General features: G+C 46.0%; 77 protein-coding genes (1 of these 77 cut by a window edge). 61 read left to right on the top strand and 16 right to left on the bottom strand.

Annotated elements, in window-relative coordinates:
- Window positions 1-828: 828 nt before the first annotated feature.
- The 15 genes from F3I09_RS26395 to F3I09_RS26325 all read left to right on the top strand — a co-directional run bounded on the left by F3I09_RS26395 (window position 829) and on the right by F3I09_RS26325 (window position 15,082).
- The gene (locus tag F3I09_RS26395) at window positions 829-2,238 is read left to right on the top strand and encodes an anthranilate synthase component I family protein (RefSeq protein WP_149698052.1); all 1,410 of its coding nucleotides are present in this window, start codon (window positions 829-831) and stop codon (window positions 2,236-2,238) included.
- Between the two features lies 1 nt (window position 2,239).
- Complete coding sequence (locus F3I09_RS26390) at window positions 2,240-2,809, top strand: aminodeoxychorismate/anthranilate synthase component II (protein ID WP_149698051.1); 570 nt, start codon at window positions 2,240-2,242, stop codon at window positions 2,807-2,809.
- A 10-nt stretch (window positions 2,810-2,819) separates the two neighbouring features.
- On the top strand, window positions 2,820-3,815 hold the full coding sequence (gene trpD, locus F3I09_RS26385) for an anthranilate phosphoribosyltransferase (protein ID WP_149698050.1): 996 nt from the start codon (window positions 2,820-2,822) through the stop codon (window positions 3,813-3,815).
- Window positions 3,812-4,612: an indole-3-glycerol phosphate synthase TrpC gene (gene trpC, locus F3I09_RS26380; protein WP_149698049.1), complete on the top strand. Its 801-nt coding sequence runs from the start codon at window positions 3,812-3,814 to the stop codon at window positions 4,610-4,612. The genes trpD and trpC overlap by 4 nt, the downstream gene beginning before the upstream one ends.
- Window positions 4,609-5,244 carry a phosphoribosylanthranilate isomerase gene (locus F3I09_RS26375; RefSeq protein ID WP_149698048.1) on the top strand — a complete coding sequence of 212 codons (636 nt, stop codon included), beginning with the start codon at window positions 4,609-4,611 and terminating at the stop codon, window positions 5,242-5,244. The genes trpC and F3I09_RS26375 overlap by 4 nt, the downstream gene beginning before the upstream one ends.
- A gap of 7 nt (window positions 5,245-5,251) precedes the next feature.
- A complete protein-coding gene (trpB, locus tag F3I09_RS26370; protein ID WP_149698047.1) occupies window positions 5,252-6,478 on the top strand; it encodes a tryptophan synthase subunit beta in 1,227 nt (408 codons plus the stop codon).
- Window positions 6,479-6,487: 9 nt separating this feature from the next.
- A complete protein-coding gene (gene trpA / locus F3I09_RS26365; RefSeq protein ID WP_149698046.1) occupies window positions 6,488-7,258 on the top strand; it encodes a tryptophan synthase subunit alpha in 771 nt (256 codons plus the stop codon).
- Window positions 7,259-7,271: 13 nt separating this feature from the next.
- Entirely contained in the window at window positions 7,272-7,865 is a 594-nt protein-coding gene (hisH, locus tag F3I09_RS26360; RefSeq protein WP_149698045.1) for an imidazole glycerol phosphate synthase subunit HisH, read from the top strand.
- 6 nt (window positions 7,866-7,871) lie between these two features.
- Window positions 7,872-9,032, top strand: a complete 1,161-nt coding sequence (gene hisA, locus F3I09_RS26355) for a 1-(5-phosphoribosyl)-5-[(5-phosphoribosylamino)methylideneamino]imidazole-4-carboxamide isomerase (RefSeq protein WP_149698044.1) — start codon at window positions 7,872-7,874, stop codon at window positions 9,030-9,032.
- A gap of 29 nt (window positions 9,033-9,061) precedes the next feature.
- Window positions 9,062-9,817: an imidazole glycerol phosphate synthase subunit HisF gene (hisF, locus tag F3I09_RS26350; protein WP_149698043.1), complete on the top strand. Its 756-nt coding sequence runs from the start codon at window positions 9,062-9,064 to the stop codon at window positions 9,815-9,817.
- A gap of 58 nt (window positions 9,818-9,875) precedes the next feature.
- On the top strand, window positions 9,876-10,484 hold the full coding sequence (hisIE, locus tag F3I09_RS26345) for a bifunctional phosphoribosyl-AMP cyclohydrolase/phosphoribosyl-ATP diphosphatase HisIE (protein ID WP_149698042.1): 609 nt from the start codon (window positions 9,876-9,878) through the stop codon (window positions 10,482-10,484).
- Between the two features lie 24 nt (window positions 10,485-10,508).
- On the top strand, window positions 10,509-11,597 hold the full coding sequence (locus F3I09_RS26340; protein ID WP_149698041.1) for a TlpA disulfide reductase family protein: 1,089 nt from the start codon (window positions 10,509-10,511) through the stop codon (window positions 11,595-11,597).
- Window positions 11,598-11,726: 129 nt separating this feature from the next.
- Entirely contained in the window at window positions 11,727-12,899 is a 1,173-nt protein-coding gene (locus tag F3I09_RS26335; protein WP_149698040.1) for a TlpA disulfide reductase family protein, read from the top strand.
- A gap of 174 nt (window positions 12,900-13,073) precedes the next feature.
- Complete coding sequence (locus F3I09_RS26330) at window positions 13,074-13,430, top strand: BlaI/MecI/CopY family transcriptional regulator (protein WP_149698039.1); 357 nt, start codon at window positions 13,074-13,076, stop codon at window positions 13,428-13,430.
- Between the two features lie 5 nt (window positions 13,431-13,435).
- A complete protein-coding gene (locus F3I09_RS26325) occupies window positions 13,436-15,082 on the top strand; it encodes a M56 family metallopeptidase (RefSeq protein ID WP_149698038.1) in 1,647 nt (548 codons plus the stop codon).
- A gap of 80 nt (window positions 15,083-15,162) precedes the next feature.
- On the opposite strand, the gene F3I09_RS26320 is transcribed toward F3I09_RS26325, so the two are convergent.
- Complete coding sequence (locus tag F3I09_RS26320) at window positions 15,163-16,215, bottom strand: formylglycine-generating enzyme family protein (protein ID WP_149698037.1); 1,053 nt, start codon at window positions 16,213-16,215, stop codon at window positions 15,163-15,165.
- Between the two features lie 102 nt (window positions 16,216-16,317).
- Here F3I09_RS26320 and F3I09_RS26315 point away from each other — a divergent pair, with 102 nt between their 5' ends.
- Entirely contained in the window at window positions 16,318-17,694 is a 1,377-nt protein-coding gene (locus F3I09_RS26315) for a GH1 family beta-glucosidase (protein ID WP_149698036.1), read from the top strand.
- Window positions 17,695-17,753: 59 nt separating this feature from the next.
- Here the strand turns inward: F3I09_RS26315 and F3I09_RS26310 are convergent, their stop codons facing one another.
- Window positions 17,754-18,986, bottom strand: a complete 1,233-nt coding sequence (locus F3I09_RS26310) for a hypothetical protein (protein WP_149698035.1) — start codon at window positions 18,984-18,986, stop codon at window positions 17,754-17,756.
- 20 nt (window positions 18,987-19,006) lie between these two features.
- The gene (locus F3I09_RS26305; RefSeq protein ID WP_149698034.1) at window positions 19,007-20,341 is read right to left on the bottom strand and encodes a DUF4270 family protein; all 1,335 of its coding nucleotides are present in this window, start codon (window positions 20,339-20,341) and stop codon (window positions 19,007-19,009) included.
- 251 nt (window positions 20,342-20,592) lie between these two features.
- On the opposite strand from F3I09_RS26305, the gene F3I09_RS26300 reads away from it, so the two are divergent.
- The 4 genes from F3I09_RS26300 to F3I09_RS26285 all read left to right on the top strand — a co-directional run bounded on the left by F3I09_RS26300 (window position 20,593) and on the right by F3I09_RS26285 (window position 24,116).
- Window positions 20,593-21,612: a kelch repeat-containing protein gene (locus tag F3I09_RS26300; protein ID WP_149698033.1), complete on the top strand. Its 1,020-nt coding sequence runs from the start codon at window positions 20,593-20,595 to the stop codon at window positions 21,610-21,612.
- Window positions 21,605-21,991 carry a DUF4907 domain-containing protein gene (locus tag F3I09_RS26295; RefSeq protein ID WP_188133966.1) on the top strand — a complete coding sequence of 129 codons (387 nt, stop codon included), beginning with the start codon at window positions 21,605-21,607 and terminating at the stop codon, window positions 21,989-21,991. Before F3I09_RS26300 ends, F3I09_RS26295 begins: the two co-directional genes overlap by 8 nt.
- 177 nt (window positions 21,992-22,168) lie before the next feature.
- Window positions 22,169-23,431 carry a sensor histidine kinase gene (locus tag F3I09_RS26290; RefSeq protein ID WP_149698031.1) on the top strand — a complete coding sequence of 421 codons (1,263 nt, stop codon included), beginning with the start codon at window positions 22,169-22,171 and terminating at the stop codon, window positions 23,429-23,431.
- Window positions 23,406-24,116, top strand: coding sequence for a LytTR family DNA-binding domain-containing protein (locus F3I09_RS26285; protein WP_106603033.1), 711 nt, complete (start codon window positions 23,406-23,408; stop codon window positions 24,114-24,116). The genes F3I09_RS26290 and F3I09_RS26285 overlap by 26 nt, the downstream gene beginning before the upstream one ends.
- Before the next feature lie 92 nt (window positions 24,117-24,208).
- Here F3I09_RS26285 and F3I09_RS26280 read toward each other — a convergent pair whose 3' ends face one another.
- Window positions 24,209-25,336 (bottom strand): cysteine desulfurase family protein, encoded by a 1,128-nt coding sequence (locus tag F3I09_RS26280; protein ID WP_149698030.1) that lies wholly within the window; start codon window positions 25,334-25,336, stop codon window positions 24,209-24,211.
- Between the two features lie 145 nt (window positions 25,337-25,481).
- Window positions 25,482-26,864: a phosphoglucosamine mutase gene (gene glmM, locus F3I09_RS26275; RefSeq protein ID WP_149698029.1), complete on the bottom strand. Its 1,383-nt coding sequence runs from the start codon at window positions 26,862-26,864 to the stop codon at window positions 25,482-25,484.
- Window positions 26,865-27,164: 300 nt separating this feature from the next.
- On the opposite strand from glmM, the gene F3I09_RS26270 reads away from it, so the two are divergent.
- From F3I09_RS26270 to F3I09_RS26125, 30 genes are all read left to right on the top strand, one after another.
- Window positions 27,165-29,102 (top strand): LTA synthase family protein, encoded by a 1,938-nt coding sequence (locus F3I09_RS26270; RefSeq protein ID WP_188133965.1) that lies wholly within the window; start codon window positions 27,165-27,167, stop codon window positions 29,100-29,102.
- 47 nt (window positions 29,103-29,149) lie between these two features.
- Window positions 29,150-29,893: a class I SAM-dependent methyltransferase gene (locus tag F3I09_RS26265; RefSeq protein ID WP_223233391.1), complete on the top strand. Its 744-nt coding sequence runs from the start codon at window positions 29,150-29,152 to the stop codon at window positions 29,891-29,893.
- 2 nt (window positions 29,894-29,895) lie between these two features.
- Window positions 29,896-30,474, top strand: coding sequence for a phosphatase PAP2 family protein (locus F3I09_RS26260; protein WP_149698026.1), 579 nt, complete (start codon window positions 29,896-29,898; stop codon window positions 30,472-30,474).
- Complete coding sequence (locus F3I09_RS26255) at window positions 30,471-31,202, top strand: ZIP family metal transporter (RefSeq protein ID WP_149698025.1); 732 nt, start codon at window positions 30,471-30,473, stop codon at window positions 31,200-31,202. The genes F3I09_RS26260 and F3I09_RS26255 overlap by 4 nt, the downstream gene beginning before the upstream one ends.
- A 24-nt stretch (window positions 31,203-31,226) precedes the next feature.
- A complete protein-coding gene (locus F3I09_RS26250; protein ID WP_149698024.1) occupies window positions 31,227-32,528 on the top strand; it encodes a hemolysin family protein in 1,302 nt (433 codons plus the stop codon).
- Between the two features lie 161 nt (window positions 32,529-32,689).
- Complete coding sequence (hutH, locus tag F3I09_RS26245) at window positions 32,690-34,228, top strand: histidine ammonia-lyase (protein ID WP_149698023.1); 1,539 nt, start codon at window positions 32,690-32,692, stop codon at window positions 34,226-34,228.
- Window positions 34,229-34,248: 20 nt separating this feature from the next.
- Window positions 34,249-34,977, top strand: a complete 729-nt coding sequence (gene fabG, locus F3I09_RS26240) for a 3-oxoacyl-ACP reductase FabG (RefSeq protein WP_149698022.1) — start codon at window positions 34,249-34,251, stop codon at window positions 34,975-34,977.
- 72 nt (window positions 34,978-35,049) lie between these two features.
- Window positions 35,050-36,273, top strand: a complete 1,224-nt coding sequence (locus F3I09_RS26235) for a beta-ketoacyl synthase (protein WP_149698021.1) — start codon at window positions 35,050-35,052, stop codon at window positions 36,271-36,273.
- Window positions 36,274-36,505: 232 nt separating this feature from the next.
- Window positions 36,506-36,763 carry an acyl carrier protein gene (locus F3I09_RS26230; RefSeq protein WP_149698020.1) on the top strand — a complete coding sequence of 86 codons (258 nt, stop codon included), beginning with the start codon at window positions 36,506-36,508 and terminating at the stop codon, window positions 36,761-36,763.
- Complete coding sequence (locus F3I09_RS26225) at window positions 36,763-37,653, top strand: lipid A biosynthesis acyltransferase (protein ID WP_149698019.1); 891 nt, start codon at window positions 36,763-36,765, stop codon at window positions 37,651-37,653. Before F3I09_RS26230 ends, F3I09_RS26225 begins: the two co-directional genes overlap by 1 nt.
- A gap of 9 nt (window positions 37,654-37,662) precedes the next feature.
- A complete protein-coding gene (locus F3I09_RS26220) occupies window positions 37,663-38,082 on the top strand; it encodes a 3-hydroxyacyl-ACP dehydratase (RefSeq protein WP_149698018.1) in 420 nt (139 codons plus the stop codon).
- Window positions 38,083-38,094: 12 nt separating this feature from the next.
- Window positions 38,095-38,793, top strand: coding sequence for a hypothetical protein (locus tag F3I09_RS26215; protein WP_149698017.1), 699 nt, complete (start codon window positions 38,095-38,097; stop codon window positions 38,791-38,793).
- Window positions 38,794-38,814: 21 nt separating this feature from the next.
- Entirely contained in the window at window positions 38,815-39,264 is a 450-nt protein-coding gene (locus F3I09_RS26210) for a thioesterase family protein (RefSeq protein WP_149698016.1), read from the top strand.
- A complete protein-coding gene (locus F3I09_RS26205) occupies window positions 39,261-40,409 on the top strand; it encodes a beta-ketoacyl synthase N-terminal-like domain-containing protein (protein ID WP_149698015.1) in 1,149 nt (382 codons plus the stop codon). The genes F3I09_RS26210 and F3I09_RS26205 overlap by 4 nt, the downstream gene beginning before the upstream one ends.
- Window positions 40,410-40,426: 17 nt before the next feature.
- A complete protein-coding gene (locus F3I09_RS26200) occupies window positions 40,427-41,494 on the top strand; it encodes a methyltransferase (RefSeq protein ID WP_149698014.1) in 1,068 nt (355 codons plus the stop codon).
- Window positions 41,495-41,525: 31 nt separating this feature from the next.
- Complete coding sequence (locus F3I09_RS26195) at window positions 41,526-42,773, top strand: NAD(P)/FAD-dependent oxidoreductase (protein ID WP_149698013.1); 1,248 nt, start codon at window positions 41,526-41,528, stop codon at window positions 42,771-42,773.
- Between the two features lie 37 nt (window positions 42,774-42,810).
- Window positions 42,811-43,389, top strand: a complete 579-nt coding sequence (locus F3I09_RS26190; protein WP_223233390.1) for a beta-ketoacyl synthase N-terminal-like domain-containing protein — start codon at window positions 42,811-42,813, stop codon at window positions 43,387-43,389.
- Between the two features lie 23 nt (window positions 43,390-43,412).
- Complete coding sequence (locus F3I09_RS26185; RefSeq protein ID WP_089838859.1) at window positions 43,413-43,673, top strand: phosphopantetheine-binding protein; 261 nt, start codon at window positions 43,413-43,415, stop codon at window positions 43,671-43,673.
- Window positions 43,673-44,887, top strand: coding sequence for a beta-ketoacyl-[acyl-carrier-protein] synthase family protein (locus F3I09_RS26180; protein ID WP_149698012.1), 1,215 nt, complete (start codon window positions 43,673-43,675; stop codon window positions 44,885-44,887). Before F3I09_RS26185 ends, F3I09_RS26180 begins: the two co-directional genes overlap by 1 nt.
- A gap of 3 nt (window positions 44,888-44,890) precedes the next feature.
- A complete protein-coding gene (locus F3I09_RS26175) occupies window positions 44,891-45,955 on the top strand; it encodes a beta-ketoacyl synthase N-terminal-like domain-containing protein (RefSeq protein WP_149698011.1) in 1,065 nt (354 codons plus the stop codon).
- On the top strand, window positions 45,949-46,725 hold the full coding sequence (locus tag F3I09_RS26170; protein ID WP_149698010.1) for a polysaccharide deacetylase family protein: 777 nt from the start codon (window positions 45,949-45,951) through the stop codon (window positions 46,723-46,725). The genes F3I09_RS26175 and F3I09_RS26170 overlap by 7 nt, the downstream gene beginning before the upstream one ends.
- Window positions 46,718-47,353 (top strand): outer membrane lipoprotein carrier protein LolA, encoded by a 636-nt coding sequence (locus F3I09_RS26165; RefSeq protein WP_149698009.1) that lies wholly within the window; start codon window positions 46,718-46,720, stop codon window positions 47,351-47,353. Before F3I09_RS26170 ends, F3I09_RS26165 begins: the two co-directional genes overlap by 8 nt.
- Window positions 47,331-47,951 (top strand): hypothetical protein, encoded by a 621-nt coding sequence (locus F3I09_RS26160; protein ID WP_149698008.1) that lies wholly within the window; start codon window positions 47,331-47,333, stop codon window positions 47,949-47,951. The genes F3I09_RS26165 and F3I09_RS26160 overlap by 23 nt, the downstream gene beginning before the upstream one ends.
- Window positions 47,951-48,316, top strand: coding sequence for a 3-hydroxyacyl-ACP dehydratase (locus F3I09_RS26155; RefSeq protein ID WP_149698007.1), 366 nt, complete (start codon window positions 47,951-47,953; stop codon window positions 48,314-48,316). Before F3I09_RS26160 ends, F3I09_RS26155 begins: the two co-directional genes overlap by 1 nt.
- Window positions 48,316-49,515, top strand: a complete 1,200-nt coding sequence (locus tag F3I09_RS26150) for a DUF2062 domain-containing protein (RefSeq protein WP_149698006.1) — start codon at window positions 48,316-48,318, stop codon at window positions 49,513-49,515. Before F3I09_RS26155 ends, F3I09_RS26150 begins: the two co-directional genes overlap by 1 nt.
- Before the next feature lie 18 nt (window positions 49,516-49,533).
- Complete coding sequence (locus F3I09_RS26145; RefSeq protein WP_149698005.1) at window positions 49,534-53,409, top strand: trifunctional MMPL family transporter/lysophospholipid acyltransferase/class I SAM-dependent methyltransferase; 3,876 nt, start codon at window positions 49,534-49,536, stop codon at window positions 53,407-53,409.
- Window positions 53,399-54,904: an NAD(P)/FAD-dependent oxidoreductase gene (locus F3I09_RS26140; protein WP_149698004.1), complete on the top strand. Its 1,506-nt coding sequence runs from the start codon at window positions 53,399-53,401 to the stop codon at window positions 54,902-54,904. Before F3I09_RS26145 ends, F3I09_RS26140 begins: the two co-directional genes overlap by 11 nt.
- 14 nt (window positions 54,905-54,918) lie before the next feature.
- Entirely contained in the window at window positions 54,919-56,607 is a 1,689-nt protein-coding gene (locus F3I09_RS26135) for a C45 family peptidase (RefSeq protein WP_149698003.1), read from the top strand.
- Window position 56,608: 1 nt separating this feature from the next.
- The gene (acpS, locus tag F3I09_RS26130) at window positions 56,609-56,986 is read left to right on the top strand and encodes a holo-ACP synthase (RefSeq protein ID WP_149698002.1); all 378 of its coding nucleotides are present in this window, start codon (window positions 56,609-56,611) and stop codon (window positions 56,984-56,986) included.
- Between the two features lie 12 nt (window positions 56,987-56,998).
- Window positions 56,999-58,288, top strand: a complete 1,290-nt coding sequence (locus tag F3I09_RS26125) for a phenylacetate--CoA ligase family protein (protein ID WP_149698001.1) — start codon at window positions 56,999-57,001, stop codon at window positions 58,286-58,288.
- A 5-nt stretch (window positions 58,289-58,293) separates the two neighbouring features.
- On the opposite strand, the gene F3I09_RS26120 is transcribed toward F3I09_RS26125, so the two are convergent.
- Entirely contained in the window at window positions 58,294-58,779 is a 486-nt protein-coding gene (locus F3I09_RS26120; RefSeq protein ID WP_149698000.1) for a DUF6702 family protein, read from the bottom strand.
- A 70-nt stretch (window positions 58,780-58,849) separates the two neighbouring features.
- On the opposite strand from F3I09_RS26120, the gene F3I09_RS26115 reads away from it, so the two are divergent.
- Window positions 58,850-59,440, top strand: a complete 591-nt coding sequence (locus tag F3I09_RS26115) for a HupE/UreJ family protein (protein WP_188133964.1) — start codon at window positions 58,850-58,852, stop codon at window positions 59,438-59,440.
- 44 nt (window positions 59,441-59,484) lie between these two features.
- Window positions 59,485-61,812, top strand: a complete 2,328-nt coding sequence (locus F3I09_RS26110; RefSeq protein ID WP_149697999.1) for a M1 family metallopeptidase — start codon at window positions 59,485-59,487, stop codon at window positions 61,810-61,812.
- A 48-nt stretch (window positions 61,813-61,860) separates the two neighbouring features.
- On the opposite strand, the gene F3I09_RS26105 is transcribed toward F3I09_RS26110, so the two are convergent.
- Both F3I09_RS26105 and F3I09_RS26100 read right to left on the bottom strand, forming a co-directional pair.
- Window positions 61,861-62,052 carry a hypothetical protein gene (locus F3I09_RS26105; RefSeq protein WP_149697998.1) on the bottom strand — a complete coding sequence of 64 codons (192 nt, stop codon included), beginning with the start codon at window positions 62,050-62,052 and terminating at the stop codon, window positions 61,861-61,863.
- Window positions 62,053-62,068: 16 nt separating this feature from the next.
- Entirely contained in the window at window positions 62,069-62,944 is an 876-nt protein-coding gene (locus tag F3I09_RS26100) for an SPFH domain-containing protein (protein ID WP_149697997.1), read from the bottom strand.
- A 115-nt stretch (window positions 62,945-63,059) separates the two neighbouring features.
- Between F3I09_RS26100 and F3I09_RS26095 the strand changes: the two genes are divergently transcribed.
- Window positions 63,060-63,872 (top strand): alpha/beta hydrolase family protein, encoded by an 813-nt coding sequence (locus F3I09_RS26095; RefSeq protein WP_149697996.1) that lies wholly within the window; start codon window positions 63,060-63,062, stop codon window positions 63,870-63,872.
- A 426-nt stretch (window positions 63,873-64,298) separates the two neighbouring features.
- Here F3I09_RS26095 and F3I09_RS26090 read toward each other — a convergent pair whose 3' ends face one another.
- The 8 genes from F3I09_RS26090 to F3I09_RS26055 all read right to left on the bottom strand — a co-directional run bounded on the left by F3I09_RS26090 (window position 64,299) and on the right by F3I09_RS26055 (window position 79,435).
- Complete coding sequence (locus tag F3I09_RS26090) at window positions 64,299-66,215, bottom strand: choice-of-anchor X domain-containing protein (RefSeq protein ID WP_149697995.1); 1,917 nt, start codon at window positions 66,213-66,215, stop codon at window positions 64,299-64,301.
- Window positions 66,216-66,460: 245 nt separating this feature from the next.
- A complete protein-coding gene (locus F3I09_RS26085; protein WP_149697994.1) occupies window positions 66,461-68,041 on the bottom strand; it encodes a SusD/RagB family nutrient-binding outer membrane lipoprotein in 1,581 nt (526 codons plus the stop codon).
- Between the two features lie 11 nt (window positions 68,042-68,052).
- A complete protein-coding gene (locus F3I09_RS26080) occupies window positions 68,053-71,172 on the bottom strand; it encodes a SusC/RagA family TonB-linked outer membrane protein (RefSeq protein ID WP_188133963.1) in 3,120 nt (1,039 codons plus the stop codon).
- Window positions 71,173-71,508: 336 nt separating this feature from the next.
- Entirely contained in the window at window positions 71,509-73,098 is a 1,590-nt protein-coding gene (locus F3I09_RS26075) for a SusD/RagB family nutrient-binding outer membrane lipoprotein (RefSeq protein WP_149697992.1), read from the bottom strand.
- A gap of 16 nt (window positions 73,099-73,114) precedes the next feature.
- Window positions 73,115-76,582: a SusC/RagA family TonB-linked outer membrane protein gene (locus tag F3I09_RS26070; RefSeq protein ID WP_149697991.1), complete on the bottom strand. Its 3,468-nt coding sequence runs from the start codon at window positions 76,580-76,582 to the stop codon at window positions 73,115-73,117.
- Between the two features lie 81 nt (window positions 76,583-76,663).
- Window positions 76,664-77,668 carry a FecR family protein gene (locus F3I09_RS26065; protein ID WP_149697990.1) on the bottom strand — a complete coding sequence of 335 codons (1,005 nt, stop codon included), beginning with the start codon at window positions 77,666-77,668 and terminating at the stop codon, window positions 76,664-76,666.
- A gap of 63 nt (window positions 77,669-77,731) precedes the next feature.
- A complete protein-coding gene (locus tag F3I09_RS26060) occupies window positions 77,732-78,331 on the bottom strand; it encodes an RNA polymerase sigma factor (protein ID WP_149697989.1) in 600 nt (199 codons plus the stop codon).
- Between the two features lie 228 nt (window positions 78,332-78,559).
- Window positions 78,560-79,435, bottom strand: a complete 876-nt coding sequence (locus tag F3I09_RS26055) for an AraC family transcriptional regulator (RefSeq protein ID WP_149697988.1) — start codon at window positions 79,433-79,435, stop codon at window positions 78,560-78,562.
- Window positions 79,436-79,703: 268 nt separating this feature from the next.
- Between F3I09_RS26055 and F3I09_RS26050 the strand changes: the two genes are divergently transcribed.
- The 8 genes from F3I09_RS26050 to F3I09_RS26015 form a co-directional block, all read left to right on the top strand.
- On the top strand, window positions 79,704-80,762 hold the full coding sequence (locus tag F3I09_RS26050; RefSeq protein ID WP_149697987.1) for a LacI family DNA-binding transcriptional regulator: 1,059 nt from the start codon (window positions 79,704-79,706) through the stop codon (window positions 80,760-80,762).
- Window positions 80,763-81,494: 732 nt separating this feature from the next.
- Window positions 81,495-84,797 carry a SusC/RagA family TonB-linked outer membrane protein gene (locus tag F3I09_RS26045; RefSeq protein ID WP_149697986.1) on the top strand — a complete coding sequence of 1,101 codons (3,303 nt, stop codon included), beginning with the start codon at window positions 81,495-81,497 and terminating at the stop codon, window positions 84,795-84,797.
- 39 nt (window positions 84,798-84,836) lie between these two features.
- The gene (locus F3I09_RS26040) at window positions 84,837-86,531 is read left to right on the top strand and encodes a SusD/RagB family nutrient-binding outer membrane lipoprotein (RefSeq protein WP_149697985.1); all 1,695 of its coding nucleotides are present in this window, start codon (window positions 84,837-84,839) and stop codon (window positions 86,529-86,531) included.
- 354 nt (window positions 86,532-86,885) lie between these two features.
- Entirely contained in the window at window positions 86,886-87,461 is a 576-nt protein-coding gene (locus F3I09_RS26035; RefSeq protein WP_149697984.1) for a redoxin domain-containing protein, read from the top strand.
- Window positions 87,462-87,482: 21 nt separating this feature from the next.
- On the top strand, window positions 87,483-88,808 hold the full coding sequence (locus tag F3I09_RS26030) for a cytochrome c (protein WP_149697983.1): 1,326 nt from the start codon (window positions 87,483-87,485) through the stop codon (window positions 88,806-88,808).
- 465 nt (window positions 88,809-89,273) lie between these two features.
- Entirely contained in the window at window positions 89,274-92,534 is a 3,261-nt protein-coding gene (locus F3I09_RS26025; protein WP_149697982.1) for a SusC/RagA family TonB-linked outer membrane protein, read from the top strand.
- Window positions 92,535-92,567: 33 nt separating this feature from the next.
- A complete protein-coding gene (locus F3I09_RS26020; protein ID WP_149697981.1) occupies window positions 92,568-94,286 on the top strand; it encodes a SusD/RagB family nutrient-binding outer membrane lipoprotein in 1,719 nt (572 codons plus the stop codon).
- 146 nt (window positions 94,287-94,432) lie between these two features.
- Window positions 94,433-94,858, top strand: the beginning of a protein-coding gene (locus tag F3I09_RS26015) for a cytochrome c (RefSeq protein WP_149697980.1). It continues 888 nt past the right edge of the window; the window shows 426 of its 1,314 coding nt (coding positions 1-426); the start codon lies at window positions 94,433-94,435; its stop codon lies off the right edge, out of view.

Below are 94,858 nucleotides of genomic sequence, written 5' to 3'. Positions count from 1 at the left end.
CCCAAAGAGCCGAAGGCCCGCAGTCTCCATCTTTAACCGTCTGCTACTTAGCTGCCTCCCATGAATAGTTGGGGGCTATCAGGATATTGGATAAGTTTTTCTTTGGAATCCCTATAGCAATAGGGAATGGAAAGGGAGTAGAAGGGACTAGAATAGAAAGGAATGGATAGAGGGGAGAATGGATAGAGGAGGAACGACAATATCGATGCAACACTATAGGTGTAGCAGCTCCATTAAAGATGTATGGACACTATTGAAACGATATCGCGGCATTGTCCCTGAATATTACAGGCAGACCATGACGAAGACGGGGTTCAGTGGAGACTGCGGGCCTTCGGCTATTCGGGCGCACGATTGATGATGCATTATAGATATTCCTAAGCCAACACGATTGACAAAGCTAAATAGCAATCCAATGCCCGGAGAGGCGCCGACCGCGGTCCCATCTGACCCCGGCGCGGAATGTCTGCTCCGGAAAATTAAAAGGTAGCCTTAAAGTCAAAGCTATCAATTGGTTGAAAATGAGAAATAGGGCCTAAAGCACTAAAAGATGTACGAATTCACAACAGAAAGCCAGGAACTTATCGCTTCATAAATTTTTTCAAAAAAAATTTGCATGTTTTCAAAAAACACCGGATATTTGTTTCGCAAGATATTAAAACATGATAACAAGTATTACAAACAAGCATTGGTGGTGGCACAATATCAGTTCCTGATACGGTGTTACAGTGCCATGTTTCGTAATGAAATATAATTGGAAGGCTCGCTGTTACACAGCGGGCCTTCTTCGTTTTAGATAGTCACCCAATTTAACTCAATCACAAACCAATGGGTAGTATTCAAGTAAAATCAAAATCAAAGAAAATGCTGGCAGACGTATTCACGCCTGTCGGTATCTATTTGCGGCTCCGCGACAAGTTTCCTGGTACCGTACTGCTGGAAAGTACAGACTATCGCGCCAGTGAAAACAGTTTCTCCTTCATCTGCATCCAGCCTATAGCAGGAATTGAAGTGACCAGCACCACGGATTTTGAATTTAAGTATCCTAATCTCCCGCCGGAACGGAAACAACTGAAGAACAAACAAAGCGTGCTGAATGAACTCCAGAAATTCCTCGGTAACTTCACCTTCGCCGATAAGCCGGTACTGCCAGTGGTGCACAGTTTATTTGGATACAGCACATTTGATTCAGTACAGTTCTTCGAAACAATAGAATTTAACAAGGATAAACAGAACGGTAATACCATCCCATTGATGCGATACCGCTTTTATCAATATATCATCGCCATCAATCACTTCAAGGATGAGCTTTATCTCTGTGAGAATGTAGTGGAGGGCCTTGACAGCGAGTTTGATCTCATTGAATCTCTGATAAGGCAAAAAGACGTGCCGACTTACAGTTTCAAAGCAGACGGAGAGGAAAAGAGTAACCTGACGAATGAACAGTATATGGAGATCGTCGAAAAAGGTAAACAACACTGCTTCCGCGGAGACGTTTTCCAGGTTGTACTCTCCAGAGCCTTCCAGCAAAAGTTCAAAGGTGATGAATTCAATGTATATCGCGCCCTCCGCTCTATTAACCCTTCCCCTTATCTCTTCTTCTTCGATTACGGCGATTATAAATTAATGGGTTCCTCACCAGAGGCGCAGCTGATCATTAAAGATAATAAAGCCACCATTCATCCTATTGCCGGTACCTTCAAACGTACAGGTGACGATGAGCAGGACAGACAGTTGGCTGCACGACTGCTGGAAGATCCGAAGGAGAATGCAGAACATGTAATGCTGGTAGACCTGGCCAGGAATGACCTGAGCAGACTGGCGACAGATGTGGAAGTGGAGTCCTACAGGAAGATACAGTATTACTCACATGTTATTCACCTGGTGAGTGAAGTGACAGGAAAGATACAGGCGGGGCTGAATCCATTCTCTTTGCTGGCAGCTACTTTTCCGGCAGGAACATTGTCTGGTGCGCCGAAATACAGGGCGATGGAGATCATTGACGAAAATGAACCAACCGCGCGCGGTTTCTACGGAGGCTGTATCGGATCAGTAGGATTCAATGGTGATTTTAACCATGCGATCATGATCCGTTCTATATTGAGTAAGGCTAATACATTATACTACCAGGCAGGGGCTGGTGTGGTAGCGAAATCTGTCGCATCGTCTGAACTGGAAGAAGTGAACAATAAACTGAATGCATTAAAACAGGCCATTATAATGGCTCAAAATATCTGACATGAATATTCTGGTGTTCGATAATTACGATTCATTTACCTATAACCTGGTGCACCTGGTGGAGAAGATCATCAATGGTAAAGTGACGGTGGTGCGCAACGATGAAATACCATTAGAGAAAGTAAAGGATTATGACAAGATCATCCTGTCTCCCGGACCGGGTATTCCTGAAGAAGCAGGACTGCTGTTACCGCTGATCAGGGAATATGCGGCGAGTAAATCCATCTTCGGGGTGTGCCTGGGTCAACAGGCTATCGGAGAGGCTTTTGGTGCGAAGCTGATCAACCTGAAAGAGGTATACCATGGCGTAGCGACGAATGTGAACATTACTGCCAGGGACGGCCGACTGTTCAATGGTTTGCCGGATCAGCTGGAAGTTGGCCGCTATCATTCATGGGTGGTGGATGAAGCAACATTATCTCCTGATCTGGTAATAACTGCCAGGGATGACAACAATTATATCATGGCGCTGCAGCATAAGAAATATGATGTAAGTGGCGTGCAGTTCCATCCTGAAAGTGTACTGACACCACAGGGAGAACAGATCCTTCGTAACTGGTTGAATGCTTAAATTCCAAGTAATGAAAAAGATACTCAATTACCTTTTTGAACATAAAACATTTAGCCGGGAAGCGGCCAAAGAGATACTCATCAGTATTTCAAAAGGCATGTACAATGAAAGTGAGCTTGCCGCTTTTATGACCGTTTTCCTGATGCGCAGCATTACTGTTGATGAATTGCTGGGCTTCAGGGATGCATTGCTGGAACTGTGTGTGCCGGTGAACCTGAATGGATACGAAGTGCTTGATATAGTAGGTACTGGTGGAGATGGTAAGAATACTTTTAATGTATCTACCCTGTCCTGTTTCATTGTAGCGGGCGCGGGCGGAAAAGTAGCCAAACATGGCAACTATGGCGTATCTTCCATTAGCGGAGCTTCCAACCTGATGGAATCTGCCGGATACAAATTCAAGAATGATGACGCAAAGCTCAGGGAAGAGCTGGAAGAGGCGGGCGTTTGTTTCCTGCATGCACCATTGTTCCATCCTGCTTTGAAGAATGTAGCCGGTGTGCGCCGCCAGCTGGGTATCCGTACTTTCTTCAATATGCTGGGGCCGCTGGTAAATCCGGCGTTCGCACAGCATCAGCTGATAGGAGTGTACAGCCTGGAACTGGCGAGGGTGTATAATTATCTGTTCCAGCAGACTGACAAGCGCTATGCAATCGTTTATAGTCTGGACGGTTATGATGAGATCTCCCTGACTGCTGATACCCGTGTTATCACTAACGAGGGAGAGAAAGACTGGACACCGGAACAGCTGGGTAAGCGTAAAGTATACCCGGAAGATATCTACGGTGGCAACACAGTGGAAGCGGCAGCGAAGATCTTTATGAAGATATTGAAAGGTGAAGGAACCTGGGCGCAGAACTCGGTAGTATTGGCTAACGCTGCTATGGGGCTGTATTGTATGGAGAAATTTGATAATTATAATGACTGTTTCCTGGCAGCTGTAGAATCGCTGGAATCAGGCGCAGCGCAGAACGCGTTTAAGAAGTTGATAAGCTTGCAATCATGAAAAATATCCTGACAGAAATAGTAGCCCACAAGCATACAGAAGTGGCCGCCCGTAAACAACAGCGGAGCGTGGAAGAACTGGAACAGGTATCCTGGTTCAAACGTACACCACTGTCACTGGCCCAGTTTCTCCGGGACCCGGAGAAGACGGGTATTATTGCAGAGTTCAAGAGACGCTCTCCTTCAAAGGGCATTATCAATGGTAACGTGACAGTACAGGATGTAACAACCGCATATACCCGCTACGGAGCTTCCGGCTTGTCAGTACTGACAGACGAGAAGTATTTCGGTGGTTCTTCGGATGATCTGCAACAGGCAAGGGCGCTGAATAATATCCCCATCCTCCGGAAGGATTTTATTGTGGATGAATACCAGATCGTGGAAGCAAAGGCCATCGGTGCAGATGTGATCCTGCTGATAGCAGAATGCCTGTCAAAGCAGGAAGTAGCGCAACTGGCAGCTTTTGCCAATAACCTCGGACTGGAAGTGTTGCTGGAAGTACATAGCGGAGATCAGCTGGATAAAGTGACCGATCATATACAAATGGTCGGTGTCAACAACCGTGACCTTACCACATTTAAGGTTGATTTCAACCGTTCCTGTGAACTTGCGTCGCAGATCCCGGCGGATAAATGCAAGGTGGCTGAAAGTGGCATCAGCAATACAGATGCTATCGTAACGCTGAAACAGGCAGGCTTCCAGGGATTCCTGATAGGAGAGCATTTTATGAAACAGGAAAATCCGCCAAGGGCATTTGAGCACTTTGTGACGGAACTGGCCAACAAATCAGTACAATGAAAATAAAGGTCTGCGGTATTACACGGAGAGAAGACCTGCAACAACTGGTGAATTATCAGGTTAATTATGCCGGCTTTATATTCTATGAAAAGTCGCCGCGCTTTGCGGGACACAAAATAGATGCCCGTACTGTCCGCGAAACGGAAGGCATCAAAAAAGTAGGTGTATTTGTAAATGCGCCGCTGGAACAGGTACAACGTACTATTGCTGATTATGGCCTGGATATGGTGCAGCTGCACGGTGACGAAACACCGGAGTACTGTGCTGCTATACAGAAGAGTGTACCTGTGATAAAAGCTTTCCGCGTAGGAGAAAACGTAGACTGGTCAGCTTTGTTATCAGCTTATTTGCCGGTGACAGACTATTTCCTGTTCGATACAGAAGCAGGTAAGGAATATGGTGGAACCGGCAAACGTTTTAACTGGGAGCTGTTGAAGACCTATCCTTATTCGCACCCCTTCTACCTGAGCGGTGGCATAGGTCTGGAAGAAACGCCTGAATTGCTGCAGCTGCAGATGCCTGCATTGTTTGCAGTAGATGTGAACAGCAGATTTGAGATACAACCAGGTGTGAAGAATATGGAAAAGGTGCGGTTATTTACAGATCAGATTCATTCAACTTATTTAAAATAATCATAGCATGAAGATCGCGGGAAATACGTTCGGCTCTAAGTATCATGTAGATGAAAAAGGCTTTTACGGCAGATTTGGCGGCGCTTACATTCCGGAGATGTTATATCCGAATGTGGAGGAGCTGCAGCGCAATTACCTGGCAATACTGCGTGAACCGGGATTCCAGGAAGAGTTTGACCAGCTGCTGCGCGACTACGTAGGTCGTCCTTCCCCTCTATACTTTGCAAAACGTTTGTCTGAGAAGTATAAAGCGAAGATCTATCTCAAACGTGAAGATCTGAACCATACAGGAGCTCATAAGGTAAACAACACGATCGGGCAGATCCTGCTGGCAAAACGCCTGGGCAAGACGCGTATCATCGCTGAAACCGGCGCAGGACAACACGGCGTAGCTACTGCTACTGTTTGTGCTTTGATGGGACTGGAATGTGTGGTGTATATGGGTAGCATTGATATCAAGCGTCAGGCGCCGAATGTAGCGCGTATGAAGATGCTGGGTGCAACTGTCGTACCAGCTACCAGCGGTAGTCAGACCCTGAAGGATGCCTGTAATGAGGCGATCCGCGACTGGATCAATAACCCGGTGAATACACATTATATCCTCGGCACAGCAGCAGGTCCACATCCTTATCCGGATATGGTGACCCGCTTCCAGTCTGTAATCAGCGAGGAAATTAAAAAACAATTGCTTGAAAAGACAGGACGAGAAAATCCTGACTATGTGATGGCATGTATCGGTGGTGGCAGTAATGCAGCCGGCGCATATTATCACTTCCTGGATGAACCAGGTGTGAAACTGATAGCCATAGAAGCAGGTGGTAAGGGTGTGCATTCCGGTCATTCTGCTGCAACTACACAACTGGGTAAGCTGGGTATTATCCATGCGAGCAAAACCCTGCTGATGCAGACAGAAGACGGTCAGATCACTGAGCCGTACTCAATTTCCGCAGGACTGGATTATCCCGGTATTGGTCCGTTGCATGCCCATCTTTATGAAACAGGACGTGCCACTTTTCTGAATGCGACGGATGATGAAGCCCTGGCAGCAGCATATGAACTGACCCGCCTGGAAGGTATCATCCCGGCGCTGGAATCATCTCATGCGCTGGCTAAACTGGGACAGGTAGCTTTTAAACCAGATGATGTAGTAGTAGTATGTTTGAGCGGCCGTGGTGATAAAGACATGGAAACTTACATTCGTAATTTGCCTGGTAATACTGGCGATAACGTATAAACATATTTTATGAGCAATCGTATAGATCAATTATTTGCCGGCAAAAGAAAGGGTGTTCTGAATATCTATTGTACTGCAGGATTCCCTGAGCTGAATGATACACTGCCTGTCATGAAGGCATTACAGCAGTATGGCACGGATATTATCGAACTTGGTATGCCTTTCTCAGATCCACTGGCGGATGGGCCTGTGATCCAGGATAGCAGTACCCGTGCCATCAGCAATGGTATGAGCTTAAGAGTACTGTTTGAACAGCTGAAGAATTTCAGGGAAGATATACATGTGCCGGTACTTCTGATGGGATATCTGAATCCGGTATTGTTGTACGGTATTGAGAACTTCTGTAAGAAATGTGCAGAAGTGGGTGTGGATGGCGTGATCCTGCCTGATTTGCCGATGGATGAGTATGAGTCTGAATACAGGCCCGTTTTTGAGAAATATGGTCTGCACCTGGTATTTCTCGTAACGCCTGAAACCAGCGAAGAGCGCATTCGTAAGATAGATAGCGTGAGCAAAGGATTTATATATGCCGTGTCTTCTTCTTCCACAACAGGTACGGATAAAGACATGGGACATCAGCAGGCTTATTTCGAAAGGCTGGAAGCATTGCAGCTGAAGAATCCTGTACTGATCGGGTTTGGTATCAAAGATAAAGCTACCTTTGATGCTGCTACCGTTCACAGCAATGGCGGTGTGATAGGAACAGCCTTTATCCGCGCCCTTGAAAAAGCAACTAACCTGGATTCAGCAATACAGCAGTTTATTGCTGGCGTAAAATAGACAAGAAGAATATATGAAGACGGTCATCATAAAATATAATGCCGGTAACATCCGTTCTGTGCTGTTTGCATTGGACAGACTGGGCGTTGAAGGAGTGGTAACAGACGATCCTGAAGCGATTAAGGCGGCAGATAAAGTGATCTTCCCGGGTGTGGGAGAAGCCAGTTCTGCCATGCGTTATCTGCGGGAGAGAAAGCTGGACCAGTTGATCACGGGTTTAAAACAACCGGTACTGGGCATTTGCCTGGGTATGCAGCTGATGTGTAAACACTCAGAGGAAAACGATACCAACTGTCTTGGTATTTTTGATGTGGAGGTAAAACGTTTCCAGTCGCCGGTGGATAACCTGCTGAAGATACCTCAGATAGGATGGAACAACGTAACAGGATTGTACAGCACGATGTTTGAACATGTGCCAGAGAACTCCTACATGTATTTTGTACATAGCTACTATGCCGCATTAAGTCCGTATACAGTGGCTACCGCCAACTATGTGATCAACTACAGTGCTGCATTGCAGAAAGATAATTTCTATGCGGTACAGTTCCACCCGGAAAAATCAGCCGGAGAGGGGCAGAAGATCCTGGAGAATTTCCTGAAGTTATAAAATACTATGCAGCCGGTACAGATAAGAAGGATCAATTCAGAAGATACATTGCAACTGCGCAGGGATGTGCTATATCCTGATGCCACATTGGAAGCAATGCGCGTAGATCATGATGAAGACGGTTTACATTTTGGTCTGTTTGAGGATAACAGGTTAAGAGGGATCGTATCATTGTTCCCGCAAAAGCAATCCGCACAGTTTCGTAAACTGGCTGTGCATCCCGACTGTCAGGGTAAAGGGTATGGCAGCCTGCTGATGCAGTATGTAGAAGACTTTTGCAGAAAAGAGCATATTCCAGCTTTATGGTGCAATGCCCGTAATACTGCAGAAGGATTTTATATAAAACGCGGGTATGAATTCTGGGGAGATCATTTCACAAAAGATAATATTGTTTTCTGCAAGATGAAATTGCAACTTGATAAGGCAACAGGAAGTGGGTTCACCATTATTCCTGCTATCGACATTATAGATGGTAAATGTGTGCGTCTCACACAGGGCGATTACGGACAGAAGAAAGTATACAATGAGCATCCGCTGGAGGTAGCCAAGGCCTTTGAAAGTATTGGCGTACGCCGTTTACATCTGGTAGATCTGGATGGTGCTAAAAAAGGCGCTGTAGTGAACTGGAAAGTGCTGGAAGCTATTGCCGGTAAAACCAGCCTGGTGATAGATTTCGGTGGAGGGATCAAAACAGAGGATGATCTGCGCATTGTATATGAAAACGGAGCCAAACTGGCGACGATAGGTAGTATAGCGGTGAAAGATCCGGCTTTGTTCACTGGTTGGGTGAAGAAGTATGGTGCAGAAAAGATCTTCCTGGGAGCAGATGTAAAAGAAGAAAAGATCGCCGTAGGCGGATGGCTGGAAACAACAGAACTTTCTGTATTTGACTTCCTGGAAGAAAATGTGAAACAGGGCGTAAAACATGTCTTTTGTACAGACATTGCGAAGGACGGACTTTTACAGGGACCTTCCATCGCTTTGTATGAAAAGATCCTGCAACGTTTCCCACAGATCGACTTTGTTGCCAGCGGTGGCGTGAGCACGATGGCAGATGTGCATGCACTGGCAGAGGCAGGTTGCAGTGGTGTGATAGTAGGGAAAGCAATTTACGAGGAAAGGATCACTATGCCGGAACTGGCTGAATTCGTGAAATTGAATTCCTGATCCCAATCTTAATTCCAAATTTTTTAATCATGTTAACGAAACGTATCATTCCCTGTCTTGATATCAAAGATGGCCGCACAGTAAAGGGTGTGAACTTTGAGAATATACGCGACGCAGGCGATCCTATTGAACTGGGTGCTTTATATGCGGAGCAGGGAGCGGATGAACTGGTGTTCCTGGATATTACAGCCACCAATGAGCGCAGGAAGACTTTGTCTGAACTGGTAACGCGCATTGCAAAACACGTGAATATTCCATTCACCGTAGGTGGTGGCATCTCTTCCGTAGAGGATGTGAATGTATTACTGCAATCAGGCGCAGACAAAATATCTGTTAATACTTCCGCTTTCAAACGTCCTGAGCTGGTAGATGAACTGGCTCGTGAATTTGGTAGTCAGTGTGTAGTGCTGGCCATTGATACCCGCTTTGAGGATGGCGACTGGTATGTATACCTGAATGGTGGCCGGGTAAAAACCGAGATCAAGGCATATGATTGGGCAAAGGAAGCCGTACAGCGTGGCGCGGGAGAAATTCTGCTGACCTCGATGAACAATGACGGTACCAAAAAGGGATTTGCGCTGGACATTACGGGAAAGTTGTCCCAAAACCTGAATGTACCCGTGATCGCTTCCGGTGGAGCAGGTACGATGGATCATTTTATGGATGTATTTGAAACCGCCCAGGCAGATGCTGCATTGGCGGCCAGCATTTTCCACTATAAAGAAATTGAGATCCAGGCATTAAAAACATACCTGTATCAGAGAGGCATAAATATCAGGTTCTGAGAAAACTACTAATTTTGCCTGCTGGACGGTATATCTTACTTTAAAATATGACTACTGCATGTATAACAACAAACAGATAAATTTTGACAAATGTGCGGATGGTCTGGTACCTGCCATTGTACAGGATTCAGCTACACTGAAAGTCCTGATGCTGGGGTATATGAACCAGGAAGCACTGGATAAGACCCTGCAGGAGGGCAAAGTGACCTTTTTCAGTCGTTCCAGACAGCGTCTGTGGACAAAAGGTGAGGAAAGCGGTAATTTTCTGACCCTTCAGGAGATCAGGGTGGATTGCGATAGTGATACCTTGCTAATCAAGGCTATCCCCGCCGGTGTGGTATGCCATACAGGAGCAGATACCTGCTGGGAGGAAGAGAATGTCAGTAATGATTTCCTGTCAAAGCTGGAAAGCATTATTACCGACAGAAAGAACAATCCTTCGGAGAATTCCTATACATCCAAGCTGTTTGCAAAAGGAATTAATAAGATTGCACAGAAAGTAGGGGAAGAGGCGGTGGAAGTCGTTATAGAAGCTAAAGACGATAATGAGGAGCTGTTCCTGAATGAATCAGCAGACCTGCTTTTCCATTATCTCGTGCTGCTCAATGCAAAGGGATACCAGTTGTCCGACGTATTGTCCATTCTGAAGAAAAGGCACGATAAATAGCAGTTATTTTTTATATTAGAGGGAATGAAACAACTTGTTACCAGCGCCCTTGCGGTGCTTTTCTCATGTGCAGCCTTTGCCCAGCAGGAGATCTCCGGTACATTGACGGGAGCCGACGGCAAAAAGATCTATCTGTATTCAGATGATGATAATAATCCGAAGGATTCAACATCCCTGAAGGGGGGAAAATTCTCATTCAAAGTATCTGAAGCGAAGGGACTGTCTATTTACGCAGTGGTCCTGGAGGGCGTACAGAATCCCTTACTGTTTGTAACAGGCAAGGAACCAGTACATTATACATTGAATGCGCAGAGCTTCCCTGTTGCTACGGCCGTGAAGGGAAATGAAGAGAACAAAGCGATGCAGGCGTATCAGAAGACGTTTCTGGCCCTGATCGAACGCGCACAGGTCCTGAATGCGGAAGCGTCAAAAATACCGGGTGACGATGAGGCGGCGAAGAATGCTTTCCGTGCCAAGGCATCCCTCTTTAATGAAGATGTGGTGAATACCGGAAGGGACTTTATAAAAGGCCATCCAAAACAGCTGGCTAGTTTGTGGATATTAGTCAATGAGTTACGTGGCCGTCTGGAACCGGATGAATTTGAGAATATCTTCAACTCACTGGACCAGCCGCTGAAAGAATCCAAATATGGATTGGCAGCAACCAAATACCTGCGCAGTGTGAAAGGGGAGAGTGAAGGCGGCGGGGTAGCTACTGACTTTACCCAGGATGACATCAATGGTAAGCCGGTTAAATTGTCCTCTTTCCGTGGAAAATATGTGCTGGTAGATTTCTGGGCCAGCTGGTGCGGTCCATGCCGGGCAGAGAATCCAAACGTTGTAAAGGCTTTTGAGCGCTTTAAAGACAAAAATTTCACCATCCTGGGGGTTTCCCTGGATCAGGACAAAGATCGCTGGTTAGGGGCTGTAAAGAAGGATAATTTACAGTGGACCCAGGTGTCTGATCTGAAGGGATGGAGTAATGAAGTCGCACAATTATATGGTGTAAATGCCATTCCTGCGAACTTCCTGATAGACCCCAAGGGGAACATCATTGCCCGCAACCTGCGTGGTAGGGCATTGGAAGCCAAACTGGAACAGATATTAAAATAATTGACTTACCGGCCTCGTACCTACACGAGGCCGCTTTTTTTATATTCATTTCTGTCGCCGTTTATCACAAACAGGTTGATTTTCCTGCCGGGATATGTGAATTTCGTTAGTCTTAAATAATCTAAATCAATGAAGTCCGTAATGATGGCCGTGGCGTTTTTTGCGCCTATGGTCCTGTTGGCGCAGGAAAAATGGAAGGGTGAACAATCATTTACGATACAGGGAACTGTCACAGCTTTACAGAAACCAGCAAAAGTGTATCTGAATATCAGGCGTTGTGGTGATAACAAACTGGATAGCACGGAAGTAAAAGATGGCAAATTCTCTTTTTCCGGCGTCCTGGCTGAAGCAACCATTGCCAATTTGTTACTCAAAGTACAGGAACCGTCTGTCCAGAAAGATCCCCAGGAGAGTCCTGAGGTAAAAAGCAACGATGTGCTTACGTTGTTCCTGGACAAGGGAAACATTACAATCACTACTGAAGATTCTATCAGTAAAGCTACCGTAAAAGGATCTGTTGCAAACGATGACTACCTCCGTCTGAACGGACAGTTGAAAGATGTAAACGCGCGTCTGGATGAACTGGAACGGCAGTACCGTCAGTTGTATATGGCGGAAGATGAAGAGGGCATGAAGAAGCTAGAGCCTCAGTTCGATGAACTGGCCGCGCAGCAGAAACAGGTCATGAGGGACTTTCTGAAGAATAATTGTAACTCGCCTATTGCAGTTTATGTATTGAATAAATACGCAGACTATGATATCAACCTGGCTGAAATTGAACCTATGTTCAATAAACTGGGAAAAAATATCCGGAATACACCCGGAGGTAAGGATTTTGCTTCCGGACTGGAAGCAGCAAAGAAGACGGCAGTGGGACAACCTGCCTTAGACTTTGCCCAGCCGGATGCTGAGGGGAAAAATGTGAGTCTGGCTGTCTATAAAGGGAAATATCTTCTGATAGGCTTCTGGGCTAGCTGGTGTGGTCCCTGCCGCGCAGAAAACCCGAATATGCTGAAAGCTTATAGCCGGTTCCGGGATAAAGGGTTTGATGTACTGTCAGTCTCCCTTGACGATAAACGGGAAAAATGGCTGGCAGCGATACAGGCCGATAACCTTCTGTGGACGCAGGTGTCCGATCTGAAAGGCTGGAAAAATGAGGTAGCAGAAAAATACGGTATCAGGGCTATTCCCCAGAACCTGCTGATTGATCCCCGTGGGAATATCATCGCCAAGAACCTTCGGGGTGATGCACTGGAGAAGAAACTGGAAGAGGTTTTTAAAGTAGAAGTTGCCGGAAAATAATATCTGGTAAGGATTCTGGTCCTCCGTGATAAGTTTTAAAGTAAGTACAAATCGACATAAAAAAAGAAAAACACCTGCTTTTACAGGTGTTTTTCTTTTTTTATTTGGTGGTTTACGAAAAGTTCGTAGCTTTACGAAACAATCGTAGATGTTTGTTATTTAAACTAAATGAATATGGAAAAGCTGACGCAGCAGGAAGAAGTGGCAATGTTAGCCATCTGGAAAACAGGGCAGGGGTTCGTGAAGGACTTTTTAGAAGCACATCCCTCTCCTCAGCCGCCGTATACGACGCTGGCATCTACTATTAAGAACCTGGAAAAAAAGGGGTATCTGAAAAGTGAGAAAATCGGTAATGTATACAGGTATACACCCGTGATAGCAGAAAGTGAATACAAGCAGAAATTTATGAATGGTTTTGTAAAAGATTATTTCGAAGATTCTTACAAGGCCCTGGTGACCTTCTTCGCAAAGGAGAAGAAGATCACTCCGGAGGAATTAAAGGAAATTGTTAAGATGATTGAGAAAAACTGATCATTATGCTTATTTATCTGCTTAAAGCCAACGTAGCGCTTATTCTGTTTTACCTGGCCTATTATTTTGGATTAAGGCGACTCACCTTTTACTCGCTTAACCGTTTTTTCCTGCTGGGAGGTATTGTTTGTGCGGCTATTTGTCCATTGATAGACCCGTCTTTATTCATACGGCAGCATCAGCCACTGAATGCTGTTGCAGAGACATACATACCGGATCTGGCGGCTTTACAGACGCGTCAGTCAGTACCTTTTATCAATGTATTCCTGGAATATATCTTCTGGGTAGGAGTAGCGGTGATGAGCGTACGTCTTATGATCCAGTTGGTGTCTTTATGGAAGCTGCACCGGCATACAACGGCTATCTTATCGCCGGATGAACAATATCTGAGAATAATGGAAAAGCCGGTGAATCCATTTTCATTCATGCGTAATATCTATATCAATCCTTCCCTGCATAGTCAGGAGGAATTTGTATCCATCATCCGGCATGAACAGGTACACGTACGGCAGTGGCATACACTGGACGTATTGCTGGGAGAGCTGAACAAGATCTTCTACTGGTTCAATCCCGGCGCCTGGCTAATGAGCATTGCTATCCGTGAGAATCTTGAATTCATCACAGACAGGAGCATACTGCAACAGGGAATGGATGCAAAAGCTTATCAATACAGTCTGATAAAAGTAAGTGGGATCCCATATGCGACGGCCATCGCAAACAATTTCAATTTCTCACATTTAAAACAAAGGATCATGATGATGAATAAAAAGAGATCATCCCGCTATCATTTGCTACGTTATGTCGTGCTGGGCGCCATTATGGGTATTGCGGTGTTATCGCTGAACTTTACCAGGGCAATTGCCAGAACGGAGATGGTTGCAAAAAACATTGCTGCTATTACTTTCTCTAAAGACACGACAAAACCAGCAGTGGCGCCTGCACCGGTGCCACCACCACCTCCTCCGCCGCCGCCAGCTCCTGTAAAAGGGAAAGCAGCACCAGCTGTTCCTCCTATACCGGCTGCTCCTGCGGCTCCCAGAATTCCAGGTGAAGCTGTTCCTGTGGTCCCCCCGGTACCTCCTGTACCAGTAGCTCCTGCTGCACCGGTAGCACCTGGCAACGATGTAATTACATTGACCTCCGAATCTGGTATTTCTTTGAGAAGGGGGCAGCTGACTGCACCACCGCTGTATTTTGTGGACGGTGTAAACGTGGGCCATCGATCACCTGAGGGGTTAAGGCCTGAAGAAATAGAATCTATTTCTGTTTTTAAAGGGGAACATGCTGCAGAATATGGAGAAGATGGTAAAAATGGAGTAATATTTATTTATACAAAAGAGTATAACAGTGGTACAAAGGTAAAAACCATCAACGCCGGCTTTGATTATAAAACCGCTGGTTCTGCACCAGCTGTTGTCAAGACAGAGACATCGACTCTCAGCGGTCAACAGTCTGTAATGAAGGTAACAACCAACACCAACACTCACGCCAATACTATTACTAAAGTTAATGCAGACGTAAACACTGCAGCAACAAATACCAACACCCCTACTAAAGCTGTAGTCAACACAAATGTAAATACGGCTACAAAAGTAAATACCAACATGAAGGTCAATATAGACACTGCTGACAATAAGCAAAAAAATAGGTAAGCAATGATTTTATTGCTGCACAGGATAGAAGGGGCTGACCACAAAGTTGGCCCCTTTTTTATCGGGAGTTCAACCGCCGTTTACTTGCTCTTCACACATCTGAAACCAAGATTCTCCAGTCCTGATTCCGGTGAAGTTTTCATTCTTGCTGTAACCCTATAGCCGGAACAATATTCATCAGTACACATAAATGAACCTCCTCTGATCGTATGTTTAGGCGTAGTGGGATCTTCTGGATCATAGCCGCTGGCTGGGCCCGTTGGGTTGTTATTATTGTCCGGTTGCTGGTAGTAACGGCTGTCATACCAGTCAGCACACCATTCCCATACATTGCCCGACATGTCGTATAAGCCATAACCGTTGGGCGCAAAGCTTTTTACAGGAGCCAGTCCGGCAAAGCCGTCTGTTTGTGTATTCTGATAGGGAAAATGCCCGTTCCAGGTATTGGCTTTAGTCTTCCCTTCTGTCAGCGCTTCTGTGCCCCAGGGATAAGGCTGATCTTTCAGGCCGCCGCGGGCTGCATATTCCCATTCAGCTTCTGTAGGCAGGCGTTTACCCGCCCATTTTGCATAAGCTTGCGCATCATCCCAGGAGATGTGTACTACCGGCAGATGTTCCCTGCCATCCATGTTAGTGTTTGGTCCGCCGGGATGCTGCCAGCTGGCGCCTAATACAAACGACCACCATTGCGATACGTCATCCAGTGGCACCGCGTGGGAGGGAGGTGCGAATACCAGGGATCCCGGTTGTAACATACTGCTGTCGGGTTCAGGGGAGCCCGGCGGCAATTGCTGCATAAGTTCTTCTTTACTGATCGGCTTCTCGGCTGTAGTAAGATATCCTGTAGCCTTCACAAAGACGGCAAATTCAGCGTTGGTCACTTCATGTTCATCCATCCAGAAACTATCCACCTTTACTGTATGACGGGGCTGTTCATCTTTGCGTGCTTCTGCATCGTCAGCTCCCATAGTAAATGAGCCACCTGGAATGAATACCATGTGGTTCAGAGAGTCGTTTATCGCGACATGATCTGTCGTATTGCCGGCAGCGGTTTGCTCCGGGCGATTGCCCTGGCAGGCGTATAACAACAGGCTCGTACTCAATGCCCATCCGGTAATGTATTTACTAAACATTTGCCTAAGATCGCTATTTTGTATGTTAAATTTCAGGCTCCTTAACAATTAAATAATCAGTTATACAAATAAACTATTGTAAACTGCATCCTTGTTTTATCTATGGAACAATTTACCGCGCCTTTCAGCCGTCAGGATTTTGGAGAGCACTTCCTATGGGGAGTGGTTATTTCGGCTTTTCAGAATGAAGGGGCCTGTGATGCTGATGGTAAGGGCAGGTCTATCTGGGATGAGTTCACGTCAAGGAAAGGCAAGATCAAGGATGGTACTAATGCACTGATAGCAAATGACTTCTATAACCGTTACCGGGAGGACATCCGGCTGGTAAAACAACTCGGATTTGATGTATTCCGCTTTTCCATCTCCTGGCCGCGTATATTGCCACAAGGTACGGGTGCAGTTAATCCTGAGGGTATCGCTTTTTATCATCGTGTAATAGACGCCTGCCTGGAAGAAGGATTGACACCCTACATCACACTTTATCACTGGGACCTGCCACATGTGCTGGAATTGAAAGGAGGCTGGTGCCACCGTGGGGTGATCTTTGCCTTCGAGGAATATGTGCGTATATGCATGAAGGAATATGGGGATAAAGTGAAGAACTGGGTTGTGATGAATGAGCCATTTGGTTTTACCTCCCTGGGATATATGCTGGGCGTACATGCACCGGGGAAATTTGGGGTATCCTATTTCCTGCCTGCCGTGCATCATGTATTGCTGGCACAGGCTGCCGGGGCAAAGGTGATCAGGGAAATGGTAAAAGGAGCTAATATAGGGACGACGTTGTCCTGCTCTTATATTTACCCATATTCACAGCAGGAGGCCGATATACAGGCTGCAAAGAAGGCTGACGCATTGTTTAACCGCCTATTCCTGGAGCCGGTGCTGGGGATGGGCTACCCGGTGGATGATTTTCCGTTGTTGCGCCGTATTGAAAGGCGGTATGCCCTCTGGCGGGATTGGGATCAGTTATCCTTCGATTTTGATTTCATTGGTGTGCAGAATTATTTTCCATTGGTAGTACGCAGAAATGCTTTTATGCCGGTGGTAGGTATTTCAGAGGTCAAACCTAAAGCCCGCCGGGTGCCGACAACGGCCCTGGGCTGGGAGATCAGCGGAGAGGGGTTATATGCCATTCTGAAACAATATGCAGCCTACAAAGGCATTAAGAAGCTGATAGTAACGGAAAGCGGGGCTGCCTTTGCTGATATTATGAGTGAAGGAAAAGTGGACGACAGGGACCGCGTCAGCTATTTTGAAGAATACCTGTCTGGTGTGTTGAAGGCAAAGAGGGAGGGGATACCGGTAGAGGGATATTTTGCATGGACGCTTACTGATAATTTTGAATGGGCAGAGGGGTACAGGGCCCGTTTTGGCTTGGTGCATGTAGATCTTGAAACACAACGCAGAACCATAAAAAGATCAGGATACTGGTTCCGGGAGTTATTGCATAAGGAAATGGTATCCGGAAGGAAGTAATAAAAAAGCCCACAGCATATGCTATGGGCTTTAATTATTTTACTATCCGTCAGCTCAGATCAATCGTATGTTCTGCGCAGGAACCAGATATCCCTCAGTGAGAAGTGGAACACGCCGTTCACATAAGTCTCTTTGATAAGTCCGCCGCTGGTAGTACCGCGTTGACCTACTTCAATCCCTATATAATAGCGGAGCATATTGGATTTAGCCGGGATGGAGATACCTGCGGTACCTGCAACATCCTTGATCTGGTTATCATTGACAATCAGGTATGATTTGTAGTAAGAGAAACCTGCCTGTACTATGATACCTTCCGCCTGTTGATTACCGTATTTACGTTTGAAAGAATATTCGAGACCGGTAGAGTAGCGTTCGGAATTGGTAAGTCTGTATTTGGCGCTTACGATACGGCTGTCGCTCCACATCTGTTTACGCATGTCAGCTACCCAGGTCAGGCTACCGTTGGTGAGTGAAATACCGCCACCAAACTGTTCAGGCAATGTATATTTTTCCTTTGCCAGATCGTCCTGGAAGAGCGTGGTTTCGTTTGAGTTCTGTACGATCAGCTTTTTCTCGTAGCTTAATTTTGTTTTGAAACGGTAAGTAGCACCGAGGCCCAGCATCCAGTTCTTCCCCAGCATACCGGAATACAGTATACCGGTATTGAAGTTGGTATTAAATGCGTAACGCTGGATCTTAGTAGATACAGTATCTCCGCCGATGTTCTCTGTTACGTTGTTGGGGCCGAACAGAAAGTTGGTGGATACACCGATAGAGAAGTTTTTCGTCAATCGTACCCCATTGGAGATATACGCCTTATAAACGCCGCCGGTACCTTCGGTAGTGGTGGTTTGGGGAGATGTATCTATAAATGTGGTAGATATCAGTTTATAGTCGACGTTGCTGAACTGTCCGAAGCCGGCGCTCATACCCCATCTGTTGTTTACTTTGAACCCCATTGCCAGTCGTTTGATGTTTACATCGCCCGCCTGTCTGTTCAGGGTACCAGCATCTTTGTAATTAATGGATTGCGCGCGCAGTGATACGTCAAACATAAAATTCTGACGTGGTATTGCCGAATAGGAAGCCGGGTTCAGTTCATTGAGATAGAAATCTGAACGGCGGCCAATACCGGTACTGCCGAGACCAAAGTTGCGGGTGTAATCATGCTCCTCCTGGTCGCCAATGGCGTAGGCAGAATAGAGTGAATTGATACCGTGTTGTGCCATAGCCTTTGCGCCCAGTAAAAGCATCAGGCCGCATAAGCCGGTCGTATATTGTAATCGCTTCATGTAGTCAATTCTTGATTGCATTATTTATACCGCAGGTAATAAATCTGAACTGTAATCCTGTTTTTCGTATTCCTGTTGTCGCCCAGGATAGCACGGTCAAAATCACTGAGACCGGTTGATCTTGGAGGCAGCAACGCCAGCCCTCTTCGTGAATTATCAGTACTGTTTAATTGTGCAATGCAATAATTGGTAATATCGTAAGTATAGGCGGTTGTCTGATTATAAATAGGATCGAGTACCAGGTTACCATATTGTACGCCACCGGTGCTGGGGGAGACGAGCGTATCCTCTATCACATTGCCGTCTTTGATAACGCCGAGTACCAGATTCTTAGGAAGATTGTATGGATATTTGTACGTGGCTTTTTCCGGTCTTACGGTCAGCGTGGCCCGCATGATCTTTGAAAACTTACTCAGCTGATTGAAAGTGTGCAGATAAGGGAAGTCGATACGGCCGACGATGTTCGTCAGCGGTTGTACAAACAACCGGTTGTCTGCAGCGGAAGAAGGCAGTAATTTATTGGTCGGGCTCAATGTTGCCAGTGGAGACCCTGCAGGGCGCTGGACATCAACATGATTGAACTGTACCGCTGAATTATAAACAGGGAAGTCAATGTACGCCTGTACGATCTCACCCGGAGTAGTATGATAGAAAAGGCGCAGGTTCAGGGAATCGTCTGCCCTGAAAGGGGTGATCACCTGGCTGTTGGCGCCTGGTTTCAGTGCAAGGCCTTTAAAGTATCTTGAGAAATTGAGCTGATTGGTAATGGTCAGTGAGTTTTTGTCGCAGAGCGTAAAGAACTCTTTTCCCAGCACGTCATCCAGTCTTATTTTAAATATGGAATCGCGGTGGGGGCGTATCTTCATTTGCCTGCTACCAAGCGGGGTAGGATCTGTGGCGAATGAACTACGGCTATACATGAAAGCGCTGTTTCCGAGTCTTTTGATCTCTTCCTGCACGCGGTATACTTCCAGGTGCTGGGTCAGGGTAGTATCACCATAGTATTGGGTTTTGGGATGTACCACTAATATAAGAGAGTCATAGATTGCCCTGTCCGGAATAGCAGTACCGCTGAATGCTTTAATCTGCCAGTATGAAGTAGCTGAAATTTTTCCGAAGAAAGGATCATCGGCGTTACCACAGAGGGCTACGCCGAGGTTTGAAGTAGGAATAGAATCCAGGTACGCCGTGCTCATGTTCATGGTAACGGTATCTGTTACCAGAAATTCCGTACCACTCTCATCTGTGATATTATCATATTTAAAACCCTCCTTATCACAAGCGGCGGCGCCAGTGATCAATAATGCACAAACCAGGTATTTACAGGCCACTTTGGCGCGGATACTTTTATTCATGGAGCGCAATTTTAGACAGGAACCCAACTTCACGCTGATTTAATATGCGAACAGGCCCTTTTTATCGACGAATACCCTTCGCCACTCTTTGTGCTACTGTTGGGGTAGCAAGGCGCCATATATGGCAAAAATCCAGTTGGCAGATAAAATGTCCTGTTTTGTCTGTCAAAAGTACCCAATTATCTATTTCGTGATTGAGCTTAAATAAGTGCGGATAATTTTGGCAGCTATTAAAAAAGTAAAAATAACTTATGCGCTATTTAAAAGTATGTTTTCTGGGATTGGCAGTACTTACATTGGCCTCCTGTTCATCAAGCGAAGATACGACCAAGCTGGGTAACTGGGTAAGAAGGGCAGATTACCAGGGAGACGCCAGAAGGGAAGCAGTGAGTTTTGTGATCGGAGATACAGCGTATGTAGGAACTGGTACCAGCGGTGTTGATGGTGGTACCTGGTTAAGTTCTTTTTATAAATATGATCCGGTAAAAGATAACTGGACCATTATAGCGTCTATGGCGGATAAGAATGATCCTACAAAGGATCTTTCCCGTACCGGCGCAGCAGCTTTCACAGCCGCTGGTAAAGGATATGTAACAACCGGCAGCAATTCTGATCTGAAAACACTGAAAGATACCTGGGCATACGATCCTGCTACCAACAGCTGGGAGAGCAGAGCTGAATTCCCGGGCGCTGGCCGTTATTACGCGGTAGGTTTCGGTTTAAAGGATATGGGTTATGTAGGTACCGGCTATGATGGCGGTAACAACATGAGCGATTTCTATAAATATAATCCGGGTTCCAACTCCTGGTCAACAGCCAATTCTCTGAAAGACAAGAGAAGGCAGTCAGTTGCTTTCGTGATCGGCGATAGCGCATACGTTGTAACAGGTGCCGGAGCAGGTACAAGCCCTACCCGTATGTATGTATACGATGCCGGCCATGACCAGTGGAACGAAAAAGCAAAGATCGAAAATGCGACAGACGAATCTTTCGATGATGACTATTCCTCTATCGCCCGTTATGGTGGTGTGGCATTTGTGATCAAGAACAAAGGTTATGTTACTACCGGATCAAGTGCTACTACCTGGGAATATGATCCAATCAACGACCGCTGGTCAGAAAAGACCGCTTTCGATGGTGCAAGCCGTACTTCAGCAGTAGGCTTTACCGTAAAAGGCAGAGGTTTTATTAGCACTGGTTATTCCTCCGCTACTTACCTGGATGATCTGTTTGAATTCTTCCCGGATCAGGAAAACGATACTAATGACTAATTATAAGTCTATTCCTGTAGTATGTATGCCGGTACTGGCAGCAACGCTGTTCTTCGCAGCCTGCCAGCAGCCGTCCAAACAAACTGAAAGAACTGAGCATACTGAAGAAGCGCCAGCTACCGCAATGCATGACAGCATTGCGGTAGTTACGTTTCAACCCGAAGGGGGAGGATGGGGCTTCAAAATCAATAAAGGCACCCATACTTACATTGAACAACCTTTCATCCCCGTAATAATGGGCAGAACGCCTTTCAAAACAGAGGCCGATGCACTGAAGGTGGGTGAACTCCTTGCCGCCAAGCTTAGGAAAAATCCCGGTGGATTACCGGACTTAACCAGGCAAGAGTTGCTTGATATGAAAATAGCCGGAGTAGAGTAGCACTAAAAGCTCCCGGTAGATACATGTTAACTTATATTAATATTGGCCACAGTACTGTATTTGGCCATATAGGTCTTTTATTCCCCAGAAATTTTAACATTCCTTTTACTACACTTAACAAATTTTAACAGCCTCTTTACGGGAATTGAGTGTAAGTTTATCGCGCTTTTGGGCTACATGATAAATTTAAAACAACTCTATAAGAACCGGCTATTCAACATAGGACTGCATATTGTAGTTTGGACCTGTTTCCTGTTCTTTCCTTTTTTTATCTACCGGATCAAGATCCAGCACCCCTGGTTCTTCGCTCGGGAAATAGTTGATAACCTCTTCCTCATAGGATTGTTTTATCTCAATTTTTATGTACTGATCCCCCGTTTTTTCACATTAAAGAAAATAGTCTACTATTTGTCTTTTGTTGTATTAATGTTGGTATTCATCATTGTGCAACAGGCAGTTACGGAGTATGTTTTTTGGAAAACGTTCGCTTCCCAGGAAACGGTCATGACGCCAAACAGGGACAGGGAAGCGGGATTTGCTCCGCCACCTCCTGCGTTTATGCGATACCATTTGCTGGAGGGCCGTTTGCAGTCAAAGGAGGTATACCGGGAACGGAACGCCCCGCCTTATGCCGGGGCTACGCTGAATGACTCGATGGGGTTCAGGAAAATGGAATTTATTAACGCCCGGCGGGAACTATCTTTCCTCGACTATATCCTTTTCCCGGAAATATTGCGGAAGTCGGTTTTTGCAGCATTGCTCATGCTTTTTATGAGCGGTTTTATCAAGATCGCGCAGGAATGGTTTAAGAGTGAGCAGCAAAGGGAAGCCCTGAAAGTGGAGAATCTGAACGCAGAATTAAAATTTTTAAAGTCTCAGATTAATCCTCACTTCCTTTTCAACTGTCTAAACACTATCTACTCCCTGGCGCATAAACATTCCGCACAGACAGAACACGCTATTGTCAAACTGTCTACTATCATGCGGTACATGATCTATGACTCCAACGAGGATAAGGTGCAGTTGCAACAGGAGCTGCAATACCTGGAGGATTATATTGATATTCAACGTTTGAGAATGCCGGACGATATAGTGGTGGATTATGCTGTGCAGGGAAATCCGGTGGGATTGAAAATAGAGCCCATGTTGCTGGTGCCGTTTGTCGAGAATGCCTTTAAACATGGGATCAGTTATGCCGAACCGTCTTTCATTGCCATTGCACTGGCTATAGAAAGGAACCAGGTGAGGCTGGTGGTGGAAAACAGCCGCTTTAGAAAGCGCGTGGCCGAAAAAGGGGGAATAGGCCTACAGAATGTGCGTAAACGGTTGGAATTATTGTACACCGGTGACCACGATCTGGAAATCACAGAATCTGAAAACCAATTTATTGTTGATTTAAAAATCGTGTTGAAAAATGATCAGGTGCATAGCGGTGGATGACGAACCACTGGCATTGGAAATAATTACAGACTTCGCCAGGAAGGTTCCTTTCCTGCAGCTGGTGGGTACATTTGAAAATGCGACGGAGGCTTTACGTTTTCTACAGGAGGAGCGGGTAGACCTGCTATTCCTCGATATTAAAATGCCGGATATCACAGGTATTCAATTGATGAAATCCCTGAAGTATCCCCCCATGGTGATCTTTACCACTGCATATGGAGAGTATGCACTTGAAGGATTCGATCTTGAGGTGGTGGATTATCTGCTAAAGCCAGTGCCTTTTGAACGTTTTCTCAGATCCGCCACCAAGGCCCTGGAACTGAGAAGTATGTCCCAGCAGAAGAACGGGGACAGCAACAACGGGCATGTCAATGACTACATCTTTATCAAGACAGAATACAAGATCATTAAGATCAACCTGGAAGATATTTTATTCATCGAAGCACTGAAAGATTATACGAAAATTTATACACCATTTCAGCCAGTACTTACACTGCGCAGCCTCAAATCATTTGAAACACGTTTGCCTGCAGATAAATTCATCAGGGTGCACCGCTCTTATGTAGTGTCGCTGAATAAGATCAATTCTGTAGAGAAAAATACCGTGATGATCGCCAACCAGTCTATCCCTATCAGTGATGGCTATAGGGAGAAATTCTATGACGTGATCAACCGGAACAGTTAATCAGTCTGCAATATTAATAACATAAAAAAGAAACGGTAAAGAGCGATCTGCTATTTACCGTTTTCTTTTTATTAACTATAGACTATTATCGTTTAGACAATTTCTTTCAACCTTGTGATCACTTCATCTATTTCTTCTTTCGTATTGTCTTTAGCGAAAGAGAAACGTACAGCAATTCTGTTGGGATCACTGTTGATGGCGCGGATAACGTGAGAACCTGCATCAGCGCCGGAAGTACAGGCACTGCCGCCGGATGCACAGATGCCATTGATGTCCAGGTTGAAGAGCAACATTTCACTCTTCTCTGTTTTAGGGAAGGACACGTTCAGTACAGTGTACAGGCTGCGACCATAGAGGTCGCCGTTGTGACTCACTCCAGGTATATGTTGTTTTAACTGATCCATCATATACATACGCAGGTCATTAATGTACTTACTATGCTCTTCCATATGTTCGGTAGCCAGTTCCAGCGCTTTGGCAAAACCAACAATACCATATACATTCTCAGTGCCGGCGCGCATGTTACGTTCCTGGGCGCCACCATGAATGAACGGTGTGATCTTCACATTTTCATTAATATAAAGAATACCTACACCTTTAGGACCATGGAATTTGTGACCGGAACCATTGATGAAATGCACAGGTGTATGACGCAGGTCAAAAGCATAGTGTCCTACCGTCTGTACGGTATCCGAATGGAAGATGGCGTCAAATTCCTTGCAGAGGTTACCTACAGCATGAATATCCAGCAGATTACCGATTTCATTGTTGGCATGCATCAGGCTTACCAGGCAACGTTCAGAAGAATTGGCCAGCAGTTCGCGCAGGTGTGCCATATCCACATGACCGTCGGGCAGCAACCTTACATTACTTAGCCTGATCTTGTCTTTTGAATGGGCATGCTCCACGGAATGGAGAGTGGCATGGTGCTCAATTTCAGAAGAAATGATATGCCTGCAACCCAGGTTGTGGATAGCCGCAGTCACCGCAGTATTGGTGCTTTCAGTACCACCTGAGGTAAAAAAGATCTCTCCCGGATGTGCGTTCAGGATCTTTGCTACGGATTTACGTGCGTTTTCGATGGCCAGTCTTGTTTCGCGGCCATACGAATAGATGGAAGAAGGATTTCCAAACTTTTCTGTCAGGTAAGGCAGCATCACATCCAGCACGTCTTTATCCAGCGCCGTGGTGGCTGCATTATCAAAATAAATTCTTTTCAAGGTGGTGGTGGTTTTTGATAAAAAAATGCCGTTGGCGGACACAAATGTCTGATTTTTTTAGAAAATACAGCGCAATCTCAAAAAAACAACCGGCGGACACAAATACATGCATCCGCCGGTTTAATATATTCTAAGTAATTGAAAATTAGTGCATAAACTCACGGATGTCCTGCATGATACGTTTGGCAATATTATCTGCCGTGGTCTCATTCTGGCTTTCCGCGTAAATACGGATAATAGGTTCCGTATTGGAGGTACGTAAGTGTACCCAGTCCCTGTCAAACTCTATTTTCAGGCCGTCTTCGATGTTAATAGGCTGATTCCTGTATTTACCCTTGATCTTGTCAAAAATTGTAACTACATCAACGCCTTTGTCAAGCTCTATTTTGTTTTTGGAAATAAAGTAGTCTGGATAACTGTTGCGCAGGGCTTTCAGGTTCTTTTTGCTCTGTGCCACATGGCTGAGGAAGAGGCCTATACCGATCAGCGCATCACGGCCGTAGTGCAGGTCTGGTACTATAATACCGCCATTACCCTCACCGCCGATCACCGCGTTTACTTCTTTCATTTTGCGCACCACATTTACTTCTCCTACTGCGGAAGGATGGTATTCTCCTCCGTTCTTCAGGGTCACATCTTTCAGTGCCTGTGTGGAAGAAAGGTTGGAAACAGTGTTTCCTTTGCGGCTTTTCAATATATAATCAGCTACTGCCACCAGGGTGTATTCTTCACCAAACATGCTACCGTCTTCACATACGAAGCAGAGGCGGTCCACGTCGGGATCTACAGCAATACCCAGGTCGGCGCTGGACTTATTCACTTCATTACTTAATGCAGTAAGGTTTTCAGGCAGTGGCTCCGGATTATGGCTAAAACGTCCATTTACTTCATCGAACAGTACGGTCACTTCTTCCACTCCCAATGCTTTCAGCAGGGCGGGAATGAAGATAGCACCCGTAGAGTTGACAGCATCTACCACTACTTTAAAGTTACGGGCCTTGATAGCCGGAACATCTACCAGCGGATAGTTCACTACCATGTCAATGTGCTTCTGCAGGTAGCTGTCATCTTTCTGATAGGTGCCAAGTTTGTTGACATCTGCAAAAGAGAAGTCTTCGCGTGCTGCAAGATCGAGTACTATAGCTCCGTCATCGCCGGATATGAATTCACCTTCACTGTTCAGCAGTTTCAGGGCGTTCCATTCCCTGGGATTGTGGCTGGCCGTGAGAATGATACCACCTGCAGCCTGCTCTGCCTTTACAGCCACTTCAACTGTAGGGGTGGTAGAAAGGTCCAGATCCACAACATCCAGGCCCAATCCGTTGAGGGTAGCAACTACGAGTTGTTTTACCATTTCGCCTGAAATGCGTCCGTCCCGCCCTATTACTACTTTTTTATTGTCGGATTGTTTGGTGAGCCATGTGCCGAATGCAGCTGTGAACTTTACAACATCGAGAGGAGAGAGTCCCTCTCCTGGTTTGCCCCCGATAGTTCCGCGAATGCCAGAAATCGATTTGATCAGTGCCACGAATTTCAATTTTTAAAGGAAGGGCAAATATAAAATTACAATCAGCAATAGACAAATGAATTAAATATATAGCACTCCTTTCTATTTAAATATCAATTTAAATAGATGTGTTATAGTTTTAATGTGAGCCATTTATATAGGGGTTAGGAAACTTTGCCCCGTTTTTCATTTATGCCACAGTTTAGCATACTTTTGCATGTCAAATTAATCAACAGCTGCGTTTACATGAAATATTTATGGAAGAGTATACCCCGGTATATTCGATACGTGATTATCCAGGCCTTATTCCTATATCTCTTCATGGTCGTTTTTCGTCTGGTTTTCTTTTTGTTTTTCTTCAAAACCACCGTTACAGACAGTGGGGCCATCCTGAAGGCATGGACGCTGGGGCTGAGATTCGATATGCGTCTTGCCCTCATCCTGACCGTTCCTTTATTGCTGCTTACTTTCATTTTCAGAAATAACTTTTTTACAAAACCGGCCATCAGAAAGCCGGTTTTTGTCTATCTCTTCCTGGTGTACCTGGTGCTGACATTTGCATATGTGTTCGACCTGGGCCATTACGCTTACCTGGGCCTGCGCATGGATCCTACCATTACCCGTTTCCTGGCCTATGGAGAGCGGGCTGACAATGCCAGGATGTTATGGCAGAGCTATCCGGTGGTACGTACGATGGTGGGAATCGGCCTGTTCCTGTTCCTGATCTCTTACCAGTTCATTCGTTCCTATTACCAGCTGGCAAAGGAACCAGTTGTGAAACTGAGCAATTGGAAATACAGCGGTTGGCTGTTCTCAGTGGTAGTCCTCTTCGCTGCCGGTATTTATGCCAGTATAGCCTATTTTCCTCTGCGCTGGAGCCAGGCAATGTTCACAAGGGATAACGGAGTGACCAGCCTGGCGCTGAATCCTGTTTTGTACTATGTTTCCAATATGTCCGGCAAAACGGATACCTACGATATAAAAAAGACAAGAGAGCTGTATCCCGTAATGGCGCGGTATCTGGGAGTGCAACAGCCCGATGCGGAGAAACTGAACTTCATGCGTGATATTCCCGGTGCAGACAGGAAGAAAATGAACGTGATACTGGTCATGCTGGAATCGACCGGAGCGGCCATTACCAGCATGTACAATAACCCGATGCAACCCACGCCCAATATGAAAAGGCTGGCAGACAGCGGGATCCTTTTCCGTAACTTCTACGTACCTGCTGTCAGTACCGCAAGAACGGTGTACGGTGTAACCACTGGGCTGCCCGATGTCAGTATGACCAAAACAGCTTCCCGTCATCCGAAGATGATTGACCAGCGGGTAGTACTGGACCAGTTCAAAGGATATGAGAAATATTATCTGCTGGGAGGAAATACCAACTGGGCCAATATCAGGGCGGTATTTACGAATAATGTGGATGGCGTGAAGATCTATGAAGAAGGCTATTATAAGGCGCCTAAAGCGGACGTATGGGGCGTATCTGACTTCGACCTGATCACAGAAGCTGACGAAATATTCAGGGACGCGGGCAAAAGGCAACAGCCTTTTGTGGCTTTCCTGCAGCTGGCAGACAATCATCCTCCCTATACCATCACAAACGGGGGCGGCGATTTTAAGAAAGTAACCAGCAAGGATATTGATAAAGAGCAGTTTAAAAAGTCAGGATTTGTTTCTATAGAGCAGCTCAACGCTATTCGTTATGAGGATTATAACGTAGGGCATCTGATTGACCTGGCGAAAAAGGGAGGATACCTGGATAATACCATCTTCATCATGTTTGGAGATCATAATTGCACCCTGAATCCTTATCATTTTATGCCTACTCCCGAGTATGAACTGGTTAGCGGGTCAGTCCATTCCACCTGTTTTATTTATGCCCCGGCTTTAATAAAGCCCGAAGTGATCAACTATGCGGTCAGCCTGGTAGATATTTACCCGACAATGGCGAAACTGGTGGGCATGCCGGTAAAGAATTATACACTGGGACGGGATATGCTGGATGCTGCGCAGACAAACAGGTATGCTTTTGCTTCCTACGCCAAGAACCTCCAGGGATACATATCTATGATCGGGGAACGCTATATGTATGAGATCAATACAAAGACCCAGGATGCCTATCTGTACGACATGCTGGGAGATCCGTTGAAAAATGTAAGCGCGCAATATCCGGATACGGCAAAAGCGCTCGATAATTTAACGCGTGCATTTTACGAAAGCACCCGATATTTGATGTTTAATAATAAAAAATAGAGCTTTGGGGCGTTCATCTGATCATGGAAGTTTTTAATGAATTAGCAGTGGAAATACAAAAACAATGGTTTAAAGATTGGTTCAATTCTCCTTACTATCACCTGTTGTACAACAACAGGGATAATGCAGAAGCAGCAACTTTTATAGACAAGCTGTTGAACTATCTGCGTCCGCCTGCTAATGCTACCATGCTGGATGTAGCCTGTGGTACCGGCCGCCATTCCAGTTACCTGGCGTCAAAGGGTTATACGGTCACAGGTATAGATCTTTCCATCCGCAGCATTAACATTGCCCAAAAACAGGAAAATGACCATCTCAGCTTTTACCAGCATGATATGCGCCTGCCCTTTAGAGTGAACTATTTTGATCTTGTATTTAACTTTTTTACCAGCTTTGGTTATTTTGATACAGAAAGGGAGAACGAGAATGCATTGCGCACCATGCGGAATGCCCTGAAACCGGGAGGATGTCTGGTGCTGGACTATCTGAACAGTCCATATGTGAAGGCCAACCTGGTGCCTTTTGAGGTGAAAGAGAAAGGGGAGGTGGTGTTCGATATTGCCCGGGAGATGAATGATGGGAAATTCCAGAAGCAGATCAATATCCTGGATCGTTCCCGCTTATACCGGACGACATTTACCGAGAATGTAAGCGCCTTTACCCTCCACGATTTTGAGGAAATGTTCGCCCACCAGGGTTTACAAATAACAGATATCTTTGGAGACTATCATTTCAATAGTTACGATGAACAGCATTCGCCAAGACTGATCATTATTGCTACAAAACACTAGCCATGCTGGAAAGACTGCTTAGACTGGACTACAAACTCTTTTTCTATATCAATAATGTGTGGCGGAATTCCGTACTGGATGCTATCGTGCCCTGGTTAAGGGAACCATATGTATGGGCGCCGCTGTACCTTTTCCTGCTATTATTTGTGACGATCAATTACGGTTGGAAAGGTTTCTGGTGGATAGTCTTTTTTCTGGTTACTTTTGGCCTGGCTGATCAGGCCAGTTTACATATCAAAGAGGCTGTAGGGCGGTTAAGGCCATGCCGGGATCCGCTGATGCAGCATTTTGTGAGGGTACTGGTAGTGTATTGCCCCGGTAGTGGTAGTTTTACCTCTTCCCATGCAGCCAATCATTTTGCACTGAGCACTTTTTGTTTCCTCACTTTCAGGCATATTTCAAAATTGTATGCCTCTCTGTTTTTTGTCTGGGCGTCGCTGATCTGTTATGCACAGGTGTATGTAGGCGTCCATTACCCGCTGGATGTGATTGGAGGCGGTATACTGGGTATTATGATAGGTACCCTGAGTGCCGGATTCTTTCAGCGGCGTATCAGACTGGAACCTGAATTAACAACATGAACTGGATCTTTCTTTTAGTTATTTTACTGGCCACGTTAGGCGGCGGTTTAATTCCCATGATGGTAAGAAGGGTGACCCCCAACTTTCCGATCTATATGCTGGCATTTACCGGCGCCTGCCTGTTTGGAATCACTATCATGCACCTGTTGCCTGAAGTATATCATGAACTGGGTCATAAGGCTGGTATCTATATCGTATTGGGTTTTTTCCTGCAGGTAGCACTGCAGGCATTGTCGCACGGAACGGAACACGGACACACCCATGTTCCGAAAGATGGGCACCACCACGTACAGGTCTTTCCCCTGCTGCTGGGATTGTCCATCCATGCCTTTATGGAAGGCATTCCGCTGGGTTTTCAGTTTGTGGACCGGGCGGCCCTGGCTTCCCTGGTTATAGGGGTAGCTGCCCATAAGCTGCCGGAGGCGTTTACCCTGATCACGGTAATGATGCACGCCCACCAACGGGGAGGAAAACTGTGGCGTATCCTGGTCATTTTTTCACTGGTTACGCCTGTTGCAGCGCTACTGGCATCTGTGCTGGGCCAGCAGTCTACGTATATATCCAATATTACCGCTTACATCGTGGCATTGGTGATAGGAGCATTTCTGCACATTTCTACCACTATTTTCTACGAAAGCGGTACCAAACACCATGAATTGAGCTATCGTAAAGTAGTTGCCATAGCAGCGGGGTTGCTTTTAGCATTTCTTACCTTAATATTTGAATAATTCTTTATTTTTAGCCTTTTAAACATGGAAGTCGTCGTCATTATCCTCATCCTTATTTTGCTAAATGGCTTATTCTCAATGTCAGAGGTCGCCATGGAATATGCTCGTAAAGCAAGGCTGGAGTATCTGGCTAACAAAGGGGATGAAAAGGCAAAAGCTGCGCTCAAACTGGCCAGCAAGCCGGACAGGTTTCTCTCCACCGTCCAGGTAGGTATCACACTTATCAGTATTTTAATAGGCATATTATCTGGTATCAGCCTCAAACCACGCCTGGTTGAATACATTTCCGGTTATCCACAGTTCAGTTCTTATAGCGATGGTATTGCCATTACCGTTATTGTGGTGGTGGTAACCTATTTTACGCTGGTAATAGGCGAACTGGTACCCAAGCGCCTGGGTATACTCCGTCCTGAAGCCATCGCAAGGCAAACAGCGGCTCCTATGACATGGGTGTCTATGGTCACTTATCCGTTCATCTGGCTGCTGACCATATCCACCAATATGTTGGTGAATATCTTCAATCTGAAACCAAGCACCGACAGCAATGTCACGGAAGAAGAGATTAAAGCGCTGATTAACGAAGGTACTACCACGGGCGCCATTGAGGAGACCGAACAGGAGATCATTGAAAGGGTGTTTCACCTGGGGGACCGTAACATCACCTCTCTCATGACGCACCGTACCGATATCGTATATCTGGACATCAATGACCCCAAAGCGGTTATCCGCAGTAAGATCCTGGATAGTCCGCACTCTGTATACCCGGTATGTGACGACGTGATTGACAATATCCTTGGTATTATTTCCATCAAGGACCTTTATACGGCAGCTGCCAACACAGGTCATGAGCTGGCGGCCATCATGAAAAAGCCCCTGTTTGTACCTGAGAATAACTCTGCTTACCAGGTGTTGGAAAAATTCAAGGAAACACAGAGCCATGCTGCATTTATAGTAGATGAATATGGCACTTTCCTGGGGATGATCACCCTGAATGATATACTGGAAGCCATTGTAGGAGACATGCCGGAAACCGGACAGGATGACGACTATGAAATAGTGCGCAGGGAGGATGGTTCATACCTGGTAGACGGACAGATCCCTTTTTATGACTTTCTCGCCAGGTTTGACAAGGAAGACTGGATGGCAGAATTTGAACAGGAATTTGATACAATGGCCGGTTTTATCCTGCACCACCAGGAGCATATCCCTAAGATCGGGGAAAAATTTGAGTGGAGAGGCTTCACCTTTGAAATTGTAGATATGGACGCCCATCGTATAGATAAAGTGCTGGTGGAAGCGCCCGAAGATGCGGTAGAAGAAGGTTGATCTGATTAAGTGGAACGAACTGGTCTGATTACGAATTGTAAATGGCAGATACGTATGATTATCATACCGATAAATTACGTAGTTCCCCATTTGTGATTCGTAATTGTTTTTTGCTAATTTTGAGCACTTTTTTACATAATCAAATAATTTAATTTAAAATAATGGTTGTTTTAGGGAGTAAGGTGCTTTCACTGGACGAAGTGTACCGCGTGTTATTTAATGGGGAGGAGTTGAGCCTGGAGGAAGCTGCTTTACAGCAAGTAACGCACAACTTTGAGTTTTTAAAGAAATTTGCCGCCAAGAAGCTCATTTATGGTATCAATACCGGCTTCGGCCCCATGGCACAATATCGCATCAGCGAGAGCGACACTCATCAGTTACAGTACAATCTTATCCGCAGCCATAGCTCAGGAGCCGGTAAATATATGCCGCCCCTGTTAACAAAAGGCCTCATGATAGCGCGCCTCAGCAGCTTCATGCAGGCACATTCCGGTGTACACCCTGAAGTGGTGATCCTGCTCCGGGACCTGATCAATAAGAACATTTATCCCTGCATATATGAGCACGGTGGCGTAGGCGCCAGCGGCGACCTGGTACAGCTGGCCCATCTGGCGCTAATACTGATAGGGGAGGGAGAAGTAGTATATGAAAACGTACTGCGCCCTACAGCTGAAGTATTTGCCCAGTTAGGTATCAAGCCTATGGGAGTGCACATCCGTGAAGGATTGGCTGTGATCAATGGTACTTCAGCTATGACCGGTATCGGCCTGGTAAATATCATTGAAGCCAAGAAACTGCTGGGTTGGAGCTGCATCCTGTCGGCCATGGTCAATGAAGTGGTAGAAGCGTTTGACGACCATCTTTCCAAGGAACTGAATGCTGTAAAGCGTCATGAAGGTCAGAATAAGGTGGCGGCCGCCATGCGTAACATACTGAAAGATAGTAAGATGATCAGGCACCGTCCTGACCATTTCTATAAAGAACTGGAAGAAGAGATCTTTAAAGATAAGGTACAGGAATATTATTCCCTGCGTTGTGTACCACAGGTGTTAGGCCCTATTTACGATACACTGGTGGCTGCTGAAAAGATCGTAGTACAGGAACTGAACTCCGTAAGTGATAACCCTGTAGTAGACCATCACCAGGAGAACGTGTTTCATGGTGGTAACTTCCACGGGGATTATATCTCCCTGGAAATGGATAAGGTAAAGATCGCGATCACCAAGTTGTCCATGTTGTCTGAAAGACAGCTGAACTACCTGATGAATGAAAAGCTGAACCATAAGTTCCCGCCATTCATGAACCTGGGCAAACTGGGACTGAACTTCGGTATGCAGGGTATTCAGTTTACCGCTACATCAACAGTGGCCGAGAACCAGACCTTGTCCTTCCCGATGTATGTGCATAGCATCCCCAATAATAATGATAACCAGGATATTGTGAGCATGGGATGTAATGCGGCGTTAATGACCAACCGTGTTATTGAGAATGCATACGAGGTGCTGGCGATCCAGGTAATGACGATGTTACAGGCGGTTGATTACCTGAACTGTCACGAGAAACTGTCATCCTTCTCACACCGCATATACAGCGAAGTAAGGGCAATTTTTCCTAAATTTATTGAGGACAGTCCTAAGTATAAAGACGCTAAAAAGATCAAGGAATACCTGTTACAGCATGATCCTGAAATAGCATGGTAACCTACTAAAACAATTATCGGATGAAATGTGCTTTAATAACGGGTGGCTCCAGAGGAATAGGAAGGGCAATATGCGTGAAGATGGCGGAGTTGGGGTACTATGTGATTATCAATTATAAGGGCAATGAAGCTGCGGCCAATGAAACACTGGAGGCGGTAAAAGCCAAAGGAAGCGATGGAGAATTGCTGCAGTTCAACGTAGGCAATAATGAGGAAGTACAGGCTGTATTAGGCGGATGGGTAGAAAATAACAAAGAGAAACAGATCCAGGTACTGGTGAATAATGCCGGTATCCGGGAAGATAACCTGTTGTTCTGGATGAACAGCGACCAGTGGAGGAATGTATTGAATATCAGTCTGGATGGCTTCTTTAACGTCACTAAGCAGGTACTGAACAACATGCTGATGAAACGGTACGGACGTATCATCAATATTGTGTCCCTGTCGGGCATTAAAGGTCTTCCCGGTCAGACAAATTACTCTGCAGCGAAAGCAGGGGTAATTGGCGCCACTAAAGCGCTGGCTCAGGAAGTGGCCAAACGTGGTGTAACGGTGAACGCAGTAGCTCCTGGTTTTATCAAAACGGATATGACGGCCGAGCTGAATGAGAAAGAACTGGCTGCGCAGGTACCTATGAACCGTTTTGGTACGCCGGAAGAAGTAGCGGAAGCTGTCGCATTTTTTGCTTCTTCTGCATCCTCTTACATCACAGGAGAGGTTTTGTCGATTAACGGAGGACTATACACATGACCATAATCAGGAATGAAGGACAGTATCAGGAAGCTGGTTACTGACCCTCATTCCTGGGCCAAATTGATTTATATGAACAGAGTGGTGATCACAGGATTGGGAGTTTATTCCTGTATAGGTAAGAACCTGGAGGAGGTACGTGATTCTTTATATAAAGGAAAGTCCGGTATTATACTGGATCCTGCCAGGAAGGCTTTCGGATACCGTTCCGGTTTGACCGGGTATGTGGACCGTCCCGACCTGAAAGGAGTGCTTGACCGCCGTGCCCGCATGATGATGCCGGAACAGGCGGAATTTGCTTTTATGAGTACCCGTGAGGCGCTCGAGCAGGCTAAAATAGATCCGGACTATATAGAAAAGACGGAAGTAGGATTGCTGTTCGGCAACGACAGCTCTTCCAAGCCTGTGATAGAGGCTACCGACATTATGCGGGAAAAAAAGGATACCATGTTGGTGGGGTCCGGTTCTGTATTCCAGACCATGAACTCTACCGTGAACATGAACCTGGCCACCATTTTCAAGCTGAGGGGGATCAACTTCAGCGTGAGTGCGGCCTGTGCGAGCGGTTCCCACGCTATTGGACTGGGTTATATGTTTATCCGTAACGGTATGCAGGACTGTGTGGTATGTGGCGGCGCTCAGGAGATCAATATCTACTCCATGGGTAACTTTGATGCCATCGCGGCATTTTCTGTAAGAGAGAATGAGCCTGAAAAAGCCAGCCGCCCGTTTGATCGTGACCGTGACGGACTGGTACCCAGCGGTGGTGCGGCAACTGTGATCCTGGAAAGCCTGGAATCAGCCCAGCGCAGGGGAGCTAATATCCTGGCGGAGGTGATTGGTTATGGCTTCTCTTCCAATGGCGCCCATATTTCCAACCCTACAATAGACGGACCAGTGCGTTCCCTGCAGATCGCCTTACAGGATGCGGGACTGCAGGCAAAGGACATCGAATATATCAACGCGCACGCTACCAGTACACCAGCAGGAGATGCGAGCGAAGCAGCAGCGATCGACCAGGTATTTGGCGGATCGAGACCCTACGTCAGCTCCACCAAATCGATGACGGGACATGAATGTTGGATGGCGGGAGCAAGTGAAATTGTTTACTCCATGCTGATGATGCAGAATGGTTTTATTGCACCGAATATTAACCTGGAAAATCCTGATGGAGCAGCTACCAGGTTAAATATCAACAATACTACCATTAATAAAGATTTTAATATATTTTTGTCTAATTCCTTTGGCTTTGGGGGGACTAATTCTTCCCTGATAGTCAAGAAATGGATGAAGTAAATAGTTAACTGTCAACACTTTAACACTACAAGAGAGGCAATATTTAATATCTGCCCGGATATTTATACCTTTGAGGGACTAAAAACAGAGATAAGGAAGGTTGATCAGCTAAACTATCATTTGAAGTAAAATTATAAGGTACACAGGCCCGGATTAACAGCCAATCTAAGCGAACTTTTTAATTCTGATAATCACGTATATAGCTCAACCTATATCCTAGAGTTACACTGATATGGACAAACAAGAAATCATACGAATCACTAATGCATTCCTGGTAGAGGAATTTGAAGCGGACGGAAACAAGATAACGCCTGATGCCAACCTGAAGTCTACCCTTGACCTGGATAGCCTTGACTACATTGACCTGGTAGTTGTAATTGAAAATAACTTCGGGTTTAAGGTAAATCCTGAAGATTTTCAGGGAATAGCCACTTTCCAGGATTTTTACGACTACGTGGCTGATCGTATCAAACAAAAAGAACTGGTATAATGCCTTCCTGGGAGGGGAAATCCAAAGGAAATAAGCTGGGGTACAGTATTTTTATCGGGACATTGCGTTATGGGGGCGTACTGCCTGCTTATGTATTATTAAGGTTTGTTGCCGCATATTATTTTCTGTTTTCCTACAGCTCTTCACGCCCCATTTTTCAATATTTTCATACCAGGGTAGGATATGGCTGGTGGCGGTCATTGGTCAGCGTTTACCGGAACTATTATGTATTCGGTCAGGTACTGATCGATAAGGTCGTGGTCATGTCCGGCGTCAGGAACAAATTCACCTTCGAATTTGAAGGGGAGCATCACCTGCGGGCAATTACTGCTGCCGGCAGAGGCGGTATTATGCTTAGCGCCCACCTGGGTAACTGGGAAGTGGCCGGACACCTGTTCCGCCGCCTGGAAACGCGTATCAACATTGTTATGTTTGATGGTGAGCATGAGCGTATCAAGAAGTATTTGTCATCTGTGACGGGCGAACGTAATGTGAATATTATTGTTATTAAGGATGATTTGTCGCACATTTACGCTATTAATGAAGCGCTGAGTAACCAGGAACTGGTGTGTATGCATGCAGACAGGTTCCTGGAAGGCAATAAAACGGTAGCCGTACCCTTTCTGGGGGCAGATGCCCGCTTTCCGGCAGGACCATTCCTGCTGGCAGCTACATTCAGGGTGCCCGTATCGCTTGTTTTTGCTTTTAAGGAAACCAGCCATCATTATCATTTATATGCAACTCAGCCAAGAGAATATCATGGCCGCCGCAGGCAGGGCGTAGAAACTGCCGTTCAGGATTTTGTTCAGGAACTGGAAACCATGGTAAAGAAATATCCTGAACAATGGTTTAACTATTACGATTTTTGGGAAAAACCGGAAGATAAATAAGCAGATTTTATGTTCATCCACACCGACAACGTTACAGCATATATACCGCAACGCATACCGATAGTAATGATCAGCGGCATATTGGAAGTAAAAGACAACATTACCCGTACCGGCCTGCAGATTGCGGCCGATAACCTTTTTGTGGAGGATGGCGTGCTGAAATCACCCGGACTGCTGGAGAACATGGCGCAAACTGCGGCCGCCCGCGTAGGATATGTTGCCCTGCAGGAAAATACCCCTGTTCCCATTGGCTTCATTGGAGCCGTAAAAGACTTTGAAGTGTTTGAGTTCCCCCCCGCCGGCTCCTTTATTGAGACCACCACAGAAATACAAAGTCAGGTGTTCAACGCTACCATGGTAGCTGCTAAAGTGACCCTGAATGGAAAGGTAATGGCGCAATGCGAATTGAAAATTTTCATAAACCCATAAAATCCATTTGTAATGACCACCTTAAAGAAATGCCTGCTGGCAAGTTTTGCTTTAGTATTTGTATGCCTGTCTGCCGGACGCAGTCATGCACAAACCCTGAAAGAATTTTTCAGCAATGAATCCACCCCATTGACTTACCTCGGTGTTGATTTCTCCGCCACCAAAATAGAGGGAGAAACAGCAACTGCCGCAGAAATTGTCAATAAGTTCGAGCCGATTAATAATGTGATCGTTACAGAAGCCAAGAAGTATGACGTTGCCGGCGCCTTCAAAAGGACCAGTGTGAGCAACTTCCTGGAAGCGGTGCAGAAACTCAATGAAGGTGTAAATCCTGCTACCATCAAGGCCAATGGTGTTGCTGACCTGGAAAAAGGATTAACAGCTGCAGACATTGATAAGCATGTGAAGAAATACGATCTCCATGGTCAGAAAGGTATCGGCCTGGTATTTATTATGGACGGTATGAGTAAGACGAATAAAGAAGCTTACGTATACGCTACACTGATAGACCTTTCTACCAAAAAAGTGCTGTTGACAGAACGTTTTACCGGTAAGGCACAGGGCTTCGGTTTCCGTAACTACTGGGCTTATACCATCTACAAAGTGCTGAATTCCATCGACCATGGAAAATATAAAGAATGGAAGAATAAATCTGCCGCTACTCCCGAAACAAGGGTAGCGGCTGTGAAAAGCCAGGCCAGCCTGATGTAATTAATACGGAAAAATAAAATGATGAGCCCTGTATTGACCGAGAGTGCGAATATACTTGTGAAGTTTAATGAAGCCGATCCGCTGGGAATAGTATGGCATGGACATTATATTCGCTATTTTGAAGATGGGAGAGAGGCTTTCGGCGAAAAATACGGGTTCCGTTACCTCGATATTTATAAAGAAGGATATACCGTACCTGTTGTGAATGTGCAATGCAATTATAAGCGTTCGCTGAGATACGGAGACCGTGTAGTTGTGGAAGCCACTTATGTGAATACTGCCGCTGCAAAGATCAGGTTTGAATACAAACTGTACAATTTTGTAACGGGTGAGCTGGTAGCTGATGGGAGTTCCCTCCAGGTATTCCTGGATGTAGCTACATCAACGCTGCAGCTGACCATCCCTCCATTTTTCGAAAAATGGAAAACACAGCATGGACAGATCATTGCTCCTAATAATGTGAAAAGATGAAAAGTGTGTATGTAGTGGCAGATAATATCCTGTCGCCACTGGGCAGAACAACAGAAGAGAACTTTGTAAATGTAAGGAATGGCCTGAGCGGCATCTGCCTGCATGACGACCTGACAATGTCGGCAGCGCCGTTTTATGCTGCTATGATGGCTCCCGACCAGCTGGAAAAGAGCTGGAATGAGGAAAGCCTGGAGCAGTGTACAAAGTTCGAACAGCTGTTGATATTATCCGTGCAGAATGCATTGGACAGAACGTCCATTGACATTACGGATGGCCGTACCGCTTTCATCGTATCCACTACAAAAGGGAATATTGAGCTGCTGGAGCAGCAGGAAGATCCTGCCAATGCTCCCTTGCAGGAAATGGAACTGTTCCATACTGCCAGGAAGGTGGCACAGTATTTTAATTATACGGAAGATCCTATAGTAGTCAGCAACGCCTGTATCTCAGGGTTGCTGGCTATTTTAACAGCCAGAAGGCTGATCCTTTCCGGTCGTTATGACCACGCGGTAGTGACCGGGGCAGATGTGGTGACCAGGTTTGTATTATCTGGCTTCCAGTCTTTCCAGGCTGTCAGCAGTGAGCCATGCCGGCCTTTTGATGCCGACCGTAAAGGGGTGACATTAGGGGAAGGAGCAGCTACTGTGATACTGACCAATAATGAAGCATATATTACTCCTTCTTCCATCCGCGTAGGAGCGGGCGCTGTGAGTAATGACGCCAACCACATTTCCGGGCCTTCCCGTACCGGCGCTGAGCTGAGTACAGCCATGCAAAAGGCGATGAAGGGTTCAGGGCTGACGCCGGCAGACATCGGTTTTGTTTCTGCTCATGGTACTGCAACGCTGTACAATGATGAAATGGAATCGAAAGCGCTGCACCTGGCAGGACTGCTGGATGTGCCTGTGAACAGCCTGAAAGGGTATTACGGGCATACCTTAGGTGCTGCAGGACTGATAGAAGCCGTGATAGGTATGCATGCGCTGCAGCAACAACTGGTCATTCCCACACTGGGATTCCAGTCCCTGGGTGTACCTCACCCGGTAAAGGTGAGCAACCAGCTGAGCAGCAGGCCTATGCAGCATTTCCTGAAGACGGTATCCGGTTTTGGCGGTTGTAATGCAGCCATGATATTTTCGAAATAATCTAATCTTAATTCAGAATGGAGTTTTTTACTAAAGAAACGAAAACAGCACTACAGGCGCAGGAAGCAGCATTGAGACTTGCTTTTGCGCCGATAGCATTCCAGGCTACCCGTGCCCTGCGTGATATGGGCATCCTGCAGGCTATCAGTGACGCCGGACAAAAGGGACTGACCATTGAAGAAGTACTGGAAAAAGTATCGCTCTCCCGTTATGCTGTGCGCGTACTGCTGGAAGCGGGCCTCGGTATTGAACTGCTTATCGTGAATGATAAAAGATACATTCTGACAAAGACGGGTTATTTTATCCTGCATGATAAGCTGACTCGCATTAACATGAACTTTTCACAGGACATCTGCTATCGCGGTATGGACCACCTGCAGGATAGCTTAAAGGAAGGCCGGCCTGCCGGATTAAAGGAGCTGGGTCCCTGGGAAACAATCTATCCCGGATTGCCATTGCTGGCGCCGGAAATAGGCAAGAGCTGGTTTGACTTTGACCATTACTATTCCGACCTGGCATTTCCACAGGCATTGCCGATCGTATTTGAAAATAAACCCCGTACCCTGCTGGACATCGGTGGTAATACCGGGAAATGGACACTGGCCGTGACTGCCTATGATGCAGAGGTAAAAGTGACCATGTTCGACCTGCCGGGTGAGATCGCCATCGCACAACAGCGTACAAAAGAAGCTGGCGTAGCTGACCGTGTGTCTTTCCATGAAGCCAATATCCTGGATGAAAGCCTACCTTTCCCTTCCGGATTTGACGCTATCTGGATGAGCCAGTTCCTGGATTGCTTCTCCGAAGAGCAGATCGTATCCATCCTGAAACGCTGCCGTGAGGCGCTGACAGAGAGCGGTACCATCTATATCCTGGAACCATTCTGGAACAGACAGCCATTCAAATCGGCCGCTTTCTGCCTCCAGCAGACATCATTGTATTTTACTGCTATGGCGAATGGCAACAGCCAGATGTACCATACGGACGATTTCTTTAAATGTATTGAAGACGCAGGCCTGCAGATAGTTGAGGAGAATAACCAGATGGGACTTAGCTACACACTGTTAAAATGTAAGAGAAAATAGTCTCCATAACACTACTCCATAAAACATATCCATGACAACAGAAAAGGTAGACGTATTAGTGATCGGTGCGGGCCCTTCAGGAACAGTGGCGGCATCCATTATCCACCAGGCAGGTTATTCTGTGAAAATAGTGGAAAAGCTGAAATTCCCCCGCTTTGTGATTGGCGAAAGCCTCCTGCCACGTAGTATGGAAGCGCTGGAAGAAGCCGGTTTTATTGATGCCATTAAGGCCAAAGGCTTCCAGGAAAAGTATGGTGCTAAATTCGTAAAAGGCAACAGCGTATGTGACTTTACCTTTAAAGAACAGCATACGCCGGGTTGGAACTGGACCTGGCAGGTGACCAGGGCTGATTTTGACAAGACACTGGCAGATACTGTAGAGGCAATGGGCGTACCTGTATCCTATGAAACGACGGTGACAGCCATCCGTTTTGACGGATCAGACTCTGTAACTACAGTTGAAGATATACACGGCAATAAAAGTGAAATAGCTGCCCGCTTCATCGTGGACGGCAGTGGCTATGGCAGGGTAATACCCCGCCTGTTTAACCTGGAAAAAAATTCAAACCTGCAGCCGCGCAAGGCCTTGTTTGCGCACACTGTGGACGCCCGCCGTTCCATGGCAGACGAGCCGAACCGTATTACAGCGGTGGTACATAAACCGGGCACCTGGATATGGATCATTCCATTCTCTACCGGCGTGACCTCTGTGGGTTTTGTAAGCGATCCTTCATTTTTTGATGCTTATCCGGGTACTCCCGAGCAGCAATACCGGGCTATGCTGGAAGCTGAACCTTATACCAGAGAGCGTTTCCGTGATGTGGAACTGGTGTTTGAACCACGTATCCTGGAGTCATGGTCTGCCACCACAGACAAGTTCTATGGAGAAGGCTTTGTGCTGACAGGTAACGTGACAGAATTTCTGGACCCTATTTTCTCATCTGGCGTAACTTTGGCCTGCGTTTCTGCGCAGACTGCTGCTAAACTGGTGATCCGCAAGCTGAAAGGAGAAGCGGTTGACTGGGAGAAAGAATACATGGAGCCTACCATGCAGGGTGTGAATACTTTCCGCTCTTATGTAATGGCCTGGTACGAGGGGACCCTGGACAAGATCTTCTTCTCTGCGGAGCAGCGTTCGGAAGTGAAAAATCAGATCTGTTCAGTACTGGCAGGATATGTATGGGACATGAGCAATCCTTTTGTGCAGCATCATGATACAGCACTGAAACGGTTGGCGCGTACCATAGAATTAACACAAATTATAAAACAGGACCAATAGCTTGTATAACGGCGAGGCATATATAACGGGAAGTTGTGTGATCCGGAAAAACCGGGTGTACAGGGATGGAACACTGTTGTGGGAAACGCCGCAGGCGCAGGAATTACAGGAATTTCTGCGGGCAGGATATGACCAGTTTTCCGGTCAGTATCCCAAGTTCCATAAAATGGATCCGCTGAGCAAGCTGGGATGGCTTGCCGCAGAGGTATTGTTGAAGGATGCCCCGCTGAACAATTATCCGCCAGAAAGTATCGGTCTGATACTGGCTAATAAAAGCGCCAGTCTTGACACTGACCTGCGATATTTTGACACGGTGAAAGATATTGCCAGCCCGGCATTATTTGTATACACGCTGGCCAATATCGTAATGGGGGAAATCAGTATCCGTCATGGCTTCAAAGGAGAGAATGCCTTTTTTACCGCTGATGCATTTGACCCGGAATTCATGGTTGGATATATCAGTCAGCTGTTCCTGGAAAATGCTGTTTCCGCCTGTCTCTGCGGATGGGTGGAAGTGATGGGGCCTGCGTATGAGGTGATCTTGTACAAAGTGGAGCGTAGCAGCGGGGGATTGGCATTCAATGCAGATAATCTGCAGAAAGCAGTAAGTTTTTAAATTAATATACAGTAATAATAATCATGGAAAAATTGATGGCGGCGCTGAAAGCCCAGATCGTAGAGCAGTTGAACCTGCAGGAAGTAAAACCTGAAGATATCGGGGATGATCAGCCCTTGTTCAAGGATGGATTGGGTCTGGACTCTATCGATGCGCTGGAAATAATTGTACTGCTGCAGCAGCATTACGGTATCCGTATTGCGAATCCTGAGCAGGGGCCGGAAATATTCCATTCCGTGCGTACCATCGCTGAATTCATTACCGCGCATCAAACCGCTAAATAATGCATAGTGATGTATGGATTGCCGGAGGTGGCGTTATTTGCGGCATAGGGAACAACCTGTCTGAATGCCTGACAGCATTCGAACGCATGGAGCCAGGTATGGCCCATATGGAGCATTTGCACTCTGTGCACCGCCATACATTCCCTGTAGTGGAAGTAAAAGCGTCCAATGCCACCCTGGCCTCCTGGACGGGGATGCCTGAGAAGATCAGCCGTACAGCTCTGCTGAGCCGTGTGGCTGCGCAGGAAGCCTGGAACAGTACCGGCCTTGGAGATATCCACCAGTACCGCGTAGGTTTTGTTTCTGCGAATACAGTGGGCGGTATGGACAAGACGGAAGACTTCTTTGCAGACTACCTGCAGGATCCTTCCAAAGGGCATCTGAGTCAGGTAGTACATCATGAATGTGGCGCCATTACTGAGCTGGTGGCCGATGCAATGGGCATCCGTCATCATATATCAACTATCAGCACCGCTTGTTCCTCCAGTGCAAATGCATTGATGTATGGGTCGAGGCTGATCAAAAATAACCTGGTGGATGTGGTAATAGCCGGTGGAACCGACGCGCTGACCCGCTTTACACTGAATGGTTTTAATACACTGATGATACTTGATCCTGCAGCCTGCCGTCCTTTTGACGATACCCGTGCGGGGTTGAACCTCGGAGAAGGGGCCGGATATGTTGTATTGATCAGTGAGGCGCTGGCAGCAGAACTGCCGGCCAGCAAGCAGCCCTGGTGCAGATTGAGTGGTTATGCCAACGCCAACGATGCTTATCATCAGACGGCTTCTTCCCCTGATGGTACAGGCAATTTCCTGGCCATGCGGGCAGCGCTGGAAATGAGTGGCATCAAGCCGGAAGATGTCGATTATATCAATCTGCATGGTACCGGTACCCAGAATAATGACTCAGCAGAAGGGGCGGCTATTGCCCGCCTTTTTGCACCGCATTATCCGCCGGTAAGCAGTACGAAGTCCTTCACAGGGCATACATTGGGCGCCAGTGGAGGCATAGAAGCCGTTTTTTCTGCCTGGGCAGTGAAAGAGGGTGTGATCTATCCCAACGCGAATTTCAGTAAACAGATGAAGGATCTGCCTTTTTCTCCTGTTACTAAATTCTCTGCCGGGCTGCAGCTGCAGCATGTCATGTCAAACTCTTTTGGATTTGGCGGTAACTGTTCCAGCCTGGTATTTTCAAAAAATGCGCAATCATAAAATATGTACATCTATATACAAGGAACAGGTTGTGTGTCACCGCAGGAAACTGCGGCAGGCAATACATTCCCGGCTGCGGTGTTGCCCTGGGAAGGGCCGCGCCTGAAAGCATGGGAGCCTGACTACAAACAATGGATAGATGTGAAGCTGATACGCCGCATGAGCCGTGTTATCAAGATGGGTGTGGCGGCAGCGAAGCTTAGCCTGCAGGAAGCAGGCGTGGAGGTCCCCGATGCGATCATTACAGGAACGGCCTATGGCTGCCTGGATGATACCGGTGTGTTCCTTTCAAAAATGATCAATCAGCAGGAAGAAATGTTAACGCCCACAGCGTTCATCCAGTCCACTCACAATACCGTAGCAGGACAGATAGCGCTGATGCTGGGCTGTCATGCTTACAACAATACTTTTGTGCACAAAGCCTTCTCTTTCGAAAGCGCTTTGCTGGACAGTATCATGATACTGAGAGAAGGACGTTCTTCCAGCATCCTCGCCGGTGCGATGGACGAACTGACCAATCACAGTTTCAATATCCTTTCCCGCTTCGATCTGTACAAGAAAGAGCCGGTTACGTATGAACAACTGCTAAAAAGCAGTACACATGGTACGGTAGCAGGAGAGGGCGCGGCCTGTTTTGCGCTGGGAACCGAAAAAGGGCCCAATACAAAGGCTAAACTGACAGGACTGACCACTTTATACAAACCAGTAGGGAAGGCCGAAATTTCGCCGGATATTACTTCTTTTCTGGCCGCGCATAATTGCAGTCAGGAGGAAGTGAGCCTGGTTATTACCGGCCGTAACGGAGATGCCAGCGGAGACGAATGGTATGAGTACGTGGAGAATACATTGTTTGCCGGTAAACCAGTGGCAGGTTTTAAGCATCTCTGCGGGGAATATCCTACTGCTGCCTCTTTCGGTATGTGGTTGGGCAACAGGATACTGGCAGAACAACAGGTTCCTGCTGATGTACTGTTGAAGGGGAAGGTACCGGAACAGATTAAAAAGGTCCTGATCTATAATCATCATAAACAAACGCATCATTCACTGATCCTGCTGACGGCATGCTGACACACCGTATTGCAAATATCGGCCTGTTCCTGCTGCTGGCAGTTGCGCTACTGGTGCACAACTTGTGGCTGACATTGCCCTGGTGGGTTTTCCTGCTACTGCTGCAGCCTTATGTAGCGGCGCTGGTATGGGGAGCATGTAACATAGGATCGAACTTTTATATACCGGTGATATGTGCTGCCGATACAAAAGAAAAGGTGATCGCTATTACGTTTGATGATGGTCCTTTGCTGAAACATACCCCGGAGATCCTGGACATCCTGCAAAGGGAACAGGCGCCTGCAGCTTTCTTTTGCATCGGTAACAGGATAGGGGGGAATGAACCCTTGTTGCGTCGTATAGATGCTGAAGGACATGTGATCGGGAATCACAGTTTTTCGCATCACTTCTGGTTTGATATGTTCGGCTCCGCTAAAATGCTGGCTGAATTGAAACAAATGGATGATACCGTAGAAGTTGTGACAGGCAAAAGACCAAGGCTTTTCCGTCCGCCATATGGAGTTACAAATCCGAATCTTGCCAGGGCGATCAGGAAAGGAGCTTACACTCCTGTCGGCTGGAACATCCGCTCGCTGGATACAGTAGTGAAAGACAAAGACCAGCTGCTGGAAAGGATCAGACAGGGTATCAAACCGGGAGCTGTATTACTGCTGCATGACTCAATGGAAATAACAGTACAGGCATTGCCATCGCTGATACAACATCTTAAGAAGGAAGGATACCGTATTGAAAGAATCGACAAATTATTAAACATACCCGCTTATGCGTAGATGGCTTTTGATATTGGCTTGTATAGTATGCGCCATGCCCATGATGGCGCAGCAGCCGGGCTTTAAGCCGGTAGCAGATGCAGCTGCCTTCAAACAGCAGTTTGCAAAGGCTTCACAGGCTACACAATCCATTCAGTGTGATTTTGTACAGGAGAAGAACCTGAGCATGTTATCTGATAAAATTGTATCCAAAGGGAAGTTCTGGTTCAGAAAGGAGAATAAAGTGCGCATGGAGTATATGCAACCGTCTTATTATCTCCTGGTGATGAATGGTAAAGATATTAAAACAAAGGACGGACAAAAAGAAAACCGCGTGTCCACTAAAGGCAATAAACTATTTGAACAGATCAATAAGATCACAATAGATTGTGTACAGGGAAATGTGGTGAATAATGCCGACTTCAATACCCGCATTCTGGAAAATGCCCAGTCTTATCTGCTGGAGCTGACGCCAGTGAATAAATCGCTGGCGCAGTATTTCAAATCCATTCATCTGCTGGTGGACAAGAAGGATTATTCTGTATCGAAGATCGAGATGTATGAAGCGGGCGGTGATGATACCAGCATCAGCTTTTTGCACAAACAACTGAACGTAAATATTCCCGATGCGGTCTTTGCTGTTAAATAGTTTACTGCTGATGGGGCTTTTGTCCGGTTGTAGCGCTGCCTATAAAAATCTGCAGCCAACCAGTGGTGATGTGAACTGTGTTACGAAATTCCGTCCGCAGTTTGCCAACACCCTGTACAGCACACAGGTTGATATACTGAAGCATCATCTTAGCGGATTACTTTTCTTTAAGCAGATGCCGGACAGCAGTTTGCGGGTGGTATTTGCCAATGAGATGGGCTTTAAGTTCTTTGATTTTGAATTTACCAGAGATGGTGGTTTTGTAAAACATTACATGCTACCAAAGATGGATAAAAAAGCAGTAGTGAAAACACTTCGTGGTGATTTTGAACTGGTACTGCTGCGACCTGATCTGAACCAGGCTCATGTCATGCAGGACAGCATTTATCATTATATCGTGGTGCCTACGGCAAAAGGCAACAACTATTACATCACTGATACTGCCTGTGAGCGGCTGGAACGGATTGAGAAATCTTCCAAACGCAGGCCGGTAGTAAAGGTATGGCTGGGACATTATGAGGCCGGTGTGCCGGATACGATAACTATCCGCCATCAGGGCTTTACTTTTAATATATCATTACAACGCGTACAGAAATAATGTTAGCAGGAAAACTATACACGCTTGAGCAGGAGCAGTCTGCTGGTGAAACCGGAACTTACCAGGTTTTGTGGAATGCAGCACATCCTGTATTTGAAGGACATTTCCCTGGCCGTCCTGTTGTGCCGGGTGTTTGCATGATGCAGACCATCCAGGAACTGCTGGAAAGACTGTTGCAGAAAAAGGTGCTGTTGAAAAAGGCGTCCCAGATGAAGTTCCTGAACATGATCGACCCTACGGCCAATCCGAAGGTAGAGATAGGTGTTCAGTACAAACTGCAGGATGGAGAAATAAAAGTGACTGCATCTTTGAAATATGAGGCGCTCACCTTTATGAAATTCCAGGGAACATTTGTTGAAGCATAATGACCGATATAACAACATATCATGATCAGTTCACTGCGCAGAAAGCTGCAGTACTGGTGCCAACCTACAACAATGCCAAAACGCTGGAGGCGGTATTAAGAGACGTACTCTCTTATACAACCCACGTCATTGTAGTAAATGATGGCAGCACTGATAATACCTCCGCTATACTTGATGCTTTCCCGGAGATACAACGGGTGGAATATATATCCAACAAGGGTAAAGGAATTGCGCTGCGTCGCGGTTTCCGCTTTGCTGTTGATCAGGGATATGAATACGTTATCACGATGGATGCAGACGGACAGCATTTCGCTTCCGACCTGCCAGTGTTGCTGGAGAAACTGGGAACAGAACGGAAGGCTATCATCATCGGTGCACGTAACCTGCAACAGGAGAACATGCCCGGTAAGAACACCTTCGCCAACAAGTTCTCCAATTTCTGGTTCTATGTGGAAACAGGATTGAAGGGCCCGGATACACAATCCGGTTACCGCCTCTATCCTGTTCACGCCATGCGCAAAATGCGTTTCTGGTGTACCAAGTACGAATTCGAAATAGAAGTGCTGGTGCGCAGTGCCTGGAAAGGTGTTAAAATTGACTGGGCGCCTATTAAGGTATACTATCCTCCGGCAGAGGAAAGAGTGTCCCACTTCCGTCCTTTCAGGGATTTCTCCCGCATCAGCGTACTGAATACAATATTGGTGCTGATCACCTTCCTGTACATCAAACCGCGCGATTTCATCCGCTTTCTGTTCAAGGCAGAGAGCTGGCGTATGATGTGGTATGAGCATGTACTGAACAAGGAAGAGACGAATGTACGCAAGGCGCTCTCTGTTGGTTTCGGTGTGTTTATGGGTATTGTACCTATCTGGGGATTCCAGATGGTGACTGCCCTGGCATTGGCTGTATTATTCAGACTGAATAAAGCATTGGTGTTTATGTCCTGCCATGTCAGCCTGCCACCAATGATCCCCTTCGTGATCTTCGCGAGTTTTGCAACAGGAAAGATCTGGATAAAGGATGGCAGTATCCTGCCGCCGCTTACCAGCAATCTTACACTCGACATGATCAAACAGAATTTGTTTCAATATTTGACCGGAGCTGTCACACTGTCTATAATAGCAGGTGTGGTGGCATTTTTGCTCGTTTATATACTGCTGGCCATCTTCCGTAGGGATCCCGTGAAACAGGTCAGCTAGTTTACAGTATGAATTGATATGGGTAAGTTATTTGTAAGCATATATAATTTCTTCCACCGGCATAAGGCCTGGCTATGGACTTGTACCATTGTCTGTTTTGCCCTGGCCGGGTATTTCGCATCCCGTATTAAGCTGGAAGAAGATATTACCCGTATCCTGCCACAGGACAAAAAGCTCGATAAGTTACAGCAGGTGTTCAGCGATTCCCGGTTTGCCGACAAGCTGGTGATCACCATCTCTCAGAAAGATACTACACAGGCTCCCCAACCGGATAGCCTCACTGCCTTTGCACAGGTGCTGGCTGCCCGTGTGAATGAGCGCTATGCGCCTTATATCAAACAATTCCAGGCACAGGTGGAAGACGCTGCAGTGCTGGATCTGATGCAGGTGATACAGCAACACCTGCCGGTATTCCTGGAAGAAAAAGACTATCAGAAGATCGACTCGCTGATCATGCCTGACAGGCTACAGCAGACCCTGGAAAATAATTATCATACACTGATCTCTCCTGCCGGGCTGGTAGTGAAGAAAGTGATCGCAGCAGACCCTGTGGGTATGTCCTGGCTGGGTATTAAGAAGCTGCAGCACCTGCAGTACGATGAACAGTTTGAGTTGTATGATGGCTTTGTGATGAGCAAAAACCAGCGGCATTTGTTATTGTTCATTACGCCTGCAAATCCAGCTAATGCTACCGGAAAGAATGCAACATTACTGAAGGGATTACAGGCAGAGATAGACACACTTCAGAGAGGCTCAACAGCAGCTACTGCTTCTTTTTTTGGAGCGGCAGCTGTATCCGCAGGGAACGCCATACAGCTCAGGCAGGATACCTTGTTGACACAGGGTATCGTGGTCGTATTGCTGGTCGTATTGATTGCTTTGTTCTTTAAAAAGAAACGTGCGCCGTTACTGGTAATGTTGCCGGTGGTGTTTGGTGCCTTGTTCTCGCTGGCAGTGATAGCCGTTGTGCAGCAAAGCATTTCAGTGATTGCGTTGGGTGCGGGAGCTGTGGTGCTGGGGATTGCGGTGAACTATTCATTGCATGTCTTTAACCACTACCGTCACCTGCCTGATATCCGTGAAGTGATCCGCGATCTGGCTACTCCCATGACCGTTGGCAGCTTTACAACCGTAGGCGGTTTTGCTTGTCTGCAGTTCGTAGAGTCACCCATCTTACAGGATGTTGGCCTGTTTGCTGCATTAAGCCTCATAGGAGCTGCATTGTTTTCTCTGATCTTTTTGCCACACTGGATTGTGCTGGGTAAACAACCCGCGCATCCGCCGGTGCAACATTACAACTGGCTGGACAAGCTTGCCGCTTACAAACCGGAAAAAAATAAATACCTGGTAGGTGTTATCATACTGCTGACAGTCATCTTCTTCTTTACCGCGGGTAAGGTGGAATTTGAAAGTGATATGATGCGCATGAATTTTATGCGTCCCGAACTGAAAGCTGCAGAAGCAAAGTTCAACCAGGTGAATGCCTATACCGCGCAATCCATTTACCTCGTTACTGATGGTGCTGATTTGGAATCAGCGCTACAGCACAGTGAGCGCTTATTACCGCTGGTGCATGAGTTACAGGAAAAGGGAATTGTAAAGAAATATGCAGGCGTGAATACCTTATTGATGTCCCAACAGGAACAGCAGCAAAGGATACAACGCTGGAATACATACTGGACGCCTGAGAAGAAACAACAACTGGTTAGCTATCTTCAGCAGCACGGACCGGCAGTTGGTTATAAAGCAGCAGCATTTGAACCTTTCGCACTGTGGTTACAACAGGGTTTTACGCCTGTTCCCGAAAGCGATCTGCAGGCATTACGCTCCAGCAACATTGGCGACTTCATTACAGAAAAGAAAGACCGTGTATCCCTGGTTACCCTGCTAAAGGTAGACCCTGCGCAAAAAGCAGCAGTGTATAGAGCATTGGGCGAACAGGAATATACTACAGTACTGGATAAACAATATGTGGCTAACCGCCTTGCAGAAGTGATCCGTAGTGAGTTTAACAGCATTGCCTGGATGACTTCCTTACTGGTGTTCTTTGCCTTACTGATCTCATATGGCCGCATAGAACTGGCGCTGATCACCTTTATTCCCATGCTCATCAGCTGGGTATGGATACTGGGTATTATGGGACTGTTTGGGATCAAATTCAATATCGTTAACATCATTCTGAGCTCGTTCATCTTTGGTCTGGGAGATGATTACAGTATCTTCACGATGGATGGCCTGCTACAGCAGTATAAATCCGGCCGGGAAGATAACCTGTCCTCTTTCCGTACTTCCATCTTCCTTTCCGCTATTACCACCATCTTAGGTCTGGGGGTGATGATCTTTGCGCAGCATCCTTCGCTGCGCTCTATTGCATTGATCTCCATCATCGGTATCAGCTGCGTGGTATTGATCTCACAGGTAATGATCCCGCTGCTCTTTCACTGGCTCATCACCAACCGTACCCGTAAAGGCAGAGCACCGTGGACTTTACATGGATGGGCGAAATCGGTTTTTGCCTTCGCTTACTTTACTTCAGGATGTCTGGTGCTGACAGTAATAGGATGGGTGCTGGTAAGGTTCAATCCGTTTAAGAAAAAGACGAAAGCAAAATATATATACCACCGTATTTTAGCAACGTATACGAAGTCTGTGATCTATATCATGGGTAACGTAAAAAAGAACATCATTAATCCGGAAGGAGAGAAGATGGCAACACCAGCAGTGATCATCAGTAATCACCAGTCCTTTCTGGACATCCTGGTGTCAACTATGTTGAATCCAAAGGTGATCCTGCTGACCAGTGAGTGGGTATGGAACTCTCCGGTATTCGGCGCTGTGGTGAGAATGGGCGACTATTACCCAGTAGCAGAAGGGGCAGAAGGTAGTATTGACAAGCTGAGAAAGAAAGTGGAAGAAGGATACTCTATCGTGGTTTATCCGGAAGGTACCCGTTCTCCTGATGCGTCGATAAAACGTTTCCATAAAGGCGCTTTCTACATTGCGGAACAAATGGGACTGGATATACTGCCGATCGTATTGCATGGTACGGCGTATACCATGAGCAAGAATGATTTCCTGCTGAAAGATGGAACCATTACAGTGAAATACCTGCCAAGAATTAAAGCAGGTGATACTTCCTGGGGAGATAATTATACAGCGCGTACTAAACAGATCAGCCGTTATTTCAAGGCAGAATATGAAAAGCTGCGTGAGGAAATAGAAGTGCCGGCTTATTTCAGGGAACAACTCATCTACAGCTATATTTACAAAGGGCCTGTACTGGAATGGTACATGCGTATTAAAACAAAGCTGGAAGGTAACTATGCATTGTTCGACCAGTTATTACCCAAACGGGGACGCATACTGGACATTGGCTGCGGATATGGCTTTATGAGCTACATGCTGCACTGGCTGTCTGAAGAGCGCGTAATGAAAGGAATAGACTATGATGAAGAGAAGATCATTACCGCACAGCATTGTTACCTGCGGAATGAACAGGTGAGTTTTGAACATGCAGATGTGACCAATTATGCCTTTGGACAATATGATGCATATGTGATCAGTGATGTACTGCATTACCTGCAACCAGAAGAACAGGAGAAGGTATTGTCCGCATGTATCAGCCAGCTGGGGCCTGATGGTGTGATCATCGTACGTGACGGTGATGCCGACCTGAAGGAAAGGCATGAAGGTACCAAGCTGACAGAGTTCTTTTCTACTAAGCTGATCGGATTCAATAAGACGAAAGATAAACCACTGTCATTTTTCTCTTCTTCCCGTATCCGGGAAATTGTTACGGCCAATGGAGCGGTAATGGAACAGATAGACAATACAAAATATACCTCCAACGTAATTTTCATCATCAAAAAGTTATCCCCTGTACATGCAATATGATGTGATTATAATAGGTAGCGGGCTGGGAAGCCTGGTTTGTGGCGCTATTCTCAGCAAGAATGGTTACAAAGTCTGCCTCTATGAAAAGAACCGGCAGATAGGCGGATGCCTGCAAACGTTTTCCCGCGACAAAGCAATTATTGATTCAGGTGTACATTATGTCGGTGGACTTGCTGACGGACAGAACCTGAACCAGGTATTCCGTTACCTGGGCATCATGGATAAAATGAAACTGCGGCAGCTGGACATTGACGGATTTGATCATATTCATTTTGGCAATGAGCAGAAAGTATATAAGCTGGCGCAAGGCTATGATAATTTTGCAAAGCAGCTGCTAAAGGATTTTCCCGGAGAAAAAGATGCGCTGTATGCATACTGTGAAAAAATGAAGGAGGTGTGTGGTAAATTCCCATTGTTCAACCTGAGGACGGGAGACTATCGTGAGAAAGAATCCGTAATGGGACTTGATACGCATGATTTCATAAGCAGTATCACGAAGAATGAGCGGCTGCAGCACGTACTGGCTGGTAATAATCTGCTGTATGCAGGTGAGAAGGGCAAAACGCCGTTTTATGTACATGCACTCGTGCAGCACAGTTATATAGAAAGTTCCTGGAAATGTGTGGATGGCGGTTCTCAGATCTCCCGTGCGCTGAACAGGGTGATCAAAGAACATGGAGGGGATATTATCCGGAATAAAGAGGTGATACGCATCGTTGAGTTTGACGGAAAGGTAGATCATATTGTACTGGCCAACGGAGAGCAGGTCTCTGCAAGGCACTTTATATCCGGTCTGCATCCTGCAAAGACGATGGAGATGACAGAAAGTATCAGTCTGCGGCAGGCCTACAAAGCCAGGATATGTACCCTGGAGAATACACCGGGTACCTTTATGCTGAACGTGGTACTGAAACAAGGTACCTTCCCTTACCAGAACTATAATTACTATCATCACGATACTGACAATGCCTGGGATGGCGTGAATTACACGGCGGATAACTGGCCGAATACCTACGCCCTGTTTGTATCTGCCGGTACAGGAAAGGAGCAGTTTGCCGATAACCTGTCTATCATGACCTATATGCGTTATGCAGATGTGGAGCCTTGGCACGATACCTTTAACACGGACTCACAACCGGATGTGCGGAATGCGGACTACCAGGAGTTCAAGAAAGAAAGATCAGAGAAGCTGCTGGATGCCGTGGAGAAACAGTATCCGGGTATCCGCAACTGTATACATGCTTATTATTCCTCCACACCGCTGACATACAGGGACTATCTGGCTATGCCGGAAGGCAGTATGTACGGCATAGCAAAAGATGCCGCTGATCCCTTGAAAACAATGATCTCGGCAGCGACAAGGTTACCTAATTTGTATCTTACCGGGCAAAATCTGAACTTGCATGGAATTTTAGGGGTGACGATGACGGCAGTGGTTACCAGTTCGGTACTGCTGGGCATGGAGAAGCTTATAAACGATATTAACGCAGCATAAACTAATTAAGAGAGATGTCATTGAAAAAGGGAACGAAACGGAGTGGATGGCGTAGACTGGGCAAGGCGCTGTTGTATGTAACGGGCACGATTGTATTACTACTGATCATATTGGTCATTTATGTAGTCAGTGTATCGCATATAGACCCGCCTGAAATTGCAGACAAACAATCCCTTCAATGGCAGCGTAAGCCGCTGGACAGCACCAGTTATACCCTGGGTAACAGCTGGTTCCGTAAAAGCGAGAGTGGTTTGTATGAACTGTATGTGGAAGGAAAACCCTTCGAAAGAGGTGTAGTGGAAGGTAAACTGACAGCAGAGCTGGTACAGCGACAGGAAGATCATTTTACAGACCAGATCAAAAAAATGATCCCTTCGCAGACCTACCTGAAATTCCTCCGCTACTTTGTAGGGTTCTTCAACAGGAATCTTGCACATAATATTGCTGAAGAAAATAAAGAAGAGATATACGGAATCTCTTTTTCCGCATCTGACAGATACGACTTCATCGGCACCAACTATGAACGTATCCTCAACTATCATGCTGCGCACGATATAGGGCACGCCCTGCAGAATATGGCGCTGGTGGCCTGTACTTCTTTCGGTACCTGGAATGGCGCATCTGCCGATAGTAGCCTGATAATAGGCCGTAACTTTGACTTTTATGTAGGAGATAAATTTTCGGAAGATAAAATAGTAGCATTCTATCGTCCTGAAAAGGGTTACCGCTTTATGATGGTGACCTGGGCAGGTTTTACGGGAGTGGCTTCAGGTATGAATGAGAAAGGACTGACGGTTACCATCAATGCAGATAAAAGTGATATTCCTACCGGTTCTGCCACGCCAGTGTCGCTGGTAGCGAGGGAAATACTCCAGTATGCGAAGAATATTAATGAGGCCTGGACCATCGCCAACAAACATAAGATGTTCGTATCAGAATCTTTCCTGGTAGGTTCCGCAGAAGATAACCGTGCGGCTATCATAGAGAAGACGCCTGAGAAGATGGATATATACGACCCGAAAGAGCAATTCATCACCTGTACCAATCACTTCCAGGGCGCCACGCTGGGTAAAGAAGAGAAGAATATCAAACAAAGAGATGAAACTGCTTCCGGTTACCGTTTCAACCGTCTGTCGGAATTACTGCAGCAGCATGGCCCTAATACAGTGCAGAAAACGGTCGACATACTGCGCGATCGCTATGGACTACATGGAGAGAATATCGGGATGGGAAATGAAAGAGCTATTAACCAGTTGATCGCGCACCATGCCGTAGTATTTGAACCAAAGAAGAAGATGGTATGGGTATCAACAGCACCTTGGCAGCTGGGTAAATTTGTTGCTTACAACCTCGATTCCGTGTTTAATATGAAAGGGCTACAGTATGATCATGAGATCTATGACAGCACACAGACCATTGCAGCAGATCCTTTCCTGCAAACGGAGGACTATAAATCTTTCGTAGCTTTCAGGGCTATGAAGGCTGATATCATGGACGGTAAGGAAGTAGATGTAAAACAACTCATCCGTCTTAATCCGGAATATTATCATGCTTATGTGCTGGCGGGAGATTATGAGTTTAAGCATAAACAGTATAAAGCAGCAGAAGGTTATTATAAAACAGCATTGACCAAAGTAATAGCAACGAAAGGAGAGGAAGATCATATCCGCAGGCAATTGGAAAAATGTGCTAAAAGTAATTAACATGATATACGGGATCGGTACTGACATCATCGAAGTAGCCCGCGTTGCGGCCAAGATGGAAAAAGGAAACGGATTCCGGGACATGATATTTACACCGCGTGAAATAGCCTATTGTGAGGGACAGGCTAGCCCTGCTCAGCACTATGCAGCCCGCTTTGCCGCGAAGGAAGCCTTCCTGAAAGCAATGGGCACAGGCTGGGGGCACGGAAAGATCAACTTCAACGAGATTGAGATCAGGAATGACGAAACAGGAAAACCCCTGTTACAGCTGACCGGTAATGCAGTGTCCTGCTATAGTGAATTACAGATTAAACAGATACTGGTTTCCTTATCCCATGTAAAAGCAACAGCTATTGCCATGGTGGTAATAGAGATCTGAAAACTGAGTACCATGTATATACCCAACATTGAACTGCAGTCAAAAAAAACTATCAGACAATTCCAGGAAAAAGAAGTACTTCACCTGCTGGGCTACCTGCGTGAGTTTTCGCCTTTTTACCGGCAATGGTTCGCAGACCATGGTATACAGCCTTCTACTGTTAAATCATTGAACGATCTGTGGCTGATCCCGCCTGTTACGAAGGAACATCTGCAAGAGCAGAACTGGGACTTTTTATGTGTGGATAAAAGCAAGATCGCTGAATATACAACTACCTCAGGCACCCTGGGTCGTCCCGTTATTATTGCGTTGACACAGAAAGACCAGGAGCGTCTCAGCTATAATGAATACATTTCCTTCTGCTGTGCGGATGGTACTGAAAATGACATTTACCAGCTGATGCTGACGCTGGACCGGCAGTTCATGGCAGGTATGGCCTATTACAACGGTATCCGCAAGCTGGGAGCAGGCGTGCTGCGTATTGGGCCTGGCGTACCTTCCCTGCAATGGGAGAATATCCAGCGCATACAGCCCACTACTATTGTAGCGGTACCTTCCTTTATTGTGAAGCTGATCGCTTTTGCAAAAGAGCATAATATCGATATCAACGACTCTTCCGTAAAGAGTGCAGTATGTATCGGAGAGAATATCCGGAACGTAGACTTCTCCCTGAATGTACTGGGCAAGAAGATCACGGAGCAATGGAATATCAAGCTGTATTCCACCTATGCTTCTACAGAAATGCAGACAGCCTTTACCGAGTGTAAGGCAGGGCAGGGAGGACATCATCACCCGGAACTGCTGTACATAGAGCTGCTGGATGATAACAACCAGCCCGTTGGTCCTGGTGAAGACGGGGAGGTGACTATCACTACCCTGGGAGTGGAAGGCATGCCGCTGTTGCGTTATAAAACCGGGGATATCTGCCGTTATTATGACGAGCCTTGTTCCTGTGGCAGGCATACCATGCGTCTATCGCCGGTGATAGGCAGGCGCAAACAGATGATCAAGTACAAAGGCACTACCCTATACCCACCTGCGCTTTTTGACCTGCTGAATGATATGGAGGAAGTACGGGAGTTTGTGGTGGAAGTATTCTCCAATGAAATAGGCACGGACGATATACTGCTGCATCTCTGGCCGGTAGCGGAAACGGAGGACATTGACCGTAAGATCCGTTCTTACCTGCAGGCAAAACTGAGAGTGATTCCTCAGGTACGCTATGTTTCCCAGGCAGACATCATGAAGATGCAGTTCCCGGAAGGCAGCAGGAAGCCTATCAAATTCATTGACAGGCGATAGCAGTATCAGAAGGCAAAATCAGCATCCGCTTTGGGATTATCCAGTTTAGTGCTTTTGCGCACTGCGTTCTGGATCACATGGATCATATTGATCTGGTTAGGATGCTCATCATACAGGATGTTATTCCTGACATGCGCCCGTTTGAAGGCAGGTATCTTTTCAGCAGCCAGGAAGCACCAGGCTGCCTCTTCTTCTATCTTATAGCCAAGATATTGCAGGCGTACGGGTTTGCCGTCGGTGGTCACGAACAGGTGTTTGGCCAGGTAGCCTGCTATCAGGCTGTCTGTAATAGCCCTGTTGGCAGGATGTACAATGTCCATAGGAGCTTTATACTGCTTTTTAATGGCATTTTCCAGGTCATCTGCGAAGATGCGACAACTTACCTGCAACTCATTTTTGGACTTATCGTGCGTTATTTCGGTGACGCTTACATAGAAAGGATGTAATACCGTCAATGCCGTCACCAACCATTTAAATAATAATACCCCCACTTGCCTAAAAAATTTTAAATTTTAAGATGACCTTTGTATAATTACTGAAACTGGCAACAAATATAGGGTAATGAACGAGTTTGTGATGTATTTTCAGATGGGATGGCAGCATATTGTGGATTGGGGCGGTATGGATCATATATTATTTATTGCTGCCTTATGTGCTGTTTACCTGCTGGAAGACTGGAGAAAAGTACTGGTGCTGGTGACTGCTTTTACAATAGGCCATTCCATTACACTTGCATTGAGCGTAACGAACGTAGTGTATATAAAAAGCAGCGTAATAGAGTTCCTTATACCGGTGACAATAGCCATCACAGCTTTTTCAAATGTAATAAGGAAGCAAACTGTTCCGGGCAAATTACAGATCAACTACTTTTTTGCAGGGTTTTTCGGATTGATCCATGGAATGGGTTTTTCCGGTTACCTGAAAAGTTTACTTGGAACACAGACAAACATTGTTCGACCCCTGCTGGCCTTTAATCTGGGATTGGAATTTGGCCAGGTCCTGATTGTCACAGGCGTGCTTTTACTGGCAGCTATTGTCGTAAATATCCGGCGTGTGAAACGCAGGGACTGGAATTTGTTCCTTTCATCCGCCATTTTTGGGGTTGCTTTTATGATGGCCGCTGAGCGGTATCAGGAATTAATGGTTAAGTAAGCAGTAACAACCAAGCTGCTGACCTTTGTAATATAGACTTGTTTATGAGAAAGAAATCCTTCAAACTAGCACTGGCCCTATGCTTTATGACGGCACTGGCACAGGCGCAGAATCCAGGCTCTAATCATGGTAACCGCTTTGAGCAGCTGGGTACTATGCTGACAGATCCTAATGAATACCGCTCTGCTTCCGGGGCGCCCGGACCAAAATACTGGCAGCAACGGGCAGATTACGACATTACCGCTACGCTGGACGATGAGCAGCAGAAGCTCACAGGTGCGGAAACTGTTACGTATTACAACAACTCGCCCGACCCGCTGACCTACATCTGGTTGCAACTGGACGAAAATGAGCATGACCTGAAAAGCGACAACAACAGCTTTGATGGCAGCACGATGTCTGAGAAGATGAGTATGCGTACTGTAAACGGCATACTGGGTAATCCGGGTAGTAAGAAATTTGGTGTGAACATCGTGAAGCTGACCGACGAAAGCGGCAAGACTTTATCTTACACCATCAACCAGACCATGTTGCGTATTGACCTGCCACAGACACTGCAGCCGGGCCAGAAGCTCCGCTTCAAGGTAGAATGGTGGTACAACATCTCTGACCGTATGGTACAGGGTGGCCGTGGTGGTTATGAATATTTTCCTGACGACAAGAACTACCTCTATACAATTACCCAGTGGTATCCACGCCTGGCGGTATATTCTGACTTCCAGGGATGGCAGAACAAGCAATTCACCGGTCGTGGCGAGTTTGCGCTGACCTTTGGTAATTTCAAAGTAAGCATGAACGTACCTGCTGATCACGTGGTAGGTGCTACCGGTGAATGTCAGAACTACAAGGATGTACTGACATCTGCACAGTTCCAGCGCTGGCAACAGGCACAGACTGCAAAACAGCCTGTGGAAGTAGTAACACTGGACGAGGCGCAGAAAGCACTGGCAGGACATGCTACCGGTCGTAAGACATGGGTATATGAAGCACAGAACGTGCGTGACTTCGCCCTGGTATCTTCCCGCCGCCTCGTATGGGATGCGATGGCTACCAATGTAGAAGGCAAGAAAGTAATGGCAATGTCTTACTACGGTCCGGAGGCTTATCCGCTATACAATCGCTACTCTACCAAAGTGGTAGCGCATACCGTTAAGACATATTCCAAACACACTATTCCTTACCCTTATCCAGTAGCTATCTCAGTAGAAGCTGCAAACGGTATGGAATATCCGATGATCTGCTTTAACTATGGCCGTGCTGAGAAAGACGGTACTTACTCCGAGACTACCAAAAATGGTATGATCGGTGTGATCATTCACGAAGTAGGACACAACTTCTTCCCGATGATCGTGAACTCTGACGAGCGTCAGTGGACATGGATGGATGAAGGTCTGAACACTTTCTGCCAGTTCCTGACAGAACAGGAGTGGGACAACAACTTCCCTTCCAACCGCGGACCAGCCTACAAGATCACTGACTACATGAAGATGCCGAAAGATCAGCTGGAACCTATCATGGTGAATTCTGAAAACATCGTGCAGTTTGGACCAAACGCTTACGCAAAACCTGCTACTGCACTGAACATCCTGCGTGAGACCGTAATGGGCAGAGAACTGTTCGATTTCGCTTTCCGTGAGTATGCACGCAGATGGGCATTCAAACATCCAACGCCTGCTGACTTCTTCCGTACCATGGAAGATGCTTCTGCAGTAGACCTGGATTGGTTCTGGCGTGGCTGGTTCTATGGTATCGAACCAGTTGATATTTCCCTGGATAGCGTAAAATGGTTCCGCCTGGATACAAAAGATCCGCAGATCAGCAAAGCTGAAGCAAAAGCAAAATATGACCGCGCTGCTGACCACATTTCCCGTGCACGCAACAAGGCTGCCGGTATGCAATTTGCAGTAGACCAGGATACAAGCCTGCAGGACTTCTACGTGAAATGGAACCGCTTTGAAGTAACTCCTGAAGATAAGGCTGCATATGAAACTTTCTCTGCAGGACTTTCTCCTGAAGAGAAGCGTCTGTATGAGAGCAAAAAGAACTTCTATGAAGTATCTTTCTCTAACGTGGGTGGTCTGGTAATGCCGCTGATCATTGAATGGACATATGCAGATGGTACTAAGGAAACTGACCGTATCTCTGCGTATATCTGGCGTAAGAACGAAAACAATGTATCCAAGGTTTTCGCAAAGGATAAAGAAGTAGTGGCCATCAAGCTGGATCCTCAGCGTGAAACTGCTGATATCGATGAGTCCAACAACAGCTGGCCTCGTGTAGCAGCTCCTTCCCGTTTCGAATTGTTCCGTCAGTCACAGAGTGTACGTGGTGCATCTACTGGTGGTAACCCGATGCAGAAAGCGAAGAAATAATAAGCATCATAAATAAAAAAATGCCGCGAAGATCTTCGCGGCATTTTTTTATTGTTTTTTTCCGGGCTTCTCTTTATCCGGAGTTCCCTTTTTGGGTGTTCTTCCAGCTTCTTTAAGGGCGCGGTGTATGATCCACTCCAGCTGACCGTTGATGCTCCTGAACTCATCCGCAGCCCATTTTTCAAGTGCTTCATAAGTCTCGCCGTCAACCCTTAATACGAATGATTTCTTATCCGCCATACCCCGTATTTACTGATTATTGATGTAGTGTGCCGGTATTGACAACAGGCGATACTTTTGATTCTCCGCAAAGCACTACCAGCAGGTTTGATACCATGGCTGCTTTACGTTCTTCGTCGAGTACTACTATTTCTTTCTTTGATAACCTGTCCAGTGCCAGTTCTACCATACCTACAGCGCCTTCCACGATTTTGGTACGGGCTGCAACGATAGCAGTTGCCTGCTGGCGTTGTAACATTGCGCCTGCAATTTCAGGGGCGTAAGCCAGGTGACTGATACGTGCTTCCAGTACAACGATACCGGCAGGGCCGAGACGTTCATTCAACTCTTTTTCCAGCATCTCATTTACCTTATCACCGCCATCGCGCAGGGTGATGTCCGGTTCTGCACCTTCTTCTTCCATCCTGTCGTAAGGATAGCTTACTGCCAGGTGGCGTACAGCCGCTTCACTCTGTATGTTCACATATTGCAGATAGTTGTCCACTTCGAAAGATGCCTTGTAAGTATCACTCACCCTCCATACAATAACGGCGGCAATTTCGATAGGGTTACCCAGCTTGTCATTTACTTTTAACTGCTGTCCGTTGAGGTTATGCGCCCTTAAAGACAGGTGTACTGTCTTGTACAGCGGGTTTACCCACATCAGTCCATTTTCCTTCACAGTACCAATGTATTTACCAAAGAAGGTGAGTACACGGGAGTGATTGGGGTTTACGATCAATATACCTTTCACGAGAAAGATAAAGGCAAGGAAAGCTAATGCGGCAAGAACGAAAAAGCCGGCATTGCCGGTCTGTCCCATCAGGACGAAAAAGATGATGGATAAGGGCAAATTGATTAGGGCCAGAACAATGGCAAGGTAGCCCGATACGGGCTTGATGATCTTTTCCATAAGTAATGTTGTTTTGATATCATTATGATATCAAAAGTAATCAAAACAAATCATATTACAACTAATAATTTGCAGGCATAACCGAAACGGATTATTTTAAAGCAAATTTCTGGTTATGAAGTATCTGATAGGAACGCTGTTAGTATTAAGCGGATTTTTGACTACAAAGGCCGCCAGCGTGGACACAATCGCCATTTTCAGTAATGCTATGCACAGGAGTATTAAGTGTGTAGTAATAACGCCCGACAGTTATAAGAATAGGGAACAGCGTTATCCCGTGGTATATATACTTCATGGTCATAGCGGGAACTATGCGGACTATATTAAGAAGATCCCTGCCGTTGCTGCCATGGCGGATGCATATCAGGAGATACTGGTATTTCCGGATGGTGCTTACAGCAGCTGGTATTTCGACAGCCCTGTGGACAGCTCCATGCGTTTTGAAACATATGTAGGTAAGGAGATCCCTGCGTGGATAGATCAGCATTACCACACAAAAGCCGCGCGCCAGTACCGCGCTATTACAGGGTTAAGTATGGGCGGACATGGAGCCTTATATCTGGCCATCCGTCACCAGGATACTTTTGGCGCTGCGGGTAGTATGAGTGGGGGAGTGGATTTCCGGCCTTTCCCTAATAACTGGGATCTGGCGCTCAGACTGGGAACGTATAAAGATCATGCTGATAATTGGGATCAGAATGTAGTAGTGAACCAGTTATCTCATTTAAAAAACGATTCACTTGCATTGATCATCGACTGTGGGGTGAAGGATTTTTTCATAGATGTTAACCGGCAGTTACATCAGCGTTTACTGGAACTAGGTATTTCTCATGATTATATTGAACGTCCCGGCGCGCATAACTGGGATTACTGGAGTAATTCCATTATGTATCAGTTGTTTTATTTCAACAGGTTTTTTGGGAAATAATTGAGTATTAGTTTTAAAAAAGGGAGTATCTTTGCTGGTACTCCCCTTTTTAATATTATTTTCTCCCGATTAGGCTCGCTTTAAGTCCAACTTAAGTCCACCTCAACTCCACCTTATCTCCATGTGTAATACGGGTATACAGTAGCCATACGATAGTCTTTTAGCGAAAATACGCTCTTGGATGGCCGGGTGAAATTCTATGATGTTAAAATTGCATCATAGCATCCTGGTAGCAATTTACCCATCCGCAGGCATACTAAAAGCCTCTGAATCCGGTGCTTCCGCGCACATTTCCCCTGCCTACAGGCTCTCTACAATAGCTTTACAGGCGCTATTGTATAGCCAACGCTATACAAATACTGGTGTAATGCCGGCGTATAGAGCCTTTAGGTAGGAGAAATAAGTCTTGTAAGATGCCACCTGAACTTAGTGAGTGAAGTTCAACGGTCTAAATGACAGCGCCCTCACTATTCCCGCCAGTCTCGACTTCCCGCATTCTGTTTTTAACAGTAACTGCAGGTCGTCAGCCCTTCTGGCAAGGTCATTAAAGGTCCATTGAATAGGGGATCCCGTTGGTCTGCCGGCTGGATCAGTAACCCTGAATAAGCCATCCAGTTGTGAGGGATCGCCGGTCAGGAAAGCGGCCAGCGTTGGTTTGGTACCAAAAGGTTTCGGCGCTATCTGCAGGAAAGGATCATGGGAAACGCCAACAGGATCATTAATGAGGTTACCGATCGAAGTCCTTGCTTCTCCGCCGTGACAACCGCTGCAGGTATTCACAGAGAGGATGTGACGTACCGTGTCGTTGTTGATGTGGGCTGGTCCTGCTGCTGCATCGGCATCCCAGAAATGACCGGTAGTGATTGTGTGGGCCTTGCCTCCCAGAAAATTCACACCAGAAGCAGCCTCAATTTCAGGCACCTGGTAGGTTTGTGCCAGGATTTCAGCCGTACTGTCATTGGCGTATTTTGCCAGTATTTGTTGATTGGCGGCTGTAGCTCCGGATAACCTGTTGAATTTCAATGCAGGTTCCTGTTTGACAGTCACTTCATCAAACACACCTTTTTTACTGATTACAAACTCTCTCAGCTCCCAGGGACTGCTTAACGCAATTTCGTTCGTTCTGAGCTGATTTAAGCTGCTTCCGTTAGGTTTGGAAGGACTGGTCCCCGCGGCGGTAAACTGGTCTGTAATCTTCTGTAAAGCGTCATTATAAGCAGCCGTACCAGGTACCAGTGCCTTCAGGTCCCACCATTGCTGCGCAAAATCGTGGAGTTCCTTACAGCTGCGCTTGGGAATACCATATTCCAGGATGGTGGTAAACCGCAAGGGGACGCAACTGGTATTTAACACACCGAATACAAAACGGCCTTCTCCTGCGTTACTGATCTTATAACCGCTGTTCCCACGCAAGTCAAGGCGGTTGACTATCGCCAGCAGGCGGAAAGGAGCCAGGGAGGGATCGAAATTGAATGTTTTCCAGTTGCCGGTATTAATGACGGCGCCCGGATTACTTTTTTGCAACCAGGGGAGGATCACCGTGTTGAAGATGTTGGTACGGGCAGGTACATTATCTGCATTGATGGTTTGCGCTGCCATCCATTTTTCCAGCCAGGACTGAATGAACGTATTTACACTGATACCGGAGGAAGGGGTATTGGCCATTTGGGTGATCAGGTAGCCGAAGGTCCAGACACCTTTAGGATTGCCTTTCTTCGTACAAGGGTTAAAAGTTCGGTCCGGGTCTTCAATCACTCCAAGGTCGGTGATCATCAGGGAGCGTGTTCTTAACTCCCGATCAGGGATCAGCTTGAACAGGTCCGGATTGATATCGGCGCCTTTCTCGAAGTCCAGGTTCCTGACATTGCTTTCTCTCACCTGGTTGTCGATTACTGTAGCAGACCTGCCGCTCCATCTGAACAGGTGCTCCTGTTTGTTCAGCTTATCCAGGTTGGCATTCTGGATAGCGATAAGGTCTTCTTTGAGCGCATCGAGATTTTCGTTGATAGCGATAGAAAAGATGCCATCATCTGCTTTCTCATCGCCTTCATTCCCATCATCCCGGAGGGTAAGTGTTTCGTCGTTTACAACAATGGAATGAGTGTTGTCCCTGATCACGTCACGCGGAAAGGTGGCGGTAAGCAGGACGTTGTTGCCATTTACTGCTTCTTTAAGTGCTCTCACTTTAATGCTGGTGGCAATAGGAGGGGTGCGTTCAAATGCTGTGTTGACAGTTGCTGCGCTGGCCGCATTCTGTGCGGGCGTCTTTTTCTTACTTTCCCCGCATGCATGGAGGAAAATGGTGGCGAGGATTAAACCTGCCGGTAACAGTCTGCTTGACATGCCTTGTTTGATTTTGGGGTTTATAAAATATATCGTGTTATATCGCTGAAAATGTTGTGGACATCATCGGTAAGGCATTGTGGTATGGGGTCAGTATAAATTGAGTTTACATGATAAAGATATGAGCTGCCGGGTGTAGAAACATCGCAGTCGCAGTGGTCTTAAATGCAAAAGCCGGACCTGGACAGGTCCGGCTTGTTATTGCTGCTTTTTTTATAGCGGTATAGATGGCTATACGAGAATTGTTACTGCTTGTCCCACCATACAGGGGTGGTCAAAGCATTAGTGCCTTGTCTTGTAATGGCTTCCTGGTAGTGTGTCGGGTTAGAGGCAAGCTCTGAGGAAGGATACAGCATTCTGCGCGGTATCTTCCCACCGGTGGCATTTCCAACATAGTTCACCGGTGTCAGCTGCGGATAACCGCTTCTGCGCCAGTTGGCCCATGCTTCATACCAGTCCAGCACACAGGCTGCCCAATATTGTGTATTGATCTGATTGTAACCGTCAGCATCAGTATATGGGTGAGCTGTGAGATAGGTCTGCACTTCAGCGCCACTGATCGAAGCAGTAGCGCTGTATTGTGCGAGTTGTTCCATTGCAGCTTTCACGCCAGTGTTATAGTGAGTGGCGGCATCAGCGCCAACGCTCCACCCTCTTTTGGCTGCTTCTGCCAGCAGGAGTTCCACCTGTGCATAGGTTACCAGGAAAGTAGGTCCGTTGAGCTTCAGTAATACGTTTTTATTCAGAACAGAATATTTTTTCTTATCGCCGGGATAACCAGGCGCTTTGCTGATATCTGTAGCGCCATCATTGGTATCATAACCATTTGGCATACCCAGTTGATCTGCAGGTACTTCGCTGTTGCTGGCAGGTACCACGGCAATGTATTGCAGGCGTGGATCCTTGTTGTCCTTCAGGAAATCCATGAAAGTTTTGCTGATGGAGGCCTCACAGGGGGTATTGATGGCATTCCATTCACCGGAAAGGATGTTGCTCACTCTGTTCGCTGTAGTTCTGCCGCCAGATGCATCATGTACAATAAAAGCATTTTCTTCATTGGATGAGATCAGACCGCCGGCATATGCTTTTTCTACCCAGGTTTTAGCAACTGCATCATCCCTTTTTGACAAACGCATACCTAAACGCAGCATCAGGGAATACGCCAGCTTCTTCCAGTTGGCCACTACCCGCGCAGGGGGGACAGCACCACCCTTGTTATAGATCAGGTCTCCCTGTCCGGGAATAACCTTGGTAGCATCCAGCGCCTTCGCTGCTTCATCCAGTTCTTTCAGCATATCCATGTAGATCTCTTGCTGTGCATCATACTTTGGAGTAAAGTTGCGGTCGCTGTAACCCTTGCCTGCTTCAGAATAAGGAACGTCTCCGTAAATGTCTGTCAGGCGGTGGAAGATCATTACTTTGGCGATACGGGCGATATTATATTGGTTAGACAGGTATGCGTTGTCTTTGGTTATCCTTATCACATCGGTGATGTACTTGATCTGATCGGGATAGGCGCGTTCAAAATAAGCGCTGGCCCATCCGTCATTCTGGATGTATTTATCACCTGCATACCAGGTCGCGTTGGATAGTTGTTGCATCATCATAGAACAGTAGATGATGTTCACACGCCATGTGTCGTAGCTGAAGTCACTGTTGCCGGTGTATTCCAGGATGGCACGGGTGAAGTTGTATTCAGGAACGCCACTGGATTCGCCGGATTGGTTCCTGTCTATGTTCAGATCTTCGAAGTCCTTTGTACATGCCGGCATCAGTAACATGGCAGGCAGGCATAGTACGAGTAATAATTTATGAAGAGATTTCATGATACCGTTTTTTAGAATTTAACATTCAGGTTCACACCGAAGGAACGGGTAGTAGGCAGACCTGCATACTCCAACCCCTGCGCATTGCTGTTGCTGTAGTTGGATTCAGGATCAATGTTGGGCGTAGATCTCTTGAAGTAGAAAAGGTTACGTCCTACCAGTGACACGCTGATACCATTCAGCTTGTTACCCAATGCTTTTTTGGTGAAATCATAAGTCAGGCTCAGCGAGCGGAACTTGATGAAATCTGATTTGTAGACATACAGTATAGAGATGTCAGATAGTGCCTTGTAATAATCATCCGCGACAACAGTAGTGGTTTTCGCTTCACCCGTTTCTGATACGCCTTTTACTACTACACCACCTTCACGTCCTGGCAGTGTTTCTTTATGCAGGCCATAGGCGTATGCATTGGCATTGGTACCTGAATAGATCTTTCCTCCTGCTTTGAAATCGATGAGGAAGTTCAGGTGGAATCTTCCGTAAGAGATGTCGTTGCTCCATCCACCGGTATACGGCGCTACGCCAGTACCCTGTGCAATCAGCGCATCTGTACGTTGTGGTACGCCTGATGCATTCACGACCAGCTCTCCTTTGGCATTGCGTTTGAAGTCGTACACCATGATCTGTGAGTAAGGCAGCCCTATCACGTGATTGATGTAACCATCTTCTGTACGTGACTCACCACCTTCCACCAGCATGGAGTTTTGTCCTTCTGCCAGTGCAATCACTTTGTTCTTGTTATGCGCAAAGTTGAAAGTAGTGGTCCATCCGAACTTAGCCGTTTTCACAGGTGTACCGCCTATCATCAGTTCTACACCTTTGTTCTCCAGTTTACCCACATTCACCAATGCACTGTTATAACCGGATCCTGCAGATACTGTAGCTGTTACGATATCATTGGATGCCTGTTTGTTGTACCAGCTGAAGTCACCGAATACACGGTTGTTGAACAGTTTCAGTTCAGTACCGATCTCCAGTTCTGTTACCTTCAATGGTTTCAGTGCCTTGTTAGGGATCTTGTTGTCTATATCGCCTATTGGTACACCGTTGACGCTGCTTCCCAGGGTGTTGTAGTAAAGAGCAGTTTTATACTCTTCGGCATCACCGCCTACTTCGGCATATCCAGCCCTGATCTTACCGAAGCTCAGCCAGTTGGTTTTGAATGTTTCTGAGAATACATAAGAACCGCTCACAGAAGGATAGTTGTAGGAGTTGTTCTGCTTGGGTAGTGTGCTGCTCCAGTCATTACGGTCAGTTATGGTAAGGTACAACAAACTGTTCCAGGATAGTTCTAATGAGCCATAGACAGATTGCACTTCTTTATTATACTCTGTGATTTTACTGTCTTTGGTAGCCGCTGTTTTAGGATTGTAAACGAACGGGAATGCGAAGTTGGAAGCAGTTACATCGTTCACCTTGTCTTTTTTCTTCAGCAGGTTGGCGCCGGCAGTAAAGCTTAGGTTTAACTTGCTGGCGATTTCCCTGTTGATGCCCAGTAATGCGTCTACGTTCGTTTCATTGAACTGGCGGTTACGTTCCATGTCCAGGCGACCATTTTCAAGGTAGGCAGTGCCGGTAGGTGTGATGGAAGTAGCGTTGAAGCCAAAGTAGTCATTTGCTACGCGCGCCTGGATAAACAACCATGGCAAAGGAGCATAACGCAGGCTTGTTACACCCAGTACACGATCTTTCTTTGTGTTGCTTATAAAGCGGTTGGCAGCGAAGTATGGGTTCGTACTGAACTTATCAACGCTGTACCTTATTTCATTCATCTGTGCATCATAGCCCGGGGCCAGGGTTGCGGCAGCTACGTTGGCAGGCAGAAAGGCAATGCCATAGTTGCCGTTACCGGGAGCATCACTCAGGTTGGAACGGTTGTTGGCCACTTCCTTCGCGTAGATAACGTTTGTCTGCCCGCTGAATTTGTCTGACAATTTATAATTGAGATCAATATTTACGTTGTTGCGGATGTACTCTGCATTAGGATATATACCATTGCTACGCAGATCGCCCAGTGCAACGCGGTAAGTTGTTTTATCACTACCACCCGCTATTGCCAGCGTGTTGCTGAAAGTGGATCCTGTTTTATAAAAGTCCTTGATGTGATCACCCTGTTTGGAATAAGGGCGGGATACACCATCGAACATGATAGTAGGAGATCCATCCAGTTTACTGCCCCAGCTCGACAGGCCGCTGTTCATTGCAGCATCTACCGAAGTAGGTTTCGCACCTTTAAGACCTTGTCCATATACTTCCTGGAAGTCCAGGAAATTATTTACTTTATCAATAGTAACGTTGCTGTTCAGTTCTACCTTTATCTGTCCGGCCTTACCTGATTTGGTGGTGATGATGATCACACCGTTTACGCCGCGTTGCCCATACAGGGCGGAAGCTGCCGCACCTTTAAGGATGGTCATATCTTCAATATCATCCGGGTTAATGCTGGAGATACCATCGCCAAGGTCGGCACCACCCCATTTATTGGCAGACCCGAGATTAGCATTGTTCATGGGAATACCGTTCACAACATACAATGGCTGATTGGAGCCGCTCAGGGAAGAGTTACCCCTGATAGTTACGCGGGAAGAGCCACCAGGACCTGTAGATGGAGGTGTACTGTTCACACCGGCCACACGGCCTTCCAGGGCATTGGCCACACTGATCTCCCTGGCTTTGGTCATGTCTGCACCCTGTACTTTTGATACAGCATAACCATTGCTACGCGCTTCTTTACGTATGCCCAGTGCCGTTACCACTACTTCATTGATATTAGCTACATCGTCCTGAAGGGTTACATCGATGGATGACTGATCTCCTGCTGCCACTTCCTGGGTGAGGAAACCAATGAATCTGAATACCAGAATGTCTGATGGGGATTTAACATTAATAACAAACTTGCCATCTGTGCCTGTGGTCGTACCTACATTGCTGTTTTTGACCAATACGTTAACACCAGGAATGGGATTGCCGCTCTTGTCCCTAACGACTCCCCTGATCTGCTTCTGCTGCCTCATACTGGATAAAGGCATAGGAGCAGCAAAGGCCATCTGCGTGCTGTCTGCAAGCATAAGACCGAGCATTACTCCGGCAGTAATGCATGCTTTGTTAAAGCGTAATTTACTTGTCATAGATACTCCTTTTGGATGATTAGAATAGTTTAAACCCATAGTGACATAGCAAGGGCAGCTGGGTGCGGATGCATCCATTGCAATCTTTCTCAGAAGCCATCTATACTATGTCTGTGTGATACTTATTCCCTTTGGTTGATAAACGGCATAACAATGCATACCGGTGCGTTTTCCACGCACGTGAAATGTTGCGATTTGTTTTAGTTGATATTAATACTTACATGTTCAATACGTGTTACGCAGCCGTGTGTCCCTTTGTGTCTCAACAAGTACCATGGGCGCATAAAAAGGTGTCGTGCGGAAAATAGAATGGTACCATGTACCACAAAAAAAAATTTATGGCTTGTCCCACCATAATCTTGTCCCGCCATTATCTTCCCCTTTCAGGGTTGCGACTGCTCTTTGTACACCAGCCAGATTGGTGGCATATTCGAATTGAATAAAGGGAATGCGGCGGATGAATGTGGAAGAAGGTATCTTTCCGCCACTGTTATTGACTACTACGGGGAACAGTTTCGGGTAACCGGTTCTGCGGAATTCAGACCAGGCTTCCTGCCCGTCGGGGAACATGGCAATCCATTTCTGTGTAACAATGCGTTCCAGCTTTTCATATACCGGTGCATTATGTACCCATTTAATAGTACACTTGCTCAGATAAGGACTACCGGAAGGAATATTGTTCACAGCATTATTGGGGTCACTATATGGTTTTGGTCTGGACGTATCGTCACTTATATAATTACTGTACGCGGATGTAAGATTGTATTGTTTAAAGGAAGTATAGATCCCTTTTTTATAATTATCTGCTGCATCGCCGGCGCCTTTCCATGAATAAAGTGCAGCTTCTGCCTTGAGAAACCATGCTTCTGCCGCTGTACACAGCTGAATACGTGATGGCTGCAAAGCCAGTTTTGAAAAACCGGAATAGGCATCTTTACTGGTGATGGTAATACCGTTTCTGATACCACGATAAATATCATTTCTGTCATCTGCCGGAATAAAGTAACTGGCTATACGGGGATCATGATAACCACAAAGGAAGGATTCCATGGAAGCACCCATCCTGATATCATTCCATGAATTACAGATGACATTCAGCGGATGTGTAAGCGGAGCAATATTGATCGTAAAATTTTCTTCCGGGCTGCTGATGAGGCCATATTCCTGGTTTAATGCGGCTTCTGCTTCTTTTCTCGCTTTTGCAGGAGACACATTAGATATACGTAATGCCAGGCGTAAGCGTAAGGTATTGGCTAGTTTTATCCATTTTATATAATCACCGTTATACGAAGGATCAAAGTTCTTAAACCTGTCAGACGGAGCCGTTGGCACATAATTGCTTAGCGTGGTAATAGCTGAATCGAGATCATTGAAAAAGGCATTGTAAGCTGCTTCCTGTGAGTCATAATCAATACTCCGGTCGGCATTGATAATGGCATAGCGTGTATAAATAATGGGGCCATAAATATCACTTATCCTATGCATCGCCAGTACCCTGATAATCTGCGCCCAGGAGTAGAAGTCTGGATATTTTCCCCTGCATTTGTCCATAACGAACCTGCAATTGGGCATGACATTGCCATAAGCAGTCAGCCATGCATCGTCATTCCAGTTATCCAGGAGGTCGTAGGTAATATTATTACGATTGTCCTGGAAAGGGCTGGGCGTCATCATATAACCGGAAAACACGTCGCCCATCAGGTTCTGCTGCAGCTGTGTGACCGATACGTCATTGCTGACATAGATGTTCAGCATGGCTTGTACCAGGGGATCGCCGATCAGCTTGAAGTTGCCCTGCAGGTCATCATCATACAGATCGTAGGGATTGGTGTTGATGCTTTCGAAGTTGCGGGTACAGGCAACCGGAAGAGTCAATCCCGAGAGTAAAACAATGATTACGTTAATTACTGATCTTCCTTTATTCATTATTCATAAGCTCTTTTTACAAGACGAGTTTAATATTAGCGCCAATGCTTCTTAAAGCCGATACGCCGAATACGTCTATTCCCTGTAATCCATTACCGCTGCTCATGGATACTTCGGGATCAAATGGTGCATCCAGTTTGAAAAAGCAGAGGTTCCTGCCAATCAGCCCGACCTGCATCATGTTGATCCATTTGCTCTTTAACGGTAATTTACAGGTAAGTGATATTTCCCTGAGCCGGATACTTGTTGCATCGTACATATACATTTCTCCGATGCCGGCCCTGCTGCCGATGGTGGCAAAATACTTACGTTCATCGTATGTGCCTGTAAGCGGGGTTCCATCTTCATATACAGCATTGATTGTCACGCCTCCTGCATCCCTGGCGCTGGCGCTGGCCTCGCTAACACCGTAGCTGTCCAGCACAGAGTTGGTTACACTCATGACCTTACCGCCGAAACGACCGTCTATCAGGAAACTGAGTGCGTAATTTTTGTACGTGATGGAGTTATTCCAGCCTAACATAAAACGTGGATTGGGATTACCTACTTTCTTTAGTACGTTTCGCGTCATCAGATTGCCCTGGTTATCAATAACAAGCTGTCCTTTGTTATTCCTGTATAATTCCTTATTGGTATAAATATCTCCCCAGGAGCCGCCTTCCTTGATAAAAGACCCATACATATTGGTCAGAAAGTCGGTGAGTACGTAATAGTTGTCCGGCCCGGCGCCAGGTATGCTGTTGTTGCTAAGCTTTACTACTTTATTACTATTGATCGTCAGATTAAAATTAGTGTTCCACCTCCATTGTTTTTCCTGTATGGGTACAATGTTCAGTGTCGCCTCCCAGCCTTTGTTCTGAATATTACCCAGGTTCAGGTAATAATACAGGTACCCGGAGCCGGAAGGGGCGCGTACTTCCATGTACTGCTGATAGTTGTTGTTCTTGTACCAGGTCACGTCAATGCCAATACGGTCTTTCAGAAAGCGGAACTCGGCGCCCGTTTCCAGGGAACGATTATCCTCCGGTTTCAGGTAGATGCCGGGATAAGGCGCCCGTGTATTAAAATTAATACGGGTAACGCCTGCCGTGGTCATAATAAGGAAACGGGCCGGCCTGGAAGCATAAGGTGCAATGTCATTACCGGCTTTCGCATATGACACACGGATCTTCGCAAAACTGATTGCTGCCGGTAAATTGAACCATTCACTCAGTACAGAGCTGATACCGGCGGAATAATAGAAATATCCCTTGTCTTTGATCGGTGTAAAGGCAAACGTGCTGGACCAGTCATTACGGCCCGTCAGGTCAAGGAACACGCGTTGTTTCCAGTTCAGCTGTGCGCTGCCGAAAAACGCCTGTAGCTGTTTTTTGTCGATGCTCTTCTGCCCGTCCAGTGCTTTGGGAGAGATATTATATACGGCAAATAAATTGGGCACTGTCAGTCCGTCTGCAGCAGTAGGATTCGTACTGGTCAGCGTTCTGTCGTGTGCTTTTACATCGGTGATGCTGACGCCCAGCATGGCCTGCAGCTTTATCTGAGGACACAACTGTTTGCTGGCGGTCAGCATCATATCTGCATATAATTGTGTATTGGTTTCCACTTCCCGTGTAAAGCGGCCATTCGGCGGACTTAATACCTGTTGCGTGCCTGCATGGGCAGACATCTCATACCGGTCATAACTTTTATCGATGTTACCCCTTGTCTGCAGCCATAACCAGCTGGCCAGCCGGTATTTCAGGGAAAGCGAGGCCATACCTCTGTATCTTCCTTCCCTGCGCTGGTCACGGTATTGCACCCAGTAAGGATTCTGCTGATCGTCTAGTCCTGTCCAGTCGCGGTCTCTGTGGATGTTCCACCAGTTCTGTAATGACAGGTTGCTGGAAGCGTCATTATATTCAAACTGTTTGTAGGTATTGAAATCCAGCCCCCGCGGCATATTATATAATCCTGTCAGGGCATTATAGTATAGGCCGGAGCTGGGACGGTTCAGTACATCCTGTATCACGTAAGAAATATTGGCGTCAACAGCCAGTTTCTTTTTCAGCATATTGCTGGTGATACGGGTATTGAAGGTGTGCCGCTGGAAATGATTGGCAGGTAAGACACCCCTGCTCATGGTATTGGCATACGAGAGATAGTATTGTGTGTTCTCTGCTCCGCCACTGTAGGAAATGCCATTGGTGGAGGTCAGGCCGGTACGGAAGAAATCCCGAATATGGTCGCGTGCCTGTACCTTATCGCCCCAGCTGTCTGGGGAACCGGGCTGCAGTTTGTCTTTGTCATCCTTATAAGGCCGGATGGTTTGTCCATAGCGGAACTGCAGTTTCGGCAGCAACATGGGGGCATCTACCATCAGGTCAGAGGCTACATTGATACGCCCTTTGCCGGCATTACCTTTTTTAGTCGTGATCATGATTACGCCATTGGCGGCCTGACTGCCATATAAAGCCGCCGAGGAGGCGCTTTTCAGTACACTGATGCTTTCAATGTCATCTGGATTGATATTGGAGATACCATCGCCACCATCCCTGCCGGCAGTACCTACAATGCCGGACGACTGGCCCCATATGTCAGTAGGTTGCGAAGGCGTGAAGTTTGCCATAGGCACCCCGTCAATAATGTAGAGCGGCTGGTTTTCGCGTGTGGATTTATTCCCACGTAGTATCACTCTGGCAGATCCGCCTATGCCTGAAGCGCTCCTGTTGATCATTACCCCGGCTATTTTGCCCGAAAGGCTGTTGATCACATTGGCATCTTTTACAGTTGAGATATCGTCGTTGACCAGTTGGCCGGTAGAGTAGGGGAGTTCTTTGTTGCTCTTGGGGATGCCTAATGCTGTTACTACCTGTTCATTCAGTCCTAAAACGCTTTCTGTCAATGTTACATCCAGGGAGCGCTGTTCTCCCGGAATGATCTCTTTATTGAGGAAACCTACAGAGCGGAAGATGAGTATATCTACCGGTGTTATCTGGATACTGTAATAGCCTTCATCATCGGTATTCACGCCTTTGTGTGTACCTTTTACAAGGATGGTGGAGCCGGGTAGCGGTCGGCCCCGGATGTCCTGTACACGGCCGGTTATCTGAAGCAGGTTGTCACCGCCGTCTGTACTCAGGTCACTGCCTGCATCTTCCATTGCAGAAGCCCATACAATGATCTTATCTTCTTTTATCAGGAAGGAAAGTCCTGTACGGATGGAGAGTTTGTCAAGTACTTCCCTGATGGGGAGGTCTTTACAGTGCAGGGAGATCTTTTTATTGAGATCAATAGCTGTTTTATCGTAGTGGAAATTAAGATGGCTCTGTTTCGCTATTTCAGCCATGATATCAGAAAGGCTTCTGTTACCGGCGGCGATAGTAATACATTCCCTGCAGGGAGGTTGCGGCTGCTGGGCATGAAGAGGCCTGTTACCCGTCAATGAAGGCATTAACAGGAAGCCGGCAATAATACATACTTTACAGAAGTATGATTTTCCCCTCATATAGCCTCATTTACATTTAAGTTCAAAAGCAGCTTCAATGAAAAAGTGTCTGTCCGGTGACAGCCGAATGATCTTCCAGCATTATTTCTTGTTCTTTAGTATTACCGTGTCCTTTCCAATGGTATAGGAAAGTGATTCTGTCAGACAAATGGTCTCAATAACGTTTGCCAGAGTTTCCTCTCTGAAATTTCCGGTATAGGTCCAGTCTTTCTTATCGCTTTGGTTGATGATGGTCACGCCGTACCTGTTCTCAATGCCGGTGCGTACTTGTTCATAAGAGGCATCTTTGAATATCAGGTAGCCTTTCTGCCAGCCTGTAACTACTTCTGTATCGAAAGCGGTTTTTACAAGCTGCAGCGAGCGGAGGTCATAACTGGCCTGCTCACTTGGCTGTAATATGAGGGATGGCTGTGATGCCGTGGTCACTCTTACCTTGCCGGTCAGCAGGGCTATAGTGATCTGTCGTTCATGTGCGTAAGCGCGTATGTTAAAAGTAGTGCCCAATGCGGTAGCAGTGATATCACCGGCATGGACGGCAAAGGAATTCTCTGCGCCTGGGGCTGCATCAAACCAGGCTTCTCCTTCCTCCAGGTAAATATCGCGGTGATTGCCGCTAAAGTGTTCTGGGTAGCGGATCCTGCTGGCGGCATTCAACACTATTTTACTGCCGTCTTCCAGTATGATGTGTTCCTGATTTCCTTTAGGTGTATTGACAGTAACAAAGCCATCATCGACGGTGCGGGTAGGCTTTGCCAGATTACCGGCAAGAGGTTGCTGGCCGGGCAGGGCAGGCGTAGCGGATGGTTGCCTCTGTTGGAAGAACCATGCGCCGGCTGCTACCAGCACGGTTATAGCGGCGGCGGCGTAGTACCAGGAACGCATGAAGCGTCTGGGGGCCGGTTGTATCTGTTTCTGGAGCGCACGTTGTACCGCGCTGAGGTCCGCCTGAACCTCCTGCTCACTTTTAGGCGATGTATACTGATCGCCAATGCTGTCAAACCACTCGTCGATTATTGCTGCTTCTTCCGGGGTGCATTGGCCTTCGTTATAACGCTCCAGTAATTTCCTTATCGTTTCTTGCTCCACTGATTGCAAATTTGAAATGTCCCAATGATAAAGCTATGTCGTACCAGTGAGGTACAGGTACCATTAGTTGGCGAAAAATGAGTACATGGCCTGTGTGGTGAGCAGGAACAGCACGAGGTCTGTCCTGGCATGGTTCGCACGTAATATCTTAAGGGCTTTGGTAATCTGGTTTTTAACTGTTTGCTGTGATAATCCGAGCCGGAGGGCAATCTGCTCAACTGTCTGATGTTCAACGCGGCTTAGCATAAAGATCTCCTTCATTCTTTCCGGCAGGTGATTGATAGTCTCAAAAACGTCCTGTGTCCTGGTTCTGCTGTCTACCAGCTCGGCAATACCACCGGGTTGTACATCAAAGTGTTCTATCAGCTGTTGCAGGTATTTCCGGTAAGTAGTGTTCTTGCGGTAAATGTCGATGATCTTATGCCTGGCGGATTGATACAGGTAAGATTTGAGGGATTCATTTACATTGATAGACTGTCTTCTTTCCCACAGAGAGGTGAAGAGGTCCTGGAGGACGTCTTTACCGGCATCAGCACCGTCTATCTTGCTGAGAATGAAAAGGTATAAAGGGTGACTGTAACGCTCGTAAATAACGTTAAAAGCATTTACACTGTCTTCTTGCAGCAGCGATAGTAACTCTTGATCAGTATAATTACTATACATGGATTACAGAAATAGAGTTTGGTTGATAAATGGTTTATTATCAGCAGATAATTCCATTTATGCTGGCATCTTTCGTCATCAGCGGAAAGAAAATTAATACATTTTGACCAATTACCAAACTATTTACAAGGCGGGTACGTAGCCATTATACGTTACATGGCTGAAGATCAGTACATAGCCCTGCCGTTCTGCCAGCAGGGCTATGCATTGCCTAAATAAGCGTAGTTATCACGCTTCTTTCAGTCTTAATTCGTTCTTATATTCCTTTGGAGTTTTACCTACGATCTCTTTAAAAAAGCGATTGAAGTTAGACAGGTTCTTGAAGCCGCAGGAATAGGCAATTTCCGCGATAGACCAGTCTTCTTCCGTCAGTCGTTTGCAGGCATGACCTATACGTACTTCATTGAGGAACTGCACAAATGACTTCTTGGTGCGGTTCTTAAAGAAGCGGCAGAAAGACTGGGGAGAAAGATTGGTGATGCTGGCAACATCCTGGAGGGAGATCTCCTTGGAGAAATTGCCCATCACATACTTGAACACCTCATCGATCTTGTGGTTATCTTTCGCATTGAAAGCATGCGAATATCCTGTACTGGCCAGGTATTGCACATCTTTTGTTTCCGCCAGCACCTTCAGGATACTTAGCAGGGAAATGATCCTTTCCAGTCCCTCTTTCTTAGGCAGGGACAATATCTGTTCCTTCAGAATATCATAGGTGGTCCCGAGGATCTTCATGCCCCGTTGGGCCCTGTGGAAAAGGTCTGTAAGCGATTTTGTTTCCGGCAGCCCGTAGAACTTATCCCCGAAGATGTCTTTCGGAAAATAGATCACGACTGACCGGGCTTTTAACTGGTCGTTGTTTTTATGGTAACTTTCATCATTGTACCATACGTGCGGAATATGCGGCCCCAGAAATACCATGTCGCCAACATCAAAACTTTCGATGCTGTCCCCTACAATTCTCTTCCCATTACTTTCCATCACAAACACAAGTTCACATTCCGGATGGAAGTGAAATGGTGTATTGAAATAAGGATCACATCGCTCAATTATAGTGATCTGATTGTCGGCAAATGCCCCCACTTTAATAAGAATGGGTTTCATGTAATTATAATTTTAAACTTCCCTTTAACCCTGTATGACTCTCGAAACAGTGTGTATGCAAACTATCCTGGTATACGGTTCTACTGCATATTGATGCAGCAATTATTGCAGCTATTGCAAATCCCCCTGACAGAACTTTTTCTTGTAAAATGCCAAATTATCGAATTTTGGTTAAAAAAACATCATTTATTCGTAATAATCAAGCCCGGAAAACAGAAAGGGAATATTAATATATTTGGCTATGTGCGGTTAAGGTTCTAATTTTCTGATGAATATCAAACCAAATCTGAATTTCGTGAAAGGAATATCCATTAAAGATATTGCCCAAGAGGCAGGGGTTTCTCCTACAACAGTTTCTTTTGTATTGAATGGTAAAGGAAAGGAAAAAAGGATTAGCGAACAGGTCAGCAAACGGATACTTAAAATAGCCGGGAAGTTGAAATACAAGCCTAACCAGCTCGCGAGGGGGTTACGCACCGGCAAAACAAAGACGATCGGGTTAATAGTAGAAGATATAGCGAACAGTTTTTTTGCCAATGTAGCGAAGGTTGTAGAGGACGAGGCGGACAAATTTGGTTATAAAGTGCTTTTCGGAAGTACGGAAGATAACGAAGAGAAAGCAAAAGGGTTGCTGGAAGTGTTGCGTTACCGCCAGGTAGACGGATATATCATTACGCCGACAGCAAATCTTGACAAAGAAATCGTATCCCTCCAGAAGCCCGTGGTACTGATGGACCGCTATTTTCCCAATATCGCAGACTCCCATTATGTAGTGGTAGATAACTTCCAGGGCGCCTATGTGGCTGTCAGTCACCTGGTGGAACAGGGTTATAAAAAGATCGGTATTATCACCACTACTTCCTCACAGATACAAATGCAGCAACGTCTGGATGGCTTTGTAGATGCCCTGAAGAAACACGGTCTGCCGGCAGGTAAGAACGTTATCAAACGCCTGCCGTTCGATCTTGACAGGGCAGGGTTCATCCAGGAGATCACACAATACCTACAGGCAAACAAAGACCTCGATGCACTCTTCTTTGCTACGAACTACCTCGGTATCTGCGGTATAGAAAGTATCCGCTCCATCGGTCTGCACATTGGTACTGATCTGGGAATGGTCAGCTTTGATGATCATGATATTTTCCGCCTGCACAGCCCTTCTATTACCTGTGTGGCACAGCCGGTGGAAGAGATCGGGCGCAGACTTATTCACCTGCTGATAGCAGAACTCGAACATAGTTCCACCACCCCTCAACAGGTAGTGCTTTCCCTGGAGTTACGCAAAAGAGAATCATCTATGCATTCAATGCCTCATGTGAATGCATAAAAAAGAGCAGTAGATAATTATAGCTGGAATCCCGCGTAAACCCTTTACAATCAGTAATACAACGAAGATGTTATAATTCAGCGAATGAAGTTTGATAAACGTTGATATTGTTAAATTATTGCGAAAATTATTTGCACGGGATTAAAACTTTATCTAAGTTTGAGACAAGTACAATCATAGTCATAGGGGAACAATAGAAAATCAAGCATTTATTTTTTTTGAGTGATAGGCTAAAACGTTTAATATCTGTAGCCTTCAGTGTAAATGAGCATTAAGCGCAAAACAATTCAGGCATTGTGAAGAACGTAACGGATTGAACTCGTGATGAAGGACAAACAGGAATAATGAATTCAACCAATTTTTAGATCGGTGGCAGTAAGAGAGAGAAACGAATTTTCATGGTTATTTTTTTTTAGTAAAAAGAAAGACTAGCAGCTTCTTCATGGTATTTTGTTGTCTAAACGATTCTACCATGTATGGATTTGTCGATAAACGTAACTTTTTCCACATATAATATCAATCAATGATCGGATTTACACAATAATGTATTTCGAAGCAGCATACCTATGTCTGTGATGACATAATCTAAATGTTTTTTCGGTAATGACGATAAGTTAAATGATGCCACTGCATGTGGCAAACAGGGAAACTATGCCTGTTAACCAGGCTCACGATGATTATAGCTAAACTTTATACCTAAACACCACTAGTATCAATCAAAAAGAATAAACAATGAAGAGATCGCTTTTTTTATTTGCGGTTCTTTCTGTTTTGTGCTTTCAGTTCGCCTGGGCACAACAGAAGGTAACAGTAACCGGCGTTGTTAAAGATCCGAAGGGCTACCCGATCCCCGGCGTTAGTGTTTCAGAAAAAGGAACTACCAATGGCGGAGTGACAGACATGAACGGAACTTATAAGATCAATGCCAACCCTTCCGGCACGCTCGTATTTTCCTTCATAGGCTATCTGAAAAAGGAAGCAGCTGTTGGTAACAGCGGTAGCCTGAATATCTCTCTGGAGGAAGACCAGAAAGGATTACAGGAAGTTGTGGTAACAGCGTTGAACGTAAAGAGATCAACCAAAGCGCTGGGTTACTCCATGACAGAAGTAAAAGGTGAGGACGTGGCGCTCTCCGGACAGGTGAACCCCGTTACATCTTTACAAGGTAAAGTAGCAGGTGTGAACATCTCCTTAGGTGGTGGTGGCCCACAGTCCAGTGCGCGTATCCTGATCAGAGGTAACAACTCACTCAGTGCGAACAACCAGCCGCTCTTTGTGGTGGATGGTGTGTACCTTGAGAATGGTATCACCGGTGGTGACCAGTGGGGTAACTCTCAGGACTTCGGTAACATGATGAAGAACCTGAACCCTGACGATTTTGAAAGTGTATCTGTACTGAAAGGTGGTGCTGCTACCGCATTGTATGGTTCCCGTGGCCAGAATGGCGTGATCATCATCACTACCAAGAAAGGTTTTTCACGTAAAGGTTTAGGTGTGACCGTTACCCATGCAGAGATGTACGATAAAGCATACAAATCAATCGACTTCCAGAATACCTATGGTGTTGGTAATGTGGCAGGAGATTTTCCAAAGGATAACAATGGCGATCCTTACGCTGACGAAAACAACTGGGCAGGTCTTAGCTTTGGTCCGAAAATGCTTGGCCAGCGCGTAAAAGACTGGCAGGGTAACTGGACTACTTTCTCTCCGCATCCAAACAACCTGCTGGACCTCTATCGCACAGGTAAATACTACAATACAAACGCAGCAATAGAAGGTGGTAATGATAAAACGACTTTCCGTTTATCTTACTCCAACAACTATACAAATGGTATTGCGCCAAACAACAATTTCAAGCGTAATAACTTTAACCTGCGTGCAACACATAAACTGTCTTCCAAAGTTTCTGCAGACGTATCTGCTAACTATGGCAAGACAAACGTAGAAAACCCTGCTATCAACGGCGGTAACGAAAACCTCGTGTTCAGCAGTGTCTACAAAATGTCACGTAACTTCGATACTAAATACTGGAGAGACAGGTATATTGATCCTAAAGGAGGTGTACTGCAGAATGATCCTTATGGCATGTCTTCCACTTTCTTCGCCCTGAACAATTACAATACTACACAGGACGAAGATAACTTCCAGGGCCGTTTAGGTCTGAAAGTAGACATCCTCAGCTGGTTAAACCTGTCACTGAATGGTGATGTGCAGACCAACATCGCTCAGTATGAGCGCAGAGAACTGGGTCAGGGTGAAGGTTTCACCGGTGGTTATTATAACCTGACCTCTACCACCCAAAACCAGCGTAAACTGCAGGCTATATTGTCCGGGCACCGTAAACTGGCCAGCAGCCTGGAAATGGATCTGTCTGTTGGTGCTGAGACTTACAGATGGGGTTATGGTAAATCCAACAAAGCTGAAACTCGTGGTGGCCTGAAAGCGCCGGGTCAGTTCTATATCAGCAACTCTGTACAGGACCCACTGGCTACTGCAAGGATCATCAAAGGTGTTAGAACAGACGCTATCTTCGCTTTTGCGAACTTTTCCTATAAAGATCAGTTATACCTTGACCTGACAGGTAGGACTGACTGGAACTCTACGTTGATGTATTCTGATGGTCATGGTGTGAACAACTACTTCTATCCATCAGCGAGCCTTTCCTGGCTGTTCTCCGAGACTTTCCACCTGCCAGAGTTCTTCACTTTCGGTAAGTTGAGAGCTTCCTATGCGGGTAACGGTGCCGGTACTGCTGCTTATCAGACAGGTATAGGAACTTACTCTTTCATTGGTAACTATATCGGTGTTGGCGGTGGAACTATCCCACGTTACGGATTTGATGGTAATACATTGGGTAATAACGACCTGAAAAATGAATATACCCGCAACTTTGAAGTAGGTGCTGATGTTCGTTTCCTGAACAACAGACTGGGCATTGATATCGCTGCTTACAGAAAAAATACCTTCAACCAGATCGTTCCTATCGCCATGCCGCAGGAAAGTGGTGTGACCAGCCGTCTGATCAATGCGGGTAACGTACAGAACACAGGTATTGAAGTATTACTGAACACTGTTCCTGTTAAGACAAAGAACTTTGACTGGAACTCTACCTTATCATTTACCCGCAATAAGAACATCGTGAAAGAAATTGCTGATGGTGTAAATGCAATGGAACTGCCTAATGGTTATTCCCAGGGTAGCGATGTATTGGTAATTGCACGTAAAGGTGCAGAGTATGGCATGATGCAGACCAAATATGCGTTCGTATATTATAACGATCCTGCAAAACCAGGCGCTAATGGTAAGAAAGTTCTGAATTCCGCAGGCCGTTATCAGCGTTCCAGCGATGCAGGTATTGGTTATGTTGATATCGGTACTATCCAGCCTAAATTCCTCACTTCCTGGACCAACGGTTTCAGATATAAAAACTTTAACCTGAATGTACTGTTGGATGCTAAGGTAGGTGGTAAATACTCTTCCGCTACTTACAACTACGCCTATGCGGACGGTACGCTGAAAAATACACTGGCAGGACGTGATAAAGAAAGTGGTGGTCTTGCATGGACTGATGCAGCTGGTACATCATATAACGATGGTATCATTCCTGATGGTGTGTTTGCAAAGGGTGTATCTCTGACTCCGATCAATGGCGGTGCAGCAGTTGACGCAAGTGGTATGACCTACCAGCAAGCTTACGAGCAAGGCCTGGTAAGACCAAAACATGCATGGGATTATTACTACCGCCTCGGTTCATGGGGACAGGGTATCCGTGAAAATGCCATCTTCACAAATTCATGGGTAGCCGTGCGCGAAGTAACTGTTGGTTATAATGTTCCTTCTTCTGTTTATTCTAAACTGAAACTGAACAATCTGCGTGTGAACCTGGTGGGAAGGAACCTCTTTTATATTTACAACAGCCTGCCTGCCGGCCTGAACCCGGAAGGTCTGTACAACAACTCATCTGCTTCAGCAGCTGATTATGGTGGTATTCCTTTCGTAAGAAGCATGGGCTTCAACCTGCAGGCTTCCTTTTAATAAAAGAGACATATAATTCAAGAAGAAAAAAGAAAACAGATGACAACTATATATAGCAAGTTTAAAAAGTATGGCATTTATGCGATGATGCTTGGCACATTCGCAGCTTGTCAGAAAAGCAAGTTTGCAGAAATCAATACAGATCCTGAGAAGCTGCCTACAGTAAGTCCTGAAGGGCAATTCCTGAATGCTGTTGTACAGATACATAGCGGCGACTTCGAATATTATTACGACTTCTACCGCACTATCCTGCCATTCACCGAAATGACAACAGCAAACGGCGGTAACACTGCAAACTTCATCAGCGATAATACCGGTAACGCGAACAACCGTTATGGTTATTACTACACCAGGGTAGGTAACAACCTCGTGAATGTAGTGAAGCTGATTGAGGCTATGCCAGCGGAAGATCAGGCGAAGAGAGCGCATGAAAAAGCTATCGCGAAACTGTTGAACATTTACTACGCATGGTACGTATCTGATATTAATGGTAGCATTCCTTATTCAGAAGCTTTCCAGGCACGTTACGGTGGTACCATCACTCCGAAATATGATACACAGTCTGCACTCTATGATCTGTGGGACACAGAGCTGAAAGCAATTGCGGCTACACTGGCTGATAATTCTGTGGCTCAGACTACTTACAGTTCTAACGATCTCTACTATGGAGGTTCATCTGCAAAATGGCTGAAATGTGCTAACTCCCTGCGTCTGAAGATAGCTTCACGTCTGTCTAAAGTAGCGCCTGAAAAACTGAAGAGCATTGCTACAGAGGTACTGGCTGCAGGTAGTTTGTTCGAAGATAATTCAGATGATCTGCAACTGATAGCAGGCGACAAATTCACAGAGGGTGGTAACTGGAACCCGGTTGGTTTCCATTCTTCCAAATCCCTGGTAGATTTCATGCTGGCGAATGCAGATCCACGTCTGAGGGTCTTCTATCAGAAGAATGATTATTCAAAAGAGAACTTTGATCTTGCTGTAGCTCAGGGTGCATTACCTGCTAACTCAGTACAGCCGACTAACCGTTATGTGGGTGCTTTCTCAAGCCCTGATGCGGTAGCTGCAAATCCTGGTTATTTCAGAACAAGAAAGATCAAGAATGCACAGGGTAACGATCAGAACCTGGATACAGTTTCCCTGATCCAGTACCGTTTGTTCCAGCCTGAATACACATACAATGCTGTGGTTGGTACTGGTCACGTTACTTTCCCGCTGCTGTCTTATGCTGACATCTGCTTCCTGCGTGCCGAGCTTGCTGCGAAAGGTATAGCTGGTTCTGATGCTGAAGGCTGGTATTACAAAGGGGTAGAAGCGTCCATCAGAAATTATGATGCAATGGCGGCTAACGCTAAACTGCCTGACTATGTTGCGGTGACAGATAATGAGATAGAAGCCTATAAGAACAGTGCAGGTGTGAAATATGTTGCCGGCAATGCAGAAGCGCTGATCGCTTCACAGGCGTACCTGAACTTCTACAAGAATCCGAACGAAGCATGGGCTATCCTGAAAAGATTAGGTATGCCTAACGCTTCTACACCGCTGGCGCTGGAAGTAATGAAAGCAAGTGGTGTTACACAGGTGATCCCAAGAAGGGCTTCGCTGAATGTAGCGGATGAAACGAATCTGAACGTTGCCAACAACAAGGCAGCTTTAACTGAAATGGCCCAGAATCCGGACTTCGGAGAAGGTCCTTCTGATATCTTTGGCCGTGTATGGTGGGATAAGAAATAGAAGAGTGAAAAATAAAAAGTGCCCTATCATTTGGTAGGGCACTTTTATGTAAACCATATATATTATATTGAACGATATGTTGTTGCAGGCTGAGTAGTGTGACAGGATTTAAAAAAGTGTGATTCTTTATTCGATATTTTTATTTATTTGTATATCTTACAGTCGTAAGAAAAAGAAAGAAGAAGTAAGAAGAAGCAATAGCCGGTTTACCGTTTAAGAGAAGAGAAACCGGAAGAAGAAGATAGCAGATTTTATCAACCGGATTGTTTTAGAAGTTATGAAGAGCTAGGCAGATACACCACTGCCTAATATCAACCAGATCGGATATAAGTGTTATGATAAACTAAATTCGTTATGTCGAGACTATTTTTTTGTGCCCTGTTGTCGGGGATATTGTCGGTACATACACTTAGCGCACAACTATTAGCCAGCGCTAATGTGATGTCGGCCGGCCGCCTAAAAGATTATAATGGAAAAACATTTACTGTAAAACCCGCAGGCAAACCTGTGGTATATATCTTTCTTTCTCCTGAATGTCCTCTATGCAAGAACTATGCACCTGTGTTGCAGGGCCTGCAGAGTAAATATAAGGATGTACAGTTCTATGGTATCATCAGCGGTCAGACATTTACTCAGCGTGAAGTGGCTGAATATGCAAAGGAGTATAATATCACTTTCCCTATATTGATGGACACCGATAAAAAGGTGGCTAATTATCTCAATGCTACAGTTACCCCCGAAGCCCTGCTGATCGGTAATAATGGGAAGGAATATTACAGAGGGTTGATAGATGACTGGGTAACAGGACTGGGTACTAAAAGGATAAAAGCTACCAGGAAGTATCTGGAACTGGCGATCAACAATTTGTTGACAGGAAATGAACTGGTATCGCAAACAACGCCAATTGGTTGTCTGATCAGTAATTATTGAGTTTTATATTAAGTGGCGCGTATGCGATACAGCATTGCAGTATCAGTTGTATTCTTTTTTGTCTTCAATATATCACGTGTAGCAGCACAGCGTATCACCTGGAGTGAACATATTGCTCCGCTGATACATCGTAACTGTACGCCTTGTCACCAGAATGGAGATGCTGCTCCGTTCCCGCTGGTGACGTATGATGATGTTGCAAAAAGAGCTGCATTTGTTAAGAAGGTAACGCAGAGCAGGTTCATGCCACCGTGGAAGCCCGATCCACACTATTCTACTTTTGCGAATGAAAGAAGGTTGACCGATGAAGAGATCGCAATGATCGCAGAATGGGCTGATAATAATATGCCGAAAGGAAAGAAGACCGCTGTAAAGGATGAAGAGGTTGTTGTTGTTGGTACACACGCCAACCGCAAGCCTGACCTGGTACTGAAGATGAACAAACCCTTTCATGTGAAAGGAGATAACCTGGAAAGATTTATTGTATTCAAAATACCATTCGAACTGCCTGATTCCGCCAATGTGGAAGCCATCCAGTTCACGACAACGAATAATAAGATCATACACCACGCCAATTATGAAGTTGATGCAGTTCCCGATCTGGATATTTACAATACGGACGACTACATCAATCTGACTGAAGATAACCGCTTCAAGTATGATCAGTATGTTCCCTTCAGGAAACACATGATTTACTACGGCGGATGGATACCTGGTTCTTTTGGAGAATCCTATCCTGAAAATATCGGTTGGGTAATGCCGAAGAGAGGAGTGATATTGCTGACCATGCACTATGCACCGGTGGCAAAGGAAGAGGATAATGTGAGCGGCGTGGAAATTTATTTTACGAAGACACCTGTAAAACGTCAAATAAGGGCGATAAGCCTGGGTTCTGGCGGCGTTGGTGAAAAAGAGATTGACCCTTTCTTTTACATCCCGGCCAATGCTGTCAAGACTTTCAAACTAAAAGTGACCACTCCTGAAGATCAGTCCCTGTTGTATGTCTGGCCACACATGCATTACGTGGGCAAAATCTTTAAGGCGTACGGTGTAACACCAGAAAAAGACACAATAAAACTGGTGCATATCCCTGACTGGAACTTCAACTGGCAGGAGATATACTGGTTCCCAACATTGAAAAAAATCCCTAAAGGTACTATCCTCACCATAGAAGGTACTTACGACAACACCGCTAACAACCCGAATAACCCATCTAACCCACCGCAATTAGTTTACTCTAATGGAGACATGAAATCCACTGATGAAATGTTAACATTGGTTATGGTTTATTTACCTTATGAGAAAGACGACGAACGCGTCATCTTGAAGAAAAATGAAAGATTTTGAAAGAAGATGCATGGTAGTATTTTGTTAATTAAACATGTAATCTTCTCGTTTTTAATGCATTGTTAACAAAAAGGCAAAAAACTGTTAAATGTTTTTTGTTCTTCATTTTATTTTTTATAGTTTGGCATCCATGAACAAAAAGTAAGATTTTGTTTAATGTGTGAAAGAGACTTGCGTAATAACGGGACATGCATTAGAGTAAACAAGCGTAAAGAGTAACTATTAATACAAATTTTTGTGCGGACTGGATGAAGACGCCTATGCCTTTAAATGTTTTTTAAAGAAAAACGGAAATCGAGAAAGACGATTCGAACGGGCTATGCTTAGCGGTATACTGTAACCTGCTTTTACATCTGAGTTTAAAACTTTTAGAGTCCCCCTTTTTTGTTGCCGATCAGGCGACCTGGGATATCTATGTCACTTTGAGACTAAACAACAAATAATAATTAAAACCTAGAGAAAGCTATGCGAAGATCATTTCTTGTATGCACATTGCTCTTCTTATGCTGCTGTATAACAGCGTTTGCGCAGGATAAGAAGGTAGTGTCCGGAACCATTAAAGATAGCAACGGCGCTTTTCTGCCGGGTGTTACCATTAAGGAAAAAGGCACTTCTAATGGTACAATGTCCAACGCAGAAGGCGGATTTAAACTGTCTGTTCCGTCTAATGCGGTTCTTGTGTTCTCCTACATGGGCTATGCTGCCAAGGAAGCGCCGGCAAGCGGTCCATTGGATATTATCCTGAGTGAAGACAACAAAAATCTGAATGAAGTAGTTGTAACCGCTTTAGGTATGAAGCGTGAGCAACGTAAACTGGGTTATGCGATCACTGAACTGAAGGGTGACGAGATCTCTAAAACCAATGCTATCAACCCTGTTGCTGCACTGCAAGGTAAAGTTGCGGGTGTGGACATCTCCAGCGCTGTGGGTGGTCCTCAGGCTGCAGGTCGTATCATCTTGCGTGGTGCTAAATCACTGAATGACAAAGACCAGCCTATCTTCGTAGTAGATGGTGTGATCTTTGAAAACGAAGTGAGCGACAACGCTGTAAACTTCGGTAACGTACTGAAAAATCTGAACCCGGATGAGTACCAGTCTGTAACTGTACTGAAAGGTGCTGCTGCAACTGCGCTCTACGGTTCCCGCGCACTAAATGGTGCAGTATTGATCACTACCAAGAAAGGTGTTGCCCGTAAAGGTATTGGTGTTACTGTAAGCCAGACAGTTCAGCTGGAAGAAGTATACAAAACTCCTATTGAACTGCAGAATACTTACGGTGCTGGTCTGGATGGTACTTTTTCATCCAGCGATCCGGAAGCTCTTGACTGGGCAGGTGGTTACAGCTTTGGTCCTAAAATGGAAGGCCAGATGAAGAAGGTGCTGAACGGTGAGTTACGCCCTTACTCTCCAATGCCGAATAACTACAAAGATATGTATCGCACCGGCCAGTACTACAATACTAACGTAGCAATGGAAGGTGGTAGCGAAAGAGGTACATTCCGTCTCTCTTTCTCTCGTCTGAATAATAAAGGTGTTGTAACCAACAACGAATTCAACAGGAATAACATCTCCCTGAAAGCTTCACAGACTATCTCCAAATATCTGTCTGCTGATGCGGGTGTTACTTATACTGCAAGTAAAACGTACAACCCTGACCGTCAGGGTGGTGACTATACAGGTCAGAACCTGGGGCGTAAATATGTTTACGTATTTCCTCGTAACTATGATCCTGCTTACTGGAGCAGACAAGAGAACTACCTGGCGCCAGACAATTCAATGCGTCCTACCGGTTCTTATGCTGGTGCTGACTACTGGTACACACTGGCTTATAACAGCTGGACACGTAGGGAGTCTTTGCTGACTGGTTACGTAAACCTGACTGCTACCGCTACTGACTGGCTGAAATTCTTACTGAAAGGAAACATGAGTAAGGAAAATACCTACGATCAGCGTAAAGACGCAGGTCAGGGTCCAAACTTCTCTGGTTCTGTTGGTTACTTCCAGGAAGGTGGTATGGACAGATTACAGCACACCTTCACCGGTATGGCTATGATCACTCCTAAACTGGGTAAAGACTTCGAAGCTACTTTGAACCTTGGTGCTGAAACCTGGAACAGTGGTATCGGTCAGCAGTATGTGAACAAGACCAGCGGTGGTCTGCGTCTGCCAAGACTGTATGCTATCTCCAACAGTGTTAATGCTGCGCAGATAGACAACAAACCACTGGATCGCAAACGTATCAACTCTGTGTTCTTCGCTGCGAGCGTGGCTTATAAGAACGCGTTCTTCCTGGATGTAACCGGCCGTAACGACTGGTCTTCCGCACTGACTTACCTGACAGGAAACAGTAACAACTCTTATTTCTATCCTTCCTTCAGCGGTGCATGGGAATTCACAGAAAGCCTGAAAGGTAAACTGCCTTCAGTGATCAGCTTTGGTAAACTTCGTGCTTCCTACGCTATGGTGGGTGGTGACCTGAATCCTTACCAGACTAACAGCGGTTACTATACCGACTCTTACTTCCAGGGTGCAGGTTCCAACTCAAGCCTGCCACTGATGAAGATCTACAACGAAGACATCATGCCTAACCCGAACCTGAAACCATCTATTTCTCACAGTTTGGAATTTGGTGCTGATGTACGTTTCTTCAATAATCGTTTAGGTTTTGATGTTGCATGGTATAAAACAAATGTTAAGAACCAGATCCTGCAACTGCCTGTATCTGTTGAATCAGGTGTTAAATCCCGCTACATCAACGCAGGCAATATGCAGAACACTGGTATAGAAGTAGCGATCAATGCTACTCCGATCCAGCACAAAGATTTCACATGGGATCTGACATTGAATGGTAGCCATAACAAGAACAAGATCATTGAACTGACCAATGGCGTAAGCGAAGTACAGCTGAACGAAGACCAGGGCGTTAGAGTAATTGCTACTGCCGGTAAGGCGTATGGCGTACTGGCTACTCCTTACGGTTATACCCGTAACGCACAGGGTCAGAAGATCATCGAGAAGAGCGGTGACTTCCCTGTTCAGTACAAGCGTGCTGTTAACAACAATATCGGTAACATCACTCCAGACTTGAACCTGGGCTTCAGCAACACTTTCACTTATAAGAACTGGAACCTGGGCTTCCTGCTACAGGCTCGTATCGGTGGTGATATGTTCTCTGCTTCTCACCAGTATGGTACTGGTCGTGGTACAACTGCAAATACAGAAGCCGGTCGTGATGCAGCTAGTGGCGGTATAACCTTTACTGATGGAACTGGCCGTACCCGTAACGATGGTTTGATCCCTGATGGTGTATTCCAGGATGGTTATACTATCACTGATGCCGCTGGACAGCTGGTTGACCTGAGCGGTAAAACTTACCGTGAAGCATATACTGCTGGTTATGTGACTCCGCTGACTCCATACCAGTACTACGGTATGCAGGGTGACTGGGGTATCGGTATCCGCGAATACTCTGTATTTGATGCATCTTATGTAGCACTGCGTGAAGTGTCTCTGGGTTACTCTTTACCTTCCAGCCTTGTACAGCGCGCTAAACTGAACAGCGTGCGTGTTAACCTGGTGGGCCGTAACCTGGGTTACCTGTATAATCACATGCCAATCGGAATCAATCCGGAAGCAGTTCGTAACAACAGCTCTTCTGCATTCTCTGAATATGGTAGCACTCCTTATACTCGTAACATGGCTGTTACAATTCAGGTAGGATTCTAATTGATGCCGTTAATCTTTTAAACGATAGCAAACATGAGATTTATAAATAAATTGGGAATGGGCGTTGCAGCGGCATCTTTACTGCTGTCATCCTGTACCAAAGACTTCGAAGACTTAAATACAAACCCGATAGTTAGTCCGACCACTAACCCGGAAACACTGATCGTAGCTGCGGAATACAAACTGGTAGACCGCGACTTTGAATGGTTCTACGACAACTACCAGTACATCATGCGCTGGATGCAGTTCGTAGCACAGGACCCGGCAAGTAGCGCAAACAACTCCCTGTTTGGTGCTAATTCTAACACCAATGGTCTGTACAATGATCTGTACAATATCATCGGCCGTTACACTACCCAGATCCAGTCTATAGTAGATAAAATGTCTGCAGAAGACAAAGCTAAATACCAGAACGTTACTGCAATCGCTAACGTGCTGAAAGTATATGCTGCATGGAGAGTTTCCGACGCTAATGGTAGCATTCCTTATACGCAGGCATGGCAGGCTCGTGATAGCTCTATGTTCACACCTAAGTATGACAGCCAGTCATCCCTGTTCGATGTATGGGATGCTCAGTTGAAAGCTGCCGTAACTACCCTGTCTGCTAATGCTGCTGGCCAGGTAACTTACGGTAGTTCAGAAATGTTCTACAACGGAGACGCTGCAAAATGGGCAAAAGCGGCTAACGTACTGCGTCTGAAACTGGCTATGCGTCAGTACAAAAGATCAGATGCGAAAGCAAAAGCTATCGTAGCTGATGTTATCGCCAGCACCGCAGGTATCTTCACCAGCAATGATGAAGAATGGAAATTCATCTCCAGTGCAACAAACTTCGCTCGTAGTGGTAACTGGAATCCTGATAACGGTAGCGCTTTCGTAGCAGCTAAAAACATCGTGGATTTTATGTACACTCACAGCGACCCACGTCTGCGTGTGTTCTTCAAATCAAACAGCTACACCCAGTCAGTAATTGACAGCCTGAAAAATGGCGGTGCGCTGTCTTCCGGTACTACATACAACCCTCGCCGTTATGTAGGTATCCCTTCCAGTCCTGATGCCAAGAGCAATGCTGCTTACAGCAGACTGTACTCCAGAAGGATCTATACTATCACACTGGGTGGTAAAACTTCTCAGGTGACTTACGATACCCTGTCCAAAGTACAGACCCGTCTGTTCGACCTCGATCAGGATGGTGGTGCTGGCAGCGGTGGTCAGTATATCCAGCCTATCGCTTCTTACGCTGAAATGTGTTTCATCCTGGCTGAATTCACAGAACGTGGTGTAAACACCGGTGGTCAAGCTGAAGAATGGTACAATAAAGGCGTAACTGCTTCCCTGCAAGCATACGATAAGATAGGATCTACAGCTAAGATCATTGGTTACTCTGCACTGGGTGCCGAAGAGATCACTACTTACCTGGCTGATCCTGCTGTTGCTTACACCGGTACCCTGGATGAGAAACTGGAAAAGATCGGTGTTCAGAGCTTCCTGAACCTGTTCAAAGTTCCACAGGAAGCATGGGCTTCATGGAAACGCACTGGTTATCCTAAAGAAGGTGGTATCCTGCCTTTCGAACCATTCATGATCTCTGGTGTGAAATCAACAGTTCCACGTCGTTGGATACTGCCAATTCCTTCCAATACACAGGAAAATATCCCTAACTATAATACCGCTATCTCCGACATGCAGAAGGACGGCGCTTATGGTCAGCCAAATGACTTAACTGGTCGTGTTTGGTGGGATATGCAGTAAAATAATATACTCACTTATACTGAAAATAAGGAACCGTCCCGCTTTAAGCGGGACGGTTTTTTTATGCGGCTACTTTTTGTATCTTGAACACGTATTATGAAGAACGAAGGGCACTTCCCTGACATGTAAATTAATAAGCCGAGAGTATGAGCATGCGAAGTTCCATTACCTTATTATTTTTATTCCTTATTACCTGCCTGAAAAAAGTTTCTGCACAGCAGATCACCTGGTCGCAACATATTGCACCCATTATCCACCGTAACTGCACTCCCTGTCATCGGCAAGGTGAGGCAGCGCCTTTTTCACTTCTTACATATGAAGAGGTAGCCAAAAGAGCTTCTTTTATTAAACGGGTTACAGAAAGCCATTACATGCCACCATGGAAACCAGATCCGCATTATGTAAGTTTTGCCAACGAAAGAAAACTGTCGGATGAAGAGATCAGATTGATCGCTGAATGGGCTGAGCATGGCATGCCTAAAGGAGAAGGTTCAGGTGAAGAAACAGCAAATACCTGGGTAAAGGGTACACTGTTCAACCGCGAGCCTGACCTCGTGCTGAAAATGAAATCA

The organism is Chitinophaga sp. CF418 (genome assembly GCF_900142925.1).
Classification (GTDB): domain Bacteria; phylum Bacteroidota; class Bacteroidia; order Chitinophagales; family Chitinophagaceae; genus Chitinophaga.
The sequence above is the reverse complement of the archived record's forward strand: the minus strand, read 5'-3'. Positions and strand labels throughout refer to the sequence as shown.

Excerpts from the sequence above, each read along its gene's own strand:
- trpB (WP_149698047.1), top strand. The coding sequence starts at position 5,252 with ATGAAGATCGCGGGAAATACGTTCGGCTCTAAGTATCATGTAGATGAA.
- F3I09_RS26150 (WP_149698006.1), top strand. The coding sequence starts at position 48,316 with ATGACCGATATAACAACATATCATGATCAGTTCACTGCGCAGAAAGCT.
- F3I09_RS26210 (WP_149698016.1), top strand. The coding sequence starts at position 38,815 with ATGAGCCCTGTATTGACCGAGAGTGCGAATATACTTGTGAAGTTTAAT.
- F3I09_RS26320 (WP_149698037.1), bottom strand. The coding sequence starts at position 16,215 with ATGTTTAGTAAATACATTACCGGATGGGCATTGAGTACGAGCCTGTTG.
- F3I09_RS26095 (WP_149697996.1), top strand. The coding sequence starts at position 63,060 with ATGAAGTATCTGATAGGAACGCTGTTAGTATTAAGCGGATTTTTGACT.
- fabG (WP_149698022.1), top strand. The coding sequence starts at position 34,249 with ATGAAATGTGCTTTAATAACGGGTGGCTCCAGAGGAATAGGAAGGGCA.
- F3I09_RS26055 (WP_149697988.1), bottom strand. The coding sequence starts at position 79,435 with ATGAAACCCATTCTTATTAAAGTGGGGGCATTTGCCGACAATCAGATC.
- F3I09_RS26035 (WP_149697984.1), top strand. The coding sequence starts at position 86,886 with ATGTCGAGACTATTTTTTTGTGCCCTGTTGTCGGGGATATTGTCGGTA.
- F3I09_RS26235 (WP_149698021.1), top strand. The coding sequence starts at position 35,050 with ATGAACAGAGTGGTGATCACAGGATTGGGAGTTTATTCCTGTATAGGT.
- F3I09_RS26060 (WP_149697989.1), bottom strand. The coding sequence starts at position 78,331 with ATGTATAGTAATTATACTGATCAAGAGTTACTATCGCTGCTGCAAGAA.
- F3I09_RS26180 (WP_149698012.1), top strand. The coding sequence starts at position 43,673 with ATGCATAGTGATGTATGGATTGCCGGAGGTGGCGTTATTTGCGGCATA.
- F3I09_RS26225 (WP_149698019.1), top strand. The coding sequence starts at position 36,763 with ATGCCTTCCTGGGAGGGGAAATCCAAAGGAAATAAGCTGGGGTACAGT.
- F3I09_RS26295 (WP_188133966.1), top strand. The coding sequence starts at position 21,605 with ATGACTAATTATAAGTCTATTCCTGTAGTATGTATGCCGGTACTGGCA.
- F3I09_RS26340 (WP_149698041.1), top strand. The coding sequence starts at position 10,509 with ATGAAACAACTTGTTACCAGCGCCCTTGCGGTGCTTTTCTCATGTGCA.
- F3I09_RS26285 (WP_106603033.1), top strand. The coding sequence starts at position 23,406 with ATGATCAGGTGCATAGCGGTGGATGACGAACCACTGGCATTGGAAATA.
- F3I09_RS26045 (WP_149697986.1), top strand. The coding sequence starts at position 81,495 with ATGAAGAGATCGCTTTTTTTATTTGCGGTTCTTTCTGTTTTGTGCTTT.
- F3I09_RS26140 (WP_149698004.1), top strand. The coding sequence starts at position 53,399 with ATGCAATATGATGTGATTATAATAGGTAGCGGGCTGGGAAGCCTGGTT.
- acpS (WP_149698002.1), top strand. The coding sequence starts at position 56,609 with ATGATATACGGGATCGGTACTGACATCATCGAAGTAGCCCGCGTTGCG.
- F3I09_RS26255 (WP_149698025.1), top strand. The coding sequence starts at position 30,471 with ATGAACTGGATCTTTCTTTTAGTTATTTTACTGGCCACGTTAGGCGGC.
- F3I09_RS26205 (WP_149698015.1), top strand. The coding sequence starts at position 39,261 with ATGAAAAGTGTGTATGTAGTGGCAGATAATATCCTGTCGCCACTGGGC.
- F3I09_RS26105 (WP_149697998.1), bottom strand. The coding sequence starts at position 62,052 with ATGGCGGATAAGAAATCATTCGTATTAAGGGTTGACGGCGAGACTTAT.
- F3I09_RS26220 (WP_149698018.1), top strand. The coding sequence starts at position 37,663 with ATGTTCATCCACACCGACAACGTTACAGCATATATACCGCAACGCATA.
- F3I09_RS26330 (WP_149698039.1), top strand. The coding sequence starts at position 13,074 with ATGGAAAAGCTGACGCAGCAGGAAGAAGTGGCAATGTTAGCCATCTGG.
- F3I09_RS26090 (WP_149697995.1), bottom strand. The coding sequence starts at position 66,215 with ATGTCAAGCAGACTGTTACCGGCAGGTTTAATCCTCGCCACCATTTTC.
- F3I09_RS26395 (WP_149698052.1), top strand. The coding sequence starts at position 829 with ATGGGTAGTATTCAAGTAAAATCAAAATCAAAGAAAATGCTGGCAGAC.
- hisA (WP_149698044.1), top strand. The coding sequence starts at position 7,872 with ATGCAGCCGGTACAGATAAGAAGGATCAATTCAGAAGATACATTGCAA.
- F3I09_RS26200 (WP_149698014.1), top strand. The coding sequence starts at position 40,427 with ATGGAGTTTTTTACTAAAGAAACGAAAACAGCACTACAGGCGCAGGAA.
- F3I09_RS26195 (WP_149698013.1), top strand. The coding sequence starts at position 41,526 with ATGACAACAGAAAAGGTAGACGTATTAGTGATCGGTGCGGGCCCTTCA.
- F3I09_RS26305 (WP_149698034.1), bottom strand. The coding sequence starts at position 20,341 with ATGAATAAAAGTATCCGCGCCAAAGTGGCCTGTAAATACCTGGTTTGT.
- F3I09_RS26290 (WP_149698031.1), top strand. The coding sequence starts at position 22,169 with ATGATAAATTTAAAACAACTCTATAAGAACCGGCTATTCAACATAGGA.
- F3I09_RS26155 (WP_149698007.1), top strand. The coding sequence starts at position 47,951 with ATGTTAGCAGGAAAACTATACACGCTTGAGCAGGAGCAGTCTGCTGGT.
- trpA (WP_149698046.1), top strand. The coding sequence starts at position 6,488 with ATGAGCAATCGTATAGATCAATTATTTGCCGGCAAAAGAAAGGGTGTT.
- F3I09_RS26125 (WP_149698001.1), top strand. The coding sequence starts at position 56,999 with ATGTATATACCCAACATTGAACTGCAGTCAAAAAAAACTATCAGACAA.
- F3I09_RS26300 (WP_149698033.1), top strand. The coding sequence starts at position 20,593 with ATGCGCTATTTAAAAGTATGTTTTCTGGGATTGGCAGTACTTACATTG.
- F3I09_RS26270 (WP_188133965.1), top strand. The coding sequence starts at position 27,165 with ATGGTCGTTTTTCGTCTGGTTTTCTTTTTGTTTTTCTTCAAAACCACC.
- F3I09_RS26310 (WP_149698035.1), bottom strand. The coding sequence starts at position 18,986 with ATGAAGCGATTACAATATACGACCGGCTTATGCGGCCTGATGCTTTTA.
- F3I09_RS26315 (WP_149698036.1), top strand. The coding sequence starts at position 16,318 with ATGGAACAATTTACCGCGCCTTTCAGCCGTCAGGATTTTGGAGAGCAC.
- F3I09_RS26075 (WP_149697992.1), bottom strand. The coding sequence starts at position 73,098 with ATGAATAAAGGAAGATCAGTAATTAACGTAATCATTGTTTTACTCTCG.
- F3I09_RS26390 (WP_149698051.1), top strand. The coding sequence starts at position 2,240 with ATGAATATTCTGGTGTTCGATAATTACGATTCATTTACCTATAACCTG.
- F3I09_RS26170 (WP_149698010.1), top strand. The coding sequence starts at position 45,949 with ATGCTGACACACCGTATTGCAAATATCGGCCTGTTCCTGCTGCTGGCA.
- hisH (WP_149698045.1), top strand. The coding sequence starts at position 7,272 with ATGAAGACGGTCATCATAAAATATAATGCCGGTAACATCCGTTCTGTG.
- F3I09_RS26115 (WP_188133964.1), top strand. The coding sequence starts at position 58,850 with ATGAACGAGTTTGTGATGTATTTTCAGATGGGATGGCAGCATATTGTG.
- F3I09_RS26025 (WP_149697982.1), top strand. The coding sequence starts at position 89,274 with ATGCGAAGATCATTTCTTGTATGCACATTGCTCTTCTTATGCTGCTGT.
- F3I09_RS26185 (WP_089838859.1), top strand. The coding sequence starts at position 43,413 with ATGGAAAAATTGATGGCGGCGCTGAAAGCCCAGATCGTAGAGCAGTTG.
- F3I09_RS26050 (WP_149697987.1), top strand. The coding sequence starts at position 79,704 with ATGAATATCAAACCAAATCTGAATTTCGTGAAAGGAATATCCATTAAA.
- F3I09_RS26080 (WP_188133963.1), bottom strand. The coding sequence starts at position 71,172 with ATGACAAGTAAATTACGCTTTAACAAAGCATGCATTACTGCCGGAGTA.
- hutH (WP_149698023.1), top strand. The coding sequence starts at position 32,690 with ATGGTTGTTTTAGGGAGTAAGGTGCTTTCACTGGACGAAGTGTACCGC.
- F3I09_RS26215 (WP_149698017.1), top strand. The coding sequence starts at position 38,095 with ATGACCACCTTAAAGAAATGCCTGCTGGCAAGTTTTGCTTTAGTATTT.
- F3I09_RS26175 (WP_149698011.1), top strand. The coding sequence starts at position 44,891 with ATGTACATCTATATACAAGGAACAGGTTGTGTGTCACCGCAGGAAACT.
- F3I09_RS26165 (WP_149698009.1), top strand. The coding sequence starts at position 46,718 with ATGCGTAGATGGCTTTTGATATTGGCTTGTATAGTATGCGCCATGCCC.
- F3I09_RS26030 (WP_149697983.1), top strand. The coding sequence starts at position 87,483 with ATGCGATACAGCATTGCAGTATCAGTTGTATTCTTTTTTGTCTTCAAT.
- hisF (WP_149698043.1), top strand. The coding sequence starts at position 9,062 with ATGTTAACGAAACGTATCATTCCCTGTCTTGATATCAAAGATGGCCGC.
- F3I09_RS26135 (WP_149698003.1), top strand. The coding sequence starts at position 54,919 with ATGTCATTGAAAAAGGGAACGAAACGGAGTGGATGGCGTAGACTGGGC.
- F3I09_RS26375 (WP_149698048.1), top strand. The coding sequence starts at position 4,609 with ATGAAAATAAAGGTCTGCGGTATTACACGGAGAGAAGACCTGCAACAA.
- F3I09_RS26230 (WP_149698020.1), top strand. The coding sequence starts at position 36,506 with ATGGACAAACAAGAAATCATACGAATCACTAATGCATTCCTGGTAGAG.
- F3I09_RS26260 (WP_149698026.1), top strand. The coding sequence starts at position 29,896 with ATGCTGGAAAGACTGCTTAGACTGGACTACAAACTCTTTTTCTATATC.
- F3I09_RS26145 (WP_149698005.1), top strand. The coding sequence starts at position 49,534 with ATGGGTAAGTTATTTGTAAGCATATATAATTTCTTCCACCGGCATAAG.
- F3I09_RS26325 (WP_149698038.1), top strand. The coding sequence starts at position 13,436 with ATGCTTATTTATCTGCTTAAAGCCAACGTAGCGCTTATTCTGTTTTAC.
- hisIE (WP_149698042.1), top strand. The coding sequence starts at position 9,876 with ATGTATAACAACAAACAGATAAATTTTGACAAATGTGCGGATGGTCTG.
- F3I09_RS26100 (WP_149697997.1), bottom strand. The coding sequence starts at position 62,944 with ATGGAAAAGATCATCAAGCCCGTATCGGGCTACCTTGCCATTGTTCTG.
- F3I09_RS26250 (WP_149698024.1), top strand. The coding sequence starts at position 31,227 with ATGGAAGTCGTCGTCATTATCCTCATCCTTATTTTGCTAAATGGCTTA.
- F3I09_RS26110 (WP_149697999.1), top strand. The coding sequence starts at position 59,485 with ATGAGAAAGAAATCCTTCAAACTAGCACTGGCCCTATGCTTTATGACG.
- F3I09_RS26070 (WP_149697991.1), bottom strand. The coding sequence starts at position 76,582 with ATGAGGGGAAAATCATACTTCTGTAAAGTATGTATTATTGCCGGCTTC.
- trpC (WP_149698049.1), top strand. The coding sequence starts at position 3,812 with ATGAAAAATATCCTGACAGAAATAGTAGCCCACAAGCATACAGAAGTG.
- F3I09_RS26040 (WP_149697985.1), top strand. The coding sequence starts at position 84,837 with ATGACAACTATATATAGCAAGTTTAAAAAGTATGGCATTTATGCGATG.
- F3I09_RS26335 (WP_149698040.1), top strand. The coding sequence starts at position 11,727 with ATGAAGTCCGTAATGATGGCCGTGGCGTTTTTTGCGCCTATGGTCCTG.
- trpD (WP_149698050.1), top strand. The coding sequence starts at position 2,820 with ATGAAAAAGATACTCAATTACCTTTTTGAACATAAAACATTTAGCCGG.
- F3I09_RS26020 (WP_149697981.1), top strand. The coding sequence starts at position 92,568 with ATGAGATTTATAAATAAATTGGGAATGGGCGTTGCAGCGGCATCTTTA.
- F3I09_RS26085 (WP_149697994.1), bottom strand. The coding sequence starts at position 68,041 with ATGAAATCTCTTCATAAATTATTACTCGTACTATGCCTGCCTGCCATG.
- F3I09_RS26160 (WP_149698008.1), top strand. The coding sequence starts at position 47,331 with ATGCGGTCTTTGCTGTTAAATAGTTTACTGCTGATGGGGCTTTTGTCC.